The sequence below is a fragment of the Ruegeria sp. YTSC230 genome (assembly GCF_059609665.1).
Genome location: NZ_JBXWMC010000009.1, coordinates 57,672 through 171,150 on the forward strand (window position 1 = coordinate 57,672; position 113,479 = coordinate 171,150).

Annotated in this window: 113 protein-coding genes and 4 pseudogenes (2 of these 117 only partly in view); 67 read left to right on the forward strand and 50 right to left on the reverse strand. The window is 55.7% G+C overall.

Features of this window, described 5'->3' with window-relative positions; genetic code table 11:
* The 6 genes in view from AC2FD9_RS17530 to AC2FD9_RS17555 are tightly spaced (at most 56 nt apart) and all read right to left on the reverse strand, a layout consistent with a single transcriptional unit that may run on beyond the window.
* Positions 1–1,286: the 5' portion of a sulfatase-like hydrolase/transferase gene (locus tag AC2FD9_RS17530; RefSeq protein ID WP_496838111.1), read on the reverse strand. 370 nt of this gene lie to the left of the window's left edge; the window shows 1,286 of its 1,656 coding nt (coding positions 1–1,286); the start codon lies at positions 1,284–1,286; its stop codon lies off the left edge, out of view.
* Positions 1,283–2,518, reverse strand: coding sequence for a Tm-1-like ATP-binding domain-containing protein (locus AC2FD9_RS17535; RefSeq protein ID WP_496838112.1), 1,236 nt, complete (start codon positions 2,516–2,518; stop codon positions 1,283–1,285). Before AC2FD9_RS17535 ends, AC2FD9_RS17530 begins: the two co-directional genes overlap by 4 nt.
* Before the next feature lie 28 nt (positions 2,519–2,546).
* Positions 2,547–4,031, reverse strand: a complete 1,485-nt coding sequence (locus tag AC2FD9_RS17540; protein ID WP_496838113.1) for an aldehyde dehydrogenase family protein — start codon at positions 4,029–4,031, stop codon at positions 2,547–2,549.
* 7 nt (positions 4,032–4,038) lie between these two features.
* Positions 4,039–5,571 (reverse strand): tripartite tricarboxylate transporter permease, encoded by a 1,533-nt coding sequence (locus AC2FD9_RS17545; protein WP_496838115.1) that lies wholly within the window; start codon positions 5,569–5,571, stop codon positions 4,039–4,041.
* Between the two features lie 9 nt (positions 5,572–5,580).
* The gene (locus tag AC2FD9_RS17550; RefSeq protein ID WP_108859824.1) at positions 5,581–6,117 is read right to left on the reverse strand and encodes a tripartite tricarboxylate transporter TctB family protein; all 537 of its coding nucleotides are present in this window, start codon (positions 6,115–6,117) and stop codon (positions 5,581–5,583) included.
* 56 nt (positions 6,118–6,173) lie between these two features.
* The gene (locus AC2FD9_RS17555; protein WP_058274540.1) at positions 6,174–7,103 is read right to left on the reverse strand and encodes a tripartite tricarboxylate transporter substrate binding protein; all 930 of its coding nucleotides are present in this window, start codon (positions 7,101–7,103) and stop codon (positions 6,174–6,176) included.
* A gap of 108 nt (positions 7,104–7,211) precedes the next feature.
* Between AC2FD9_RS17555 and AC2FD9_RS17560 the strand changes: the two genes are divergently transcribed.
* Positions 7,212–7,991, forward strand: coding sequence for an IclR family transcriptional regulator (locus tag AC2FD9_RS17560; RefSeq protein WP_496770474.1), 780 nt, complete (start codon positions 7,212–7,214; stop codon positions 7,989–7,991).
* Between the two features lie 35 nt (positions 7,992–8,026).
* Positions 8,027–9,379 carry an aminotransferase class III-fold pyridoxal phosphate-dependent enzyme gene (locus tag AC2FD9_RS17565; protein ID WP_282120992.1) on the forward strand — a complete coding sequence of 451 codons (1,353 nt, stop codon included), beginning with the start codon at positions 8,027–8,029 and terminating at the stop codon, positions 9,377–9,379.
* A 33-nt stretch (positions 9,380–9,412) separates the two neighbouring features.
* Here the strand turns inward: AC2FD9_RS17565 and hpaR are convergent, their stop codons facing one another.
* Positions 9,413–9,853, reverse strand: a complete 441-nt coding sequence (gene hpaR / locus AC2FD9_RS17570; protein WP_058281156.1) for a homoprotocatechuate degradation operon regulator HpaR — start codon at positions 9,851–9,853, stop codon at positions 9,413–9,415.
* A 106-nt stretch (positions 9,854–9,959) separates the two neighbouring features.
* On the opposite strand from hpaR, the gene AC2FD9_RS17575 reads away from it, so the two are divergent.
* From AC2FD9_RS17575 to AC2FD9_RS17610, 8 genes are all read left to right on the forward strand, one after another.
* On the forward strand, positions 9,960–10,358 hold the full coding sequence (locus tag AC2FD9_RS17575; protein ID WP_058274537.1) for a 5-carboxymethyl-2-hydroxymuconate Delta-isomerase: 399 nt from the start codon (positions 9,960–9,962) through the stop codon (positions 10,356–10,358).
* Positions 10,359–10,361: 3 nt separating this feature from the next.
* A complete protein-coding gene (gene hpaE / locus AC2FD9_RS17580) occupies positions 10,362–11,870 on the forward strand; it encodes a 5-carboxymethyl-2-hydroxymuconate semialdehyde dehydrogenase (protein WP_496838118.1) in 1,509 nt (502 codons plus the stop codon).
* A gap of 164 nt (positions 11,871–12,034) precedes the next feature.
* Entirely contained in the window at positions 12,035–12,877 is an 843-nt protein-coding gene (gene hpaD, locus AC2FD9_RS17585) for a 3,4-dihydroxyphenylacetate 2,3-dioxygenase (RefSeq protein ID WP_496838119.1), read from the forward strand.
* 24 nt (positions 12,878–12,901) lie between these two features.
* Positions 12,902–14,383, forward strand: a complete 1,482-nt coding sequence (locus tag AC2FD9_RS17590; RefSeq protein WP_496838120.1) for an NAD-dependent succinate-semialdehyde dehydrogenase — start codon at positions 12,902–12,904, stop codon at positions 14,381–14,383.
* Positions 14,383–15,237: a fumarylacetoacetate hydrolase family protein gene (locus tag AC2FD9_RS17595; protein WP_282120996.1), complete on the forward strand. Its 855-nt coding sequence runs from the start codon at positions 14,383–14,385 to the stop codon at positions 15,235–15,237. The genes AC2FD9_RS17590 and AC2FD9_RS17595 overlap by 1 nt, the downstream gene beginning before the upstream one ends.
* Positions 15,234–16,034, forward strand: a complete 801-nt coding sequence (hpaH, locus tag AC2FD9_RS17600; protein ID WP_496756678.1) for a 2-oxo-hept-4-ene-1,7-dioate hydratase — start codon at positions 15,234–15,236, stop codon at positions 16,032–16,034. Before AC2FD9_RS17595 ends, hpaH begins: the two co-directional genes overlap by 4 nt.
* 11 nt (positions 16,035–16,045) lie before the next feature.
* Positions 16,046–17,101, forward strand: a complete 1,056-nt coding sequence (locus AC2FD9_RS17605) for an aldolase/citrate lyase family protein (protein WP_496838121.1) — start codon at positions 16,046–16,048, stop codon at positions 17,099–17,101.
* A 43-nt stretch (positions 17,102–17,144) separates the two neighbouring features.
* Positions 17,145–17,873, forward strand: a complete 729-nt coding sequence (locus tag AC2FD9_RS17610) for a metallophosphoesterase family protein (RefSeq protein WP_496838123.1) — start codon at positions 17,145–17,147, stop codon at positions 17,871–17,873.
* A gap of 13 nt (positions 17,874–17,886) precedes the next feature.
* On the opposite strand, the gene AC2FD9_RS17615 is transcribed toward AC2FD9_RS17610, so the two are convergent.
* Positions 17,887–18,069: a hypothetical protein gene (locus tag AC2FD9_RS17615; protein WP_496732849.1), complete on the reverse strand. Its 183-nt coding sequence runs from the start codon at positions 18,067–18,069 to the stop codon at positions 17,887–17,889.
* Positions 18,070–18,235: 166 nt separating this feature from the next.
* Here AC2FD9_RS17615 and AC2FD9_RS17620 point away from each other — a divergent pair, with 166 nt between their 5' ends.
* The 8 genes from AC2FD9_RS17620 to maiA all read left to right on the forward strand — a co-directional run bounded on the left by AC2FD9_RS17620 (position 18,236) and on the right by maiA (position 25,277).
* Positions 18,236–19,186 (forward strand): MBL fold metallo-hydrolase, encoded by a 951-nt coding sequence (locus tag AC2FD9_RS17620; protein ID WP_496838125.1) that lies wholly within the window; start codon positions 18,236–18,238, stop codon positions 19,184–19,186.
* A 25-nt stretch (positions 19,187–19,211) separates the two neighbouring features.
* Entirely contained in the window at positions 19,212–20,846 is a 1,635-nt protein-coding gene (locus AC2FD9_RS17625) for an FAD-dependent oxidoreductase (RefSeq protein ID WP_496838127.1), read from the forward strand.
* Positions 20,843–21,034, forward strand: a complete 192-nt coding sequence (locus AC2FD9_RS17630) for a DUF2783 domain-containing protein (RefSeq protein ID WP_496838129.1) — start codon at positions 20,843–20,845, stop codon at positions 21,032–21,034. The genes AC2FD9_RS17625 and AC2FD9_RS17630 overlap by 4 nt, the downstream gene beginning before the upstream one ends.
* Positions 21,035–21,050: 16 nt before the next feature.
* A complete protein-coding gene (locus tag AC2FD9_RS17635; protein ID WP_496838131.1) occupies positions 21,051–22,085 on the forward strand; it encodes a TRAP transporter substrate-binding protein in 1,035 nt (344 codons plus the stop codon).
* Positions 22,086–22,088: 3 nt separating this feature from the next.
* Positions 22,089–22,637 carry a TRAP transporter small permease gene (locus AC2FD9_RS17640; RefSeq protein ID WP_082637164.1) on the forward strand — a complete coding sequence of 183 codons (549 nt, stop codon included), beginning with the start codon at positions 22,089–22,091 and terminating at the stop codon, positions 22,635–22,637.
* Complete coding sequence (locus AC2FD9_RS17645) at positions 22,634–23,950, forward strand: TRAP transporter large permease (protein WP_058278629.1); 1,317 nt, start codon at positions 22,634–22,636, stop codon at positions 23,948–23,950. Before AC2FD9_RS17640 ends, AC2FD9_RS17645 begins: the two co-directional genes overlap by 4 nt.
* 63 nt (positions 23,951–24,013) lie before the next feature.
* A complete protein-coding gene (locus AC2FD9_RS17650) occupies positions 24,014–24,559 on the forward strand; it encodes a VOC family protein (RefSeq protein ID WP_058274548.1) in 546 nt (181 codons plus the stop codon).
* An 85-nt stretch (positions 24,560–24,644) separates the two neighbouring features.
* Complete coding sequence (gene maiA / locus AC2FD9_RS17655; protein ID WP_496838134.1) at positions 24,645–25,277, forward strand: maleylacetoacetate isomerase; 633 nt, start codon at positions 24,645–24,647, stop codon at positions 25,275–25,277.
* A gap of 155 nt (positions 25,278–25,432) precedes the next feature.
* Here maiA and AC2FD9_RS17660 read toward each other — a convergent pair whose 3' ends face one another.
* A complete protein-coding gene (locus AC2FD9_RS17660; RefSeq protein ID WP_058281140.1) occupies positions 25,433–25,861 on the reverse strand; it encodes a MarR family winged helix-turn-helix transcriptional regulator in 429 nt (142 codons plus the stop codon).
* A gap of 445 nt (positions 25,862–26,306) precedes the next feature.
* Between AC2FD9_RS17660 and AC2FD9_RS17665 the strand changes: the two genes are divergently transcribed.
* Genes AC2FD9_RS17665 through AC2FD9_RS17690 form a run of 6 tightly spaced genes read left to right on the forward strand, consistent with a single transcriptional unit; the run spans position 26,307 to position 33,494 of the window.
* On the forward strand, positions 26,307–27,608 hold the full coding sequence (locus AC2FD9_RS17665; RefSeq protein WP_496837758.1) for an amidohydrolase family protein: 1,302 nt from the start codon (positions 26,307–26,309) through the stop codon (positions 27,606–27,608).
* A 39-nt stretch (positions 27,609–27,647) separates the two neighbouring features.
* Positions 27,648–28,631, forward strand: coding sequence for a BMP family protein (locus tag AC2FD9_RS17670; protein WP_282170363.1), 984 nt, complete (start codon positions 27,648–27,650; stop codon positions 28,629–28,631).
* A complete protein-coding gene (locus AC2FD9_RS17675; RefSeq protein ID WP_496837760.1) occupies positions 28,600–30,006 on the forward strand; it encodes an amidase in 1,407 nt (468 codons plus the stop codon). The genes AC2FD9_RS17670 and AC2FD9_RS17675 overlap by 32 nt, the downstream gene beginning before the upstream one ends.
* Positions 30,003–31,523: an ABC transporter ATP-binding protein gene (locus AC2FD9_RS17680; protein WP_496838137.1), complete on the forward strand. Its 1,521-nt coding sequence runs from the start codon at positions 30,003–30,005 to the stop codon at positions 31,521–31,523. Before AC2FD9_RS17675 ends, AC2FD9_RS17680 begins: the two co-directional genes overlap by 4 nt.
* Complete coding sequence (locus tag AC2FD9_RS17685) at positions 31,513–32,556, forward strand: ABC transporter permease (RefSeq protein WP_496781035.1); 1,044 nt, start codon at positions 31,513–31,515, stop codon at positions 32,554–32,556. The genes AC2FD9_RS17680 and AC2FD9_RS17685 overlap by 11 nt, the downstream gene beginning before the upstream one ends.
* Positions 32,553–33,494: an ABC transporter permease gene (locus AC2FD9_RS17690; protein WP_496838139.1), complete on the forward strand. Its 942-nt coding sequence runs from the start codon at positions 32,553–32,555 to the stop codon at positions 33,492–33,494. Before AC2FD9_RS17685 ends, AC2FD9_RS17690 begins: the two co-directional genes overlap by 4 nt.
* A 112-nt stretch (positions 33,495–33,606) precedes the next feature.
* Here AC2FD9_RS17690 and AC2FD9_RS17695 read toward each other — a convergent pair.
* Positions 33,607–33,786 (reverse strand): annotated as a pseudogene (locus tag AC2FD9_RS17695) (IS6 family transposase); the annotation flags it as partial.
* A 114-nt stretch (positions 33,787–33,900) separates the two neighbouring features.
* Here AC2FD9_RS17695 and AC2FD9_RS17700 point away from each other — a divergent pair.
* Positions 33,901–34,593, forward strand: coding sequence for a nitroreductase family protein (locus tag AC2FD9_RS17700; protein WP_496838140.1), 693 nt, complete (start codon positions 33,901–33,903; stop codon positions 34,591–34,593).
* Between the two features lie 117 nt (positions 34,594–34,710).
* On the opposite strand, the gene AC2FD9_RS17705 is transcribed toward AC2FD9_RS17700, so the two are convergent.
* Genes AC2FD9_RS17705 through AC2FD9_RS17740 form a run of 8 tightly spaced genes read right to left on the reverse strand, consistent with a single transcriptional unit; the run spans position 34,711 to position 44,797 of the window.
* Complete coding sequence (locus tag AC2FD9_RS17705; RefSeq protein ID WP_496838142.1) at positions 34,711–36,069, reverse strand: aminotransferase; 1,359 nt, start codon at positions 36,067–36,069, stop codon at positions 34,711–34,713.
* On the reverse strand, positions 36,062–37,624 hold the full coding sequence (locus tag AC2FD9_RS17710) for a trimethylamine methyltransferase family protein (RefSeq protein WP_496838144.1): 1,563 nt from the start codon (positions 37,622–37,624) through the stop codon (positions 36,062–36,064). The genes AC2FD9_RS17705 and AC2FD9_RS17710 overlap by 8 nt, the downstream gene beginning before the upstream one ends.
* Positions 37,617–38,849 carry an aromatic ring-hydroxylating oxygenase subunit alpha gene (locus AC2FD9_RS17715; protein ID WP_496838146.1) on the reverse strand — a complete coding sequence of 411 codons (1,233 nt, stop codon included), beginning with the start codon at positions 38,847–38,849 and terminating at the stop codon, positions 37,617–37,619. The genes AC2FD9_RS17710 and AC2FD9_RS17715 overlap by 8 nt, the downstream gene beginning before the upstream one ends.
* Entirely contained in the window at positions 38,849–40,909 is a 2,061-nt protein-coding gene (locus AC2FD9_RS17720; RefSeq protein ID WP_496838148.1) for an oxidoreductase, read from the reverse strand. The genes AC2FD9_RS17715 and AC2FD9_RS17720 overlap by 1 nt, the downstream gene beginning before the upstream one ends.
* Positions 40,910–40,969: 60 nt before the next feature.
* Positions 40,970–42,031 (reverse strand): extracellular solute-binding protein, encoded by a 1,062-nt coding sequence (locus AC2FD9_RS17725; RefSeq protein ID WP_109310916.1) that lies wholly within the window; start codon positions 42,029–42,031, stop codon positions 40,970–40,972.
* 17 nt (positions 42,032–42,048) lie between these two features.
* Complete coding sequence (locus AC2FD9_RS17730) at positions 42,049–43,146, reverse strand: ABC transporter ATP-binding protein (protein ID WP_496838149.1); 1,098 nt, start codon at positions 43,144–43,146, stop codon at positions 42,049–42,051.
* Complete coding sequence (locus AC2FD9_RS17735; RefSeq protein ID WP_496838151.1) at positions 43,143–43,931, reverse strand: ABC transporter permease; 789 nt, start codon at positions 43,929–43,931, stop codon at positions 43,143–43,145. The genes AC2FD9_RS17730 and AC2FD9_RS17735 overlap by 4 nt, the downstream gene beginning before the upstream one ends.
* A complete protein-coding gene (locus AC2FD9_RS17740; protein WP_496756714.1) occupies positions 43,928–44,797 on the reverse strand; it encodes an ABC transporter permease in 870 nt (289 codons plus the stop codon). The genes AC2FD9_RS17735 and AC2FD9_RS17740 overlap by 4 nt, the downstream gene beginning before the upstream one ends.
* 127 nt (positions 44,798–44,924) lie before the next feature.
* On the opposite strand from AC2FD9_RS17740, the gene AC2FD9_RS17745 reads away from it, so the two are divergent.
* Entirely contained in the window at positions 44,925–45,560 is a 636-nt protein-coding gene (locus tag AC2FD9_RS17745; protein ID WP_496756716.1) for a TetR family transcriptional regulator C-terminal domain-containing protein, read from the forward strand.
* 94 nt (positions 45,561–45,654) lie between these two features.
* Here AC2FD9_RS17745 and AC2FD9_RS17750 read toward each other — a convergent pair whose 3' ends face one another.
* Together AC2FD9_RS17750 and AC2FD9_RS17755 are read right to left on the reverse strand one after the other, a co-directional pair.
* On the reverse strand, positions 45,655–46,197 hold the full coding sequence (locus tag AC2FD9_RS17750; protein ID WP_496756718.1) for an RES family NAD+ phosphorylase: 543 nt from the start codon (positions 46,195–46,197) through the stop codon (positions 45,655–45,657).
* Positions 46,194–46,544, reverse strand: coding sequence for a hypothetical protein (locus AC2FD9_RS17755; protein WP_496756720.1), 351 nt, complete (start codon positions 46,542–46,544; stop codon positions 46,194–46,196). The genes AC2FD9_RS17750 and AC2FD9_RS17755 overlap by 4 nt, the downstream gene beginning before the upstream one ends.
* Positions 46,545–46,925: 381 nt before the next feature.
* On the opposite strand from AC2FD9_RS17755, the gene AC2FD9_RS17760 reads away from it, so the two are divergent.
* On the forward strand, positions 46,926–47,504 hold the full coding sequence (locus AC2FD9_RS17760) for a helix-turn-helix domain-containing protein (RefSeq protein ID WP_282154130.1): 579 nt from the start codon (positions 46,926–46,928) through the stop codon (positions 47,502–47,504).
* Positions 47,505–47,623: 119 nt separating this feature from the next.
* The gene (locus tag AC2FD9_RS17765) at positions 47,624–48,514 is read left to right on the forward strand and encodes a LysR substrate-binding domain-containing protein (protein ID WP_282170347.1); all 891 of its coding nucleotides are present in this window, start codon (positions 47,624–47,626) and stop codon (positions 48,512–48,514) included.
* Here the strand turns inward: AC2FD9_RS17765 and AC2FD9_RS17770 are convergent.
* From AC2FD9_RS17770 to AC2FD9_RS17780, 3 genes are read right to left on the reverse strand one after another with little or no spacing between them, the layout of a single operon-like run.
* The gene (locus AC2FD9_RS17770; RefSeq protein ID WP_282154132.1) at positions 48,501–49,073 is read right to left on the reverse strand and encodes a thiamine pyrophosphate-dependent enzyme; all 573 of its coding nucleotides are present in this window, start codon (positions 49,071–49,073) and stop codon (positions 48,501–48,503) included. The genes AC2FD9_RS17765 and AC2FD9_RS17770 overlap by 14 nt on opposite strands.
* Complete coding sequence (locus AC2FD9_RS17775; RefSeq protein ID WP_282154133.1) at positions 49,070–49,618, reverse strand: decarboxylase; 549 nt, start codon at positions 49,616–49,618, stop codon at positions 49,070–49,072. The genes AC2FD9_RS17770 and AC2FD9_RS17775 overlap by 4 nt, the downstream gene beginning before the upstream one ends.
* Positions 49,618–50,664, reverse strand: a complete 1,047-nt coding sequence (locus AC2FD9_RS17780; RefSeq protein ID WP_496838155.1) for a pyridoxal phosphate-dependent aminotransferase — start codon at positions 50,662–50,664, stop codon at positions 49,618–49,620. Before AC2FD9_RS17780 ends, AC2FD9_RS17775 begins: the two co-directional genes overlap by 1 nt.
* A 178-nt stretch (positions 50,665–50,842) precedes the next feature.
* Here AC2FD9_RS17780 and AC2FD9_RS17785 point away from each other — a divergent pair, with 178 nt between their 5' ends.
* The 7 genes from AC2FD9_RS17785 to AC2FD9_RS17815 are packed head-to-tail and all read left to right on the forward strand — an operon-like array spanning position 50,843 to position 58,446.
* Positions 50,843–51,865 (forward strand): succinylglutamate desuccinylase/aspartoacylase family protein, encoded by a 1,023-nt coding sequence (locus tag AC2FD9_RS17785; RefSeq protein ID WP_496838156.1) that lies wholly within the window; start codon positions 50,843–50,845, stop codon positions 51,863–51,865.
* Entirely contained in the window at positions 51,866–53,326 is a 1,461-nt protein-coding gene (locus AC2FD9_RS17790) for an aldehyde dehydrogenase (RefSeq protein WP_496838158.1), read from the forward strand.
* A gap of 24 nt (positions 53,327–53,350) precedes the next feature.
* Positions 53,351–54,721 (forward strand): Rieske 2Fe-2S domain-containing protein, encoded by a 1,371-nt coding sequence (locus tag AC2FD9_RS17795; protein ID WP_496756730.1) that lies wholly within the window; start codon positions 53,351–53,353, stop codon positions 54,719–54,721.
* Positions 54,718–55,350, forward strand: coding sequence for a hypothetical protein (locus tag AC2FD9_RS17800; RefSeq protein WP_496706684.1), 633 nt, complete (start codon positions 54,718–54,720; stop codon positions 55,348–55,350). Before AC2FD9_RS17795 ends, AC2FD9_RS17800 begins: the two co-directional genes overlap by 4 nt.
* Positions 55,350–55,976, forward strand: a complete 627-nt coding sequence (locus AC2FD9_RS17805; RefSeq protein WP_496756733.1) for a hypothetical protein — start codon at positions 55,350–55,352, stop codon at positions 55,974–55,976. Before AC2FD9_RS17800 ends, AC2FD9_RS17805 begins: the two co-directional genes overlap by 1 nt.
* Positions 55,976–57,166 (forward strand): YlbE family protein, encoded by a 1,191-nt coding sequence (locus tag AC2FD9_RS17810; RefSeq protein ID WP_496756735.1) that lies wholly within the window; start codon positions 55,976–55,978, stop codon positions 57,164–57,166. Before AC2FD9_RS17805 ends, AC2FD9_RS17810 begins: the two co-directional genes overlap by 1 nt.
* The gene (locus AC2FD9_RS17815) at positions 57,163–58,446 is read left to right on the forward strand and encodes an amidase (protein ID WP_496838161.1); all 1,284 of its coding nucleotides are present in this window, start codon (positions 57,163–57,165) and stop codon (positions 58,444–58,446) included. The genes AC2FD9_RS17810 and AC2FD9_RS17815 overlap by 4 nt, the downstream gene beginning before the upstream one ends.
* Before the next feature lie 4 nt (positions 58,447–58,450).
* Here the strand turns inward: AC2FD9_RS17815 and AC2FD9_RS17820 are convergent, their stop codons facing one another.
* From AC2FD9_RS17820 to AC2FD9_RS17845, 6 genes are all read right to left on the reverse strand, one after another.
* Entirely contained in the window at positions 58,451–59,383 is a 933-nt protein-coding gene (locus tag AC2FD9_RS17820; RefSeq protein WP_282121032.1) for an AEC family transporter, read from the reverse strand.
* A gap of 91 nt (positions 59,384–59,474) precedes the next feature.
* Positions 59,475–59,888 carry a RidA family protein gene (locus AC2FD9_RS17825; protein ID WP_496756741.1) on the reverse strand — a complete coding sequence of 138 codons (414 nt, stop codon included), beginning with the start codon at positions 59,886–59,888 and terminating at the stop codon, positions 59,475–59,477.
* A 13-nt stretch (positions 59,889–59,901) separates the two neighbouring features.
* Entirely contained in the window at positions 59,902–60,399 is a 498-nt protein-coding gene (locus AC2FD9_RS17830; protein ID WP_496756744.1) for a sarcosine oxidase subunit gamma family protein, read from the reverse strand.
* A gap of 1 nt (position 60,400) precedes the next feature.
* The gene (locus AC2FD9_RS17835; protein WP_496838162.1) at positions 60,401–63,271 is read right to left on the reverse strand and encodes a 2Fe-2S iron-sulfur cluster-binding protein; all 2,871 of its coding nucleotides are present in this window, start codon (positions 63,269–63,271) and stop codon (positions 60,401–60,403) included.
* Positions 63,258–63,515: a sarcosine oxidase subunit delta gene (locus tag AC2FD9_RS17840; RefSeq protein ID WP_282121036.1), complete on the reverse strand. Its 258-nt coding sequence runs from the start codon at positions 63,513–63,515 to the stop codon at positions 63,258–63,260. Before AC2FD9_RS17840 ends, AC2FD9_RS17835 begins: the two co-directional genes overlap by 14 nt.
* A gap of 14 nt (positions 63,516–63,529) precedes the next feature.
* The gene (locus AC2FD9_RS17845) at positions 63,530–64,780 is read right to left on the reverse strand and encodes an FAD-dependent oxidoreductase (RefSeq protein WP_496838164.1); all 1,251 of its coding nucleotides are present in this window, start codon (positions 64,778–64,780) and stop codon (positions 63,530–63,532) included.
* Between the two features lie 308 nt (positions 64,781–65,088).
* On the opposite strand from AC2FD9_RS17845, the gene AC2FD9_RS17850 reads away from it, so the two are divergent.
* Positions 65,089–65,877 carry a phytanoyl-CoA dioxygenase family protein gene (locus AC2FD9_RS17850; RefSeq protein ID WP_496838166.1) on the forward strand — a complete coding sequence of 263 codons (789 nt, stop codon included), beginning with the start codon at positions 65,089–65,091 and terminating at the stop codon, positions 65,875–65,877.
* Between the two features lie 113 nt (positions 65,878–65,990).
* On the opposite strand, the gene AC2FD9_RS17855 is transcribed toward AC2FD9_RS17850, so the two are convergent.
* Both AC2FD9_RS17855 and AC2FD9_RS17860 read right to left on the reverse strand, forming a co-directional pair.
* Entirely contained in the window at positions 65,991–67,037 is a 1,047-nt protein-coding gene (locus tag AC2FD9_RS17855) for an aromatic ring-hydroxylating dioxygenase subunit alpha (protein WP_496838167.1), read from the reverse strand.
* Between the two features lie 96 nt (positions 67,038–67,133).
* A complete protein-coding gene (locus AC2FD9_RS17860) occupies positions 67,134–68,063 on the reverse strand; it encodes a LysR substrate-binding domain-containing protein (RefSeq protein ID WP_282154149.1) in 930 nt (309 codons plus the stop codon).
* 96 nt (positions 68,064–68,159) lie between these two features.
* Here AC2FD9_RS17860 and AC2FD9_RS17865 point away from each other — a divergent pair, with 96 nt between their 5' ends.
* The 3 genes from AC2FD9_RS17865 (at position 68,160) to AC2FD9_RS17875 (ending at position 70,659) form a co-directional block, all read left to right on the forward strand.
* Entirely contained in the window at positions 68,160–69,245 is a 1,086-nt protein-coding gene (locus AC2FD9_RS17865; RefSeq protein ID WP_496838169.1) for a hypothetical protein, read from the forward strand.
* 151 nt (positions 69,246–69,396) lie between these two features.
* On the forward strand, positions 69,397–70,338 hold the full coding sequence (locus AC2FD9_RS17870; RefSeq protein WP_496838170.1) for a fatty acid desaturase family protein: 942 nt from the start codon (positions 69,397–69,399) through the stop codon (positions 70,336–70,338).
* A 3-nt stretch (positions 70,339–70,341) separates the two neighbouring features.
* Entirely contained in the window at positions 70,342–70,659 is a 318-nt protein-coding gene (locus tag AC2FD9_RS17875) for a non-heme iron oxygenase ferredoxin subunit (RefSeq protein WP_496838172.1), read from the forward strand.
* Between the two features lie 12 nt (positions 70,660–70,671).
* On the opposite strand, the gene AC2FD9_RS17880 is transcribed toward AC2FD9_RS17875, so the two are convergent.
* From AC2FD9_RS17880 to AC2FD9_RS17900, 5 genes are read right to left on the reverse strand one after another with little or no spacing between them, the layout of a single operon-like run.
* Positions 70,672–71,280, reverse strand: a complete 609-nt coding sequence (locus tag AC2FD9_RS17880; RefSeq protein WP_496838174.1) for a glutathione S-transferase family protein — start codon at positions 71,278–71,280, stop codon at positions 70,672–70,674.
* Positions 71,281–71,293: 13 nt separating this feature from the next.
* Positions 71,294–72,175, reverse strand: a complete 882-nt coding sequence (locus AC2FD9_RS17885; protein WP_496838176.1) for an amino acid ABC transporter permease — start codon at positions 72,173–72,175, stop codon at positions 71,294–71,296.
* Positions 72,176–72,234: 59 nt separating this feature from the next.
* On the reverse strand, positions 72,235–73,068 hold the full coding sequence (locus tag AC2FD9_RS17890; RefSeq protein ID WP_282121046.1) for a transporter substrate-binding domain-containing protein: 834 nt from the start codon (positions 73,066–73,068) through the stop codon (positions 72,235–72,237).
* Between the two features lie 35 nt (positions 73,069–73,103).
* Positions 73,104–73,946 (reverse strand): amino acid ABC transporter permease, encoded by an 843-nt coding sequence (locus AC2FD9_RS17895; RefSeq protein ID WP_282121047.1) that lies wholly within the window; start codon positions 73,944–73,946, stop codon positions 73,104–73,106.
* A gap of 1 nt (position 73,947) precedes the next feature.
* Positions 73,948–74,694 (reverse strand): amino acid ABC transporter ATP-binding protein, encoded by a 747-nt coding sequence (locus AC2FD9_RS17900; RefSeq protein ID WP_496838178.1) that lies wholly within the window; start codon positions 74,692–74,694, stop codon positions 73,948–73,950.
* A 308-nt stretch (positions 74,695–75,002) separates the two neighbouring features.
* Here AC2FD9_RS17900 and AC2FD9_RS17905 point away from each other — a divergent pair, with 308 nt between their 5' ends.
* The 5 genes and pseudogenes from AC2FD9_RS17905 (at position 75,003) to AC2FD9_RS17925 (ending at position 78,509) form a co-directional block, all read left to right on the forward strand.
* On the forward strand, positions 75,003–75,581 hold the full coding sequence (locus AC2FD9_RS17905; RefSeq protein WP_496838179.1) for a carboxymuconolactone decarboxylase family protein: 579 nt from the start codon (positions 75,003–75,005) through the stop codon (positions 75,579–75,581).
* 11 nt (positions 75,582–75,592) lie between these two features.
* Complete coding sequence (locus AC2FD9_RS17910; protein WP_496775226.1) at positions 75,593–76,180, forward strand: helix-turn-helix domain-containing protein; 588 nt, start codon at positions 75,593–75,595, stop codon at positions 76,178–76,180.
* Positions 76,181–76,192: 12 nt separating this feature from the next.
* Positions 76,193–77,572 carry an MATE family efflux transporter gene (locus tag AC2FD9_RS17915; protein ID WP_496838181.1) on the forward strand — a complete coding sequence of 460 codons (1,380 nt, stop codon included), beginning with the start codon at positions 76,193–76,195 and terminating at the stop codon, positions 77,570–77,572.
* 155 nt (positions 77,573–77,727) lie between these two features.
* Positions 77,728–78,215: pseudogene (locus AC2FD9_RS17920) on the forward strand (IS6 family transposase); the annotation flags it as partial.
* 12 nt (positions 78,216–78,227) lie between these two features.
* Positions 78,228–78,509: an adenylate/guanylate cyclase domain-containing protein gene (locus AC2FD9_RS17925; protein WP_496838257.1), complete on the forward strand. Its 282-nt coding sequence runs from the start codon at positions 78,228–78,230 to the stop codon at positions 78,507–78,509.
* A 336-nt stretch (positions 78,510–78,845) separates the two neighbouring features.
* On the opposite strand, the gene AC2FD9_RS17930 is transcribed toward AC2FD9_RS17925, so the two are convergent.
* The 3 genes from AC2FD9_RS17930 to AC2FD9_RS17940 all read right to left on the reverse strand — a co-directional run bounded on the left by AC2FD9_RS17930 (position 78,846) and on the right by AC2FD9_RS17940 (position 80,700).
* Positions 78,846–80,063 (reverse strand): HlyD family secretion protein, encoded by a 1,218-nt coding sequence (locus tag AC2FD9_RS17930; protein WP_282170325.1) that lies wholly within the window; start codon positions 80,061–80,063, stop codon positions 78,846–78,848.
* A complete protein-coding gene (locus AC2FD9_RS17935) occupies positions 80,063–80,440 on the reverse strand; it encodes a hypothetical protein (protein ID WP_496838184.1) in 378 nt (125 codons plus the stop codon). Before AC2FD9_RS17935 ends, AC2FD9_RS17930 begins: the two co-directional genes overlap by 1 nt.
* Before the next feature lie 62 nt (positions 80,441–80,502).
* Positions 80,503–80,700: a hypothetical protein gene (locus AC2FD9_RS17940; RefSeq protein WP_145975875.1), complete on the reverse strand. Its 198-nt coding sequence runs from the start codon at positions 80,698–80,700 to the stop codon at positions 80,503–80,505.
* Positions 80,701–80,837: 137 nt separating this feature from the next.
* Here AC2FD9_RS17940 and AC2FD9_RS17945 point away from each other — a divergent pair, with 137 nt between their 5' ends.
* The 5 genes from AC2FD9_RS17945 to AC2FD9_RS17965 all read left to right on the forward strand — a co-directional run bounded on the left by AC2FD9_RS17945 (position 80,838) and on the right by AC2FD9_RS17965 (position 85,194).
* Positions 80,838–81,845, forward strand: coding sequence for a helix-turn-helix domain-containing protein (locus AC2FD9_RS17945; protein WP_109311915.1), 1,008 nt, complete (start codon positions 80,838–80,840; stop codon positions 81,843–81,845).
* 151 nt (positions 81,846–81,996) lie between these two features.
* Positions 81,997–82,290, forward strand: a complete 294-nt coding sequence (locus AC2FD9_RS17950) for a glycine zipper domain-containing protein (protein WP_282121054.1) — start codon at positions 81,997–81,999, stop codon at positions 82,288–82,290.
* A 422-nt stretch (positions 82,291–82,712) separates the two neighbouring features.
* On the forward strand, positions 82,713–84,095 hold the full coding sequence (locus AC2FD9_RS17955) for a cytochrome ubiquinol oxidase subunit I (RefSeq protein ID WP_496699176.1): 1,383 nt from the start codon (positions 82,713–82,715) through the stop codon (positions 84,093–84,095).
* Positions 84,095–85,096 (forward strand): cytochrome d ubiquinol oxidase subunit II, encoded by a 1,002-nt coding sequence (cydB, locus tag AC2FD9_RS17960; protein ID WP_496756775.1) that lies wholly within the window; start codon positions 84,095–84,097, stop codon positions 85,094–85,096. Before AC2FD9_RS17955 ends, cydB begins: the two co-directional genes overlap by 1 nt.
* Positions 85,093–85,194 carry a DUF2474 family protein gene (locus tag AC2FD9_RS17965; RefSeq protein ID WP_109311912.1) on the forward strand — a complete coding sequence of 34 codons (102 nt, stop codon included), beginning with the start codon at positions 85,093–85,095 and terminating at the stop codon, positions 85,192–85,194. The genes cydB and AC2FD9_RS17965 overlap by 4 nt, the downstream gene beginning before the upstream one ends.
* Before the next feature lie 303 nt (positions 85,195–85,497).
* Here AC2FD9_RS17965 and hutC read toward each other — a convergent pair whose 3' ends face one another.
* Complete coding sequence (hutC, locus tag AC2FD9_RS17970; RefSeq protein WP_496756777.1) at positions 85,498–86,181, reverse strand: histidine utilization transcriptional repressor HutC; 684 nt, start codon at positions 86,179–86,181, stop codon at positions 85,498–85,500.
* A 150-nt stretch (positions 86,182–86,331) separates the two neighbouring features.
* Between hutC and AC2FD9_RS17975 the strand changes: the two genes are divergently transcribed.
* Complete coding sequence (locus AC2FD9_RS17975) at positions 86,332–86,880, forward strand: HutD/Ves family protein (RefSeq protein ID WP_496838188.1); 549 nt, start codon at positions 86,332–86,334, stop codon at positions 86,878–86,880.
* Positions 86,881–86,936: 56 nt separating this feature from the next.
* Here AC2FD9_RS17975 and AC2FD9_RS17980 read toward each other — a convergent pair whose 3' ends face one another.
* Positions 86,937–87,950, reverse strand: a complete 1,014-nt coding sequence (locus tag AC2FD9_RS17980) for an amidohydrolase family protein (RefSeq protein ID WP_496706660.1) — start codon at positions 87,948–87,950, stop codon at positions 86,937–86,939.
* 99 nt (positions 87,951–88,049) lie between these two features.
* On the reverse strand, positions 88,050–88,826 hold the full coding sequence (locus AC2FD9_RS17985) for a transporter substrate-binding domain-containing protein (protein ID WP_496838190.1): 777 nt from the start codon (positions 88,824–88,826) through the stop codon (positions 88,050–88,052).
* Positions 88,827–88,949: 123 nt separating this feature from the next.
* Here AC2FD9_RS17985 and AC2FD9_RS17990 point away from each other — a divergent pair, with 123 nt between their 5' ends.
* Together AC2FD9_RS17990 and AC2FD9_RS17995 are read left to right on the forward strand one after the other, a co-directional pair.
* On the forward strand, positions 88,950–89,693 hold the full coding sequence (locus AC2FD9_RS17990) for an amino acid ABC transporter ATP-binding protein (RefSeq protein WP_496699188.1): 744 nt from the start codon (positions 88,950–88,952) through the stop codon (positions 89,691–89,693).
* A gap of 10 nt (positions 89,694–89,703) precedes the next feature.
* On the forward strand, positions 89,704–90,468 hold the full coding sequence (locus tag AC2FD9_RS17995) for an amino acid ABC transporter permease (RefSeq protein WP_496699189.1): 765 nt from the start codon (positions 89,704–89,706) through the stop codon (positions 90,466–90,468).
* On the opposite strand, the gene AC2FD9_RS18000 is transcribed toward AC2FD9_RS17995, so the two are convergent.
* Positions 90,469–91,194: a creatininase family protein gene (locus AC2FD9_RS18000; protein ID WP_496756786.1), complete on the reverse strand. Its 726-nt coding sequence runs from the start codon at positions 91,192–91,194 to the stop codon at positions 90,469–90,471. It abuts the gene before it with no gap.
* A 41-nt stretch (positions 91,195–91,235) separates the two neighbouring features.
* Here AC2FD9_RS18000 and AC2FD9_RS18005 point away from each other — a divergent pair, with 41 nt between their 5' ends.
* A complete protein-coding gene (locus tag AC2FD9_RS18005; protein ID WP_496756788.1) occupies positions 91,236–91,580 on the forward strand; it encodes a carboxymuconolactone decarboxylase family protein in 345 nt (114 codons plus the stop codon).
* A 120-nt stretch (positions 91,581–91,700) separates the two neighbouring features.
* On the opposite strand, the pseudogene AC2FD9_RS18010 reads toward AC2FD9_RS18005, so the two are convergent.
* Positions 91,701–91,899, reverse strand: a pseudogene (locus AC2FD9_RS18010) (IS5/IS1182 family transposase); the annotation flags it as partial.
* On the opposite strand from AC2FD9_RS18010, the gene AC2FD9_RS18015 reads away from it, so the two are divergent.
* Complete coding sequence (locus AC2FD9_RS18015) at positions 91,892–92,041, forward strand: hypothetical protein (protein WP_282170433.1); 150 nt, start codon at positions 91,892–91,894, stop codon at positions 92,039–92,041. The pseudogene AC2FD9_RS18010 and the gene AC2FD9_RS18015 overlap by 8 nt on opposite strands.
* Positions 92,042–92,428: 387 nt before the next feature.
* Here AC2FD9_RS18015 and AC2FD9_RS18020 read toward each other — a convergent pair whose 3' ends face one another.
* A complete protein-coding gene (locus tag AC2FD9_RS18020; RefSeq protein WP_496838193.1) occupies positions 92,429–93,334 on the reverse strand; it encodes a LysR substrate-binding domain-containing protein in 906 nt (301 codons plus the stop codon).
* Between the two features lie 91 nt (positions 93,335–93,425).
* On the opposite strand from AC2FD9_RS18020, the gene AC2FD9_RS18025 reads away from it, so the two are divergent.
* From AC2FD9_RS18025 to AC2FD9_RS18035, 3 genes are all read left to right on the forward strand, one after another.
* A complete protein-coding gene (locus AC2FD9_RS18025; protein WP_496838194.1) occupies positions 93,426–94,175 on the forward strand; it encodes an SDR family oxidoreductase in 750 nt (249 codons plus the stop codon).
* A 17-nt stretch (positions 94,176–94,192) separates the two neighbouring features.
* The gene (locus AC2FD9_RS18030) at positions 94,193–94,582 is read left to right on the forward strand and encodes an ectoine synthase (protein ID WP_496756794.1); all 390 of its coding nucleotides are present in this window, start codon (positions 94,193–94,195) and stop codon (positions 94,580–94,582) included.
* 177 nt (positions 94,583–94,759) lie between these two features.
* Complete coding sequence (locus AC2FD9_RS18035) at positions 94,760–95,986, forward strand: RidA family protein (RefSeq protein WP_282170310.1); 1,227 nt, start codon at positions 94,760–94,762, stop codon at positions 95,984–95,986.
* Between the two features lie 471 nt (positions 95,987–96,457).
* On the opposite strand, the gene AC2FD9_RS18040 is transcribed toward AC2FD9_RS18035, so the two are convergent.
* Positions 96,458–97,024, reverse strand: coding sequence for a recombinase family protein (locus tag AC2FD9_RS18040; protein ID WP_282170309.1), 567 nt, complete (start codon positions 97,022–97,024; stop codon positions 96,458–96,460).
* A 111-nt stretch (positions 97,025–97,135) separates the two neighbouring features.
* Between AC2FD9_RS18040 and AC2FD9_RS18045 the strand changes: the two genes are divergently transcribed.
* From AC2FD9_RS18045 to AC2FD9_RS18070, 6 genes and pseudogenes are all read left to right on the forward strand, one after another.
* Entirely contained in the window at positions 97,136–98,593 is a 1,458-nt protein-coding gene (locus AC2FD9_RS18045) for an NCS1 family nucleobase:cation symporter-1 (protein ID WP_496756798.1), read from the forward strand.
* A gap of 218 nt (positions 98,594–98,811) precedes the next feature.
* On the forward strand, positions 98,812–100,245 hold the full coding sequence (locus tag AC2FD9_RS18050; RefSeq protein WP_496837828.1) for an NCS1 family nucleobase:cation symporter-1: 1,434 nt from the start codon (positions 98,812–98,814) through the stop codon (positions 100,243–100,245).
* 65 nt (positions 100,246–100,310) lie between these two features.
* A pseudogene (locus AC2FD9_RS18055) lies at positions 100,311–100,621 on the forward strand (DDE-type integrase/transposase/recombinase); the annotation flags it as partial.
* 192 nt (positions 100,622–100,813) lie between these two features.
* The gene (locus tag AC2FD9_RS18060; protein ID WP_496837830.1) at positions 100,814–101,638 is read left to right on the forward strand and encodes an ABC transporter substrate-binding protein; all 825 of its coding nucleotides are present in this window, start codon (positions 100,814–100,816) and stop codon (positions 101,636–101,638) included.
* The gene (locus AC2FD9_RS18065) at positions 101,639–102,499 is read left to right on the forward strand and encodes an amino acid ABC transporter permease (protein ID WP_496838196.1); all 861 of its coding nucleotides are present in this window, start codon (positions 101,639–101,641) and stop codon (positions 102,497–102,499) included. It abuts the gene before it with no gap.
* Positions 102,496–103,227 carry an amino acid ABC transporter ATP-binding protein gene (locus AC2FD9_RS18070; protein WP_496778476.1) on the forward strand — a complete coding sequence of 244 codons (732 nt, stop codon included), beginning with the start codon at positions 102,496–102,498 and terminating at the stop codon, positions 103,225–103,227. The genes AC2FD9_RS18065 and AC2FD9_RS18070 overlap by 4 nt, the downstream gene beginning before the upstream one ends.
* Before the next feature lie 687 nt (positions 103,228–103,914).
* Here the strand turns inward: AC2FD9_RS18070 and AC2FD9_RS18075 are convergent.
* Genes AC2FD9_RS18075 through AC2FD9_RS18085 form a run of 3 tightly spaced genes read right to left on the reverse strand, consistent with a single transcriptional unit; the run spans position 103,915 to position 106,369 of the window.
* Positions 103,915–104,994, reverse strand: coding sequence for a helix-turn-helix domain-containing protein (locus AC2FD9_RS18075; protein WP_496838198.1), 1,080 nt, complete (start codon positions 104,992–104,994; stop codon positions 103,915–103,917).
* A gap of 59 nt (positions 104,995–105,053) precedes the next feature.
* On the reverse strand, positions 105,054–105,800 hold the full coding sequence (locus tag AC2FD9_RS18080) for an anti-sigma factor (RefSeq protein ID WP_496838200.1): 747 nt from the start codon (positions 105,798–105,800) through the stop codon (positions 105,054–105,056).
* Positions 105,797–106,369, reverse strand: coding sequence for an RNA polymerase sigma factor (locus AC2FD9_RS18085; RefSeq protein WP_496838202.1), 573 nt, complete (start codon positions 106,367–106,369; stop codon positions 105,797–105,799). Before AC2FD9_RS18085 ends, AC2FD9_RS18080 begins: the two co-directional genes overlap by 4 nt.
* A gap of 48 nt (positions 106,370–106,417) precedes the next feature.
* On the opposite strand from AC2FD9_RS18085, the gene AC2FD9_RS18090 reads away from it, so the two are divergent.
* From AC2FD9_RS18090 to AC2FD9_RS18100, 3 genes are all read left to right on the forward strand, one after another.
* The gene (locus AC2FD9_RS18090) at positions 106,418–107,362 is read left to right on the forward strand and encodes a c-type cytochrome (protein ID WP_496838204.1); all 945 of its coding nucleotides are present in this window, start codon (positions 106,418–106,420) and stop codon (positions 107,360–107,362) included.
* 87 nt (positions 107,363–107,449) lie between these two features.
* Positions 107,450–108,466, forward strand: a complete 1,017-nt coding sequence (locus AC2FD9_RS18095) for an Ldh family oxidoreductase (RefSeq protein WP_282121593.1) — start codon at positions 107,450–107,452, stop codon at positions 108,464–108,466.
* 81 nt (positions 108,467–108,547) lie between these two features.
* A complete protein-coding gene (locus AC2FD9_RS18100) occupies positions 108,548–110,854 on the forward strand; it encodes a Tex family protein (protein ID WP_496838206.1) in 2,307 nt (768 codons plus the stop codon).
* Positions 110,855–110,881: 27 nt separating this feature from the next.
* On the opposite strand, the gene AC2FD9_RS18105 is transcribed toward AC2FD9_RS18100, so the two are convergent.
* Positions 110,882–112,141, reverse strand: coding sequence for a replication initiation protein (locus AC2FD9_RS18105; protein WP_496838208.1), 1,260 nt, complete (start codon positions 112,139–112,141; stop codon positions 110,882–110,884).
* Between the two features lie 577 nt (positions 112,142–112,718).
* On the opposite strand from AC2FD9_RS18105, the gene AC2FD9_RS18110 reads away from it, so the two are divergent.
* Positions 112,719–113,479, forward strand: partial view of an AAA family ATPase gene (locus tag AC2FD9_RS18110; RefSeq protein ID WP_496761156.1) — the 5' portion only. It continues 625 nt past the right edge of the window; only the first 761 of its 1,386 coding nucleotides appear in the window; it begins with the start codon at positions 112,719–112,721; its stop codon lies beyond the right edge, outside the window.

Here is a 113,479-nt window from a genome sequence, read left to right on the forward strand (position 1 = left end):
TAATCATATTCGCTAACCACATACTCGCGCCATGCCTTGGGGTTTTGGCCATACAGGAACGGCAGTAGCGAGCGGCCTTCGATAACGTGATCCGGGACATCGCTACCTGCCAGATCAACAAATGTTGCCGCCAGATCAATACTTTCGACCAGTGCGCTACAAACAGTGCCGCGTGTTGCGTCTGCTTCTGGTGACGGGTCATAGATGATCAGTGGAACGCGCACCGACGGATCATGGAAGAGATCCTTTTCACCCATCCAATGATCACCGAGGTAGTCCCCATGGTCGGAGGTCACGACGATCATCGTGTCTTCCATGTGGCCACTCTCTTCTAGCCAATTGAACAGGCGACCCATCTGATCATCAGCCTGTTTGATCAGCCCCATATAGGCGGGTATCACCTTTTCACGCACACCCGGCTTGCTAAAGGTTTGACCGATTTCGTTCTGCATGAATTGTTCATAGACAGGGTGAGGATTATGTAACTCGCCATCCGAGCGAACCACCGGCAAAACATCCTCTGCCGTGTACATGTCATGATACGGCGCTGGAACAATGTAAGGCCAGTGCGGCTTGATATAGGACAGGTGGCACATCCATGGCCCAGCCGAATTGGCATCCTGCGTTTGAATAAACTCAATCGCCTGTCCCGTTAGCCACGGCGTTTCGCTATCTTCTTCCTTAATGTTTGCAGGATTATCAGCGTGCCGCATAAACCAACCCGAAGCGACACCACCATCTTCATCAACCCCGGCATTGGCATTGTGCTGCCAGGGGTTTTCAGCCTCATACCCCTGCCCTTTCAGATACTCATTATAAGGCGAACGTCTTTTGTCATAAAAGCCTTGCGGCCCCTCACCCCATAAGCCGTCGTCACGGAGGAAGACATCAAAACCACATTCCGCGACGCGTGCTCCGATAACGCCATCGCGCGAAATGCCCAGACGATCCATCCCTGCCTGATCCACGCTCATATGCGTCTTTCCGATCAACCAACTATCCATCCCACGTTCGCGCAGATGATCGCCCAGAGTAACCTCTCCGACCTTGAGCGGAAAATTATTCCAGGCAGCGCCGTGGCTGTGTACGTAACGCCCTGTGTAAAAGCTCATCCTTGAGGCCCCGCAGATGGGCGATTGAACATAGCAATGGGAAAACCGCACTCCCTTGGCAGCAAGCGCATCCAAATGGGGGGTGTTCAAACTCGGATGTCCGGTGCAGCTCAGGTAGTCGTACCGAAGCTGATCGAACATGATAAACAGGATGTTTTTGGCTTTTCTGGTCATGTCGCCTTAACCACCCCGTCATTCATCCATTTGTCGAACTGTTTGAGTACCGCTTCGCAGAAGGCGTCGTCATTGATATGGGCGTCAATTTCCGTAGTTGATGCAACCGCAGGCATCACGTTGCGGGCCTCATCAACCATTTCGGCAAGCGCTTCCGGGTCATGCGCTTCTTGACCTTCGCGATCCCATTCCTCAACACCGCCGGTGGGCAGGAAAAAATGGGTTGGGCCGGTAGCCTGTTTCAGACGACCAGCCATTTCCCGAATAGCGGCCCGTCGCTCTTTTGCATTAAACACCGCACTTTTGATCAGGCGATTATGTTCATGGAACGGGCGGTCGGCATATTGGTCGGGAATGTCCTGCCAACCAGCAAAATCCAAAAGATCCAGCGCGCCTGGCGCCACCATTTGCGGCACGCCCACGCGCCCGGCATTTGTCAGCCGGTCCTGCCCCGAGGACACCAGCGAACCTGCGAGCATGTTGGCAAATTCCTGCATGCAGAAATCCATTACACAGCAGAACGCGCCCTCACCCGCAAGCTTCTCGAAGGCCATACCGCCCATGCCCGTTGAATGGAACACGGCCACTTCGTATCCCCGTTCTTCCAAAGCAGGTTTCATAGTTTTCATATAACGCAGGCAGGATGAGCCCAACGAGGTCATTCCGATCATCGGGCGATCTCGCCGGGGGCGCTGGACGGCGCGGGCTGCACCTAAAACAGCGCCTGCGGCCTGACTTAGCGATGAGCGGCAAACCGAGTTCATACCATAAAGCCCGCCCGCCCACAGGATCATCTGAATATCCGGCGCCAAACGGTGTGGCGGAATCAGCGGTGAAAAACTAACGGTAGAGACAATGTATTTCGGCACACCCATTGGCAAAGCCTGCGCACAATCCAGCGCCAGATCGGTGCCCATCGTGCCACCAGTTGCGAGCATCCCATCAAATTTTCCCTCGGCGTAGACCTGCGCAACAAGCGTTGCTGCGCCCTGCGACATCACGCGAAAAGCCTTGTTTTCGTCACCGAGCGCGATCACCTCATCAATGGTCATACCACCGGCCGCGGCCACATCATGTTTGGAAATGTCCGTGGGCGTGGTTGGATCCCCAAGAACCGAGACATCCATGGTCAACACGTTACCACCCTGCGCAGAGACGCATTCTTCGATGTATCGCATCTCGGGGTCTTTGGTGTCATAGGTGCCGATCAGCAAGATAGTCTTTTCGCCCATGATAATCTTCTCCTCGCAGGCTGTCGTCTTACAGCTGAATCCAGGCTGTTTTTAGATCGAAGTACTTTTCCATTGCGTGCAAAGACTTGTCGTGGCCGTTGCCCGACTGTTTTACACCACCCAAAGGCACTGTGCCGTCCGCGCCGCCGTAAGTATTGACGTGAACGACGCCAGAGCGGATGCCCGCCACCATGCGATGTGCACGGCTCAGGTTTGCAGTCCACACGCCCGAGGCCAATCCATAAACGCTGTCATTGGCTAGGCGCAGTGCCTCATCTTCGTCCCTGAACGGCGTCACGGCCAGAACCGGACCAAAGACCTCATTGCGGAACAGATTGTCAGTAGGTTTGACCCCGTTCATTACAGTGGGTGCCATATAATAGCCGCCCGTTTCCGTCAGAATGCGGTCACCGCCGGCACGGCGCTCAGCACCTTCCGCTTCGGCTTGGGCGACGAAATCCAGATTGCTTTCCAATTCCGGCAATGAGTGCACTGCCCCGATCTGTGTGTTCAAGTCCAGCGGGTTGCCGACGCGGAAGGCCTGCGCGTGTTTAACGATCTCGGCGACGAAAACTTCGTGAATATCCTCCTGAACCAGCAAGCGCGATCCCGCGACGCAGATCTGACCTGAATTTCGGAAAATACCTGCGGCGGAGACCTTGGCCGCCTGCGCGAGATCGGAGGCATCGTTGAACACGATGTTGGGGGACTTTCCGCCAAGCTCCAAGTAGCAGCGTTTCAAATTCGAGCGCGCGGAATATTCCAAAAGCCGCCGCCCCGTCGCACCCGAGCCGGTAAAAACCATGATGTCTACATCCATCGACAGAGCCAGTGTTTCACCAACCACGCTGCCTTTGCCTGTGACGACATTTAGAACACCGTCCGGCACACCTGCCTCAAGCGCCAATTCGGCCAATCGCAACAGTGATAGCGAGGCCGATTCCGCAGGTTTCAACACCACCGAGTTACCCGCCGCCAGCGCCGGCGCGATCTTCCACGCACCTATCATCATCGGCATGTTCCAAGGCACAATCGCCCCCACAACGCCGACGGGCGCGTGATGCACAAGACCCAGCACGTTTTCAGCTGTGGGCGCAATCTGACCATAGATCTTGTCTATGGCCTCGCCATAATAGCGGAACGTGCCCGCAGCCGACATCGGCTCTGCCTTCATGGCCATGTTGATCTCAGTGCCGTTGTCCCGCACGCCCAGAACGGCCAGTTCCAAAGCGTGTTTTTCAATCAGATCGGCCAGTTTCAACAACACCTTCTTGCGTACAGAAGGTGCAGCCCGCGACCAGCGTCCGTCTTCAAACGCCGTGCGGGCCGCCGCAATAGCCCGCTCCATATCCGCGGGGGTGCCCTCGGCAATTTGAGTTAGAACCTGACCGTCAATTGGAGAAATGACATCCAGTTGCCCTCCTGCCGCTGCGGCCTCGTGACGCCCATCAATTAGAAGGCTCCGTGGCGGTACGGGCTGACCACGTAGCGCATCGATGGCAAGTTGATCCATAGGTCGCTTATCCTTGCTGGTTCGGATTATCGGAATCCACGGGTTGCATCGTAGGTTCCGGCCGCAGTTTGTTTTTGAATTCGAAATACAGCGTTCGGCAGTGCAGGATCAGGATAAGAACGATCAGGCCAAACAGAACGGCCGCGATGGGCCGGTCGATGAAGTCGAGCGGCGTTTTGACCCGTGCCATTGCGCTGCGCAGCTTGGTTTCCATAATCCCGCCAAGAACCATGCCCAAAATGATTGGAACAATCGGCAGGTCCAGCCGTTTTAGGATCAGCCCAAAAACCCCGAACCCGGCAGCAATGGCACAATCTGTGATCGAGTTGCGAAGGCTATAGACCCCCACGAATGCCAAAATCAGGATCATGACACCAAGGAACCGGGTCGGGATCTGGATAATCTTCAGCAGCAGGTTCGTCGAAAATAACAAGAACACAAGAACGATCACGTTAAGCAGGATCAGCGCCATATACAGGGCCAATACGAAATCCATCTGATTTTCGAACAGCTGAGGTCCGGGGATCACGTTGTGGACATAAAACACCGACAGCATCATCGCCGTCAGCGCCTCGCCGGGAATACCCAGAGCCAGCAGAGGAATCATCGCAGCGCCTGGGACAGCATTGTTCGCCGCCTCGGACGCTACAAGTCCCTCGGGTGAGCCATCACCAAACTTTTCTGGGTTCTTTGACGTCTTTTGAGCATAGGTGTAGGACAAAAATTGCGATGTAAACTCGCCCGTGCCCGGCACCATGCCCATGAAAACACCGATACTTGAGGACACAGTAGCAACGCGTTTCACGCCCAGAAGTTCTTTGAGGCCAGCAAAGATATTGCCACTTACATGGGTGTCGCCTGGCGCGTGGTTCTTTTCCAATAGCAGCAGAAATGCCTGGCTAATCGCAAACAGACCCAGCACAACCACAATGAGATCAACGCCCGAAGCCAACCAACTTTGATCAAAGGTGAACCGGCGGGTGTATTTCACGGGCTCCAGCCCCACCGAATTCAGGAAAATTCCGAAGGCCGCCAGCATACCAGCGGCAAAAATCTGCCCCCGGTGGGCCAGCACAACCAGAATGATGCCCAATAGCGCGGCCAGGAAAATCTCGCGGCTACCGAAATGTGGGGCGACAAGGGCCAGAACCGGTGACAACACCATCAGACAGATGATCGCAAACACGCCCCCGAAGAACGAGGCCGAATACGCCAGAGACAGCGCACGGTGGCCCTGCCCCCGTTTGGTCATGGGATATCCGTCATAAGTGGTCAGCGCGTTCACCGCTGTGCCGGGGGTGTTGATCAGAATCGCGGGAATGGCTCCGCCATACATGGACGAGCCGTAGATACCCAATAACAGGGTTAGTCCTACGATGGGCTCGAACGCAAAGGTGGCAGGCAACAGGATTGCGATGGCCACCGCCGCACCCACGCCGGGCAAAGCGCCGATGATGACGCCGCCGATCGAACCGATCAGCAGGGCCACGATTACCTGCCATTGTAGCAGGATTGAAATACCGGAAAGAAGCGTTTCCATAGTGGCCCCTTACAGATAGGTCAGCGCAAAGGCGCGCACGGAATCCGGAAGGTATTCATAGACCGCTCCGGCGGGGATTTTGACCTGAAGAAAGCCACGGAAAACGATGGTGACCACAAAGCCGAACAACGCAGCTATTCCGATAGCATTTGCACCACGAAACCCTACACGAAGGGTCAGGAAGACTGCGAACAACATGGTTGAGGGCAGATATCCTAGCTGCGGAACCACCAGCACATAGATCAGGAAATAGGCAACATATTCGAACGACCGAACCCAGAACCCGACCTCGGTCCATCGGCCGCTGATCCGGTCTGACAAGGCCGAGCTAAGCCAATGCAGAAACCCGAACACCACCATGCACCAGATTGCAATTGTGGGCCAAAGACCCGGCTGCGCGAACCATTTGGTTCGTTTGACGACCTTGGTCTGATCACCCAGCTGGGACAAAAGAAACACCGCGAATGCCAGAAACAGTACGGCGAAAACGACATCGCCGGGTCGGCGATATCTTTTGAACATGTCCTGTAAAGTCTTTGCAATCATCGTTTCCTCCCAACCTGAAAGAGGCGTGAGGCAGTGCCCCACGCCCATTCTGGATCTTACTCGCCCAGAATTTCTTCAATCTTAGCGAAAGAGGATTTGTCTTGCTCAATCTGAGCGTTGGATGCGTCTGGGTCCTGCCAGTAGATCAGAGCACCGGTTTCCTCAGCAAGCTGCTTGGCCTTGTCCGACTGCACCGCCTTTTGTGCTGCTGCAGTGATTTTTTCGCGTGCCTCGGGTGGTGTATCCTTGTGAACGAACAGGCCGTTCCACAATGCCAGCGGCAGATCCGGGTTGAGCTCGACGATCGTCGGCGTATCGGGGATCAGCGAAATCCGCTCGCCGCCAATGCTCGCCAGAATATTCACGTCATCCAGGCAAGGTAGTACAAGTTGAAGCGTGGTGTTGATGACGTCTACGTCACCCGATGCCAGCGTGTTGCAATCCAACGCGTCAAAGGCTGCTTCACTTGCAAAATCAAATCCGCTGCTTACAGCAGCAGCAAAGGTGACCTGCGTGGGCGGCAAGACCGAGCCGAAATGACCAAGCGCCAAATCGTTATCCTTGCCGTGTTCCGCCAGTTCTTCCCAGTTCGAGAACGGCGCATCCTTGCTGGATGCGATTACGAATGGGTAAGTCAGAAAAATACCGATCGGATCGAACGGGTTCGGGTTCAGTTCAGGGATACCGATTTCCGGTCCAATGACGGGAACGCCAATGACGAAAGAACCAATAGTGTATCCGTCCGCCGGGGCGGTGGCGACTTCGACTGCACCTGGGAACGGACCGCCGCCGCCGCCGGGCTTGTTCACGACCGCGGCCGGGACGTCGTACATGGCTTGAAATTCGTCCGCGATCATTCGCGTAAGCACGTCCTCAAGATCGCCCGGAGGCCATGGAACCACGAAGGTTACCGGTTTCTCTGGATACTCTGCCAGTGCAGCGGTTGCGGACGCTACAAAGGCGGCGGTTGCTAGAAATTTCTTCATTGACACCTCCCGTTAGTGGTTCATTAAATGAACCTCGTTAACAATAATAATGTTGCGTTGTTAAGTTAATTCTGTCAAGTATAACCTGACCGGGAGGAGGCAGAACACATGGGCACCGCACTTAATGCCTTGAAAATGCTAGAGTACTTTTCAAGCTCTCAACCGGAAATCGGGCTGAGTCACATTGCGCGCCTGGCTGGTTTGAACAAGGCGACAGCCCTCCGCCACTTACGAGCACTGGAAGAGTTCGGCCTGATCGAGCAGAATCCGCAGACGAAATCATATGCCATCGGACCAGCTGCTCTACGGTTGGCCGCCCTGCGCGAAATTGCCAAGCCCGGCCTTGATGGTGCACGCCAGAAAATGCAGGCCGCGATGCATGAGGTTGGCGAGAGCCTGCACCTTACGCTGCTTGAGAAAGACACTCTACAAACCGCGTTGGTGGTTGAAACCACGCAGCACAGCGTTCGCGTAAGTCTCGACCCTAGCGAAATTATTCCGGTCAACGCGACTGCTTCGGGATTATGCATGCTGAGCTTCGGCCCCGCTTTCCTTCTGGAACGCTTGGAATCCGACACACTCACTCGATTTACCGAGGCAACAATGACGGACCCAAAGATTATTCGTGACCGTGTTGCACAAATCGGTCAGGCGGGCTGGGCCAATAGTAATGGTAGCTTTGAAGATGGTGTCTTCGGATATGCGGCGCCTATCTTCGGTATTGATCAGATCGCGATTGGAACCATTGCGATTGCCGTTCCCGAAATTCGTGCAACCAGCGCGCGGCAGCCGCTGATTTTGACCTCACTCCACACCCTTTCGAAAGAACTGACCGCAAACTTTGGCGGCCAGATGCCCGAAAATTTTCCAACCGAATTCCACCCATGATTGACGGGCGGACTAAATCTCCGGAGACACGCTACATGAAAGACTCCAACTTTCTGAAAGAAAACAACGCCCGACATTTCTGGCAACCAATGGCGCACCCGGCAGACAGCCAGAAAAACCCGCCGACCATTCTGACCGGAGGTGAAGGAGTCAGCATCATTGATGTAGATGGTCACAAGGCGCTGGATGCAGTGGGTGGCTTATGGAACGTCAATCTGGGCTATTCCTGTGATCCGGTGAAGCAGGCCATCACCGATCAACTGAACGCGCTACCCTATTATTCAACCTTTCGCGGCACCAGCAACGACAAGGCGATCGAATTGTCTTATGAGCTGGCGCAGTTCTTTGCGCCTGACGGATTGACCCGTGCATTCTTTACTTCAGGTGGATCGGATTCCGTTGAGATCGCGCTGAAACTTGCACGTCAGTTTCACAAAGTTCGAGGCGAGGCTGGCCGTACCAAGTTCATCAGCCTGAAACAGGGGTATCACGGCACCCACTTCGCGGCTGCCTCGGTCAATGGCAATCAGAAGTTCCGTGCGGCTTATGAGCCGATGATGCCGGGCTGTTTCCACGTGCCCGCGCCCTGGACCTATCGCAACCCGTTCGATGAGACGGACCCCGAGCGTCTAGCGCAGCTTTGCGTAAAAGCGCTGGAGGCCGAAATCGCATTCCAGGGTGCAAACACCGTCGCCGCATTTATTATGGAGCCAATCTTGGGCGCAGGCGGAGTGATCCCGCCGCACAAGAGCTTTATGCCCATGGTGCGTGAGGTCTGCTCGAAGCACGGAATTCTGCTGATTTCGGACGAAATCATTACTGCCTTTGGGCGTACAGGCAGCGAAAGTGGCGCGAGACATTGGGGGGTGCAGCCCGATATCATGACAACGGCCAAAGCCATCACAAACGGCTATTTCCCATTCGGCGCGGCAATGATCTCTGGCGCGGTTGCGGAGGTGTTCGAAAGCGACACTACCGGCAGAGCTTCTGTCGATCAGGGCTACACCTATTCCGGGCACCCGGTTGGCGCGGCCGCAGCCTTGGCCACGCTTGCCGAGATCAACCGCCTGCGAGTTTGGGAAAACGCAGCTGCACGGGGGGATGAGTTGTTTGCCGGGTTGAAAAAACTGGCCGACAAATACGACGTAGTCGGTGACGTGCGAGGGGGTGAAGGTCTGATGTGCGCGCTCGAGCTGGTTTCGGACCGTGCGACCAAGGCGCCAATTGCCAAACATCTTCCGCTGCAGGTTCAAAAAGCAACTTATGAAGATGGCGTTATGGTCCGTGTATCTGGAAACAACATCATATTGTCTCCGCCGCTGGTCATCACGTCTGATGACGTAGCCAAGATCCTGTCAGCCCTGGATACAGGACTAGCGAGACTGTAGTGATCACGCTGGCCCCGGTCTTCAAGGTCGGGGTCAAACCTTTACGGCCTGCAGTTCCTCAAGTAGATCCAGTAGGTTGTCGATTTTTTCCTGCCCCATTTGCGCCTCGATCGTATTGTGAATCGCCAGCGAGGTCGCAAGGTTCTCTTCAAGAATTTGACGCCCCTCATCGGTGATCTTCACCATGGTGCGGCGCTTATCCGTGCTGCCCTGACGGCGGGATATCTGCCCATCAGTCTCCATCGTGCGTAGAATTCGCGTCAGGCTGGGAAGCAAAAGGCAGGCCTCATTTGCAATAGTGCTTTGTTCCACTTCGCCCATTTCGTCCAGAACACGAAGGATACGCCACTTTTGCTCAGTCAGCTGTATCCCCTGCAGCATATCCCGAATTGGGGCCATAACGGTTTCGCGTGCGCGCAGCAGGGCGATCGGAAGAGCGCGAGAGGTTCTCGTGGTATGGCTTTGTCGGTTCATTCCAGCCTTCTAGAACGCCATTTCAGGAATTGCAAAGATTAACAAAGCAAGTTCTTGACGGTCGCGATACAATTTACTAAACATGTTAAGTAGTAAAGGAGAGGTCATGCCACACTTCCACGTCGAATACTCCGGCAATCTGGACGATCGGGTCGACATCGGTGGCTTGTGCGAATGCATACGAGACACCGCTGCGGGGATTGAGGCTTTTCCAATGCCGGGAATTCGCGTCCGCGCCACGCGTGTTGACTATTTTGCCATTGCGGATGGAGATCCCAAGCATGGCTTTGTGGACATCTCAATCCGCCTGCGCGCTGGCCGTCCTGACGACGTTAAGAAGGACGCAACACAGCGTATCTTTGACGCGGTTGAGGCGTATCTGGAACAGGCCTTCTCGAAACACTCTATCGCGCTTTCACTAGAGATGCGTGACATCGACCCAGACCTTTCGCCCAAGACCGGCACAATCCGGAATCATTTGGCTGCGACAAAGCAGGAGACCTGACGCATGAGCGTACTGGATACGAATATCGAGAAACTGGCAGGCTTTCTGGCCCGGTTCAAAGAAACGGGCATCAAGAACCGTATCGCAGGCGAAGACCGGGATGGCGCAGCTGGCGTTTTCCAATCCACCTCTCCGGTGGACAAATCAGTAATCTGCAACGTTGCGCACGGTACGTCCGACGATATCGACGCGGCGGTCGAAGCGGCCCATGCTGCCTTTACTGAATGGCGCGACATGCCCGCCACCGAACGCCGCCGGATCCTGCTAAACGTTGCCGATGCCATCGAAGCCCGGGCCGAAGAAATCGCGCTGTGTGAATGTTGGGATACGGGCCAAACACTGCGGTTCATGTCCAAGGCCGCGCTGCGCGGTGCCGAGAATTTTCGCTACTTTGCGGATCAGGTCGTGCAGGCTCGCGACGGGCAGCACCTGAAATCGCCGACGTTGATGAATATCACCACTCGTGTACCTATCGGCCCGGTTGGTGTGATCACTCCGTGGAACACACCTTTCATGCTGTCGACTTGGAAAATCGCGCCCGCTCTGGCTGCGGGCTGCACCGTGGTCCACAAACCAGCCGAAGACTCGCCTTTGTCCGCCCGCCTGTTGGTGGAAATTGCCGAAGAGGCGGGTTTGCCCAAGGGCGTGCTGAATACCGTGAACGGTTTTGGCCCTGATGCCGGTAAGGCGTTGACAGAGCACCCCTTGATCAAAGCCATCGCTTTTGTCGGAGAAAGCCGGACAGGCAGCATCATCACAAAGCAGGGTGCCGATACGCTCAAGCGAATGCATCTGGAACTGGGCGGTAAGAACCCCGTTATCGTGTTTGATGATGCTGATCTGGACCGGGCTCTGGATGCGGTGATTTTCATGATCTACTCGATTAACGGTGAGCGCTGCACCTCGTCCTCGCGGCTGCTGGTGCAGGACACTATCAAGGAAGAATTCGAGGCCAAACTGGTCGAGCGTGTGAACAACATCAAAGTCGGGCACCCCCTGGACCCTACGACCGAGATCGGCCCGCTGGTCACTGAGGAGCATTACAACAAAGTGACCTCATACTTTGACATCGCCAAAGAGGATGGTGCGACCGTCGCGGCCGGTGGCGTCAAGGTTGGTGAAGACGGATATTTCGTACGCCCGACATTGTTTACCAACGCCAACAACGACATGCGCATCGCGCGAGAGGAAATATTTGGCCCCGTGCTAACTTCCATTCCATTCTCGACCGAAGAAGAAGCGCTGCAGATCGCAAATGACACGCCCTATGGGTTAACCGGCTATGTCTGGACCAACAATCTTACACGTGCCCTGCGCTTTACCGATAAGTTAGAAGCAGGGATGATCTGGGTGAACTCGGAAAATGTTCGTCACCTGCCCACGCCTTTTGGCGGGGTAAAGGCGTCAGGTATCGGTCGCGACGGCGGTGATTGGAGCTTTGACTTCTATATGGAGCAGAAACACGTGGGCTTTGCCACTGGTCAGCACAAGATTATGCAGTTGGGAAAGTAACGCCTCTCGAGCGACGTCTGGACAAGGTGCCGCTCGTAAAAAGATAAGATACGCGCGCACATCTATGGTCCATGAACTCTTTGAGAGTCGGACCAAACGACGTCTGGTCGTCCGCTCTCCCTTCCAAAGCGGTCAGACGCCACTTTAAGTGAGGAGGAACTGTCATGGGAAAGATTGTACAGGCTGCTAAGATCACACATGTGCCCAGCATCTGGATGTCCCACACGATGCCGAAATACAAAGGTATCCGGCAACCTGCGATAGATGGTTACGCACGTCTGCGTCAGGACGCGATTGACCGCGAGGTCGACACCTTCGTCGTGTTCGATACACATTGGATCACCAATCAGGGCTTTCACCTGAACACAAAAGAGCGCCACAAGGGCCGTTTTATTAGCCATGAACTGCCGCACATGCTGGCGGATATGGAGTTCGACTATCGCGGTGATCACGACCTTGGTGAAACCATCCTTGACGTTCTGAGAGAGCGAGGGGAACGGGCTCTGGGTCATTCGCATCCCGACATGGGAATGGAGTACGGTACCCTTTTGCCGATGCATTTTATCAATGACGATGTGAATGCCCGGGTGCTTCCAGTTGCGGTCAACCAGTTCTCGTCCATCGCTGAGAACCGCGTTTGGGGTGAAGCCATCGCCGAAGGCATCCGGCGTTCGAACCGCAATGTTTCTATTCTGGCCTCCGGGTCTCTAAGTCATGACTTCACGCCGAATGAGCGCTCGGTCGAGGGTCTGAATGCAGTGAATGGCGAGTTCAATCGCCAGATGGATATGCGCGTTCTCGAATTGTGGGAACAGGGCCGGTTCGAAGAATTCTTGGACCTTTTGCCTGACTACGCCAAGAAATGTACGGGCGAGTGTGCGATGAACGACACTGCGCTGCTGTTCGGTGCGTTGGGATGGGGCAGTTATAAAGGCGAGATCGACGTCTACACCCCGTATTTCGGTAGTTCCGGAACGGGTCAGGCAAATATCAGCTTTTCGGTCTGAGGCCGAGACACGGGAATCCTGCAAATGACAGACTTACGTCTCAACGACCCCACGTTGCTTATTGAAGCGGCGCGGGTTGGCTCCAAATGGGTCGGTGCCACTGAGGTATCCACCACTCTGGAAGTGACCAACCCGGCAACTGGTGATCTAATCGGACGAGTCCCCAATCTTGGGGCGGCCGAAACGGCCGAAGCAATCGCCGAAGCGCACCGTGCACAGAAGGGCTGGGCCAAGCTCACAGCGAAGGACCGCAGCCAAATTCTGCGCCGCTGGTATGACCTGATGATCGAAAACCAGGATGATCTTGGCGCTATCCTGACCGCCGAGCAGGGCAAGCCGCTGGCTGAGGCCAAGGGTGAAATCGCTTATGGTGCCAGCTTCATCGAATGGTTCGCTGAAGAGGCCCGCCGCGCCTATGGCGACGTTACCCCGGGCCACGCGCCGGATAAGCGGATCATCACAATCAAACAGCCGATTGGGGTTGTTGCCGCGATCACGCCGTGGAATTTCCCCAATGCCATGATCACGCGAAAGGCGGGACCGGCACTGGCGGCAGGCTGTTCCATGGTGCTCAAACCTGCCAGCCAGACGCCGTTCTCGGCTATCGCGCTGGCGGTTTTGGCCGAGCGAGCTGGGTTGCCCGCGGGATTGTTCTCGGTCATCACTGGATCAGCGCGCGCCATCGGAGGTGAGATGACCTCGAGCAAAATTGTGCAAAAATTGACCTTTACCGGGTCCACCGAAATCGGCGCGATGCTTTATGCGCAATGCGCACCGACGATCAAGAAGCTAGGTTTGGAATTGGGCGGCAACGCGCCGTTTATCGTTTTTGACGACGCAGATATAGACGCGGCCGTCGAAGGGGCGGTGATCGCCAAGTTCCGAAACAACGGCCAGACCTGCGTCTGCGCCAACCGCATCTATGTCCAGTCTGGGGTCTACGACACGTTCGCCGAAAAACTGGCCGCTAAGGTCGCAAAACTGCCGACTGGAAACGGCTTTGACGAGGGCACCGTCTTTGGCCCACTAATCGATCAAGCCGCAGTCGCGAAAGTATCTGAGCATATCAAAGACGCAACCGCCAAGGGTGCAACAGTCACACTGGGCGGCAAGCCGCACGCCCTTGGCGGCACATTCTTCGAGCCGACCATCCTGATTGGCGTGACCGCAGACATGGCGGTGGCGACCGAGGAAACCTTCGGCCCAGTCGCGCCCTTGTTCAAATTCGACAGGGATAGCGAAGTTATCGCAGCCGCCAATGATACCGAATTCGGCCTCGCCTCGTACTTCTATTCCCGCGACATGGCCCGTGTCTGGCGCGTGTCAGAAGCATTGGAATATGGCATGGTCGGGATCAACACCGGCCTGATCTCAACTGCCGAAGCGCCCTTTGGAGGCGTTAAGATGTCAGGTCTGGGGCGCGAGGGGTCGCGCCATGGGCTGGATGACTTCATGGAACTCAAATACTTGTGCATGGGTGGCATTGACGCCGCCGAGGAGGCCTGATGCGCTTTGCAACTTTCACCGCAAACGGAGCAACTTTTTTCGGCGCGATCACCAAGGACGGTGCAATTGCGCTAAACGACGCCTTTCCCGATCAGGCCAGCCTTTATGAGGTGATCGCCGCGGGCACGTTTGAACAGTTGACCGAGGCCGCAGCAGGCCGGGAAGTAACCCACAAGGAATTCACTTACGAAATGGTGATGCCGGATGTCCGCCGCATCCTCTGCGTCGGAGTGAACTTTCCCGACCGCAACGCAGAATACAAAGACGGCAGCGAACAACCGAAATACATGTCGTTGTTTCCGCGCTTTGCCAGCGGTTTCACCGGGCACGACCGCCCGCTGATCCGTCCTCCGGAAAACCACACGCTGGATTACGAGGGCGAGGTCGTTATCGTGATTGGCAAATCCGGTCGGCGAATTTCACAGGAAGATGCCTATGACCACATCGCAGCCCTAACCTTGTGTAACGAAGGCACAATTCGCGACTGGGTCCGCCATGCCAAGTTCAACGTCACACAGGGAAAGAACTGGGACAATTCCGGTGCCATCGGCCCGTGGCTAGTGCCATTCACCGACGCGGCCCAGTTGGACGATGCCCGAATTCAGACCCATGTGAATGGTGAGTTGCGCCAGGACGATACGCTGAATCGCATGATGTTCCCGATAAAGCGCGAGATCGAATATATTTCGACCTTCATGACGCTTCTGCCCGGAGACATCATCGTCACCGGCACCCCGACGGGTGCGGGCGCGCGGTTTGAACCACCGAAATACCTGGCTCCGGGTGACGTAGTGGAAATCTCAGTCGAGGGCATTGGTACGCTGCGCAACACAGTCGAGGACGAACAGGTATGACCCCCGAAGATCATGCCCGTGCCGCAGCCGACTTGTTGCAGGCTGAACGTTCGCACGAACAGATTGGCCTTCTGACACTGCGCCATCCCGAAATGGGGATGAGCGACGCCTATGAGGTGCAGAACGCCATCTATCAACAGAAATTGGCCGAAGGGCGCAAGGTGATCGGCTGGAAAATCGGGCTGACCTCAAAAGCGATGCAATATGCGCTGAATATCGACATTCCCGACAGCGGAATTTTGTTCGATGACATGAAGTTCGATCACGGCGGAACCGTTCCTGCGGGCCGGTTCATCCAGCCCCGGATCGAGGCTGAGATTGCTTTTGTCATGAAATCTGCGGTAGGCGGAGAGAACGTCACCCGTGACGACATCATTGCCGCCACGGATTACGTCGCGCCTTCGATTGAAATCCTCGACACGCGTATTCAGCGTGTCGACCCCGCGACCGGACAAACACGTACCGTCTATGACACAATAAGCGACAACGCTGCCAATGCCGGCATCGTGTTGGGCCCCGAACGTCATTCGATAGATGCATTTGATTTGCGTTGGGTCGGGGCACTGACCTTCCGCAATGGTGAGATCGAGGAAACCGGTCTTGGCGCGGGTGTTCTGAACGACCCGGTCGAAAGCGTCGTCTGGCTGGCCCGTCGCATGGCGCAGTACGACCAGAGCTTAGAACCGGGCCAGGTGATCTTGTCTGGCAGCTTTATTCGACCCGTCGAATGCCCGCCGAGCACCGAAATCCATGCTGATTTTGGGCCATTTGGCTCGGTCGATATCAACTTTGCCTAAGGGAGGCCGGGATGCCTGCGCCACTAAACGCTTTCAAGGCCGCGCTGCAGGCTGGTCAGCCGCAGGTCGGCTGCTGGATTGGAATGGCCGACACCTATGCCGTCGAAATCGCGGCCACGTCCCAGTTCGACTGGTTGCTCGTTGACGGGGAACACGCCCCAAACGATCTTCGCTCAATCCTGGAACAGGTGCGGGTCATCGAAGGAAGCGGCAGCCAACCGGTCGCACGCTTGCCGATAGGTGAAACCTGGATGATCAAGCAATACCTCGATGCCGGCGTTCAGAATATTCTGGTGCCGATGGTCGAAAGCGGAGATCAGGCACGGGATTTGGTACGGGCGGTGCGATACCCGCCCCACGGAGTTCGGGGCGTGGGATCAGCGTTGGCCAGGGCTTCGCGCTTTGCGGCGATCCCGGACTATCTGAAAACGGCTGATGAACAGATCTGCCTGCTTGTTCAGGTGGAAAACCGCGCCGGGTTAGAGGCACTAGACGATATTCTTGCCTCTGACGTTGATGGGGTCTTTCTCGGTCCCTCCGATCTGGCCGCTGACATGGGCCATATCGGTGATGTTGGTCATACAGAAGTGGTCGAGGCCGTTTTGGACGCGATAACTCGGGTCGTCGCGGCAGGCAAATTTGCCGGGATACTGACACTTGATCCGGCCATGCAGCGTAAATGTCTGGATCTGGGGGCGACCTTCCTGGCCGCAAACATCGACGTAACTTTGTTCGCGCAGGCGGTGCGCCGGGCCGCCGATGAAGCCTTGGCGTTGCTACCTGACCAAAGCGTTTCGGGTGTTGCCAAAACGGAAGCGGCCAGCAAGTACCTGCAGCAATTGTGCAAGCACTGGTCCCACAAGGCCCAGGTGACTTTTGACGACAACCACGGCAGCGTGGAATTTCCGGGCGGAAACCGGCTGACCTTGGTCGCGGGTGAATCCAGCCTTTCGCTGACGGCTGAAACCGGCCCTCGCGGAGATCTGACCCGCTGGCAGGAAGTCATCGAAGCGCATCTGGTACGGTTTGCTTTTCGCGAAGACATTAGCATTGACTGGGTGGGCTGATCCCAAATCAACTACCGCCTGAAGACGACGACAAGGAACACTCATGTCAGATCCGGTTTATGTAATTGGCGATATCCATGGCCAACTGGGGATGCTTGAAGACGCACTGGACCGGATCGAACGGGATGGAGGGCCAGACGCCAAGATCGTGTTTCTTGGCGATTATACGGACAGGGGTGCGCAAAGTTGCGGGGTTTTGGATCTGCTGGTCCGAGGGAACGCCGACGGTAAGAACTGGGTCTTTCTACGTGGCAATCATGACCAGATGTGCGCAATGTTTCTGGAGGACTATCCGCGCAATGATGCGCGCCTGCTGGTCGGGTATCACTGGCTTCATCCTCGGATCGGCGGGATCGAAACGCTGCAGTCCTATGGGGTTGAAGCCACCAACGTGGACAGAATCTATCAAGTTCACGCCAAAGCCAAACAGGCCGTCCCTCAGGCTCATATCGATTTTCTGAACGGGCTAAAGCCGTTCCATCAGGACGGCGCATTGCTGTTCGTGCATGCAGGAATTCGACCCGGGGTGAAACTGGAGCAGCAAGACCACGACGATCTAATATGGATTCGTGAGGAATTCCTGAACCATAAAGATCCACATCCATGGTTGGTAGTCCATGGCCACAGCCACGTGTCCGCACCTGAACATCATGGAAACCGTATCAATCTGGATACAGGAGCAGGCTATGGCCACGCCCTGACCACCGCCGTGTTCGAAGGCACCAAATGCTGTGTGCTGGATGCTGGTGGGCGTAGACTTGTGACCCACTGAGACAGACTCTGACTCACATGGCGTAAAAATGTGGAGTCGCCGATGTCGTTTCTTTTTTAAAAAGCTTCTCAACCATGATCGCCGTCATCGCTAAGCCTTGAACCACCACATTGGGTCCATCAGACGTTTTATGGAACAGCAGTTCTTTACGGCGGTCGGCAGGATTGGCGGCAATAATAGCTGGAATGGACAACATTTTTCTACGCCGGCAACTTCGGAAAAATCTTCGAATGCACTCAGCAACAATAGTTCAAACACGTGACTCCAAACGAAACGGCATTGACTTTAGTTTCATATGTAACGATATTCGTTGCAAATGAAACAAAACGAGTCACGCGAGCGACATACTTCGGGAGAACACAATGGCTAAGGCATTCGCATCTCAGGGAGATTTGGGTGAAAAGACGGTTAGCTTCACCGAAGTGGGTGAAGGGCTTTGGGCCTTTACTGCTGAAGGTGATCCCAATTCCGGCGTGATCATCGGCGATGATAGTGTCATGATTGTCGAGGCGCAGGCCACGCCACGTCTGGCTGGCAAGGTGATTGAGAAGGTCAGAGAAGTTACCGACAAACCGATCACACATCTGGCGCTAACTCACTATCACGCGGTTCGCGTTCTAGGCGCTTCAGCGTATGGCGCAGATCAGGTTCTCATGTCCGAAACAACCCGAGCGCAGGTTGTCGAACGCGGTCAGGAAGATTGGGACAGTGAGTTTCAGCGTTTTCCACGTCTGTTCGAAGGCCATGAAAGCATTCCCGGACTGACCTGGCCCACCACGACCTTCAAGGATCGCATGAGTGTATACCTCGGCAACCGGCGCGTCGATCTAATGCATCTCGGTCGCGCCCATACTGCCGGTGACATTGTCATTCACGTCCCCGATCAGAACGTCATGTTTACCGGTGACATCGTCGAGTACCACTCGGCCTGCTATTGCGGCGACGGCCATTTCAACGATTGGGGTGGCACTCTGGACAATATCGCCGCATTTGACGTCGATGCTATCGCGCCCGGCCGCGGTGATGCTTTGCTCGGAAAAGACATGGTTGAAGCAGCAATTGAGTCCACCCGGGATTTTGTCGAAAGCACCTATCGCCCGGCCGCTCGTGTCGCCGCTGGCGGCGGCACCCTGAAAGATGCCTGGGACGCTGTACGTGACGCATGCGACCCGAAATTCGCTGACTACGCGATCTACGAACACTGCCTGCCGTTCAATGTTGCGCGCGCCTATGACGAAGCCCGCGGCATCGACACACCACGTATCTGGACGGCGCAGCGGGATCTGGAAATGTGGGAGCAACTGCAAGGCTGAAAGCCTGAAGGGAGGGGATTTTCCAATGTTTGATGACCGTTACACGCTCGCCTACAAGAGCTACCCATACGAGAAATCGCCCGATCAGGATATTGATGCGCCGGTGCGTCACCCGGTTGTGGTCATGGGCGGCGGGCCGATCGGAGTGGCCACCGCGCTGGACCTCGGCCGCCAGGGTATTCCGGTGGTTGTGCTTGATGATCATGAGGGGATCGGCATGGGCAGTCGGGCGATTTGTTTCGCAAAGCGCTGCCTGGAAGTGGCCGACCGCTATGGCTGCGGCGAACCGATGCTCGAAAAAGGCGTTGTCTGGAACCTCGGTAAGGTATTCCATCGCGATGACAAGGTTTTCGAATTTAACCTGTTGCCGGAAGACGGGCATAAATACCCCGCCTTCATCAATCTACAACAGCCATATTTCGAGCAATACATGATCGATCGCCTGCGCGAGCTGCAGGACAAGGGTGCCCCGATCCAGTTGCGTGGCAAGAACCGCGTGGACGCGGTCGAAGTACACGACGATCACGTCACCCTGAAGGTGATGACACCGGATGGGCCTTACACCCTTGAAGCAGACTGGCTTGTCGGTTGCGACGGTGCCAATTCACCGCTGCGCGGGATGCTTGATCTCGATTTCAGCGGTCGCGTCTTTCAAGACAGCTTCCTGATCGCCGATATCAAATTGAAAGGCGATCTGAATTTCCCTACTGAGCGCTGGTTCTGGTTTGAACCGACCCACGACTCCGGTGCCTCAGCTTTGTTGCACAAGCAACCTGATGATGTCTGGCGGATCGACTTCCAGATCGGCTGGGATGTTGATCGCAAAGAAGAACTTAAAGAAGAGAATATCCGTCGCCGATTGGATGCGATGCTGGGGGATGTGGACTATGAAATGGTCTGGTCCTCTATCTACACCTTCCAGTGCAAGCGGATGGAAAGTTTCCGCTCGGGGCGGGTGTTTTTTGCTGGTGATGCGGCGCACCAAGTCTCGCCCTTTGGTGCGCGTGGTGCCAATTCCGGCATGCAGGACGTGGACAATCTTGGCTGGAAACTAGGTCTGGTTATTCAAGGCAAAGCGCCTCAGAGCCTGCTTGATACCTACGATACCGAACGGGTTCATGGCGCGGACGAAAACATCCTGAATTCTACACGGTCCACCGATTTTATCACACCGAAATCAGAAACAAGCCGGATCTTCCGCGATGCCGTGCTCAGCCTGAGCGGAACTTATGAATTCGCACGACCGATGGTCAACTCGGGTCGGCTCTCGGTTCCATGCGTGTACAGTGGATCGGGACTCAATTCCGCTGACGCACTGGCAGGCGGTCCCGAACGGACGCAGCCCGGCGCCCCCTGCCCTGATGCCCCGTTGGGCGATGAATACCTGTTGTCCAAGCTGGGTGATGAGTTCATCCTTTTGACAATCGATGCAGAAGCACCTGAAATTCTGGAAGAGGACGGGATTACGGCACGCCGCCTGGCTCTTTCAACCCGCGACGACCCGACTGGTCAGCTCAGGAAACGCTATCTCGGCGAAGCCAGTTCGGCGGTCTACCTGATCCGCCCAGATCAGCATGTCGCCGCCCGCCGAGCGCAATACAACGAAACCCTGATGCGCACTGCCTTGCGCCGTGCGGCCGGTAAGGAAGTAAGCCAATGAGCGATCTGACCCTGACACCGAATATCGACGGAACCGACGATTTCTACGCCGACCTGCTGGCAACGCATGAGGGCAAGACCAAGGCCGAGAGCGATACAATCAACGCTAGGTTAATACTGATCCTGGCCAACCACATCGGCGACCGGGACGTCCTGACCCAGGCGCTCAATGCCGCCGACATCACATAATCCAAGGGAGGATACCATGAATATCAAACTGAAGGGCAACACCCTGCTGCTCGCCGGTATTGCAACCGCTGCAATATCGATCGCAACGACTACCGTGGCAGAGACCAAGCTTGCGCTTTCGAGCTGGCTGCCGCCGCGCCATCCGATCGTCGTTGAGGCAATCAAACCCTGGGCCAAGCAAGTGGAGGAAGTCACCGATGGCCGCGTGACCGTACGTGTGCTTGCAAAGCCCATGGGCCCGCCCCCGGCACATTACGACATGGCTGCCGAAGGTATCGCCGACATCACCTATGGCTTGCATTCCTTTACAACAGATGACCGTTTCACCCGCTCTCGGATCGGTCAGTTCTCGTTCATTGGTGACGATGCCGTTGCTGGTTCCAAAGCATTCTGGAATGTCTATTCCGGCCCGCTGGAGGCGCAAAAAGAACATGAGGGCACCAAGCTTCTGGGGCTCTTCGTGCATGGCCCCGGCATGTTGCACAACAATGTCCGTAAGATCGAAAAGACAGACGATTTCTCGGGTCTCAAGATCCGCGTTCCTGGCGGCTACATCTCAGACCTGATGTCTGGTCTCGGCTCTACAACGCTCTTCATGTCTTCGGGTGAGGTGTATGAAAAGCTCTCGCGCGGAGTAATCGATGGCGTGACGTTCCCCTACGATGCTCTGGCTGCGTTCAAGCTGACCGAAGACGTCAAGTACACGATGCAAGTCCCCGGCGGCATCTACAACACCACTTGGTTCATGGTCATGAACGAAGACAAATGGAACGAGATCTCTGAAGAGGATCAGGCAGCCATCGAGGCGATTTCCGGTGAAGCCTTTGCCGCACTGGTTGGCGAAGCTTGGGTCGGCGCAGACGAGAAAGGCAGCGCCGCGGCCGAAAAGGCCGGGATCGAAATCTACGAAGCGCCAGCCGAAGTCGTAGATGCGATCAAATCACAGGCAGCAGATGCAGAAACAGCGTGGTCCGAAGCCATCTCGGCGGACGGCTACGACGGCGCGGCGGCACTGAAAGAAATGCGCAAACAAGCTGGCGTGGACTTCTGATCCATGGAGCGGCTTCGCCATCGTTTCCCCGACCAGCCCCCTGATGAGGGGCTGGACATCGGGTTGCTGCTCGACAGATCTCTGGGTGTCGGGGCCGCACTGATCCTGTTCAGCCTCGTCCTCATCACCTGTGTGGATGTAGTTGGGCGCTACCTGTTCAACGCACCGCTATCCGGTGCCTTCGAACTCACTGAAATACTGCTTGCAGCGCTCGTTTTCCTTGCCTTGCCACTGACGACAGAGCGCCGCGAACATGTCGAGGTCGACCTGCTGAATCTGGCGCTTGGACGCAAGACGCAACGTCTTTTGTCTGCGTTTGCAGGCCTGTTCTCTGCAGCCCTGTTAGCCACCTTTTCTTGGCGGCTTTTCACCCATGCGGCCAAGGCCGCACATGACGGCGCGGTGACCAACGCGCTTGAGATTCCACTGGCACCATTCGGCTATCTAGCTGGGGTCTCCTGCATGGTTTCGGCGTTCATCGCATTCCTGCGCGGATTACAACCCCCCATCGAACACGACACCGATCAAGATCACCTAGAGGGCGCCCCATGATTGAATCTCTGATCGGCTTTGCGATCCTACTGGGACTTATACTACTGCGCGTGCCCATCGCCTTCGCAATGGCGGCCGTAGGCGGCTTTGGGTTTGCCTATATGCGTGGTTGGGAGCCTGCCTGGGCTATGACAGGGCAAGTGGCCTTTGACACTTCTTTGTCTTACTCCCTTTCGGTCATCCCTCTGTTCATCTTCATGGGCAACGTGTTGGCCGGCTCAGGCGTGGCACACGGGCTGTTCGCCGGTGCCGATCGACTTTTTGGCAGGCTGCGCGGCGGACTTGCCATGGCTTCGGTCTTTTCTTGCGGCGGTTTCTCCGCGGTGTGCGGCTCGTCCCTGGCTACTGCTGCCACGATGTCAAAAGTTGCCATGCCTTCAATGCGCCGTTTTGGCTATGATGACCGGCTGGCGACAGGCTCTATCGCCGCGGGTGGGACACTGGGCATTTTGATCCCGCCCTCGGTGATCCTGATCATCTACGGCCTGCTGACCGAAACCAATATTGCCAAGCTTTTTATCGCGGGAATTGTGCCAGGTATTATTGGTGTGCTGTTTTATCTTGGCGCGGTCATGGTTGCGGTACGGTTGAACCCTTCTCTGGCTCCGGAGGAGGAAAACACCGAACCGATGAGCCGGGCTGACGTCATAGGCGTGATCTGTGTGCTGGGCCTTTTTCTCTTCATCATGGTTGGCATTTATGGTGGGTTCTTCACACCGACTGAGGCGGCCGGAATGGGTGCAGGTGCTTCGATCCTGATCGCCATTGCCCTCAGGACGATGACCTGGCGCAGCTTTTTCGCAGCTACGCTGGATTCGATCCGGGCTACTGCCATGATCTTTGCTGTGATCATCGGTGCCGAGCTGTTCACCAACTTCATAAACTACGCCGGACTGCCGGATGCGCTATCAGGCTTTGTTGTCGACAATGAATTGCCGGTCTGGGCAGTCATTGTGTTCATCATGCTGACCTACATGGTGCTTGGTTGTGTGCTTGAAAGCCTGTCGATGATCTTGCTAACAGTGCCGGTCTTTTACCCGCTGATGTTTGAGCTTGAGTTTGCCAATGAACTCCTGCTCGATCCCGAAAACGCCCTGATCTGGTTCGCCATTGTGGTTGTTGTGGCCACTGAAATCAGCCTGATCACGCCGCCCGTCGGTATGAATGTCTTCGTGCTGAAGGGCGTGTTGCAAGATGTCTCACTTGGAACAATTTTTCGCGGTGTGCTGCCATTCTGGATCGCGGACATCCTGCGTCTGACCCTGCTCATCCTTGTACCCTCCCTGTCACTCTGGCTGGTGGGGTTGATGTGAACGCCTGAGGCGACCGTACGTTGCCTTGGCCTTGAAAACTGCACCCTCGGAAAGGAGAAATCGATGAAAATCGAGAAGATCCATCACGTCGCTTACCGCTGCAAAGACGCAAAAGAGACGGTCGAATGGTATGGGAAAATGCTGAACATGGACTTTATCCTGGCCATCGCCGAGGATCATGTCCCATCTACGCATGAGCCGGACCCCTACATGCATCTGTTTTTGGATGCCGGGAATGGGAATGTTCTGGCTTTCTTCGAGCTGCCCACGAAACCGGAAATGGGCCGGGATCCCAATACCCCAATCTGGGTGCAGCACATCGCCTTCAAGGTGAAGGATCGCGAAACGCTGCTTCAGTTCAAGGACCATCTGGAAGCTAATGGCGTCGAAGTACTCGGTGTGACCGACCATTCGATTTTCCACTCTATCTACTTCTTTGATCCTTCCGGCCATCGTATCGAACTGGCCTGCCCGGACCCGGAAGAAGAAGCGCTGCTGGAGCGCATGGACGAAGTGAAATGGCTTATGTTGGACGAGTGGTCGAAGACCAAGAAAGCTCCGAAACATGCCGATTGGCTGCATGCCAAAGAACTCAACAAGTCTGCCTGACGGGCGTCCCGTGCCGGATAGGTTTCCGGCGCGGGAACCTATTTTTGGCAAAATCTGAGACGGTTGACCACAAAACAAGGAAGTCATGAAACTATACGGCTATTGGCGCTCGACGACCTCTTTTCGGGTCCGGATCGCACTAAATCTCAAGGGTGTTTCCTATGAAACAGTTCCGGTCAACCTTGTTGCCGGAGAGCAACGCGCGCCGGACTATGTCGCGCTGAACCCCGGCAAGGGCGTCCCTACGCTGATCCTTGAGGACGGTCGTGTACTCACCCAATCGCTTGCGATCATCAATTATCTCGACGCTGCCATACCCGAACCTCCGTTCCTGCCGGAGGACCCGTTCGAGCGTGCGCGGGTACAGGCTGCGGCCCATACCATCGCGATGGACATACATCCGGTTAACAACCTTAGAGTCACCGCGCATCTGAAGTCCCGGTATGGGTTTACGGCCGAAGATGGGATCGAGTGGTTCCGGCATTGGATGACAGAAGGTTTCCATGCCTACCAAGCGCTTTTGCCAGCTAACGCCACCTTCAGTTTTGGTGACAAGCCGGACCTTGCCGATATCTGCCTTGTCGCACAGCTTTACAATGCACATCGCTGGGGCGTCGATATGACTCCATTCGACCGTCTGCTTGAGATCGAAGAACGCGCATTCACCCTACCCGCTTTCGACGCCGCTCGACCTGAAAGCCAGCCCGATGCCTCCTGAGAGAAATACACTGGCAGACCTAATTCTATTCTAAGTCGACGGCGTTAGCCCGACCGGGAAGGCAATGCCCTTCCGCGTCACCGATTACACGGATTTCTACGCCGGTCGGCAGCCAGCTCTCCAGATGGCTTGAGTTGCGCAGATTGGCTTAGTACCTATGTCACTGACGCGGCCTTAAGCAGAGCAGTCACGCCTTGGTCCAGCGCTGCGCGGTCCTCAGCCGACATGGAATTCAGCATCCCTTGCGCGCAAGCATCGACTTGTGGCAGCAACTGTTCGAAACGCCGATGGCCTTCCGGCGTACAATGATAAACCCTAATTCGGCGATCTTCTTCTGAAATTGCTCTGGTTATCAAACCTTTATCGTCAAGCCTCTGCGCGGCCCGGCTGACTTGAACCTTATCCAGAGTGGTGCGTTGCGAGAGTTCTAGAGAGGTCAGGCTTTTGGCATTGGCAAGTAGAAAAAGCAGGCGCCATTCCTCCCGTGATAGCCCGAATTCGCGCTGGTATACTTCCGTGAGTTTTCGTGAGAACGCTTCGGACGCCACGGCGAGGCGATAGGGAAAGAAGGAATCTAGTTGCATAAGAAACTATATGTCCGCTTTGTTTCACATGCAACGAAATTTCCTGCACTGATATTCGCCATCCTTATGCAGGTTGTTTTGCACACTACAAGCCGAAGTTGACGAAATCCCGGTTCCCAGTGTTTTGATTCCGTTGCGAAGATTTTTTCTGCTTGCCAGAAAACTGCGGATCCGCTGGATCAAGGTTCCAGATCGGCAATCTGCTGAAACGGACAGATTCCCAGCGTGAACCGACCTTTGCAAAATTTAGCAGTTCTGCAACGCAAAATCCCAAAAGCGAAAGTTGACCGTTGTGTCAGCTTCAGCTGCCAAGAAAGGTCAACACAAGCCTTGGATATAGGCACACACTGAGACTAGCGGAAACACTGGACCCGGAAGTGCAACAAAAACTATTAGCATTCTTGCAGAATACTTTTTACCATGCGGTCAAATTTGGGGGAATTGGATGCTCGATTTAATCATCAGACAGGCCAGCCTGCCAGATGGCAGCGGGCCGGTAGATATCGCGATCAAGGCAGACCGCGTTGCGGAAATTGCGCCTGATATCAAGGCTGAGGCGCATGAGGAGATACAGGCGGTTGGGCGTTTGGTTTCCCCTCCTTTTACGGACCCGCACTTCCATATGGATGCGACCCTGAGCCTAGGGTTGCCGCGCATGAATGTCTCGGGCACGCTTTTGGAGGGTATCGCGCTTTGGGGGGAATTGAAGCCCCTGCTGACACCAGAAGCGGTGATTGAGCGGGCCATGCGCTATTGCGACCTTGCTGTGTCGCAGGGGCTGCTGGCTATCCGTTCGCATGTGGATGTTTCATCCGCCCCGTTGGTGGGCGTTGAAGCGCTCTTGGAGGTACGTAAACAGGTTGCCCCCTATATCGACCTGCAACTGGTGGCATTCCCGCAAGATGGCCTTTACCGATCAGAAAACGCAGAGAGAAACCTGATCCAGGCGCTCGATATGGGTGTCGACGTGGTGGGCGGGATCCCGCATTTTGAACGCACGATGTCGGAAGGGGCTCGATCTGTCACAAGACTGGCCGAGATAGCGGCGGACCGCGGCCTGATGCTGGACCTGCACTGCGATGAAAGCGACGATCCTATGTCACGCCACGTAGAAACGTTGGCCTTTGAGACTACGCGCCTTGGGCTTGGGGGCCGTGTAACTGCAAGCCACGTCACTGCGATGCATTCTTATGACAATTACTATGCATCGAAGCTAATCCCGCTCATCGCAGAAAGCGCTATGAACGTGGTACCCAACCCTCTGATCAATATCACGCTGCAAGGGCGTTCGGACACCTATCCGCGCCGCCGAGGTCTGACCCGCGTGCCAGAGCTGCGCGCGGCCGGTGTAAACGTTGCCTTCGGGCAGGATTGCACAATGGACCCGTGGTATTCGCTCGGGTCCGCTGACATGCTGGAAGTGGCTCATATGGGTGTGCACGCGGTACCGATGACATCCCGGGAAGCGATGGAATGGGCATTCACATCGGTAACCCAAAATGGCGCCAAAGCCATGGGCCTGCCCGACCCGACAATCCGCGAAGGCGGCCCTGCCAGTATGGTTGTACTGCAGGCGCGTGATCCGATTGAAGCTGTTCGCATGAAACCCACCCGCCTTGCCGTAATCAAAAACGGCAAGGTGTTGGCCCGTACAGAACCCCGAATGGCGGCGCTTTCGTTGCCCGGCCGCCCCACGACCCTGGATCCCGCAGATTACGCGCCCAGGCCCAATACTCAGGAAGCTTAAGAACAAGAACAATTGCCACCAACAGAAGAGGATCTACCAATGAAACTCACCACAACCCGCCGTCAATTGATGGTCGGCGCTGCGGCCGCGTTGGCCGTGCCGGCTTATGTTCGTCGCGTGAACGCACAATCTGCGACCCGAGTCGCTGGCGTGCATATGTCTCCGGTCGAAAACGCGTGGAACAGTCGTATCCATGTAGCGATGCAGGAAGCCGCCGATGCTGGTCTGATCGAGTATGAGTTCTCGGAAGGTGTAGCTCCGACTGACTATCCCCGCGCGATGCGCGAATATGCCGAAGGTGGTGCGCAAATCATTTGGGGCGAATCCTACGCCGTTGAACGCGAAGCACGCGAAGTGGCGGGCGATTACCCGGATACCGCTTTCCTCATGGGCTCTTCCGGTGGGCCGGAAGGGGACAATTTCGGCGTCTTCGGCACCCGCAACCACGAAGCGGCCTATTTGGCCGGGATGCTTGCGGGCCAAATGTCAGAAAGCAATGTCTTTGGTTCGGTCGGCGGTTATCCGATCCCTGAAGTGAACCTGTTGATCAATGCCTTCCGAATGGGGGTGACCGAAGTGAACCCAGATGCCACCTTCGTCAACGGCTTTATCGGAGCATGGTTTGATCCGGCCCGCGCACAAGAAGCTGCGATTGCCCAGATCGACGCGGGCGCAGATGTCCTGTTTGGTGAGCGCATTGGCACTGCGGATGCCGCCCAAGCGCGGGGTGTGAAGGCCATCGGTTCGCTTATCGACTATACGCCTCGCTATCCAGGCACAGTCTTTGCCAACGCGATCTGGAATTACGGTCCTACTATCGAGGCCATCGTAGCCGACGTTCAGGCCGGTAACCCAACGGGGCGCAACTACACAGAATATTCCTTCATGGCCCATGGTGGCAATGAGTTGATCTATGTCGCCGATGAAGTGCCTGCTGACGCCATCCCGGCAATGGAGGCTAAACAGGCCGCGATCCAATCCGGCGAATGGGATGTTCCAATCGACGAAAGCGAGCCCTCCTGATCCCGCGGGCTTTGACGTGACCGATGCCACGGCTCTTGCGGCCGCCATTACGTCAGGGCAGATCACTGCCTTCGACGTGATGGAGGCAAGCCTTTCTGCCAGCCACGCGCAGGCGGATTTGGGGGCCGTGGCATTTCTGGACGAAGACATGGCGCGCGCCGGGGCAAGGGCAGCAGACGCATTGCCATCTGACCAGCGCGGTCCGTTTCATGGGGTTCCGTTTTTGGTGAAAGACCTCGGTGGTTTCGCAAAAAGGCTACCTGCTGCGGCAGGATCCGCAGCAATCCGCGCACAAGCGCGTAAACCTGAAAGTGACAGTCGCCTGTTACAGGATTTGCGCCAAACTGGCTTGATCCCTTTTGGCTTGACTACAACACCCCCATTCGGCCTTTCCCTGACATGCGAACCAGATGGCATGGCTGCGACCCGAAATCCATGGAATCCCGCGTTGACACCCGGTGGTTCATCTGGCGGCGCTGCGGCTGCGGTTGCAGCCGGTATCGTTGCAATTGCTCATGCAACGGATGCAGCCGGATCCATCAGAGTACCTGCTGCGTGTTGTGGTTTGACCGGGCTCAAGCCGTCTCGTGGTGCGGTGCCCGGAGGCCCAGATTTTGCCAATCACCTGATGGGCATAGCGTCTGAGTTGATCCTGGCGCGATCGGTCCGTGACGTGAAGACCGCCCTTGATGCTGTTGTCCAACCTATGGCCCCAGTGCACTTCCCAAAACGTCCCCGTGTCGCGGTGGCATTGCCGGAACGTTGTGGACCTAATCAGCGCAAAGCTGCGGAAGGTGCTGCCGACGCGCTGCGCGACGCAGGCTGTGAAGTGCATGATGTTCGTGCCCCCGACCGGATTGGGGCTGAGGCTCATGAAATCGCCCGAACCATACTGGCTGTTTCGTTGGCTGAGTGGCTGACCGCACTCAAGATATCTGACGACCAGGTTCCACCGCTCGCAGCCGCCATGGCTACTGAGGGTCGTGCGACACCTGCCACCGCGCTTTTTGCGGCCTCGCGACAGCTGGCACGCCTGACAAATCGCTCCCGCAAGCTTTTCAAATCCGCCGATGCCATCCTGATGCCGGTCCTCTCCTCTGCTCCGCCCGTTGTCGGCACTTTGGATCTGTCTGGCACTTCCCCCGATGAACACATGGCGCGGCTGGAAGCTTTTGCCCCAAACGCGGCACTTGCCAATGTTGCGGGCTTGCCAGCCCTGGCGCTGCCTTTTGGCATGGCAAATGACCTTCCTCTCGGTGTGCAACTGATTGGTCCCGCCGGCGCCGATTTCGCACTGCTAAAACTCGGTGCACTTATCGAGACCCGCGCGCCCGCACTTTCCTTTCCGTCCCCAATCGCAGGCCTACCCGCATGACCAAGGTTCTGGAGCTTCACGGCATCACCAAGCGTTTTGGAACGCTTACCGCAAATGATGATGTGACCCTGACACTGGCGGAGGGGGAAATCCTTGCGCTTCTGGGTGAAAACGGCGCAGGCAAGACGACGCTGATGAATATCCTGTTTGGCCACTACGCAGCCGACGCAGGCACTGTCAGGGTGTTCGGGAAAGAGCTGCCTCCAGGCCTTCCACGTGCAGCGATCGAGGTGGGTGTGGGAATGGTTCACCAGCACTTCACGCTTGCGGGCAACCTCACCGTTCTTGAAAACGTCATGCTTGGCTCCGAACCCTTGACGCGCGCGCGATCCGCTCGTGGTGAGGCGCGCGAAAAGCTGTTGCAGATCGCAGAGCGGTTTGGCCTGCCCGTGAACCCCGAGGCCAAGGTTCGGTCGCTTTCCGTAGGAGAACGCCAGCGTGTTGAAATTCTTAAAGCGCTCTACCGTGACGCGCGCATATTAATTCTGGATGAACCTACTGCCGTTCTGGCCCGGCCCGAGGCGATGCGCCTGTTCGAGACCCTGCGCGACATGACGAAAGAGGGTCTCTCGCTTATCTTCATCAGCCACAAACTGCATGAGGTCATGGCTGCCTCTGACCGTGTGGCAGTGCTACGCGGCGGCAAGATGGTTGCAGAACGCAAAACCTCTGAAACCAACCCCGGAGAGCTGGCGGAACTGATGGTTGGCCGCAAAGTGGAACGGCCCGTACGCCATGACCATAAGATTGGCGCGCCAGTGCTGATTGCAAAAAATGTGCGCGTGGAAGAGGACGGTGAGTTGCGTCTGGATGACGTGTCATTCACCGTCCATACTGGTGAAATCCTTGGTATCGTTGGCGTTTCAGGCAATGGTCAGGCTTCGCTCGGCGGGTTGCTTTCTGGGCTGGTTCACCCAAGTGCCGGGCAGCTGACACTTCTGGACGAAGATATCGGTCATCTGGGGCCGCGCGGCATGATCCGTGCGGGGGCTGGTAGAGTACCGGAAGACCGACACGCGGAAGGCGTAGTAGGCGAGTTGAGCCTGTGGGAAAATGCAGTGCTCGAACGGCTGCGCGCACCAGAGTTTTCGCGCCGCGGCTTTGTCCGGCAACGTGCCGCCCGCGATTACACGTCAGGGCTGATTGAACGTTTTGATATCCGTGGTGCCAATCCCGACACGCGAACAAGGTTGCTGTCTGGCGGCAATATGCAAAAGCTTATCCTCGGTCGGGTCCTGACCAACGGACCGCGCTTTGTCGTCGCCAACCAGCCGACGCGCGGCCTTGATGAAGGGGCAATTGCCGCCGTTCATGCCGAGCTTTTGGCAGCACGGGCCGAAGGCGCAGCAATTTTGCTCATCTCTGAAGAACTGGAAGAAGCCGTGGCCCTGTCAGACCGTATACAGGCCATCGTTAAAGGGCGCTTGTCGGAGCCCATATCCGCCAACGAGGCTGACCCGCAACGCCTTGGCCTGATGATGGCGGGTGTCTGGAAGGAAAATGATGATGCGGCTTGAACGACGCACACATGTGCCGCTGCACCTTGTGATCATTGCGCCGCTGGCCGCGATCTTTACTGCGTTACTTCTCGCTGCGGGTCTCATCGCAGCTGCGGGGGTAAACCCGCTCACGGCGTATGGCGAAATGCTGACCGGTGCGCTTGGCTCACGCCTTTCGATCACCGAGATGCTGACCCGCGCCACACCGCTCATTTTCACAGGGCTTGCTGCGGCAGTCGCCTTCCGCGCGCGACTTTGGAACATCGGAGGTGAGGGACAGTTCTTTGTTGGTGCGCTGGTCACCGCTTGGATCGGGCATTCGCTCGGGGTTCCGGGATGGATTGGTATTCCACTTTTGATGCTGGCAGGCATGACTGCGGGCGCGGCTCTTTTGGCGGGACCTGCCTATTTACGCCTGCGTTTCGGGGTAGATGAGGTGGTGACGACCCTTCTGCTCAACTTCATCGTAATCCTTTTTGTGGGCCTCATGATTGAAGGCCCGATGCGCGATCCGTTGGCCTTTGGGTGGCCCTCTTCAGTGCCCGTAGACGGAGATTTTCGTCTGCCGGATCTGATCCCGCGCACACGTCTGCATATCGGGCTGCTTTTTGCCATCGCAGCGGCAGGTGCAGTTTGGCTGATCCTGGCGCGCACCGTTTTTGGCGCTGAAACGCGCGCCGCAGGTTTGAACGCCAGTGCCGCTGCCTTTGCCGGTATATCCCTACCCCGAACGATCATGGGCGTAGCCCTGCTTTCGGGCGCCCTGGCGGGGCTCGCCGGGTCTGTCGAAGTCATGGGTGTTACAGCAGGGGTCACCACTACCATGAGCCCCGGTTTTGGCTATGCAGGCATCGTTGTCGCCATGCTCGCCGCTTTGCATCCGGCCGGCGTCGTTGCTGCCGCTGTTTTCGTTGCTACAGTCTTCGTTGGGGCCGACGCCATGAGCCGCGCGACCGGTGTTCCCAGTTTCATCGCTGATGTGATTGTTGCGCTCTGTTTGCTTACCATGATCGTGGCCCTTCTTTTCACAACCTACCGGGTGCGCCGATGAGTGATGCTATTGATCTGCTGCTGAATACCAGCCTGTGGACTTCCGTGTTGCGTATTGCTACGCCACTCATATTCGGCGTCCTTGGCGCATTGCTCTGCGAACGTTCGGGCGTGCTCAATCTGGGGATCGAGGGGATTATGACCATGGGCGCGATGAGCGGTTGGCTTGCCGTCTACATGGGTGCACCTTTGCTCGCGGGCCTGATGATTGCCGCCCTTTGCGGCGCTGTGATGGGCTTGCTGCACGCCATGCTGACGGTTCCGCTTGGGCTGTCGCAACATGTATCGGGGCTTGGTATTACGCTGTTTGCATCCGCTTTGGCCTACTACCTCTACAGGCTACTTGTCGAAGTGGGTGACTTGCCCCCAACGATAGAGCCTTTCCAACCGCTCAATGTTCCGGGGCTTTCCGATATACCTGTTCTCGGTCCGATCCTGTTTTCCCAGGCCCTGCCGACTTATCTGGCGCTATTTGCTGTGGCTGCAATGGCGTATGTCCTAGCCCGAACACCACTAGGGCTGGCCATTCGTATGACCGGTGAAAACCCGCATGCGGTTGAGGCACAGGGGTTGAATCCCATCCGCATCCGCATCGGCGCAGTCGTTGTCGGATCGGCTTTGATGGCGATGGGCGGGGCTTTCCTGACGACAACGGCGTTTAACAGCTTCTTCCCGGGTATGGTTCAGGGGCGTGGCTGGATTTGCATTGCGCTGGTCGTCTTCGCCAGCTGGCGACCCGGCAAGGCGCTAATTGGCGCGGTATTGTTCGCATTCTTCGATGCATACCAGCTGCGGCTGCAGACTGCGATTGAAGGCGTACCCTACCAGCTCTTCCTGATGGCGCCTTACGTACTTTCTATCGCCGCGCTCGTCCTTGTCGCCCGCAGAGCCGAAATACCCGCGGCGTTGATGGCACCCTACCGGCGCGGTGAACGTTAGCGGCATTCGTTCGCACATATTCACTGGAATTGATCAAGATAAAAGACTTCGCGCTGCAAACCTGAACGCGTGTTGTCGCGTTAATTTGCGGCGCACCAAGGAATACTGATACTCGGATTGTTAAGGCTGAGCAACGACGTGCTGGGACACAAAAGCAATTCCGAACGGCTGAATGGGTTGCCGCGAACCTCTTATAACCACCTGGAGATCGATGGCCTTGCTTCGACCGTTCCCGTTTTCGGAATGGGAAATGGCTGTTTTCAGCGCGGTTATTGAGAACCTTGTGCGGCCAGAGATGCTCACGACAACTTCGTCAAGGTGCCAGACGTCGCCTTGTTGGCCCTGTTTCCAAAACCCCGGGCGAGGTGCATAAACAGACAAACTGCATATCCAGAAGAGATCATCAATGTTTTCACGCGACAATATAAAATACGAACCCATCGATCTTCCTGACCACCTGGATTATTCGGCGGTTCAAAGCCTTGAAGAAGCCCGCGCATTCTATGCCCAAATGAAACGGCGGCATACGGTTAGGGACTATTCAAGCAAGCCGGTTTCTCGCGAGGTGATTGAAGAGTGCATACGCACGGCGGGCACAGCGCCCTCAGGAGCAAACCATCAACCTTGGCATTTTGTGGCTATCTCGGCCCCCACCTTAAAGACGAAGATCCGCGAAGCCGCCGAGGAGGAAGAGCGCCAGTTCTATGAAGGTGGAGCGGGTGACGAATGGCTGAAAGCGTTGGAACCAATTGGCACCAACGACAACAAACCGCATCTCGAGGAAGCCGCATGGTTAATCGTCGTTTTTGCGCAGCGCTGGGGCCATTTCGAGGACGGAACGCGTTTCAAGAACTACTACGTACCCGAAAGCACGGGCATTGCCTGTGGTTTCCTGTTGGCCGCACTACATCATGCAGGCTTGGTCACTCTGACGCATACCCCGAACCCGATGAAGTTCCTCAATAGGATGTTTGATCGACCGGATAGCGAAAAACCAATCATGATCGTGGCAGTTGGTCATGCCGCGAAGGACGCAAAAGTACCTGCTGTGGCGAAGATCAAAAAGCCACTCGAAGAGATTCTGACGGTTGCTGAATAAGTGCTCCCGAACCATCGACGTCCCCGACCCAAAACGGACATTGAACACTGAATTCAAAGGTTGCAGCGGCATCTCGAACAGCGAGTATTCACAACAAGAGCGCACGCTCTTCATTGGTCACCGATCCCCTCCGAGCCACGTGCTTGTCGCTTCAAGCCCTTTTCGCAAGACACCGAACATTTGCTCAATTTCGCTCTCGCTAATGATAAGCGGCGGTGAAAGAACACACATGTTGATCACAGGTCGAACCAACAGCCCACGTTTCTGGCATTCGATATCGATCTGGCCGCCAATTTCGTAGTCGCACCCCAGATCGCTCTGGGGATCACCATCGACTGAGCATTGAACGCATCCCATCAACCCCATGCCACGTACATCGGTAACGATGTCAATCTGACCCAGCTGCTGTAGCTGATCCTGAAAAATCGGAGTGACCCTTCGAACGTGCTCAAGAAGCTTTTCCCGTTCAATAATTTCCATACTTTTCAGACCAGCGGCTGCGCTGACCGGGTGACCAGAATAGGTATAACCATTAGAAAAGGTTGCGTCTTTTCCTGAAACATCGGCGATCAATCTATCCGAGATAATCGCGGCGCCCATCGGTGCATACCCGGATGTCATTCCTTTGGCACAGGTAATTATGTCTGGCTGAATGCCAAAAACTGCCTCCGAAGCAAACCAATGGCCCAATCGCCCGAAAGCCGTCACTACTTCGTCGGAAATGTATAGAACATCATACTTCCTGCAGATGTTTAGGCAGCTTTCGTGATATCCTTTTGGCGGCACGATCACGCCACCAGATGCCAGAACCGGTTCGGCGATAAAAGCGGCAACATTTTCTGGGCCCAGCGTCACAATGGCGTTTTCCAGGTCCGAAACTTTCTCTTTCAGAAAGCTCTCTTCGCTTTGACCAGGTGCACGGTAAAGCGGATTCACGTCCGGCAGGAAATGTGCGAGGTCATCCGCCTTGTCGAGCCAAAGTCTGTCACGCTCTTTTCCACTGACGCTGGCTGCCAGGTAAGTGCTTCCATGATAAGCTTTTTGCCGTGAAATGATTTTCTTTTTCTTGGGGCGTCCCAAGAGGTTGTTGCGGAAATGGACAAACCGGATGGCAGTATCAACCGCAGTGGAACCGCCGGTGGTAAAAAAGACATTGTTCAAGTCGCCCGGCGCACGTTTGGCGATTTCGCGTGCGAACCGCGCGGCAGTCGAGTTGGAGTTGTTAAAGGGCGAGAAATAAGCAAGGTTCCGAGCCTGCTCAGCCATGGCCTCTGCCATCTCCTCTCGCCCATAACCGATCTGGGTGCACCACATGCCTCCCGGTCCGTCGATCAAGCGTTCGCCTTTTTCGTTCACCACATGGATGCCGCTGGCACCTTCAATAAATGTCCGGTCGTTTTCGCCCAAGGTTGCCATCCCTTCCCACGGGTGCAGGAAGTGGTCGTTGTCCCAGTGCTTGGCGTTAGAGTTATCCACGGCGGGCCATACTTTCTGCGCTCATGACAATTGGGAACTCTTCGCGCACCTGAGCGTCTGAAGCGCCGAAGTAGTTGGGGAAATGGCTGTCGAGAATGGAATTGGCCTTGTCACGGGCGCGGTCCAACAGATCAGTTTTGCCTTCGTTTTCCCATGTATCTGTACGCTCACGATCCATGAGCCGCGGGTAGACAAATTCGGTGTTCATATAGTTCAGCGTGTGTGGGTTGCCGAGGAAATGACCTGGGTCGATGGCACACTGGTGGATCACATCCACCGCCATGGTTTCATCTGTGACCTCTATCCCGCGCAACGATCGCAGGATCATACCACCTGCTTCGTCATCGATGACCATGCTTTCAAAACTGCATCCCATCAGGCTGCCGATCATCCCGCCGAACTCGCACAGCCGATTGGCACCAGCATGGGCGGCAAGCGTGAAGGTTAGCGCCTTTTCCAACCCGTATTGCGCGTCGGGTATTTTGGCATCTGTCATGCCTGCGCCAACGGATGTGGGAAGGCCATAGAAGTTGCCCATCTGAATGGCTGCTGCCCCGATGAGAGCCTGTTCGCCGCTGCCGCCGGTGAACGACCCGCTGCGCAGGTCTGTGATGAAGGGCCAGGCAGCAAAGCAGACCGGACAGCCCGGTGTGATGAGGTTTACAATGGCAACACAGGCCAGTGTTTCGGCTACGGTTTGAACCAGTGTTCCCGCAAGCGTCGCGGGGGCTGTGGCCCCGGCCTGAGGAGGCACTGCCAGATCGACAGTTAGCCCAAGTTTGGCGGTATCAATCAGGATTTCCATGTTCTCCTTGCCGATCCGCAAGGGGGAAACCATAGGGCAGCCGCCAAATATGACGCTTGGCTTCTTCATGAAAGCCCCATCGCCACCTTGCGCCATATCGAACATGCGAATGGCATGTGGGATGTGGCTACGGTCGCGAAAGGTCAGACAGGCAGGTTTTTGGCTACCTGCGAGCATCGCATATACGGTGTTCATGTCGTGAGCGAAATCATCGGTCACGTCGGTGGCCAAAACCGTGTCGCCCAGCATATGAATGTTATCCAAACAGTCCACCAGACGGGTGAAATCATAAACGTCGCGCAGGACCGAAGGGCGATAAGTTTTGGTCTCGGAATCGAAGGTGGTGACGGCAGTGCCAGAGTTGGCGAAATAGACACTCTCCGCCGAGCAATGCATGTCGTCTTTGCCTTCACGCTCTCCGCGGGCATAGACGTAAAATTCCTTGGCAGCACCAGCCAGGATGTCGTCCATCAGGGCACGGGGGAAGCATAGCCGGTTGAGGTCATTCATCACCGCGCCCTTGGGCAGCACCAGATCAAGCAGTTCCGGGAAATGGTCGGTGACGCCGGTGTTTTCCAGAACGGTCAGGGCCGCTTGGTGAATGTTCTCCATATCTGATTGGGTCAACGGCTTATAGCGCCCGCCGCTTAAGCCTCCACGCACGGCCTCGTTGCCCGTAGTCGCCTGTTGCACCTTTATGCGCGCGGCGCGCCCACCACCACCGCGACGGCGTGATTTTACCTCAGCCATTACCGGCCATCCTTTGTTCTGGTTCCGGACTGATCATTGCGAAATAGAAATCGTAAAAATCCTGGATCGAGGTTTCCATTTCGCCCAAGGGCCCCGGTTGGAAGTATTGAGAATTCACACCGGACTGGTTGTGGCGAATGATACGTTCGTCATCCAAAGATGTGACATGCCAAAGCCAGGTCAGGTCTTCCTTGTCGTAATCCTGGCCTTCTTCGGCGTCAGCGCGAACCAGCCAGACCACCTGAATGTCGGTTTCCTGCAGACCACGTGGAACAAAGCGGTAACCCACCATGTGATCCGAATAAATCAGGAACCAATTCAATGGACCAATATCAAAGTCAGTTGCACCGCCATCGAAACCCTTCAACGTTCCAAGCAACGGGGCAATCGCCTCGCCTGATCTACTGCCGGTTTTATAACCTGGGTAAAGCGGATAGCGCCTATAGTACCCGCTGGTGAATGGAGTGTGCGCAGCGTCGCCGACAAGCGCCAATTCATCAGGTGACAGCCCGACTTCCACAGCCCTTGCCTTTAGCGGTTCGACCAAGCCAGCCATTTCCTGTGGCGATTTCAGGCTATGAGAACGAGAATACTCTTTGTGCGCCGGCCCGCAGTGATAGCATTCAAGATAGTTCTCAACCGCCAGTTTCCAATTCGCTGGAACCGGGAATGACGCCGTATGCGCCACTTTCAGATCGTCAAAGCCATAGGGTTCGACGAGTGGCGAAAGCTGGCTGAGGACAGGATCTAGCGATGGCGTGTTTGCATCGGCACAGACAAAGATCAAGCCTTTGAAGACACTCACCTGAACGGGAAAGAGCCCGAATTTGGAGGGGTCAAAGTGTTCCCCCATGTTATGGCCTGCACGAAGTTTTCCCGATAGCTCATATGTCCAGGCGTGATACGGGCAAACTAGAACACGGGAGTTGCCGGACTGTTCAGTGCAGACGCGAGATCCACGATGGCGACAGACGTTCAAATGAGCGCGAACTTCGCCTTCACGGTCGCGAACAATAATGATGCTCTCCGGGCCATAGTCGAACAGAAAATAGTCTCCGGAGTTTGGGATTTGGCTGACATGCCCTGCCCAAAGCCAGTTACGGTTCCAGACCTGGGCAATGTCATAGTTATAGATGTCTTGCGAAGTGTAGAATTCACGCGGCAGCGCGTGGCCGTACTGGTGCGAGGCCATCAAAGCATCTAACTCAAACGGTCGGCTGTTCATCACGTCTCCTCCAAATCGATTATCTCGCGGCGAAACCAATCCTTGTCTGCTTCTGCCTTTGGGCGTTCAAAATCGCGTGCCGCGCGGTGGCCTGCGAAGACTGCGTCCACGATCAACCCCGGAGACGCGGCATCGCCAATGAGTTCGAGGGTTTTCAATCCGGTCCCTTGCAGGCTGTCATAAAGAGCCGTCTCGCGGTGGCGCTCGGTGACCAGAACCGTTGAGGCGCACGGTATGTCAGTTTCGCGGCCGGTAAAGGCGCACCCAATGCGCGCGATGTCACCTTCAACCGCCGTCAGCACCTGATTGCAGCGAATGTCGATACCAAGCTCGATCAGGCGGGCCTGAATACGAGGCTGCTCCAAAGTATTGACAGCGTAAGTTGAAACTAAACTCTCTGGCGTGACAAAGACCACCTGGTATCCGGCGGTCGCCAGTTTTTCAGCGATCACCCCTGCCAGATAGATATGGTCATCATCATAGATCATCACCGGTCCATCCGGGGGCAGAATGCCTTTCATGATGTCATCAGGCGTCAACACTTTGGCGGTTTGCTCGATCTGAGGCATATGGCGCTGCGTGCTACGGCCGATGCCGTCGGTACGCCAATGGCTGCCGGTGGCCACAAAGACGTGTTCGACGCCAAGCTCTGCCACCTGATCGCCATCAAGTCTGCTGTCAGTGAACAACTGAACGTTGCCGCGCTGCTTTAGGTCATTCAGGCGATAATCGACGACGCGGGACCAAGCCGCGAGGCCGGGAAGTTTGCTTTCCATTGCAACACGTCCACCAAATTCAGCTGAGGCTTCGGCCAAGGTCACCTGATATCCTCGCCTTGCCAATTGCGTGGCGCATTCAAGACCGGCGGGTCCACCGCCAATAACCAAAGTATCCGCGTTGCTCTTTTTCGGCGCAATGATCTCGGGGTGCCAACCGCGGCGCCATTCCTCGCCCATGGTCGGGTTTTGGGTGCAGCGGATCGGGATGCCCAGATTGTCAGATGAGACGCAGATATTACAGCCGATGCATTCGCGGATTTCGTCAATGCGACCCTCTTCAATCTTTTTGGGAATGAATGGGTCCGCGATGGAAGGTCGCGCCGCTCCGATAAGGTCGACAATTCCCTTTTTGACCATCGACAGCATCATATCGGGAGACGTCAGGCGACCAACACCAACCACGGGTTTCCGTGTTACCTGTTTGACGTGCGACAGAAACGCGTTCTGATAGCCATCTTCTGGTTGAAAGCGAGTTGTGGCACTGTCATTGGACCAGTCGGCTACGTTCACATCCCATAGGTCAGGAAGATCGGCCAAAAGCTCGACCACGGCACGGCCTTCTTCTGAAGCCTGCATGCCGTCAGCGCCCACCATCTCATCAATGGCAAAACGGAGCGCCACAGCGCAGCTGTCACCTACAGCTTCGTGGGTGTCTTCCAGCAGTTCGCGTGTCAGGCGCACACGATTTTCAAGCGACCCGCCATATTCATCACTACGCTGGTTCATATGCGGCAGCATGAAATGTTGCGCCAAAGTCATGTTGTGTCCGGCATAGACGTAAATGATGTCAAATCCGGCATCTTTCGCTCGCAGGGCGGCCTCGCGGTGCCAGCGGCGGAACTCGCGAATATCAGCTTTATCCATGGCCTGCGCCTGCTTGGGATGCGTCGTATCGACAGACATCTCGGAAGGTGCAAGAACCGGAGCCCGGGTCAGCAGGTTCTGCGCATGGTTGCCATTGTGCACCAGCTGGATAGCTGCCAGCGCACCATGCGCATGTACCGCATCCGTCATCAGCCGCAACGCGGGAACATCGCGCCCGTCCCATAGCCGCCCCTCGGCGTAAGGAGACAGGTCTGAGGTTGGGTGAATCTCGGTCTCCTGATTGGAAACCACCGCCCACCCACCTTCGGCTTTCATCCCACGAACGGCGGCATCCGCCCGCGGTCGGACATGCCCCAGCCCGGTGCAATGTGGCACCTGATAAAAGCGATTTCTGGCTGTGACTGGTCCAATCTGAACCGGTTCAAAAAGCAGAGCATATGGGTTCGCGTTCGACATGTTCACGCGTTTTCCTGTATCTGGGATCCGGAGCCGTAAGGCCCCGGAAAAGTGGTTGTGTTAGAAGCCGGCTTTGATCCGTTCAAATTCTGCCAGCATTTTCGCCTCAAGCTCGGGATTCACCGCATCAAAGAACAAACTGCCTTCGAAGAAGCTTTTAGGGTCAGCAAAACCATAGGCTTCGATGTTGGCCTGATCGGCAACTTCGAACGCTTTTGCGTTGGAATGTGGGTAGCCCCAGTTGTCGATGATGTACTGACCGCTGGCAGGATCAGTGAGCGCGTTCAACAGATCATAGACCTGATCGACCGGAGTCGTGGAAGACTTCAGATGCACGTAACCGCACGCCCAAGTCGCGATGCCCTTATCGACATCACGCATCATCGCGGCAGGCACTTCGTTCCAGATCAGGTTCAGTTCTGACTGGTTCCAGGCCCAACCCAATTCGATCTCACCGCTGGTCATGGCCTGATCAAATTGACCCGCATCGGACCAGTAAAAGCGCATGTTCGGGTGGATCGAGCGCAGGAAATCAGATGCTTCCTTGAACTGCTCGTCGCTCAGATTGGTATAATCGTCGGCGTTTCCAGTGGCCAGCGCAGCCAGGGCGTACGCAGATGACGCGGCATCCGGGACGGCGATCTTGCCTGCATAGGCCGGGTCCGCCAGCATTTGCAGCGAAATATCATCGCCTGAGATTTTGTCGGTGCGGTAGATAAGGCCCGTGTTCCCCCACTCGAACGGCAACATGTAAAGCTTGCCGTCTAGGACGATGGCGTCGACTTCCTTGATCTCGGGCAGAACATCGGCCCAGTTGGTCAGTTTGCTTTCATCCAGCGGCTGGATCAGGTCGGCTGCGACCCATTTCCGGACCGCGTCAGAACAAGGATGCGCCAGATCAGCCGTGAAACCCGAACTTAGTTTCGTAAAGGCTTCTTCCTGACTTCCGAAATAGGAATAGCTTGGTGCCTCATTCCCGTATTTTTCCATGTAGCTGGCAAAGAACCCGGGATCTTCATATCCCGACCAGTCAAAAACCGTCAGATCAGCGCCACCTGCTATGGCACTTCCCGTACTTATCGCCGTCGCACATGCGAAGGCCGCAATTCCCTGAAGTCTCATTTTATCCTCCCACTATTTTACTTTGTGTCTGTACCTAGATCGATCACGCTTGCCCCCTGTAGCCCCAGCCAAACTGCGTCGCCGCGTTTGAAATCGACCGTGTGAAAATAATTTGGAACTGAGACCGAGATTGGTTTTTCAGCTCCCGCCACCTGAATGTGGTAGTGAATGTTCTCGCCATAGAAGGCGACGTTGCTGACAGTGCCTTGAACCGTTGATGGATAGTCTTCTGGTTTTTCAGCAGCGATTTCCAATTGTTCCGGGCGAATACCGATGTTCATGTCTTTAGAGCTGGTCGCAACGTTGGGGTTTCTCTCAATCTCAATCCGCCCGAAAGCAGCCGCATCAATCGACAATATATCGCCGGTTTCTCCCAACATCTGGGCAGGCAGTATGTTCATCTCACCGATGAAACTGGCCACTTGCTGATCACAAGGACGGGCATAAAGCGTGGTTGGTGTGTCCACCTGCTTGAGCCGTCCATTGAACATCACGCCAATACGATCGGACATGGTCATCGCCTCATATTGGTCATGGGTGACCATCACAAAGGTGATGCCAAGCGATTGCTGCAGGTTGCGCATTTCAAACTGCATCTGTTCGCGCAGCTTCTTGTCGAGTGCTGACAAGGGCTCGTCCAGCAACAATACTTTGGGTCGCATGATCAGCGCGCGGGCAAGCGCCACCCTTTGCCGCTGCCCACCCGACAATTCACTTGCGCCGCGATCCTGAAGACCGCCCAGCTCGACCATTTCCAGGGCCTCGGCTACGCGCTGGTCGATCTCACCCTTGGGCGCCTTGCCCCGTAATCCATAGGCCACGTTGTTCCCGACGTTCAGGTGCGGGAAGATGGCGTAGCTCTGAAAGACCATGTTCGTTGGACGGTTGTTGGCAGGCACACCTTCCATATCCTGACCGTCGATCAGCACGGTACCCGCGGTCGGTTCCTGGAAGCCCGCGATCATCCGCAATACCGTAGTCTTGCCGCATCCCGAGGGGCCGAGGAGTGAGAAAAACTCGCCCTCTTTGAGATCGAGATCGATCCCGCTGGCCGCCAGGAATGTGCCATAGCGCTTTTCGACGCCCCTGAGTTCTATGATGTTTCTGTCTGTCATCGGACCTCTGATGCGGATGAGCGGCGGCGGAAGTACTCGGCCAGTACCAAAAGCAGAACCGAGGTAAGCAGCAGGATAGAACCCAAGGCCAAAACGTTTGGAAGCTTGGCGGGGAAACGGATCTGGCTCCAGATATAGACCGGCAGTGTTGGTTGGTTGCCGGACAGGAAAAAGGCCAGGACGAACTCATCGAAGCTAACCGTAAAAGTGACCAGCATACTGGCTATGATACCGGGGGAAACGACCGGCAGTGTCACGCGGTGGAAGGTTTCGAACACGCCGACGCCCAGATCGTAAGATGCCTCTTCCAGCGACGCGTCGAAGTCATCGAACGCGGACTTCAAGATCGAAACGGAAAATGGCAAGGCGAGGAACGTATGGCCCAGAACAACGGTGAGCAGAGATGGCTTGAGACCAAGAAACAGAAACAGAACCAGCATTGACGAAGCTACGATAATGCCCGGAATAACCAACGGCAGCATCACCAGTCCTTCAGCTGCACGCTGACCCCGAAAACGATAGCGAACAAAGGCACGAGCAGCAAAAAGCCCCATAGCGGTAGATAGAATTGCGACGACCGTGCCGACACCCAACGAATTCCAAAGGGCCTGGATCAACGTATCCTGTTCGCCCAGCTTCCGATACCAGTCCAGCGTCCAGCCCTTGATCGGAAAGGCAACGATTGTACCGCTGTTGAACGAGAACAAAGGTAGGAAAAGAACCGGCAGGTACAGAAAAACCAAATACAGGAAAGCATAGGCTGTCAGGGTCGAGGGGCGCTTCATCTGATCCTCCTCCCAAGCTGCGTGGCGGTAATGACAAACACGATGGCGACGAAACCGACTGACAGCATTGCGATCAGCGAAAGTGTGGCGCCGAGAGGCCAGTTGTTGGCGGCCCCGAACTGCACCTGAATAAGATTGGCAATCATCTTCCCGTCCGATCCGCCGACCAGTGCTGGGGTCACGTAGTCACCGACTGTTGGGATAAAGATAATCAGGCAAGCCGCAATGATCCCCGGGATCGTCAACGGTAGCGTCACCCGCATGAAGCGTTGCATAGGACTGTTGCCGAGGTCTGTGGCAGCCTCCAACAGGCTTGGATCGATCTTCTGCAACGAGACATAGATCGGCAGGATCGCAAAAGGTGCCCAGGCATGAGCAAGCGTCAGCACGACAGCGAATTCATTATAGAGCAAGAAGTCGAGCGGTTCGTCGATCAGACCAAGCATCAGCAGTGCAGAATTCATCACCCCGTTGAACCCAAGGATGAGCTTCCAGGCAAATACGCGCAGCAGATAGCTGGACCAGAACGGAATGGTGATGAGCAGAAGCCAGATAGTCTTTTTCCGGGCCTTCATCGCGATGAAGTAGGCGATGGGATAGGCCAGTGCGACAGTGACTACCGTAACTGCTCCGGCAATCCAGATCGACCTTAGCATTAAGTGTCGAACCAGCGGATCGGCAAACGCGTCGCCATAGTTTTTCAGCGTCGGTGTCTTGTCGAGCGTTACGTAGGTTTGGGTCCAGAACGAATAGGCGATCAGGATCACCAAAGGCGCCGCCACCAGAAACCCCACGTATGCCGTGGCTGGTGCGCTGAGGGTATACCCCCGGGACGCTTCGCTACGAAAAATCACTCTATCTCCCATCTCGGTACTTACGAGTCTCTAATGGACGATCGTCCATTTAATGTTGCGCCAGAAAGGCCTTTCGTGTCAATCTTCCTGTGAGCCGCCCACATGAGAAGACCCTAAGCTTATGGAATCATTGAATAGAGTGACAGAACCCAAAGGAAGAAAGCGTAGTTCGAAGCGCGATCCGGAAGCCAACAGGCAGCTTCTGATCAAGGCTACACTGGATACTATTGCTGATATCGGAGTTACCGACACCTCGGTCAGTCGAATCTGCGAGCGCTCAGGTCTGTCGCGCGGAATGATCCATTTGCATTTCGGGGGTAAGGACAATTTGCTGACCGCAGCGGCCCAGCATTTCAGTACGGAATATTATGCCGAGATGGACAGATTGACCGATCTGGGCTCGGATGCATCGCCCGAAGACCGAGTGATGGCTGTGATTGAGGCTGATCTGTCTGAAGCTTTATTGAATCCACGAAGTACAAAAATCTGGCATGCATTCCGCGGCATCGCGAGCTCACACCCAGGCATTGCCCGTTACAGCAGCACTCAGGATCCCAAACTTGTCGAGACTTTGCGGCATGCGTTCACGGAGATAGCCCGGAAAAACGGGCATGATCCGAACTTGGTGAATGATGCCACCAGCGGAACGCTGGCCCTATTGGAAGGTATGTGGGTAAACTATCTTACCGATATGCAAGTTTTTTCGCGTCGACGCTCAGCTGAACTTATTCGAAGATTCTTAGCCGGACTTTTTCCCGGCAAATTCATTCTATGAGGCTTAGCGACGCTCGAAATTGATGTAGAGACAAAGCCCCATTTTCGAAAGCCAACATCCGCTTTGCGATGAAGAATTTTTCGAGATCAGGGGGTTATTGCCAGGATACATCACTGTTCGGTAGATCATCCCGGTGTAGGACCATCACCACATTTGGCCTGCTTGACGGCAAATGATCAACCGCGTCCCAATCCCAAAGAACCAGATTGATGTCATCAGGCGTGGCCCCCGATGCGAAACTGTTCACCAGAACACCTGCGTAGCCTTCGCCTTTCAGGCTTTCCGCAACATCATGAGTTGAAGGGATCAATTCCCTGTGCATCTCGGACTCCCAGTTGTCATTGGCGAGATCCTCCCAGGAAATACCCAATGCATGTCTGGTATCCCGGCTGGTCAGATCAACGATATGAAGGCAATCAACCGCCAGAAAATAAAATGTATAGGGTTCTTGATTCAGGCTGAAACGCACCTCGCGCGCGGCTGTTTCATGGGAAAGCGACGTATATAGCGCGGGTTCACCGATCGGGTTGAACCGCCCACCGCGTCGCGCAGTCCCCTCCCCTGATGTCGGCAGGTACGACCAGCGCGGTTTGGCGGCACGGATGACAGTACGCTGCACCCGGATGGCATGCTTCAAGCGTAACCACCTTCTAAACGCCGCAGAATATGGGACTTCAACGCCGTGTTCTCTCCATCCTTGACGATTTCCTCAGGCGTACGCCCGCCAAACCCCACAATGGGCTCGGATCGATACCAGGCATAGGCCATAAGCGAGCTTCCAACGGCCGGTGCAACGGCGTTCAAAATCTCAATTAGATGACGCAATGATGTCTGGACCGATACGGAAGCTACACGCTGCCGCCGAGACAAGGATTCCGGAGCAATGCCTAAGGTCTCACCAATCTCGCGCTTGGTGGTTTTAAGATACCGGGCCAGACGATCCGGTGAGATCAATCGGTCTTCTACAAGATCACGTAATTCCATATCGATCACTCCTGATGCCACAATATATGGACCAATTTATTGACAATCAAGGCTGCCCGGCCTTTTGCCCCGTACTTTGCAGCAAAAAATCAAGCCGCCTAGGCCGGTATGGTCATGGGTCCGCGCGATCCGAGATGAACAATGCGATCAACTTGGCAATGCCGTCTGATCCTTCCCCAACTGAAATTGTCCGCTCTATATAGTTAGGAAACGGAGGATCAACTCTGCGGGACAAGTCGGGTACCTTCGGAATGGTGTATCGCTACTCTGCTGAGTGGCCTTCAATAACCTGACAAAGACCAATTGACTGAATGCTAAAAACTGACACAACTAAGACTAACAAGCTTCTATGCAACTACAGCAGTATCGGCACTGAAAACTGTGATCAAACAAAGAGATATCGAGCGTGAAGTCGGGCAAACCTTACAAAGGCTAAGGCAGGAACGCAATCTGATCCTCTCTGAGCTGGCGACAACATCGCAGGTCTCGACCTCGATGATCAGCCGAATTGAAAACGGTAGCGTCTCTCCGTCTCTTGGCACGCTACAGGCATTGGCGGACGCGATGAATGTTCCTCTGATGGCCTTGTTTGCGGACACGGAAGTTTCGGCCGACGTACATCACGTCAAAGCAGGCGAAGGTCTCATGTCCCGGCGTATTACGCAGGGCCACGTGCATAACTACCTTTTACTTGGTAAACATGGCGGACCGGGAGGTCTGTTTCAATCTGCCCGTATTACCATTTCAAAGGACCAATCTGGGACATTGCCCAGTTACCAGCACGAAGGCTGTGTTTTTCTCTACATGATAATGGGCGACGCAATATACAGGTGTGGCACCGAGGATTTTGTTATGGCAACTGGCGATACCCTAAGCTTTGATGCCAAGCTGCGTCACGGGTTTTGCAAGATCGTGTCGGATGAGATCGAATTCATCACTGTATCAACTCGCCCGCAGTAAATTCAGACCGCGATTTGACACTCTCAGGCCGTATAACCTACCCGGACCGTTTCATATTCTTGTATTATGTGAAACTATGAATAATCCAACCGCATATCCCAATCAGGCACTGAGCCCCCATGAAAATTACGTTCAAACAGGTTGATGCATTTCGAACCGTCGTCTCCACCGGAACTGTAACCGAAGCGGCAGCGATGCTGGGCATCTCACAACCCGCGGTCAGCCGCCTGATCTCGGATTTCGAGGCCGAAGTCGGTTTTCAGCTGTTTCAGCGCTCGGGCCGGGTCCTGGTACCCACGGATGAAGCACGCTTGCTGGTGGAAGAGGTTCGGCAGGCCGTTAGCGGCATGGAGCACATAAAGGATTCCGCCACAGCCATTGGGAAGTTCGGTCACGCGCGGCTTAACCTGGTGATCACGCCGGGGGTGTCCTCTCAGCTTGCTCCGGATCTGCTTCAGGAGTTTTCAGCTACTTGGCCAAAAGCCATGGCCCGAATGGAAATCGCGCCCAGCGATGACGCCGTCGAATGGATGGTTTCGCAGAATTACGATTTCGGGATCACGACAACCCAACCCGCCAACCCGTCCTTTGACAGCCTGGTTATCCGGAACAGCGACGTCTGTTGCGTCGTTCCAACCGGCCATCCTCTGGCAGAGAAAACCATAGTTCAGGCGCAGGACCTGGCGGGTAAGAGCTTTATCTCATATATGCCGTCCTCACGCTTCCGGTTTGAGATTGACCAGTTTTTTGAGGCCAAAGGGATCTCACGTCAGATGCAGTATGAGACCCGCACTACCGACGCAGTGTGCCGTCTGGTCGCGCGCGGTCTAGGAGTTTCGGTTGTCGGAGCAAGCCTGGATTATCTCAAAACCATTCCCGATTGTGTCGCGCTGCCTTTTGCGGCGCCTCTGACGTTTCGAGCAGTCCTGTTCTGGTCCAAGAACAAGCCCTTGTCCGCCGTGGGACAGTCCTTTTTGAAGATCGTGCAATCGCAGATCAGCGACGATTAAGCGCCTCGCGAAAACTGGCTCGCGCCTGCGCGCTGTGGATATAGGCGTAGTCCCGAGGGTAAGGGGCACCTGCCGTCAGTTCCATCGAGACGAATTGCGGGCCGGTGGATGACAGAACCTGAGGCACCGCAGCTGAAAACTGATCCAGCTCGGTAAAGCGCTGCACACTGGCATACCCGGCAGCCCAGGCCATGGCCGCAAAATCAACCCTATCCGCACCAGGCAGGGGATGCGACCCGTTCACCTCATAGACCCGGTTAGCCGACAGAAAATGATAGAGGTTCGTCACCCCTGAATTGGCAATCGTCACCAATGTCCCAAGATTCATCAACAAGCTGCCATCGCCATCCAGAACGATGACCCGCCTGTCAGGATTGGCCAGCGCCAGACCAAGACCATGGGACGACGCCTGTCCCATAGCCCCGACGGCCACGTAATTAAGGTCGCGCGGATTCAGGGCAAGCCAGTCGAAACAGCTCTGATAAACAGCAACAACAATATCGTCCTCGCGGACATGAGGGATCAGGGCCTTAAGCGCTGCGTCGCGGTGCATGGTCATGATGCCTCCGGCGCCCGGCCGATCAAGAAAATGTGGGGTCTCGAAGTTGCATAAGCCGCTTCAATCGCCTGCGGGATATGAGCCTCGTCCCCTGGCCATTCGATCAGGGAATGTGACAATTCCATCGCATTCAACACCGGCCGAACAATCCGCACCCCGTAAGAGGCCGATTGGTCCGGATGAATATGTGGCTCTTTACCCTGCAGGCCAACCATCATGACCACCGGCAGTTCATAATCGACGCCAATGGCCCGGATCGCATTCAATGAATCCATCAGCCCCGTTTGCTGCATCATCAGGATCGCGCGCGTGCCGTTAAAGGACATCGCCCCGCAGATGCTGACGCCCTCATCCTCCTTGCAGATCCGGGTCAGGCGAAATTCGGGATCTCGCGAGATCGGCCAGAGCAGCCCGTCACTGGTAACGATGTCCGGCAATGCCACGATTTCGCCAACACCCGCCGCTTTGATAGCAGCGATGATAGCCGCACCTGAAGGATTCTTGACCTGCGGCGTACATTCGGTCGGTAGAGGGGACGCAACCATCAGACACCTCCGTCCAGAAATGCGGCAAGCCCATCCCGCGCCGCTTGCAGTTCATGCCTGTGACCGATGGTGATGCGAATAAAATCACGGTAGGCGGGTGAGGCGAACCGACGCACAGAAATCCCCTGTCCGCGCAGGAAAAGATCGGCCGCTTCGGCAGATTTCACAGGGTCCGGAAAATGAACCAGCACGAAATTGGCCTGACTTGGGACAACATGCAGACCCATTTCCGTTAGCGCGGCGCTAAGCCAGGCTCGGTTGTTCAAATTGGTCTCTCGCACGAAACGGGTATGTGCCGTGTCTTCCAGCGCCGCGACAGCCGCTGCGACCGAAGAGGACGCCACCGGGAAAGTCAGGCCGATCCGACGCACACTATCCACCACATCGTTGGACCCGTACATCCAACCAACACGCGCACCAGCCAGCCCGAATATCTTGGAAAATGTCCGGCACATGACCACGTTGTTGGCAGCCTCTACCAGCTTATGCGCGGGCTCATAATCTGCCGCATCGACATATTCCTCATAGGCAGCGTCCACGATCAGCAGGACGTTTTCCGGTAGCGCGGCATGCAGGCAGCGCAGCTCTGCGCTGTTCAGATAGGTGCCTGCCGGGTTCTCCGGATTGGCGAGGTAGACGATCCGGGTTCGTTCGGTCAACGCATCGATCATCCGGTCGACTGAAGGTTTGAATGCGTCATCCGCGACCGACACCACCTCGGCATCGTTGGCAAAAGCATAGTTGGGCACCTTGAGATAGCCATTGGCGCTGCGGATCAGCTCGGTACCTTGCCCTAGGTAGGCCCGGGCCAGACGGGCCAGCAGATCGTCCGATCCCTGTCCTGTGGTGATCCGGGCCGCATCCAACCCGTACTGCGCGGCAATCGCCGGGGCCAGAATATCGTCAGGGTTTTCCAAATAGCGCTCGACATTGCTGATTGCCGCACAAGCGGCAGCGCGGGCAGACGGGCTAGGACCAAACACGCTTTCATTCGAGTTCAAAAGAATCGCAGGCGGTGGAACGTCAGCAGACGCCCCTCCAATCATATGAGGTTTAATCCTGCCTATTCCTGTTTTTGCGAGGGTTATGCCCATCCAATTCCTCCGGCACCACCAGATGGCGGCAATGGCAATTTTCACCATATATCACATAGAGCCGCGTTTTAAGCAATTCACTTTCAAAAAAATTATGTTATGAAGGCTGGGACTCAGCAAAAGAACCCGGATGACCGATACGTTTTCGCCCCAACACAGCAGGCTCCACCTGACCATCGATCTGGACGCGCCAGGTCGACAGTCCGGTGATCTGATGCTGAAATGGTCCGACAATGCCGTACCGTTGGGATACCACCCGATCCCGGTCATCAGCTTACGTGGCAAACCCGGACCTTCTGTTCTAATTTTGGGCGGCACTCATGGAGACGAATTCGAAGGACCTGCCGCGATCCTGCGGCTTGCGGCACAGCTGAACCCATCTGACTTGACCGGACAGGTGATCCTGATCCCGGCCTTGAACGCCCCCGCGTTTCTCGCCTCATCGCGGGTGTCGCCATTGGATGGGCAAAACCTGAACCGGGCTTTTCCTGGCACCGCGAATGGCGGCCCGACAGCGATGCTGGCGCATTTTGTTGAAACTATGCTGCTGCCGCGTGTGGATGCCGCTATTGACCTGCACTCGGGTGGCAAGGCATCTGTATTCGAGCCCTGCGCCTTGGCGGCGCGGGGGGATGACGCAGACCTGACCTCTTCCAACATGGAACTGGCCCGCGCTTTCGGGTTGCCTCTGATCTGGGTGCTGGGCGCACATAACGATAACCGAAGTGTGAATGCCGCCGCCGCGAGGGTTGGGGTCCCAATGATCGCAGCTGAACTCAGCGGCGGAGGTGGTGTCGATCCGCATGCCGCGGACCTTGCCGAAGCCGGGCTTAAACGCTGTCTGAAGCATTTAGGTGTCCTGCCCGGCGGTGCTCCGGACCTAGTTCCGACGCAATGTGTCGAAATCGCCGATCCATTGCATTCGATCCACGCACCCGCAGATGGGCTGTTCGACCGACGCTGCACCGCAGGACAACAGGTCAAACGAGGCGATCTGGCAGGCACGTTGCATTTCCCCGCCGAACCGGAACGCTCGGCTGTCGAACTTAAATTTCCCACAGCCGGGCACGTTCTGGCTCATGGCAATCGTGGCATGGTGCGCCGTGGCGATCTGTTGGCATTGGTGGCTCAACCGCTGTCCGAGGAACGTTGAATGAAAACCTATTCCCCGTTCATTTCCGGTGCCTTTGTCGATTGGGACGGTGAAACCCTGCCCAGTATCGACCCCGCCACCGGTCAGGTGTGGAGCATGATCGCCCGTGGCGACACACAAACCGCCGACATAGCCATCCGGGACGCCGACCAGGCCTTCCGCAGCAAGCCATGGGCCAAAGCTGGGCCGACAGGACGGGCAGATATGCTTGACCGTTTAGCTGACATGCTGGAAACCCGGTGGGAAGACCTTGTCACACCCGAAATTCGCGACAACGGCAAACGCATTACTGAGGTGCGCGGGCAGTTTGCCGGGTTGCACAGCTGGTTTCGATTTTTTGCGACAGAGGCACGCAAACTGCAGCCCGAACCTCAGGCCAATTCCATCCCCGGTGTGCATAGCATGGGCCACTTTAGGCCCTATGGCGTCGTGGTCGCCATCACGCCCTGGAATTCTCCGCTGATGATCCTTGCATGGAAGCTGGCCCCGGCACTGGCAGCTGGCAATACGGTTGTAGTGAAGCCCTCAGAAATGGCTTCGGCCTCGACCTTGGAATTCGCACGGCTGGCACATGAGGCGGGACTACCGCCCGGGGTGCTGAACGTCGTCACCGGACTGGGTCATGAGGTCGGCGAAGCACTGGTCCGCCACCCTCTAACACGCAAGGTCACCTTTACCGGTTCGGACTTTGGAGGACGAAAAGTGGCTGAGGCTGCCTCAGCCGGTGTAATCCCGGCGGTGCTGGAACTGGGCGGGAAATCTCCGCAGGTGGTGTTTGCCGATTGTGACATGGACAATGCGGTCAACGGAATTCTGTCCGGCATCTTCCTGTCAAATGGCCAGACTTGCGTCGCCGGATCGCGGCTGATCGTTGAGGCCGTGCTGAAGGACAGGCTGTTATCCCGCCTGATCGACCGCGCCCGCACATTGCAGATGGGGGATCCGATGGACCCGGATACTCAGATCGCACCGCTGGCCAATGAACCGCATCTGCGAAAGGTTACGGCAATGATCGACCGCACCAAAGCCGACGGCGCGGTTTGCTTACTGGACGGCACCGCCACAACGGCAGGCAGAAATGGGTTCTATATCGGACCAACGGTATTCGACGATGTAACCCCCGGCATGCAGCTCTGGCGTGAAGAAGTGTTCGGACCGGTTCTGGCCATCACCTCTTTCACCACCGAAGACGAAGCCATCGCGCTGGCCAATGACAGCGACTACGGGCTGGCCGCCGGTGTCTGGACCACCGATGCCGACAAGGGCGCGCGGGTAGCCGAGGCAATCGAGGCGGGCACTGTTTACATCAACCATTATCGCAGCGTTGACCCTGCCTGCCCCATTGGTGGGGTCAAACTGTCGGGCTACGGGCGTGAATTGGGCCCGGACGCCATAAGGGATTTCTGTCAGGTCAAATCGATCTGGACCGGCACCACGCCGGTGTCCGATCCGTTTCCCTGACCACCGATACGCACGGAGGACGGCATGAACGATCATTTCTCAGCCCCCAAGGGCAATTTCCGCGGTCACGACCAACAAAAAGTCTGGCAACAGCAACCTGACCCGGAACTGACCGAGGTTGGCCCCGGCACTCCGTGCGGCGAATACCTGCGCCGGTTCTGGATGCCGGTGGCTATGACCGATCAGATTGGCGACCTGCCCTATCGCCTGCGTATTCTGGGCGAAGATCTGGTTCTGTTCCGCGAAAAGAAAGAAGGCAAGCTGGGCCTGACCCATCTGCATTGCTGCCACCGCAACATGAGCCTGGAGTTTGGCATCGTTGAGGAAGGCGGAATTAGATGCTCATACCACGGTTGGAAGTACGGTTTGGACGGCACCATTCTGGAAACCCCGTGTGAGCCGCCCGCCTCACAGGTCAAAAAAAAGGCCTGCCTGGGGGCTTATCCGGTGATCGAGTACAAGGGTTTGGCCTTTGCATTTATGGGCCCCCCTGACGAGCAACCCCCGTTCCCAGTAATGGACACATTTGACGAAGATGGCGACGAGTTGGTGCCTTACCTCATCAAATCCCCGTGCAACTGGCTTCAGGTGATGGAAAACGCATGGGACCCGTTCCATGTTGTCTACCTGCATACACTGGCTGTACGCAGCCAGTTCATCGACGCCTTTGCTGAAATGCCGATGATCGAGTTTCACGATAGTCAAACGGGCGATTTTTACACCAATGTCCGACGTGTCGAAGATATCGTCTGGGTGCGCATACATGACCATATGCTGCCGTCGTTCACGCAAAATGGCGGCCACTTCCCGGTGCCAGACGGGTCACGCTATTTTGGGCGCTGCGGGCTGTCGCGTTGGATAACCCCAATTGACGACACCAACACGATGGTCATCGCATGGCGCCACTTCCGGGATGCGGCGGCGAATGACGATCCAAAGGGCCTAACGGACAAAAGCAAAGTGGGCTTTGGGATGACGGACTTCTATGGCCAGGATCCTGATCGACCCTATGAGATGCGCCAGCGGGACCCCGGCGACTATGACGCCTGGGTCAGTCAGGGGCCGCGGAACGTCCATGCCCGTGAAAACCTCAGCTTTACGGATCGGGGCGTGGCCAAGGCACGCCGCCTGTTGCGCAACGCCATTCGAGCGTTGAAAGACGGTCAGTCCCCTCCGCAACCGACCGACAGCTTTGCCGGTCAGGTGATACCGACCTATGCCGGGGACACAATGCTACGCATCCCGCTTCAGGACGGCCGCGACGATAGTGCAGTGCTCAAGGAAATCTCGCATCGGGTAGCTGAGATCTACAAATCTGGCGACCAATTGCAGGGCGAGACCCGCAAGACGTTCATCGTCGATGCGCTGAAAAAGTACGAGGCAAGCTGGTCATGACCAATCGTGTTCCACATAATCCGGGTCGGGTCGACTGGTCCGGCGAAAACCCCGGCATTTATCTGAAACAGAACTCGACGCAGGACCACTATGGCACTCTGGCGCTGTTCTTCCGGGTGGTACTGTCGCCCTATGGTCGGGGCCATGCCGCATTGATCCTGGGCGCGCCGGATCAAGCGCAGGGTTGGCCGCACGCACCCAATCTGATCATGACGGACAACCAACGCATGATGCGCTGGATCGTGGATGGCTGGGTCACCAAGATGCCCACCTTTATCGGAAAGGCAGGCCTCGACGCGATGAGCTGGCTGGACTGTGACAGCGTCGAAAAACGCCCTGGCGATTTGAGATCGCGCTATTCCGAGACCCTGCGCGGCTCGGGCGTCACGGTCGAGATGATCTGGCAGGAAATGGGTCCACCCTTGCCGGTTGAGGTCACTAAGGAAAACTCGGCAACCAAAGAGCATGAGATGTATTCAGTGTTCCTCGAGGCCAAGGCGGCGCAGGTCGTCATCAACGGCACCCCGCTCCCCGGTCAGGTCGCAAGCCGCCAGTTCTTTGGCCGCACCATGTCTACCGCCTTTCTGGCCTTTTCCGAAACCTGGGTGACCCCGCAGGAGGATCTGTAATGCCGTTGAACGAACCGATCACCCCCGGGACAGTCGACTGGACAGGCGAGAACCCCGGCATCCTGCTGAAAGACGACAACAACAATTTCACCGCTATGGCGCTGTTCTTTCGCGTGGCATGGTCTCCGGTCGGTCAGGGTCAGGTGCTGCTGCTGTATGGAACGCCAGATCAAGTGGACGGCCCCCCGGAGGCACCGAACGTAATCCTGAGCGATAATCTCGACCTGACTGCCTTTCTGAAGACCAATTTCATCAGCAAACTGGCCGCTTTCGCAAATGCTCCCGCTTTTGCTTCTCTCCCCGAGATAGGCGCGCAGGTCGTCCGATCCTCGGGCGATCCGATGAGCCACCGCTATACCGAAACCATCGCCGGAGAAAACCTGACAGTTGAACTGGTCTGGGAAGGGCTCGAGCCGCCTCGCGCGCTGGAGCTGTCTCCGCATGAGGTCGCTTCGGGCGAGCAGAACATGTTCTCGCTACTGGTGCCAGCACATTCGGCTCAAATCATCGTTAATGGTCACGCATTGCCGGGCAAGTTGGGCACACGGGTGCAGGCTGGGTATGAAACAACGACTGCCTTCCTCTACTTCTCGGAAACATGGATCATACCGCCGGAGGATACTTGATGCTGCATCCGGCTGATCAGCTGGCGTTCGACAAGGCCATGGTGACACAACCGGTCTGGAACCGGTTCAATACAGCATCCGAGGCGCTGAGGTTGGACGAAAATGTACTGCTACATGCCGGTCCCGCCTTCGCCAGCCCGGATCAGATCACCGCGCCGATCCTGAACTCGGCCTGTGTCGCTGCAGTCTGGCAAGGGCTAGCACAGAATTTCGATCAGGCCGAGGCGATGATTAACGCAGGCGAGATCGTGCTGAAACCCGCGCAAGACCACGATGTCGTGACACCTCTGGCCGCCGTGGTCTCGGCGGATATGCCCCTGCACACAGTCTATGACGCGTGGCGTGGCCAACAACGTGTTTACGCGCCGATCAATGCAGGCAGCCGCCCAGCGATGCGTTTAGGGCTGAGGTCCGAGGCGGTGCTCAACCACATTCGCTGGCTCAACACCCGGTTTCTTGATGTTCTGGAGAAAGGGATTGCCGAAGGGATCGCGCTGGTCCCGCTGGCCGTGATCGGCCTGATGGGCGGGGATGATTGCCATGGCCGTACACCCGTGGCCGCACAGGCGTTGATTGCTGAACTCAAGGATCGCACCACCGGCGGGATCACGGATGACGACGTGTTGGCCTTTATGGACAGCTCGCCCTCACTGTTTCTCAACCCCTGGATGGCGGCGACCAAATGCATGATGAAACTGGCGGAGGGCATTGAAGGATCAAGCTTCGTCACCGCTGCAGGCGGCAATGGGCGCGAAGTTGGCATCCAGATCTCGGGCCTACCGGGCCGTTGGTTCACAATTCCGGCCAGCCCTCCCAAGGGGGCGTTTGACGTGGATTTGCCGCAGGTCCGCGCCCTTGGCGCGATCGGCGACAGTGCCGTGGTCGAGGCATTCGGGCTGGGGGCAATGGCCATAGATCTGAGCCCTGAACAAAAGAAGGGTCTGGGTGCCTATCTGCCCGACGACGCTCAAGCGCGAATGTCAGGTCTGTCAGTCGGAACGCATCCGTATTTCCGCGCCTTGGATGTTCGGCTGGGCAGCACGGCGCGGGGTGCCGTGGAACAGGGTTTGGGGCCTGTGATCGGGCTGGGCATTCTTGACCGATTGGGCGAGGCCGGTCGCTTGGGCGGTGGCATCTACGACATGCCAGTCGCCCCCTTTGCCGACGCGTTGAAAGCGCTGGAGGCATGACCGGGCTGAACCATCATTCTGCCCATGAACTTGCCACATTGATCCGGGCAGGTGAGGTGAAGCCTTCCGAGGTTATGGCGGCCCATTTGGACCGGATCACAAACCGTGAACCCGTCATCGGGGCTTTTCAAACCCTCGATGCGGACCGCGCCATGGAGCGTGCAAAGGCCGCCGATACTCTCCCCGTTGGTAGGAGGCTCCATGGCGTGCCGTTTGTGATCAAGGATATCATCGACACCGAAGACATGCCGACAGGATGGGGTAGCGACCTGTATGCCGGGCGCCGCCCCGACCGCAGTGCAGTCTGCGTTCAGGCTTTTTTGGACGCGGGCGCGATCCCAATCGGAAAAACCATCTCCACCGAATTCGCCTACTTCAAACCCGGTAAAACTGCCAATCCGGCGAATCCCGTGCATACGCCGGGTGGCTCGTCATCCGGCTCTGCCGCAGCTGTGGCCGATTTCATGGCTCCGCTCGCATTTGGTTCGCAAACCGCAGCCTCGCTGATCCGACCAGCAGCGTATTGCGGGGTCTGCGGGTTCAAGCCAACCACCGGACGGTATGTTCTGACGGGTGTCATGGGCTTGTCCCAAAGCCTGGATACACTCGGCCTTCTGGCTCGTGATCCCCGCGACTTTGTGCTGACCGATGCGGTAATGTGCCGAACTGACCCGGCACCGCCAGTTGAGTTCGACGAGGCTTTGCCTCGGATCAGCCTAATGCGCGGCCCGCACTGGCGGGACGGTTCGGTCGAGATGCGGGACACGTGCACGCGTGCGTTAGCCGCCCTTGCCGCAACGAGAGCCGAGACCGGCGAAATTGCTTTTCCACCCGTTTTTGCCGAACTTACGCAGGCTCAGATTACCGTCATGGGCTACGAGGTCGCGCGGCAGCGCGCTGCAGAATACGCTGTAGGCATGCCCGCCATCAGCCCGCAATTTCACGACCTTGTCACAGCGGGGCTGGCCGTTACCGACGCAGAATACCAAGCCGCGCTGGACCTACGCGACCGGGCGGGCGCGATGCTGGATCAGATGTTCCGGGATGTGGACGCTCTGTTGGTCCCGTCGGCCCCCGGACCAGCCCCTGCCGGTTTGGACGCTACTGGAGATCCGCTTTTTTCCCGGATGTGGAACCTGTTGCAGGTGCCTTCGGTCGCTTTGCCATTCGGGACCGACCAGAATGGCCTGCCGCTTGGCATTCAATTGATCGGACGAAAGGGTGATGACGCCCGCCTGCTGGACATCGCGGTCTGGGCCCATGAACACTTGTCGCAATGACCGCTTAAGGAATTAGGGGCAGCAGCAAAGCAAGTGATACGGGAATGCTAACGGCTGCTATCAACGTCTGCAACGTGACAATGGCCGCCATCAGCGGCGCGTCTCCACCCAAGTGCTTGGCCAGCGTGTACGAAGATGCACCGGTCGGCACCACCGAATAGACGACGGCGATCTGCAGAACCTCCCGTGGCAACCCCACCAGTAATCCGATCACCAATACTGCCAGAGGGAAGACAATCATCTTGCCCGTGAAGGCCAGAATTAAGGGCAGCGCACTTGCGGCCATGGCCCGGACTCTCAGATTGGCACCGACAGCCAGCAATGTGATCGGCAAAGCGCCTGCACCCAGAACATCCGTCACATCATGCACGACCGCTATCCTGTCACCGATCAACTGGTTGGCACAGACCGCCAGAAAGATCGAAATCACGTATGGATTGCGTGCGAGTTCCCGCAGGATTGCAACGGCCAGGCTGTTGGTTCGATCGCCTTTGAGCGCACCAACCATCAGAACCACCATAACAATATTGGTGGTGGGCACGAGAATTGCGGTCGCCAGAATCGCGATATCCAACCCCGCTGGCCCAAACAAGTTCGCAGCCAGCGCAAGTCCGATGAATGAGTTATGTCGCGCGCTACCTTGCAGGATCGAGGTGGCCTGCGGCGGCGCAAAACCCATCAAACGGGCACTAAGAAGCGCAAACAGAAGCGCCACAACGAACCCGCCCAGAATAGCAACCGAATAAAGACCCAGCGCCGACTTGTCCAACGGCGACAGGGAAATTTTGCTGAACAGAAGGCATGGCATCAGAACCCAATAGACAAGCTTGTCATTCAGGTTCCAGAAATCCGTACTGGGAATGCCGCCCTTGCGCAGGGCCAAGCCTAGCGCAATGATCAAAAAGATCGGCAGTATCGAGGTGAGTGTCGAAAGCATTACAATTCGCAGACAAAACTGGGCCGGCTCGACCGGACACTGTCATGACCGGCGTTTCTACGCAATACGATGTCAGATAGACCCGAGTTCCTCAGCCCGGGGTATCAGCATCATCGTCGATTACAGCCATCGCGTCGATCTCGACCAAAAGCGACGGATCGGCCAACCCCTGCACAACCACGCCTGTCGAACAGTGATGAACACCTTCGAACCAGCGATTGATCGCCTCGTAAACGGCCGGACGGTACGAAATATCGGTAACGTAGACAGTCAACTTGCAGACATCGGTCAAGCTTCCCCCGGCCTCTTCCATCCAGCGCTGGATGTTGCGGCAGGCCTGATCTGCCTGCGCGCCCGGGTCGCCTTCGCCAACCAGTGTGCCATCCATCAGCGTGCCGACCTGTCCCTGCATGAAAACAAAGTCACCCCGGGCGCGGATCGCTTTGGAATAAGTTGCTTTCGCATGATAGCGCGTCTGGTACTTGTGGATGTGCGTTCGAGCCATGCCGACCTTCCCCTCAAGCCGTGGCGCGGATCAGATAGTCTTCGACCATATCCGCAAAGCTTTGTTCGACCGCGAACTCAATACCATCCTGACACCGCATCACCAAAGCCTTGAGGCCAAATACTTCGGTATAGGAAACCGCGTCCGTCCCAAACACGCTGTCATGCAGGTCCATCGGGCAAGCAATTGACATCACCTGACCTGCATCTGGGCCAGTTATGCGAAAGAAGGTCATCGTGTCCGAGACCCGAACAATACTGATATCTGCCGGGCAGTCCGTGGGCTTCAGCCGGGCTTCCATCGCGTCTTCCTGTGCCAGTGGGGCGCGGGTGATCCAGTGGTTACGACCAATGTAGAACAGTTCGATGCGGTCCTTTTCTGTTCGGCTGTTGGGGCGGAGCGGCAAACTCGGCAAAGCGTCCCCGGCCCATTGCGATACGGCGTCAGGCGCGCCTTTGAGGTCGAACAGAGCCTTCAAGCCGCACCGTTCAATTGTGACGTCATAACTCATCTCAAGACCTCAGCAATTTACCGTCGGGGTCGTGAAAGACCGGTTTCGTGACCGTGACCGGGATCACGTCATCCTTCAGCCGGACGTGGGCGGTTTCGCCCTGCCGCGCGTGGCCATCTTCCAGCAACGCCAGCCCAACCCAGCGGTTGTTTACCACGCTCCATACACAGGCAGTGACCAACCCGCCGGTGGCTTCTTTCCGACCTCCGGGCGTCAGTGGTGCACCTTCGGGGATTTGCTTGTTGGGATCATCCGCCAGAATTCCGACCAGCTCGCGCCGGGTACCGCCTCCTGACCTGCGCAGCTGGACCGAGCGTTTGCCCAGATAGTCAGGTTTCTTCTTGGACATCGCCCATCCCATTCCCAGATCATAGGCATCGACCGTGCCGTCGACCTCATGCCCCAACGACAGGAACCCTTTTTCGACCCGCAGCACATGGCTGGATTCCGAACCCACAGGCAGAATACCAAAGGGCGCACCAACCTCCATCACCCTGTCCCAAAGGGCCGCCATGTGGCGCGGGGCTACGTTGACCTCATAGGATAGTTCACCGGTGAAGCTGACCCGCACCACCCGCGCAGGGAAACCAGCTACGGTGCCTTCGCGGAAGGACATGAAAGGGAACGCCTCGGGCGAGAGGTCGATATCCGAGCCTACCGCCTGCAAAACTTCACGCGCCTTGGGACCGCAAATAGTGGCATTGTTCCACTGGCTGGTGACAGTGGTGATCAGCACCTGCCAGTCGGGGAATTCGGTTTGCAGCAGCTTTTCCATATGCTGGTTCACCGCATCCGCGTGACCGGTCGAGGTTGAAATCATCCAGCGGTGCTCATCCAGTCGGAAGGCAACGCCATCGTCCAGGATCAAACCATCTTCAGACAACATCAACCCATAGCGCCCGTCACCCGGTTTCAGCGTGGACATAATGTTGGAGTAGATGAAATCTAGGAATTTCGGAACGTCCCTTCCCTTCAGTTCAAACGTGCCAAGAGGTGAGCCGTCATAGACGCCGACGCCTTCACGAACAGCGCGGCATTCGCGGTTTACCGCCTCTTGCAGGCCTTCACCCGGCTTCGGAAAATAGCCCGGACGCCGCCAGCGCGCGCCGGCTTCATACATCACAGCGCCGTTGTCCTTATTCCATTGGGTTACAGGGGTATGGCGATAGGGAAATAGCCGCCAGCCTTCCCGTAACCCGCCAATCGCACCGAACGAAACAGGCGTGTAGGGGGATCTAAATGTGGTTGTTCCAACCTCTTGCAGCGGAACGCTCTTTTGCATCGCAACAGTGCCGATGATGTTGATATTGCCGGTTTTACCCTGATCGATCCCCATGCCGCCGGTCGTGTAGCGCTTGACATGTTCCACATTGTCATAGCCTTCGCGCAGGGCCAGATGCACATCGCTGACCGAGACATCGTTCTGCACGTCCAAAAACGCCTTCCCGCGCTGTCCCGGCACGTTGACGCGCCAGAGAGGTTCGATCGCGTAGGCCAGGTCTTCGCCACCACCAACAATCCTATCCAGCGTCAGATCACCAGCCGCTGCGCCCACAGCGCGACAAGTCTGAACCGCCTCGTCAGGAACGAAGGCTGCCAGATCCTCATCAAATCGCAACGTGCTGCGGGATTGCGACCAAAGATGAACGGTCGGGTTCCAACCGCCGGAACAACCCAGCACATCACAGTCGATCCAGCGACCCGCCCCTCCGGTCACGGGAACGGCTTTGACTGCGCGCACACTTTTGCGCCCGCGCACGTCACCAGCAACGGTTGCGGCATGAACCGGAATATCCGGCACCAGCTCCAAAGCTTCAGGTGGAACGGTTTTGCGACAGTCGAGGATGGCCTCAACTTGCATACCGGCTGCTGCCAGATCGGCCGCCACGGCATAAACACTGTTGTTGTTTGTAAACAGCACCACACGCTGCCCGGACTTAACGCCCCAGCGGTTGACATAGGCCTGTACCGAAGAGGCCAACATGACACCGGGTCGATCATTGTCACCAAAGACCATGGCACGTTCGGTGGCCCCGGTTGCGATTACAACTTCCCCCGCTCGCACGCGCCAGCTGCGTTCCAAAACTCCGTCCAGTTCGGGTTCGCGTTCGTTCACGATCATCAGATTATACTCGCGGTAGGCCCAGACGGTTGCATTCTGCAGATGGGTGACTTTCTCCATCCCACGCAGCTCAGCCACCGCATCCGCGACCCAGTCCAAGGCCGAACGTCCACCGATAGACAGGTTGCGGTTCAACAAACTACCGCCCGCCTCGGTGCCCTCATCGGCCAGAAACACGCGTTTTCCGGCGCGACCAGCCTCAAGCGCCGCTTGCAGCCCGGCTGGGCCCGCCCCCGCGATCAGCACATCGGCATGGGCGTTTCGGGCTTCAAAATGGCCTGAAACCGGGGGGCTTTCAGGTGCTGCCGCCAACCCTGCAGCCCGACGGATTGAAGGTTCGAACAGATGCCAGTTCGGCCATTTGAACGTCTTGTAGTAAAACCCTGCGGGGATAAACCGCGAGAGTAACTGATTGATCCCGCCCAGATCGAACTCGGGCGACGGCCAGCAATTGACCGATCGTGCGCTGAGCCCGTCCCGAAGCGGCACCGTGGTCGCGGGACGGTTACCCGAGGCATCCTCGCCGTCCAGTTCCACCAGCGTCGCAGGTTCTTCGACCCCGTGCCCCATAATACCGCGCGGGCGGTGATACTTAAAACTGCGGGCGGTGACACGAATTCCGTTGGCCAACAAGGCCGAGGCCAACGTATCGCCCTCAAACCCTTCATATGGTTTGCCATTGAAGGTGAAATGCAAAGGGCGGTTTCGATCGATGCGCCCGCCCGAGGCGCGGCGGTTACGTTGTGCCATCGGGTGCCTCCACAATGTCATGGGTCCGTGTATCACGCCAGATGGTGAACCATTCACCGCATCCCCGTGCGTGCCACCATTTCTCCTGAACCGGACCCAATGGATTCGGCGTCACTGTCAGATACTCGACCCATTCCTCATCGCTGACGGCATTGGGATCTGGGCGGACCGCCCCTACCGGGCCACCATGGATAAATTCGCTTTCATTGCGCTTGCCACAGAACGGGCAGGTTATAAGCATCATGATCCTGTCCTTTCCTATCGCGCAGTGGTGGTTCCGGCTTCCATTACGAAATCCAGATGCCGGAACCTGCCCAGTGTGAAGGGCGCCATCAGCGGGTGCGGTTCACCTTTGGCCACCAGATGCGCCAGTGTCAGCCCGCCCGCAGGGATAGCCTTATACCCGCCCCACCATCCGGCGGTGACAAACAGGCCCGGCACATCTGTCTGATCCATGATGGGTGAGGCATCATGAGCAATATCTAGATGCCCGCCCCACTGCCGCATCAGTTTGAGCTTCTTGAAACTTGGGAAAAGCGACAGCATCGCAGTCACGGTATCCTCGAATACATGTTGCTTTATGTCTCGACGGAAGCTCTGCCCAATATCGGGCGCGCCGCCGATGACCATCTCACCTTTGTCGGACTGGCTGAAATAGAACCCGCTGTCCGGACAGTTCACGATCACATCAACCAGCGGCTTGACCGGCTCGGACACAAAGGCCGTCAGGTTCATCGTCCGCAGCGGAAGTCTGAGGTCCGCAGTTTCGGTCAGCGTCGTTGTATGGCCTGAGACTGCTACGACCACTTTCTTTGCGCGAACTGTGCCCCGGTTGGTCTCGACCCCTTCGATGGCCCCATCCGCCCCGCGTAGCAGGGATTGCACCGCTGTTTGCTGATGAATCTCAACCCCGCGCGCGTCAGCCGCGCGGGCATAGCCCCAGGCCACCGCATCATGCCGGTTCACACCTGCATCCGTATGAACCATGCCGCAAATCACAGGCAGCCGTGCATCTTGGCCGCCGCCAGTCAACGCAGGAATGCGGCGGCGCAATTCCTCGGTTGTGATCTGTTCGTAGGTCGAGCCGTAGATGTCCATCACCAACTGCCGCCGCCGCAGCTCGCGCAGCTTGGGCCAGGTCTGAACCACATCCACCATGGTTCGTTTGGAATGCATCATGTTGAAATTCAACTCGTCCGTGAGCCCTTCGTACATGGCGACGGATTTGACATAGAATGGGATTGACTCATCCCTCATGTAATTCGATCGAATGGTCACCGTATTTCGCGCGATGTTGCCGCCGCCCAACCAGCCGCGCTCCAACACGGCAACATTGGTGATGCCAAATTCCTTGGCCAGATAATAGGCAGTTGCCAGCCCGTGACCCCCTGCCCCGATCACCACGACATCATAGCGGTCTTTCAATGGCGGGCTGCGCCAAACCTGCGGCCAGTTCCGGTGCCCGGTTAGCGCATTACGGGCGAGCGAGAAAACAGAGTAATTTTGCATGATGGTAATAATATTTATCAGTATGCACATTTAGTCAATAAATTAATCGACATGCAAAACAACTCGCCACGGGTTCTATTCCAATGCCGAAATTGCGGCTAAGGTAATGGAGAAAGGTGACGCAATGAGCTTTCGCGTGGAACAGTTCCATCGACGTCTCGCCGGCAAATGGTCGGCCCGGTCGCTTTGGCCCTGCTTCATCATAAACTGCCGCAGTTCACCCGCCTCGTAACGCCAGAAAAACCGGGCGCAACGCGCCTTCCCTCTGCAACCGCCTCTGTGAATGAGGTGACAGAAATGGACGTTACATGACACAAACACCTGACCTGAAAACCGTTCAGAATACCTATGCGCGCGACGGAGTCGTGCTGCTAAAACAAGTGCTGTCGCAGGATTGGCTGAGTAAGCTGCGCCAGGCTGTCGATGACGAAGTTGCCAAAGGCGACCGTTACTTTGCTTACAAAAACATGCGTGAAAATCCCGGCGTGTTTCAAGACTATTGCCTGAATTCTGATATTGGGCAGCGTGTGGCAGAGGTAGCAAACAGCCCCTGGACCTCGCTGATCTACGACCAGATATTTGCCAAAGAACCGGGCACAAGAACACAAACGGGCTGGCATACGGACCAACCCTATTGGCCGGTCTCAGGCCCGATCATGACCATGTGGATTGCGCTGGACCCCGTGGACCCCGACAACGGTGCGTTGGAGTTCGTAAGAGGCTCGCATGCTTGGGGCGCCAAATACCGGCCCTTCAAAACGGACCAACTTGGGGGCTTTTTGCATTATCTGGAAGTGGACAACCCAGACTATATCGACATGCCCGATTTCGAAATGAATCGCGCTGACTACGACATCTTTCATTACCCGAAAATGAAACCAGGTGATGCGCTGGCATTTGACGGTATGATCGTACATTCAGCGATGGGCAACCGCACCTCAACCCGGCGCAGACGCGGCTATGCGATCCGGTTCGCTGTGGACGGCGCAACCTATGAGCCCCGCGATACTGTCACCGAATGGCTGCACGACGACAGCTTACGCCCCGGTGCGCCCTTCGCTGGGGGCCGGTTTCCAGTGATCTACAGTGCGACATAACAAGCAAGTGGCAAACTCCGCCCTTCTTGCCAAGAATTCGGTCGGCAGGGCGGGGTCAACTTCAAATAGCCCGATCAAGTGAAACTACATAAGTAACTTTCGCAGACGACGCCTCAAGCCGGAACTGTTGTACTCACAGGGGTGGTTTCGGCTTCGATCGCGCGATCAAGCGTTTTGCGAAACAGTTTGGCACCCGCGTCCAACCCGAGATCGATATTGGGCGTCTTGGCGTACTTCATACCCTTGTGGACTTCTTCCAGAACGTCCTTGTCCTCAAGAAACGCCATGCGCGCACCGTCATTCATGAATTTGGACACTTCCGCATTTTCGGGATCGGAATTTCGATGCTGAAACCAGAAGTATCTGGTGCGGTCTTCATCGATTGGGGTCATGAAATTATAGGAGATATTGATGAACGTTTCGGCAATGGGTTGCTTGTCATACCCGCCGGTCCCGACCGGCGTATAGATGGATTTGTTCAGCCCGATCGCGGGCATGCACATCTCATAATGCTGTAGCCGGTCGCAATCGCCGTCAAACACCACCAGTTTGGCGTAATAGGGCGATGGTGGTTTGTTCGCGATCCAGCGCGAGACGACGACGCCACGGTCGGTCCGCTCGACGTTCAGCGGCTCTTCATCCGTTCCGGCGCCTGCAAAAGAAGAAACATGCACCCAGGCGACATGGCTGGGATCAAGCAGGTTGTCGCAGACCCACAGGTAATGGCAGTCGATATCCATTACCCCACCGTCGGTCTTGCCCCAGCTGTCATCGTCAAAATTCTCGATCGGGAATATCTTGTCGGGATCCGCCAGTTCCGGATCGCCCATCCATATCCAAAGGAACCGATACCGATCCACAACCGGATATGATCTCACCACCGCCCGCCGCGGGGTCATGCCGCGCTGCGTCGGGCTGTCCGTGCACTTGCCCGTGCAGTCGAATTTAAGCCCGTGATAGCCGCATTCCACTACATCCCCTATCAGGTTGCCCTTGGACAGAGGCAGCTTGCGGTGCGGGCAAGCATCCTCCAACGCGACTGGCCTGCCATCCTCCTGCCGGTAAAGCACAATATTCTCGCCCAGAAACGTCTCGGCCGTCAGCTCGCGACCGATATCTTTGCTCCAGGCGGCGACATACCAGCAGTTTCTTAGATACATTGAAATGCTCTCCAGATCGTCAGGTGGCTTGTGCAAGTATGGACGGCAAGCCAATCTTGCACCATGCTGGAATGGTAATGCCTCGTATAAGTCAGGCTAATTCCCAGCGCCCGCGGCTGGCGGAATGTCCGGCTGCGCCTCAACCTCGGCACGGATCCAGTTCAGAAACTCACCAACTTTCGGGCTGTCCTTAGTTTCATGGGGTCGAACCAGCCAATAAGATAACGGAGATTGCGTCAGCTCCGGAATTGGTCGCACCAAACGTCCATCGCACAGCGTGTCGATGACCAGAGGTTCCCGCCCTAAAGCGACACCAAGCCCCTCGATTGCCGCCTGAACGACCAGATTGGATTGCCCAAATCGCCGTGTTCGCAAGGGCCACGGTAGCGTCAGCCCGCATTGCCGCGCCCAGAAATCCCACGTTGGACTTGCGGGTCCATGATGCAGGTTCTCATCCACTAGCATCGTATGCTGCGCCAGATCTTCGACCCCACGCAAGCTTGGTATCAAAGAAGGAGCGCAGACCGGAAACAGCTGCTCGGTCATCAGAAGGTCGACCTGATAGCCAGGGTAATCACCCAGGCCATAGCGAATACCGATATCCGCATCCGCCCCTGAAAACGGATATTGCCCGGTATCCGTGGCAATGGAAATCGACAGGTCCGGATGAGCAAGATCAAAGTTTAAAAGGCGTGGAAACAACCAATTGAACGCAAAACCCGGCAGACATGAAATCACGATGGTCCTGTCAGTGCGGGTCTTGTCCCTCAGCTGGGTACAAACGTCCGAAATACGCCCCAACCCTTCAGAAATGGCCAGCGCCAGCAGTTCCCCTTCGCGGGTCGGACGCGATGACCGCGCACCACGTACCAGCAATTCGAGACCAAGCCACTCCTCAAGCGCCCGCACATGCTGACTGACCGCACTTTGGCTTACACCCAGCTCAGCTGCTGCCGGGGAAAAGCCGGAATGTCGGACAACTGCCTCGAAGGCGCGCAGGGCGGAATAGGGCAGGTTTACGATCATATTAGTCACCCTAATGTCAGGCATAATCACTTTCAAATAGATTAGGCGCACAACCCGAGCCTAATCTATACTGACCGGAACCCGTAGGAGACGCGAATGTCGGACATCACTCCCGAGCACGGCGCGCGAAATCTATTGACTAATTGCGCCCACGCAACGGCAGGCGACCGGTTGTTGATCGCTTATGAACCTCCCGAACATGGCTATTTCGATGCGGATAGTGTTCAAATCGTCACTCATGCCGCGCGATCCATGGGACTGTCGGTTGATGCGGTGGATGTGGGTTTTAATCCGGACAATCCACACCTGTCCGCTGATCTCCTGGCGCGGTTCGAAACCGCCGATATTATCCTGTTTCTAGCCCGTCTCGGGGATCAGCTCCGGTTCTCGGAAATGCCACAGGGCAAGAAGATCATCGTCAGTTTCGCCCTGAGCCGCGAGCTTTTTGGCTCTGGTTTTTCCAACGGGCATCACGATGCATTCCTCGACATCAAGGCTGGAATCAATGGCGTTCTGAACAGGGCCACCGACGTGCGGGTCACCTGCCCTCTGGGCACGGACTTTCAGGGGCGGCCTGAGATGAAACCGGATACGACGGGCGATACGTCGATCCTGCGCTTCCCCATGTCGGTCTTCACGCCAGTCCCGGCACACAGCTTTTCGGGCAGGGTGGCGTTGAAATTTCTGACGGGCACCGGATCAAAATACTATGATGATTATACGGTAGAGTTCGAAAGACCGGTGTTTGCGATGCTGGAAAGCGGGCGCCTGACAGGGTTTGACGGCGATCCTGCCGACGCCGCACGGGCCGAGGCTCATTATGACCGGGTCGCGGGTCAGTTTGGCATCGACCGCAACTTCGTGCATTCCTGGCATGCGGGCATCCACCCGGGCTGCGGCTACCCATGGGACATGCGCGAGAATTTCGAGCGTTGGGGCGGGTCCGCTTTCGGCAATCCGCGTATTCTGCACTTCCACACCTGCGGTGCTTATGCCCCAGGCGAAATCAGCTGGAACGTGTTTGATCCGACGATCGTAATCGACGGTGTGACCTACTGGGAAAACGGGGCTTTCCACGCCGACCGTCTGCCTGGCGGAGCCACCATTCTGGACAAGCACCCCTGCGCGGCTGCCCTGTTCGCCGACCCCGATCTGGATATCGGTCTACGCCGCACTGGCTGAGCCTTCCCGCTTGATCGAACGCGTGCCATCGCGCTAAACTGATTGCAATAGGTCCACCTGACAAGGTCCTATGGTGCGGAGCACTCCCGTCTCCGGTGCCGGTACATGCGATGTGGGCACGGCCCCCGCACCGGCAAAATGTGGAATTCACATGTCACAAGCAATCGTAACGCCCCTGTCTCAGGCACTGGCCGAAGGCAAGCTCACGCGTGAAGAACTGAAAGGATTCATGCAACGGTCCGACGGCCCCGGCATGCGCCATCTGGCGCTTTGGGTACTGGTACTGGCCGGCACAACTACCCTTGTCACCCTAGCCTGGAACAGCTGGCTAATCTGGCCCGCAATGTTCCTGCAAGGCATCGTTCTGGTGCACCATTTCTCACTACAGCATGAATGCGTGCACTATACAGTGTTCCGAACCCGGTGGTTGAATGATTTGGTAGGTCAGATCTGCGGCCTGATCATCATTCTGCCACATCGGTTCTTTCGCTACGAACATTGCGATCATCACACCTATACGCAACTGACAGGGGAAGACCCCGAATTGATCCCTTTGCCCGAAACAATGGGACAATATCTGCTTTATCTGTCCGCCCTGCCCTATTGGCGCGGCAAATTCACGGAACTGTTTCGCCACGCCAGCGGCAATCTCAGCGAGACCGAGCTGCGGTTCATTCCGAAAGTCGAACATCAGGCCGTATATCGCGATGCCCGCAGAATGCTGGCTATTTATGCGGCGATCGTTCTGGGCATGGCCATCACGGGTTGGTGGGGGTTGATCTGGTACTGGTTCATCCCCCTGTTTCTGGGCGAGCCGGTGATGCGCTTCATCCGGATGACCGAACATGTCGGACGCCCTACCGTCGCGCAGATGTCAGAAAATACGCGCACCAATCTGGTTTCGGCACCATGGTCCTTTCTGTGCTGGAACATGAATTACCACGCGGAACATCACTATGTCGCTTCGGTCCCTTTTCACGCGCTGCCGCGCCTGCATGAGAAGCTAAAAGACCACATCCATATCGAGCCCGGCGGTTATCTGGCTGCCCACCGCGAAATCCTGCGTCAGATCCGGCACAAGAAGGCGGCGTGATCCATGACAGATGTAAAACCGTGGAAAGACGTGATCGAGGCTGCTCGGTTGGAAAAAAATTGGGTCACACGGGTCGAACTCGGCTCGCGTGTCATCGCGATCTATGACACGCCCGGTGGTATCTATGCCTCACTAGCGTTGTGCAATCATGGTGGCGCGGATCTGTGTGACGGGTATTTCGATGGCTATGTCATCGAGTGCCCCCTGCATCAGGGCGCCTTTGATGTACGAGACGGGCGCCCGGTTTCAGCGCCTGCGACGCGGCCAATGAAAGTGTTTGAATCCCGGGTCGAAAACGGCATGGTTCAGATCAGAGCATAGCCCCGATTGCCCTTAACCCGGTGCCGGCAACCCCGGCATCGGGACATATCCGGGCAAAGCCTCAACACGCGCGATCCAAGCGCGCACCGCCGGGTACGGAGACATCGATATTCCACCCTGATACGCCAGAGCTATGTAGGGATAGCAGGCCAAATCTGCGAGGGTGGGACGGCCGCAGGCCAGCCAGCGATGGTCTGACAAGTGTTGCTCCATGATCTTCAGGGATTTCTGCCCAAGCGCCTGCGGCTCGGCCAGATCGACGTTGCGTTCGAACAGAACAATCGCGCGGGCCATTGCAACGCCGTGGAAGATTTCATTCACAGAAAACGACAGCCATTGCTGTATGTCGCCGTGTTCTTTCGGTGTGGTCGGGGCCCATTCGGCTGCGCCGTACTTCTGCGCCAGATAGACCATGATGGCAGTGCTGTCGCGCAAAACGAACCCGTCATCGTCCAGAACTGGTACCTTGTTCAGTGGATTGACCTGCAAAAACGCGCTCCGGTTTTGGTCACCGCTCAGCAGGTCTACGTCGATGATCTGATGATCCCGCGCCAGCATGGACAGCAGCAGTCGTACTTTGTGACAACTGCCCGAAAGCGGAAAATCATAGAGGCGTATCATACTGGCCTTTACGTCAGCGCTTGTCTGACCGTTTTTCAAGCCGCGCAAACAATCGGCTAAGGCCGAAGCAAACCACAAAGTAGAAAGCGGCCGTGGTGATCCACGCCTCAAAAATCATGCGGGATGAGGCCACAAGCTCGACCGTTTTGTAAGTCAGTTCCTGCACAGAAATCAGCGACAGGATTGAACTGTCCTTGATCAGCGATATGAACTGATTGGCGAGCGGTGGCACCACTTTCTTCATCGCTTGCGGCAGTACCACATAGCGCAGTTCCTGAAGGCGGCTCATACCGATAGAGCGCGCGGCTTCCCGCTGACCTTTTGGGATCGACTGGATGCCGGCACGCACAATTTCACCAACGAATGCGCTCTCAAAAAGGGCCAGGACAATGACGCCCGAAACAAGCGATGGGAAGCGGCGCATTTCACCGAAGAAGAACTCCCAGATCTGATTGTTTTCCTGCCGCGCGATACCGCGCGCCCATCGTTCCAGATTCAACGCATCAATCAGTTGTTGGGACAGGAAGAAGAAGAAAATGAAAACGACAACAACCGGCGGCACATTGCGCAAGAATTCCAAGTAGGTGCGCGCCAGCATGCGGATGGTCAGATTTGATGAACAGCGGGCTACACCCAGAATGGTGCCCAGGATCAATGCCAGAATTCCGGCATAGAGGCTGATGCGAACCGTTGCGACCAACCCTTGCAGCAGCAAATTGGCAAAGTATTCCTCACGACCTGAATGCCAGCCGACAATGTAACTGGGGATGACGTCCCAGCGCCACCTATAATTGAGCGTGCCTTCAATCGACAGCCAGATATACCCGAAAAACACGAACAGAACCGCGGCGATCAGGTAGTCCGGCCATCTGAGTTTTTTGAGAAAATCCTGCACGCAAGACGCTCCGTATCAGATCCGGGGGGCTGCATCGCTGCCCCCCGGGTGGGTCAGGGTTACTGGGCGACCTGGTCAGCCCATTCGTTTCCAGCAAACCAATAGTCATGACGTTCTTTCAGCCAACCGGAACGCCACTGCTGCGCGATCCAGTTGTTGAAATAGTTCATGGCGTCCGGGTCGCCCTTTCGCACACCAAAGGCTTCACCGCGCGGATCATAGAGATTTTCGAACGGCACACTCAGCGTTTCAGGGTGCAACCCAGCCTCGCGGTTCGGAGTTGGCTGCGCTGCCATGGAAGCATGAGCGTTCCCATTCAGAACCTCCTGAGTCGAGGCACCGTCTTCATCGAACAACAGCAAGGTCGCGTCTGGGAAGTTCTGTGCAATCACCGCCGCAGGTGTTGCACCACGCCGGGCGGCAAAGGTCACTTCGGGATTGTTGAAATCCTCAAGCGTCATGCCTTCAGTCATCGACTTATTGGCCAGAATGGCCAGACCCGAATAGGCGTATGGATCGGTAAAGTTAATGGTCAGGTTCCGCTGCGCTGTCACCGACATGCCCGAGATGATCACGTCGAAATTGCCTGAGACCAGCGCCGGGATGATACCATCCCAAGCGGTGGGCACGAATTCGACCTCAACCCCCATATCCTCGGCCAGCTGACGGCCAACATCCAGTTCGAATCCGATCAGATCGCCATTCTTGTCGCGCATCGACCATGGCACGAACAGCGACAGACCGATCCGGATCACGCCATCCTGCTTGATAGTTTCAATCACACTTTCGCTGGATAGTTCCTGCGTAGCGCTCTGCGCCCAGCCTGAGGTCGCCACACCGGTAGCCACGACCGCGCCGAGGGCAGCCCCGAGCATTCTGCGAGAAAGCTTCATCTTGGTTCTCCTTGTTGTCCGACATATTTTCTGGGTTATTGGTCGACGGCATATTTCTTCTCCAGATGGCTTACGCCAATCGACAGGATCAGGGTCACCACCAGATAAACCAGTGCGATGGTGAACCAGATTTCGAAACTCATGTATGTGTCTGAAATGATATTGCGTCCGAAGGTCGTCAGCTCGGCCACCGCAATCACGCTGACAATGGCCGAGGATTTGATGAGGTGAACGACCTCGCCGGTCATCGGCGGCAGCATGAAGCGGACGGATTGTGGCAGGATGATATAGCGATAAGTCTGGGACGGGCTCATCCCGATGGATTTAGCGGCCTCCCATTGGCCTGTGGGAACGGCGTTGATCCCGGCCCGGAAGATTTCCGAAATCAAGGCTGAATGGAAAACGGCCAGGGTAAGGATGCTGGCCGTATATCGGTCAAATCCAAAAATCGGCCCCAGAACATAATAGAAGAGGTAGAGCAGGACCAGCAGCGGGATATTTCGGATCAGCTCCAGAAATCCAACCGCAACTGCGGACCCGATGACAAGATCCGACAGGCGCAGCAACGCCACAAGCAGGCCTATAACCATAGCCAGAATGAAAGCCGTGACCGACAATTTGATCGTCGCGACCAGCCCGATGGGAATTTCACCCCATTCAAACCCGACCTCGGTATTGCGATACAGAAACTGCGGCACCCGGTACCATTGCCAGTTATACCCCATGCCCTGCGCGCCGATATATGCACCATAGGCGATGAGCCCGACGATAACGGCATAGATCCCGACCGAAATCAGGGTCGAGTCAAAAAACCGCTTCAAAAAAGGCGGCTTTGGCAGCGGCTGACCTTTTGGCCGGGAAATGCCCAGATCGCTCATGTCAATGCGCCAATATTTGATCTAGGAACAAACGGCAGCGTTCGCTCGAGGGGTTGGTGAAAAATTGTTCGGGTGGTGAGACTTCGACGATCTGGCCCGCCTCCATAAAGACCATCGTATCAGCGACCTTACGGGCAAAGCCCATCTCGTGCGTGACGACAACCATAGTCATGCCGGTGTCGGCCAGCTCGACCATCACATCCAGCACCTCATTGATCATCTCGGGGTCCAGCGCGGATGTCGGTTCGTCAAACAGCATGATCCGAGTTTCCATGCATAGAGACCGTGCAATTGCCACGCGCTGCTGTTGCCCGCCCGACAGCTGTGCCGGGTACTTGTCGGCCTGTTCCGGGATGTGAACACGTTCAAGATAGTTGCGTGCGGTTTCTTCGGCCTGCGCCTTGGATATCCCGCGCACTTTCATCGGACCGATCGTCAGATTCTCTAGCACTGTCAGGTGTGGAAACAGGTTGAACTGCTGGAAAACCATACCAACTTCCTGCCGCAGCTCGCGAATTTCTTTGGCACCGTCATAAACCTCGATCCCATCGATCACGAGGCGGCCGGAATTGTGCCACTCCAGCCCGTTAAAGCACCGGATCAGCGTCGATTTTCCCGATCCCGAGGGACCGCAGATCACGACTTTTTCACCCTGATGGACCGTCAGATCGATGTTTTTCAACGCGTGAAACGCGCCATAATATTTATCCAGATTGGTCACTTCAATCATCGGTGTGGCTTGGCTCATGTCGTACCTGCTTGGGTTCGGGACACCATGCGAATTTGTCTTTTGATGGACCGGGCGCGCAAAGGAGTTTCCTCCACCGTTCCTGCAAAGGCAGGCCGGCATGTCGTGGTGCCAGGCCTGACGAAACAGCCGAGGCCGGGCTGGCGCTGCGATTGTTTGGGGCAGTCGGGCAAGGCCTGAGCCTCCTCAAATACGTTGCACACTAATTAATATGGTTGCTTAATATGCAATACTCGTCAATAAAAAACTCAGAGGACAATTATTGATCTGCCCTAAGATAATACTGACGACCAAGGGAGGAACCGCAAATGTCTGCCTGGATCAGCATGATATCTGACGAAGATGCTGACTCGCATCTGAAGGCCACTCTGGATCTGGCGCGTACACCGCACGGCACTGTCGACAATGTCATGCGGGTGCATTCCCTGCGGCCTAACACAATGAAGGGGCATGTGATTCTGTATCGCGCCTGTCTGCACGATGAGGCGAACAAGGTTCCTATGTGGTTTCAGGAAGTGATCAGTTCCTATGTATCCACTCTCAACACCTGCCCCTATTCTTATGCCAACCACTGGTCTAACGCCCGGCACTTGATCGACGACGCCGCACGCGCCGACAAGATCGAAGCCGCACTCGAGGCACATCGCCCACAGGATGCGTTCGACGGCGCACATTTGGCTGCACTGACCTATGCTGAAAAGCTTACACTTTCGCCGGGTAGGATGGTCGATTCTGATGTGGCAGCCCTGAAAGACACCGGTTGGGAGGATGGCGAGATTCTCGAAATCAACCAGATCGTAGGGTATTTCAACTACGCCAACCGGTTGCTGAATGGCCTTGGAGTCACCACCGATGGCGATGTGGTGGGGTATTATAGCAGCGACTGAAAGGACGGATCATGCAAGGAGATACTCCAGGCAGACAGATCGACCGTGCCATCGGCGCCTCGCTGAAGGAACTGCGGCAAAGTCGGAAGCAATCCGCTCGTAGCTTGGCAGAACAGTCCGGTATCTCAGCCGCTATGATCAGCCGGATCGAAAATGGGTTGGTTTCTCCCTCAATCGACACTCTGGCGGCACTGGCCGAAGCGCTCGAAGTTCCGATTGTTTCGTTGTTCCGCGAAGCGCGTACAGATCACACTGACTACACTCTCGTGCGCCATGGTGAGGGACTGAAATCAAACCGTATCTCGGCGGGGCACAGCCACGAGTACGTCAATCTTTCACTGCATTCGCGTAAAGACCTGCGATTTCAGGCGCGTCGCGTGACTTTATTGCGCGAAGGCGGGCCACCGCCCACTTATGTCGGCCACGGCGTAGTGTTTGTACAAGCACTCGAAGGCCAAGCCGTTTACCGATATGGCGATGCCCGCTTTACGCTGTCAGCTGGCGACACGATCAGTGTGGATGCTGAACTCAACCACGGGTTCGAAGATGTTCTGACCCCTGAGTTTGTCTTTCTAACAGTCCAGGCCGAGCGCCCATGACACCCAGTTAACATGGCTCAGGCAATCGACCTTAATCTGACCCAAGGGTCCATTGCAGGCCATTTCCGAACATTGGCGATACCCGGCGCGGTCGGAATGCTTTTCAGTACACTGTACAACATCGTCGACATCTTCTTTGCCGGGCTGTTGTCGACTAGCGCCCAAGCCGGGCTGGCCCTTGGTTTTCAAGCTTTTTTCATCTCTATTTCCGTTGGCGTCGGGCTGGGTGCAGCTATGAGTGCACTGGTTGGAAACGCTCTGGGTTCAGGCGACAACCGAGCGGCACGACGCTTAGCGGCCCAAGGGATAACTTACGGAATCGTTGCGTCTTGCCTACTTGCCCTGGCAGGGCTCTGGTTCGGCCCATTGTTAATCAAGCTTGTCTCAGAACCAGGCGTTTATCGTGAAGCCGGGCTTCGCTATTTCTATTGGTTGCTTTTGGCAATGCCTGGGTTCCTTCTGGCTCATGGGTGTAATGGCATCTTGCAAGCCCATGGCGACGCGGTGTCTATGCAACGGGCACTTATTGTCGCGTTTCTGGCGAACATCATCCTGAATCCCCTTCTGATCTACGGAATTCCGGGCGTGATCCCGGGCATCGGCTTCAATGGTTTGGCTTTATCTACGGTGATCAGCCAGACCGGCGTGATGATCTTTTTGATCCAACAGGTTCTTCGGCGAAGGCGAATGAAACGTATGCGCGCGGCCTATTTCAGACCACGCCTGAAACGGTTTGCAGAAATTTCGCTGCAGGTTCTGCCCACTGCATTTTCGTTCACGATCATGTTGCTGTCGGCCTTTGTCCTGCAGTTTGCGCTAAAGCTTTTTGGCGAACATGCCATTGCCGGATATGCAATCGCTATACGACTGGAACAGGTTTTGTTGCTGCCCATTCTGGGCGTCACGGGTGCCCTACTTCCAATCGCCTCACAGAATTTTGGTGCTCGGGACAGCCAACGGGTGCGCGCCGCGTTGTTCTATTGCTGGCGCGTTGGGTTTTACATGTCACTGATTGCGATCCCGATCCTCTGGCTCGGTGGTCCCTTAGTGATGCGCCTCTTTACAGCGGACCCCGAGGTTGTTCGCGTTGGTGTAGGATATCTACGAGTCGACAGTCTGATCCTGCCTTTTTACATGATGCTGTTTTCAATCAACTCACTTTTGCAGGCCTTCAAAAAACCTATTTGGACCGTTTGGATCAGCCTTTATCGCCAGGCCTTTGGGGTCGCATTCTTTGTTTGGGTGTTTATTGGCATATTGGGGTTCAACGAAACCGGGGTGTGGTTCGGAACGGCCGCGGCCGTAGTGACCGGCTGGATAGTCGCTATGGCGTTGACCATACGTATTGCGAAGGCAGAAATCGGCGGTTTGTGGGTGCCTGCTACGGGGTGAAAAAAGGATGTGCAGCAAACTTTTTATCTGAATTGACAAGTGCGCAGGTTCCGACGTTTGTTCTCGGCGTTTAGTTCTTTAACAGTTTTCGGCATATTCTCTTTGAAAAGCGTTGCTAATCTGTTCGCGTTGCCCGTCTCGGATAGCGCGGTCCCATGGCTATACCGTCCTCTTTGCGGCGGCTGAAGGGCTTCCGTTTTCCTCGCGAAATCATCGCCTATACGGTGAGGGCATATCACTGGTTTGCTCTCGCACGGCAGATATCGAGGACCTGCTGGCGGTGCGTGGCGTCATTGCCAGTCATGAAGCGGTTCGTCTCAGGGTGAACCGCTTCGGGGCTCAGTTCGCGGCCTGTATCCGGCACGACCGGCCCCGGCCGCACGACAAATGGCATATGGACGAAGTGGTCGTCCCGATCAACGGCGTGAAACATTGGCTATGGCGTGCGATCGATGGCATTTGAGATGTACCCGACATAGTGATTCAACCTCGCCGCAGTGCCGAGGCTGCAAAGCGTTCCGTCGGCCGACTGGTTGCAACCTATGGCGAACCACGTGTCGTGATCACGGGCAAGCTGCGCAACTATATCAAGCCGACCAAGGCCATTGCGCCGGGCGCCGACCATGCGCGATACACTGCAATCGCTCTGCGCCAAATGAGAAAACTGGATCATCGGGTTTGTTATGGAGTTAGCATCTCGTTTGGCTATGCCACGGTCGGTATCGTCGGTTCAACAGGACGATTTGAGTACACTGCCACAGGAACCTCGATCAACATGGCCGCGCGGCTTTGCGACGTGGCCACCCACAATGAGATACTGATTTCCGCCCAAGCTTGGGCAGCCGTTGAAAGCGTAATAGAGACAGTAAGCGAGGGAGAGGTGGAGATGAATGGCATCAGGGAGCAAGTTGAGGTCTTCTCTGTTGTTTCAGAGTAGCTTCCGACGAGCTGCCAATTGCGAATTCGACTATTTTTGCGTGAACCTTGAGCGGGGCATTTCAGGCCCTACCGCATCGAGCTCTCACCGGCTGGCAGATCGGATGCTCCATGTTCACCCTTTGGTTCATGCTGCCCAAGCGTGGGCAGCCCAAAGCCGACCTTTAGAACGGCCTTCAAATGGTGCGGTCACAGCCCGCATTCCCGACTTTAGCTGAAACCGCAAAATCGCAATGGAACCATAATTTACTTGGTATGTTCTCTGTCAGCAAAAAGTCGAAACGGCTCCCAACTTTTGTCGGAAGCCGTGTTGTTGAAGATGAGGGTATTTAGAATATCAGGCGTGCCCACCACCGATCAAGCCGATACCCGAAGTCAGACCGAACCAAGCTTTGACCCGCAAGCCGACGGCCTTGATGATACCCATGGCCTGGATCCCGTGAGCGACAATTGTGCCTTCCATATCACCTTCAAAACTAGTGGTGTAGGATTGGACGATGCAACCACTGCCTGGTACCAAAAGATCGCGGTGCTCTGGGTGTACCAGGTCAAGATGAACAACGATCTGACCCCGTTTTGCCTTTTCACTCGGCTCGATCAGGCGACCGCTGGGCGCAAGCTGACCGGAAGAAATCGACTCTTGAATGCGTACGATCCTTGCGGGAAGAACGGTATTGCGCATCGAGATGTTGAAGTTGCTTTCGCATGCCACTTCTGCCGCCATTCCCTCGTACAATTCCGTGCGTGAAACCTGCGAGAAACCGGCAACGATACGTCCACGTTCAACATCTTTCCTGTCTGGCACGATGAGCATTGCGGGGCTCATTGCGGCTTGTGCGGCGCGTGATCCGACGTTGAGAGTGACCTGTTCTACCACTCCGTCAACGGAGCTGAGCGTCAGAGTTTTGGACAACTCCACTTGTGCTTGTTCCAGCGAAGCTCGTGCCGATGCAAGCTGTGCAGGCAATACGGCAGTCGCTTGAACTTGGGCCACACCCAATTGAGTTTCCGCGGCCTCAACTTCTGCTGATCGGGTATCCAAGGTGGCTTGTGCGCGTTCCAGCTGGCTCACTTGGAATGCAGCAGAGTTTTTGGCTTGAAGTGCGCGATGATCCATCAGGGACAGTTCGGCTTGCTCCCTTGAAGTAATCGCAGCATCAAGAACGGCTTGGGCGGTTTCGACTTGCAGTTCAGCTGCCAGTTTCGCGCTTTCTATTTCCTCAACTTTTCGCATCGCGAATTTTACGGCAGCCTCTTCGGAGGAGTTCTCAACTGCAAAAAGCGGGTCGCCCGGTTCGACACGATCTCCACCTTTTACATAGATATCGGTCACTGTTCCGCCGTTCTCGGCGACGACAGGAACAGTTCTGAAGGGCACAAGGCCAGTGTAGGACTTGGGGTAGTAGTAAAATACAGCAAAGAACACGATCAGGGCCAGGACGAACCACATGAATAGCGCCCGGTGAACGTTGTAGAGGGTGACTGGAATCCCGCGCCATTTAAGGTAGATCACGCGCAGGACAAACGGAAAAGAAGTGACGAGCAATTCGATCATTATACCAACTCCCCTTTCGAAGGCCGCCACCACAACATGAAGTCGCGGGCGATTGCAGTCAGGATCAACGCGCCTGGCAGCAGAATGCTGAAGTGGCTGAGCGCGGGCATCAATTCGTATGCCAAGGCTATGGTAAGCATCACCGGAATGGTTGTGCGCAGCGGAGTGCCGATTGATTTGCGCTCCGTATAGCGTTCAAAGCGGGCATAGAGGTGTACGACCAGTAGGATCGCAAGGAAAAGAACAATCAGTCCGACCCAAGCATAGGTGTCAGTCTGATTGGGCGCGACCCACCATCTGGGGTCGCCGCCAGCGGCGAAGGCAGGAGTTGAGATGATGCCAAGTACAGGCGCCATCAGGAACGCGGGTGGTTTCATGTTTCAGGTCCTTGATTTACGCAGTCACGCGGTGCGTGAAGATTTTAGGTGTCTTGAGAACGTCAGTTCTCGGTCGGTTGTTGTGATGGTTCTGAGGGTTGTTCCGGCGGGGCGTAGGGGGGATCCCAGCGACGCCCGTTCGGTGTTTTCTCGCCAAGCAACGAAGCGTGCAGGCCGTAAATGTTGCCTCCGGACAATTCCTGTCTGGCAGAGTCGTTGATTGCCTTAAAAACGCGGTAGTACCTTGCGAAGTAGATCATTGCCTTGTCCTTTCTGATGATCGGGACCTAACCGTCATCGCCCCCGCGATCCTTAGGGTTCTGGACATTTGTTGTTGGCTTTTGGACAATTGCGGGAATTACAGGGCCGTTTGTGCCCGTCAGGGGAGGAAGCGAAAGTGCCACGGATCAGTGCATACAGACTGCAAAGTGTCGGGTTGCGTTATTCGCAAGAGCCCGGTGCGCGCATACCGTTTCCTGAAATTCTGGAAATGGCGGGGGCACCTTCGGATATCGTCAACAGCCCAGACGCCACTGTCGAACTGCTTCATGAAGCGGGCGCCGTTGAAACTGTGTGTCGTGTTTTGGAAGACAAGACCTTTGCCGCGCGGGTGGGGCTTTCGGCGCAAGGTCCCGGAACGCTTTTGGCTTACATTGTGCGGGCAGCAGAAACGGTCGAAGACGCGCTGGCATTGACACAGCGCTTTTATGCAATGCAAGACCCTGACCTGCATCTTGATGTTGTAGGGGCGCCTGATGAACCCAAGATCACGCTGGAAAGTAGCGTGATCCCGGCGCATCAATATCCTCGCCATCGCGAAATGCTGGTTTTCGGTCTCTATAAGCGCGTTCAACAGATCACCTCGGGCGGATTTGCCCCGATCTCAATCGAGTTGGAAACGGACGACGTCGAGCATTGTAAGCTGCTGGCCGAGTTGGCCGGGTGCACCGTAGAAGGGTTCAAGTCCGGATACGCGTTGGCTCTGCCCCCAAACGGTATGAGTTTTCGGATCCCGACTGCAGACCCTACTTTGTTGGGGCATTTGCGTCGGCATGGGGAAGAACAGCTAAAGGCTCAACCTGATGCGGTCCGAAGTCTGTCCGATCGAATTGTAGACATGCTCGGGGAGCGTCTTCCTGGTCCAATTCCAAACGGCGATCAAATAGCCGGAGAGCTTGGATTGACGCGACGCACAATGACCCGGCACCTGTCAGCCGAGGGAACAAGCTTTAAAGCACTTTTAGAGGGGGTGTTGTGCGACCTGTCCAAACGGATGCTTCGTAGTGGTGAGGGTGTTGCCCGCGTTGCCTTCATGCTTGGATTTGCGGATCAGGCGGCTTTTTCAGTGGCATTCAAGCGATGGACAGGTGAAACGCCAGCCAGGTTTCGTAAAGCTGGCCGCTAAGTCTGCTGACCGCTGCAGCGCGCGGGGCCGTAAGATGTCCAAGATCCACAAAACCTTGTCCTGTCCCCAAAAGAAAGCAGGCCATGGGGTCACCTAGTTCAATGGCACACAGCAGCCGCGGTGGTTGCTGACCCAGAACAAGGATGAACCTATGAAAACCTCGAAGAAACTCTTTATCGCCCCGATCTCCGGCGCACTTCTGATCACCATGGCAGCCACAGCTCATGCTGATTATGTCACCGATAAGGCCATCAAAGGCGCAGTTGTCGGCGCTACTGTCGCGGGCATTGCCGGCGAAAGCATCGTAGGCGGCGCAGCCGCCGGCGCTGCGGTTGGTGCCGTGGGCGGTGCGATCCAGAAGGACAATTTCGAAGACGCGCAGGACGAGGCACAAGAACGCCGCGACGACTTCAAAGATGACCATAAGGACTGGAACGAAGACTGAAACGCCATCCCAAACGCGCCGAAAAAAGGAGGAAACACAGCCGAACAAAACTGACAGGTCAGCATAAGGTCCATCGGCCCTGCGCTGTTAGCATCCAGACGCAACGTGACTGACCACCCCGAACGAAACTCGCACAGTTTCTGATAGGTTGCCACCCGGCTCACAAACGAGCCGGGTGGCAACTTTGTTTAGGGCGCATGAATACCGGCCGTGCCCTGACTTCGCGTTTCAAATTACGCTTCCTTTCTTGCCATTCTCGACCTGGGTTTTGTCCAAAATCCAAAAACAACCGTCCAGAACCCAAACGAACTAAAACGCCCTCTGCCCCAAATCCTGCTCATCTGAATAACATCGACGAGCTGGCAACCGAAGCAACCCAGATGACTGCCGCTCTTTCCAATCCGACGCCAAAGGAAACGGCAATGAACCTACTAGCAAACTTTGACGCAGAGACCCTGGCACGCATCCAGTTTGCCTTTACTGTGTCGTTCCACATCATCTTCCCGGCCTTTTCCATCGGCCTGGCAAGCTTCCTGGCCGTCCTCAATGGCCTTTGGCTTTGGCGCAAGGACAAGGCTTACCTCAATCTCTTCAACTACTGGAAAAAGATATTTGCTGTCGGCTTCGCGATGGGTGTCGTGTCCGGCATCGTGATGTCTTACCAATTTGGCACGAATTGGAGCACATTCTCGGACACCGCCGGGCCCGTGATCGGGCCCTTGATGGCCTATGAGGTGATGACGGCCTTCTTCCTTGAGGCAGGCTTCTTAGGCATCATGCTTTTCGGTCGCGAACGCGTGGGTCCCGGCTTGCACATGATGGCCACGGCGATGGTTGCCCTTGGCACTCTGATATCGGCCACGTGGATTCTTTCGGTCAATTCCTGGATGCAGACCCCGGCCGGATTTGACGTCAACGAGCTGGGGCAATTCATCCCAGTGGATTGGTGGTCGATCGTCTTTAACCCGTCTTTCCCGTACCGCCTGACACACATGGTGCTGGCGGCATATCTCACCACTGCTTTTGTGGTGGCCGGGGTTGCAGCTTGGCACTTATTACGCCGCAATCGCACAGCCGAGGTCACGCGCATGTTCTCGATGGCAATGTGGATGGCCGTTCTGGTTACTCCTCTGCAGATCGTTGCCGGCGACCTTCATGGTTTGAACACGCTGGAGCATCAACCGCAGAAAGTGATGGCGATGGAGGGTCACTTCGATAGCCATCCCGAAGGCGCGCCACTGATCCTGTTTGGCATTCCAAACGAGGATGAGAAGCGCGTGGACTATGCCATCGAAATTCCGAAACTATCGTCGCTGATCCTGAAGCATGATCTGAACGCGCCGCTTGATGGGCTGGATACCATTCCCGACGACGAAGAACCCCCGGTCGCGATCGTTTTCTACAGCTTCCGCGTCATGCTTGCCATCGGCTTTGCCATGCTGGGCGTCGGGTTGTGGTCGCTTGTTCAGCGGGTTCGGGGCCGCCTCAACGAAGATCGCTGGTTGCACCGCGCATCCGTCCTGTTGGCGCCCAGCGGATTTGTGGCGGTACTGGCCGGTTGGATCACCACCGAAGTGGGGCGCCAACCTTACACGGTGTACGGGCTGATGCGGACATCGGACTCCCTTTCCCAAGTGGATGCGCCTGCAGTTGCGGCGTCTCTGATTGCCTTCATCGTCGTGTATTTCGCGGTGTTCGGAGCAGGCACGTTCTACATGCTGCGTCTCATGGGAAAACCGCCTGTCGAAGACTTCCAGAAAGCTCAAAAACCCATTGAAATCTTTACCTTGGCGGAGGCAGCGTGATGCTTGAACTCTCGACAATCTGGGCAGGCATCATTGCCTTTGCCGTTCTGACCTATGTGATCCTGGACGGTTTCGATCTTGGAATTGGGATCCTCTTTCCATTCGCAAAAACCGAAAAGGACCGTGATGTCATGATGAACTCGGTCACACCGGTTTGGGATGGAAACGAGACGTGGCTGGTCATGGGCGGCGGAGGTTTGTTTGCTGTTTTCCCGTTGGCCTATTCTGTAGTGATGCCCGCGCTTTATGTGCCTGTCATCATCATGCTTCTTGCGCTTGTTTTTCGTGGTGTTGCCTTCGAATACCGATGGCGAACGGTACGCGGGCGCTGGCTTTGGGATGTTGCGTTTCACGGTGGTTCAACCGTGGCCGCATTGTGCCAGGGTATCGCGCTTGGCGCGCTGGTTCAGGGCATCCCGGTCGAAGGTCGGCTTTATGCAGGTGGATGGTGGGATTGGCTGACGCCGTTCTCTGTCCTGACAGGTGTGGCCCTTGTGATCGGGTATGCCTTGCTCGGCGCGACGTGGCTCAACATGAAAACCACTGGAAAGATTCAGCGTCAGATGCGCTCCTATGTCCGTCCGTTGATGCTTATGACACTCGGGCTGATCGGTCTCGTCAGTCTTTTAACCCCATTCCAAGACCCGATCTATATGGTCAGATGGTTTTCGTGGCCCGGCGTCGTTTTCACTGTGCTTGTGCCGGCTCTTGTAACTGCCATTGCATGGAAGCTCGATCGTGGCCTGAAGGAACAGCGCGACTATCAACCCTTTGTCTGCGCCATTGCCCTGTTCGTCGTGTGCTTCATTGGTATCGGGATCAGCTTCTATCCCTATATGCTGCCTCCAAGCCTCACGATTGCTGAAGCCGCCGCGCCAGACAGCAGTTTGGCTTTCGCTCTGGTCGGAGCAGTCATTCTGCTGCCAGTGATCCTGGCTTACACCGCTTACACCTACTGGGTTTTCCGCGGGAAGATCGATCCAGAGGAGAACTACCATTGAAAACGCTTAAACAAGTTTTCTGGTTCGGCGCGATCTGGTTCGGCAGTGTTTTGTGCCTGGCTATTGTCGCGTACGTGATCAGGTTGTTCATCACCTGAAATGCCAATGAAACCGCTACACCCGTGTGAACTTGTCCGGCTCGCGCAACCATTTGTCCATGCGCCAAAAGAAACTCAGTTCGTTCCCACCAAATTCCTGAGAACAAGCGGTCCGCGGGGGCGTCTCATCTTCAACAATTCTAGGGGCTTTCATGCTTTCGCGTCCAAAGAACATTGCTGTGCGGTGAGATCAGATTGATCCGGCCCTGCCCACTCAATCAACGTAACGCCATGAAGGTCAATGGTCTAAAGTTTGCAACAGATCCCTTTCCGAGGTTGCCAACCTACCCAATGCGAATGCCATCACAGCTTGGTCGTCATTTTGTAACCGGAAGGAAAATAGAGTTTGGCATGAGTCACGTTGTTCTCCTCCAGCCAAGTGGTTCTTTCGACGGTAAACAAGGCCGTTCCTTCGTTTTCCCCCAGGAACTCCGCAACCTCCAGATTGGCGTTGGTCGCTGAAAACGTCAGTTCAACCTCGGTAAACGGAACCTCACGGACAAGCCACTCGTTTGGCCCAATTTCTTCGAACGACTGATCGCGTGCCTGAGGAATAGTCGCAAGATTGATCCAGCGCTCTTCGAACTGAAAGGCTTTGTTTGAGGCAAAGTGCATACATCTGAGATGCAGAACCTCACCCCCTTTTGGGATCTTGACCTGAGCACGCAACCAGCCGGGGGCGGCGATAACTTCGCGCTCAACAAGCGAATATCGATAGGTGGCCCCTAGGTTGGTGATTTCTTCCCGAATAAGCGGAATTGTGATCCGGGCCTGGCGCGTCGGGGCTGTTTTAACCCGTGTTCCTGCCTTGCGCTTACGCTCTAGAACGCCATCATCAACCAGTTCGCGCATTGCACGGTTTACCGTGGCCCGCGCACAGCCAAATTCCTTGGCAAGCTGAATCTCACCAGGCACTACCGCGCCGGGAGGCCAGGTGTTGTCGCGAATGCGGCCTAGGATGTTTGATTTTATATCCTGATAGCTCACCCGCACGACAAATGGCCTATAATATGTCTAAATTAATTGCATAATGTTTGTACTCGTATGCGGCTAGGGATTGCAACCGTCGGCACGCCTAATTCGAACAACAGCAAGCATACGCTGCCTTCCTATGACTAACCCGAAATGCGACCAGAAATGAAACATGTCCGAACCAGAACCCTGGAGCCCGTCTTGTGGAAAAACGGCTTGGGGACCACGCGAGAAATTGCACGGGGAAGTGGCGAGCAGGGCGTCGTCTGGCGTGTGAGCCTTGCTGACGTGGAGGCTGACGGGCCATTTTCCACATTTCCGGGCATGTCTCGTATCCTGACCGTTGTAGAGGGAGATGGCTTTGATCTGGTTGGCCCTGCGACACCGTTGAACGCGCGGTTTTGCGATCCACTCAGGTTTTCAGGCGATCTGGAATTGTGGTGCCGGCTGGAAGCGGGGCCAGTGCGTAATTTTAATGTAATCTTTGATCCTGTTCAGTGTGCTGCATCCGTAGATTGCCTGACCGGTGAGGACCCCCATAAGCTCCAAGCGGGTCCGAACGAAGTTCTGTGTCTGTTTTCAGTGTACAAGGGCTGCTCTATCGACGGAAATAGGGTTGAGCCCACTGAGGCTGCGATCCTCAAGGATGGCAATTTCACAGCCATCGGTTTTGAAGACAGCATTTCATTAATGGCGCGCCTCAAGAACCGATAGCGGGCAAGAGAACCTCAATCGACTATAGGAGGTAACTTAGCCATCACGCATTGAAATTAGCCCGGGGTGCATTTTTGCGCGCGAAGTTCCGACAGGTGGCTCAGCAATGCGTTCGCTGTTTTCCACGTCACCTGCTCCTTTTCTTCGGCGGTCAGTGCTGCCGGAACAACCGCATGAGTATAAGGATCGTCCGTGAAGATCGGATAATCCGATCCCAGCATAATTCTGTCTGCGCCCAAAAGCTTAACAGCTGCCTCCAACGCACGTGGCCCAAGCGAAGCGCAATCGTACCAGAGCCGACGCAGACGCTGAGTCGGGAACGGATCATCCGGGTTGCGATGCCGCGCAATGCTTTCTAACCGCTCAAAAATAAAGGGGAGCGTGCCGCCCAAATTGACTATCTGAAAGGAAACAGCCGGGTAAGAATCCAACAGGTCTGACATGATCATGGTCAAGGCGACCTGAGAAGCGCTGGATTGCAGTTCCACTGCGGACAGTCGGTATTGCATCAGGTCCGCGGGGCGCGGCGGCGGGTTTTGCCCGACTTTCAGACCAGGGTGCAGCATGATGTGACAGCCGTATTCATTTGCCGCTGCCAAAAGCGGTCGCAATGTGTCAGCTTCGGCCAAAGAGTTGAAATAGTTCGACGGCAAAATAATTCCCGGCAAACCCAGATCGCGACGAACACGGCGAAGCTCTGCACAGGCAATATCAAGATCATCCAGCGGCACTCCGGCCAACCCGATCAGTGCACCATCGCTATCAATTCCCAACTGGGCAAGGTGATCGTTAAAGGCAGAGATAACCGGTGCAATTTCCGTGGCGGGCAACAGATCAGCGCCAAGTGCTCCGGGGAAGGTCAGCAAGCGGTGCGTCAGTCCCTGCTTTCGCATTTCGGCCAGACACACTTGCGGGTCATGATAGGCATCGGTGAACGGAAATTCTCCATTCATCGCTGACATCACAGTGACACCATCTGTGCGTGTTCTGAGGCGAGGATGCGACTTTCGGGCGCGCAAAGTCTCGACCAGCCCACCACCGTAGTAATGGGAATGCATATCAATGCGCATATTGGTCTCTCCTGACATCTCGATTACTGACGTAGCGCACAGAAAAGGCCCACCGAATGATTATCGCAGCGGGCCTTTTACTGTGTCAAAGTCAGAACGTTACAGGCCCCATTTTTCGGCGGTCGCCGCGAAGAATCCCTGCGACTGACGCAGTTCGATCCAGCTGTTCACGTAGTTGATCCATACCTGATCGCTTTGGGGCATCAGCATCGCGATCGGTGTCGGTGCACGCGCCTCGGCTACTTCAATCTGACGCAGATTCGGGAATTTTTCGAGCAAGGTCGAACCTTCGATATTCGATGTGATGAAAACATCAGCGCGCCCTGCCAGAACCTCCTGGAACCCGCGCGCCGGGGCCTCAACGACCTTGATGTCAGCGTCAGGGAACCACTCGCGGACGCTTTTCTCAAAAGTCGTCCCCAAGGTGGTCGCAACCTTGACTTCCCCGTTGTTGATCGAGTCCCAATCCGAGAATTTTTCGGCTTGTTCTTCAGTGGTAAAGGGATAGATTTCAACTGAGATATAGCTATTCGAATACCCGGCAGCTTTCAGGCGGGGCGGGCTAATCGAGGCAGAACCTGTAATGTGATAGTTCCCGGCAACGACACCGTTTACCAGGGTCTTCCAATCCGTTGCCACGAATTCAAGCTCCACGCCCAGATCTTCGGCGAGCTGGGTCATGACATCGATATCATATCCCTTGTAGGAATTGGTCGCCGGATCCCGAACGGACATCGGGTTCCAGTCGCCGGTTGTCCCGACTTTCAGCACCCCATTGTTCAGTATGTCATTCAGAGCCGATTGGGCATTGGCCGCCCCTGTGAGCATTCCAAGTACAAGACCCGCGGCCAGGCCCATTGATTTCAGCAGCTTCATCGCTTCCTCCCCTTTTGTTCGCGCGTTCGCAACCAGATTTATGTCTGTATTTATCATATTTTGTATAGTTTTAATTTGAAGGCAAAGCTAGTCTTACGCTAACAATCTCAAAGGGGCAGGTCTATGTCAGATGCATCGCCGGTCATCACAATCCGCGACTTGAATAAGTGGTACGGAGACTATCACGCGCTCAGAGACATCAATCTGGATGTCGCGCTTGGGGAAAGAATTGTTGTATGCGGACCTTCGGGATCCGGCAAATCAACCCTCATCCGATGTGTGAATTCTCTGGAGGAGCATGATTCCGGTTCGATCACGGTCGACGGGATCAAAATGACGGACAAAAAGGCCGCCGAAGAAATCCGATCCGAGGTTGGCATGGTGTTTCAGCAGTTCAACTTGTTCCCACACCTGACAATTCTTCAAAATCTGACGCTAGGACCAATCAAGGCGCGTGGCCTGTCGAAATCGGACGCGGAAGAACGCGCAATGACATATCTCGAACGGGTCCGGATTCCTGATCAGGCGCACAAACGGCCAACCGAACTTTCCGGTGGTCAACAACAACGGGTCGCCATCGCACGCTCACTTTGCATGGAGCCCAAGATCATGCTTTTTGACGAGCCCACCTCGGCGCTAGACCCCGAAATGATTTCGGAAGTGCTCGACGTGATCGTGGATCTTGCCCAAGAGGGAATGACGATGATCTGCGTTACCCACGAGATGGGATTCGCGCGAAAGGCAGCGGACCGGATGATCTTTATGGATCAGGGCGAAGTGATTGAAACAGGTACACCCGAAGATTTCTTTGAGGCACCTAAATCAGAACGTTGCAAACTTTTCCTCAGCCAGATCCTTCAGCACTAAGGGGTATCACATGAAACGTACAACGCTTGTCGCTCTTTGTGCGCTTGTTATTCTCGCCGGTTGTAGTTCTTCGGGCAACTGGGGATGGTACGTCGTCAACCCCTCGACAGAAACGGGTCAGAACAACATCCGATTTCTTTTGTCGGGTTTCTGGTCGACGATCAGCCTGTCGTTGATTGCCGCCGTTCTATCAATGGCCATCGGGCTTCTGGTTGCCCTGCCGGGCATGTCTTCAAACCGATGGCTGCGGTTACCAAGCAGGGTCTACATTGAATTCATCCGCGCCATACCGCTCCTGCCGATGTTGTTCTGGGTATTTTATGGATTCCCGGTTGTTCTGAAATCAATCGGTATCAATATCAGCATAGACGCGTTCTGGGGCGCGATCATCACTCTGGCCATTTCGGATAGTGCCTTCACCGCCGAGATCTACCGCTCGGGCATCCAGTCGATTGACAAGGGCCAAACCGAAGCAGCAAAGACTGTTGGCCTGAACTACCGCCAGACGATGCTGTATGTAATCCTGCCGCAGGCGATCAAGCGGATTCTACCCCCGTTGGCGAACCAGTTCATCTATATCGTAAAGATGTCCGCCTTTGCCTCGGTGATCGGGATGCAGGAGTTGACGCGCCGCGCCAACGAGTTGGTCGTGACGGAATACCGACCGCTTGAGATCTATACGCTTTTGATCTTTGAATATCTTGTTCTTGTCCTGATCATCAGCTTCTTCGTGCGCTGGCTGGAACGAAAAATGAGATCGGACGAAAGCCGCTGATCAATGAACAAAGCTGGCGAAATCCGCGGCGACAGCCTGCGCCGCGGCATTGACGAGTTCACGCCCGTGTTCGGGTCGGGCCAGTTCAGAATAGGACCCAACGCGTCCATCGGGAAAGTCGCGCCGATGTTCATCGGGCGGCCCATGGCGATCACCCGCGTGGGCCGCGATGAACTCGGCAGAAAGCTTGCGCGGAGGACTCGTGTCTCCGGCCTGAACAACGCGATGGGTGGCCTGCGTGATCGCGACCTCGGATGGGGTGGCGTGCATACCCTCCCAGTCGCCGTAGTAGCCACGTCGGAGTTTGTTTACCCGGTCAAAGTCCCACCAGCTCCGAATTCGGATTGTCGCACTTACGTCGTGTGCCGCCTTCCGCAAGGGCTCAAGGTTGGCACCGTGGCCGTTCAAAACATAGATCATCGAGAATCCATGATGGGCCAGCCCTTGCATAACCTCTCTCGCCAGATCGCAGTAGAGACCGGCGCTCAGCGAGACGGTGCCCGGAAAGCTCATGTTGAACGGCGCAGGGGCGTAAGCCAGTTCGGGTGCCACGACCGCGCCGGCGATATCGGCCGCAGCCCAAGTGATCTCGCGCGCGCAAATGGCATCCGTACCGATCAGACCGATGGGCCCGTGCTGTTCGACAGACCCGGTCGGCAGAATAACTCCCTTTTGGGTCTTGAGGTATGTCTCGACCTCGATCCAGGTCATCTCTTCCAATCGCATATTGCCAGCTAACAGAACCAGTCAAGAAAAGGAAAGACACGATGTCCTGGAGCGGATTTCTCACTGAAACAATGGGACGTATAGGCGTTTTGCAAAAACAGGCGCCGGGTATGTTCGAGGGGTTCAACTCGATGTCCAAAGCCGCCAAACGCAATGGCGTGCTGGATGAAAAGTCCAAGGAACTGATCGCCCTGGGTATCGCAATCTCGACGCGGTGCGACAGTTGTATCGGGTTTCACACCAAATCGCTTGTCCGGCTCGGCACCACCCGCGAGGAGTTTTGCGAAGCCTTGGAGATGATCGGCTATATGGGCGGCGGCCCTTCGATCGCCTTTGGCGCAAAAGCGCTGGAAGCGTTTGACGAGTTCACTGGCACCGGTGCTTAGGGGCCACACTGAGACAGCGTGTATCTTTTTCTGTCACCCGTCTGAGCTGTTGATCCACAGAACAGCACCTGCGACGGGATTTGTTGCAAACTTTGGATCATTGATCTTCATGGCGTTAGGTCATGTTGACAAATGGCGAGGCCAGAGGCGGATCGTCGGATATCGATGAATCTTGGGAAACTTTCCGCAGTCTTGTCGCAGCGAGTTGCGACACGCCAGCGTTCTTAAGCTTGTTGAAGCATCGTTCGACCAGGTTGCGCAGACGATACAGTGAGCGGTCCACGCCGACGCGCATTTTCCGGATTTTCCGCATGGGTATCTATGGACATGTTAACGGCACGATCTGGATTGCTGAGGATGAGTTGGGACCATTTCTCGTTTATGAGGATGCAGTTGCCACCGAAGGTCCGTTCGAATTGATTCTAACCGAATATGCTAGGACCGAAGCCAACGGCAACTAAGCTGAGCCTGCCGCCTCGCTCCGTCATTTACGTGCCGGAGCGACACGATAAAATCTCCATCATTTTTGAGGGAGTTTGGCCAAAGAAATCACCCGGTCGAATTCAGCACCCAAGCAAGGTTGTTCCCCCTTTGAATCTCCGCAGACACCCAAGTTCAGCTAAGCGCACCACCGCACCGACTAGCGCACCACGCAGCATTAGGTAAGTTTCGGCCCTAAGTAGACTTCCAAGGACATACGTCCATACTGCAGTTGCAGCCCGCTTTCCAGGTATTCGCTACAATCGCAATAACTCGATCTTTTAGAATACATGGATCGCGGACGATCCGGACCTATGCAGAGCGCGAGCCAATGACCGCTTTCCCGGGCTTCAATTGAAACCCAGAGCTCAAATCGACATGAGCCACTTCTTGAAAATTCTCACCGTGACCCGCTCCTGATCGCCGGGGCGGCAGACGAAGTAGAGCCCACGATCCAGCGGAACGCTGCTTTCATCGAGACGAACCAACCGTCCAAATTTCAAATCCCTCTCCGCCAAGAGATGCCTTGCTAGTGCCACGCCCTGCCCGTCAATCGCGGCCTCCAAAAGAACGGCGCTGTCCACGTACTTGATGCTCTGCGCGTTGATCCGATTGGCATTCAAACCAACTTGCGCAGCCCAGCTTTCCCATCCCACGTTGAAGGCGTCGTGCAATAGTGGGAGGTCAGCCACATCCTCGGCGCGCATTGGCAATCGGGCATTCTCAACAAGAGACGGCGCGGCCACGACAATCAATTCCTCTTGTCTTATCTGTTCATGATATAGCCTGTCCCAGCCTGGTTGCCCAAAACGCAAAGCGACATCGACCTCGGAGGATTCGAAATCCGCAAAGGTATCGTTTGTGTCCAACAACAATGCGATACCCGGATGTTCTTGCTGAAACGAACTTAGCAACGGAACAAGCCATTTGAGCGCCAGCGATGTGGACAGCGACACCGTAATCGACTGGCGGTGACGTAATCGCTTTACCTCCATCACGCCCAGCTGCAATGCCGAAAATGCCCCACGTGTTGATTGATGCAGGCGTTCTCCGGCTTTCGTCAGTTCAACGCCATTGGGGCGGCGGTGAAACAGCGTCACACCAAGATGCAGTTCCAGCAGCTTGATTTGCCGACTGATCGCGCCATGAGTGACGTTGAGCACATCCGCCGCCTTGGTCAGGCTGGAGTGGGTTGCGGTTTCGTCAAAGGCCTGAAGGGCACGAAGGTGTCTGAGGTTTTCCACGATGTGAGAAAATCTAACAGCAATGTTCATGAAACTCGATAGGTTTACCTAATTCCAAGAAGATATACTGCTTTCAGCACAAAAATTCTCACATACTCTGCATCTAGAGAAAGGAGACACCATGCCTGAAATCAAAGTCGCGCTGATGACAGGAACGGGACAAGGCATTGGCCGGGGCTGCGCCATTGAGATGGCGAAGGCAGGTTACAAGGTTTCGCTGATGTCTCCGTCCAATCGCTCGGTCGAACTGGCGGAAGAGCTTGGAGGCATTGGCCGCCGAGGCTCTGTTTTGGATATTAATGATCTGCAAGCGATGATCGACGACACCATGAGCAAATATGGACGGATTGATGCAATCGTCAGCAATATGGGCCACGGTGGCACGGTGCCAGAAGCCATAAAGACGGTAGGGTTTGATCCCGACTTTGACGGGCCGCTTTTGGAACTCAGCGACGAGTTGTGGCACGAAAGCTTGGACATGTATGTGCTGAACGTCGTCAAGATTGCCCGTATCGTCACACCCTTACTGATCGCACAGGGCGGCGGTGCTTTCGTGAACATCTCGTCCATGAACACAATCGAGCCGCGAGCCCCTTATCCGATGAGCATGTTGCGCGGTGCCCTGCATAGTTTCTCAAAGCTCTATGGGGATCGTTATGCACGGCATAACATTCGCATGAACAACCTGCTCCCCGGATTCTGCGAAAACGTAAACCTGTCTGAGCGGGCACGCCGGGAAATCCCTGCTCAGCGGCCGGCAAAATTTGAGGAAATTGGGCAAACTTGCGTGTTTCTTGCCAGCGATGGCGCCCGGTATATTAATGGCCAAAGCATACTGTCTGACGGCGGGATGAACCGGGCGGTACGATAGCAAAGAGGCGGGGAAGTATGATTGTTACAGCACTCAGTGAAATCCTTGGAACAGATCGCGATGTTTCTGGTCCGGGCTGGAACAGCAGAAGGTTATTGCTGGCGTCTGATGGAATGGGTTTTTCGCTCACGGATACGGTCATCAAAAACGGTGCCGAGCTTGAGCTTGAGTACACACATCATTTAGAGGCGTGCTACTGTATCGAAGGAAAGGGGCAGATCAGAGCGTCAGGTGAAGAAACATGGCATTCCCTTGAACCATTTACCCTCTATGCCTTGGACCAACATGACCGACATTTGGTGCGTGCAACAGAGGCTGATCTGCGACTTGTCTGCGTCTTCAATCCGCCGCTCAGCGGGCGTGAAGTACATCGCGAAGATGGAAGCTATGCCTCAATAGCATCCTGATGAAGGTGGTGATGTTTACGTAATCCGATCGTTCACGCAGTGCGCAGCATCGGTCGACATGGGCTCAAACTGCACAATTGTGCTATCGTCACATGCGTGTTTCACAAACCACTGGCCAGACCCTCGGCCTCATGATTACTTGCGCTCTTACAGGCATCAAACAGCCAGGAGCGCCCAATGACCAGGCAATACAGCTTTCCCGAGGGACATTGGAATTGGCCAATAAAGCTGACTCACCACCACGCAGTGCGTGCGGGTGACATGATCTTTACTGGCGGGCAAGTGGATTTGGATACCCTGGGAACCGTACGCAACATCGGCGATCTGGATGCGCAGGTGCGTAATTCGATGGCCTATATGCAGGATCTTCTGACTGACCTTGGCGTGGGTTTCACCGATCTGGTGCGGTTGGTTGTCTATTACGTCGGTGACGCGAGTGATGAGGCCCGGATGCTGAACCTTCTGGTAGACATCATCGGAAATGAAGTCAAACCCGTGGTTAATCTGATCAACCTGCCTGAACTCTGCTACCCTGACATGCTGTGCGAAATTGAAGGCGTCGCCATGCGCGCGCCTGATGGCAGCACTCTGCCCCGTCAGAATTACCATCTCGATGCCCAATCACCCCTGCCTAAAGCCTTCTCGCATGTGGTGAAATGCAACGACATGATCTTTACCGGTGACATGACCGCCCGCTCCGCCGACGGATCAGTCACCCATCCCGGCGATATCGTGGCGCAAACCCGATTGATGATGGAGCGTCTCTCCCAAGCACTTCAGGCCGCAGGCGCAGGGATGCAGGATGTGGTCAAGGTCAACGCGTTCTATCTTGGCGACGGCACAGCAGAAGATTGGGAAGTTTCGGCCTGCATCCGCGCCGATTATTTCCCTAATCCCGGCCCGGCGCCCACCGGCATTCCTGTGCCGTCCTTTCCCCATGACGGGCTGACGACACGCATCGCTGCTACCGCCTGCGCCCCGGAAGCGCACCACATCCGTCATGCCTGGCCTGACGGGCACTGGAATTGGACCACTGCAATGCCTTACAAACACGGAGTCGGCTCCGGCCAATTAATCCATGTGGGCGGCCAGGTGGCACTGGATAAGCAGGCAAAGGTTCTGGAACCTGGCGACATGGTCGCCCAAACCCGTATCGCAATGGAGAATGTGGCTCGAGTATTGGATGAATTCGGCGCTACTCTGGACGATGTGGTCAAAGTCACCACCTTCTATCAAGGCAGCGCTTCGGCCGAAGCGCTACACGAAAACCTTCTGATCCGATCCAATTCCTACATCGCACCTGGCCCAGCCACGACAGGCATTCCGGTACCCAATCTGGTCTACGAAGACATGGTGATTGAGATAGAGGTGATCGCGATGCTTGAGAACGATAAGGAAGCGTGAATACACGTCAATCTTTCCTAGAAGTGGCCGGCCCCTACCGGACATTGAACACCCAGGCAAGTTATTGCGGTCGCAGCCCGCTTTAATGTCATTCGCTGCAAGCGCATAATTTACCTACTAACAAATTTAGACATCGCGGGATTTTGCCGCCGATTCATTTCGGGTGCTTGCTGACGCAGTATCCGCGCGTAGTTGCGGTATTTTTGTTTTTGCGGCGCAGCGCGTGTCGTCGATCTGGTCATTCGCAGATGTCGAATTGAACGGAAACGAAACGGAAAATTCAACGCAGCCTGGTCAGAAAAGTAAGACACGTAACCAAACGAGAATTCGCCGCGCTTGTGCTAATGGCTGTCTGTGGAAAAAATGATCGTTATCATTCCTGGCTAATTTGGCTGTTCCCTTGGAGACGGATTGTGGTCAACTGTCTCTCGACTTCGTCATCAAATTATCAGTGAAAAATTGAAATAAAAGTTAACCCGTTTCAGGCAGCATGTTCTTAAGTCGCGAAATTGTTGATCTGCTTACGCCCAGCATCCTTCCGATTTCTGCGGCAGTTTTGCCCATAGACAGCAGGGAAAGTGCCTCTTCGCGCTCCGTTGCAGTCAGTTTCTTGGGACGCCCTTTGCTCAGGCCGAAGGATCTGGGTCGGTCTTCGACAGTACGGCTTTCCAGATCGGCCAGCCCGAGTTCATAGTCGATGACGCCGGACAACACATCCAGAACTGTTTCCGCCCGTCCGCCTTCAGTGTTGATCCAAGGCTCGGACATAGATCGGAAAGCAGCTCCCTTTTCATGAACTTGCCGCAACAGGTTGACCAGTTCAGCGATGGAGTCCGCAATCGCAGATAGGCGCGAAACCACGATTACATCACCAGCGGACACATCCGCCAGAAAAGTTTCCAGTGTTTCTCCCCGGTCATTGCCGTCTTGTGTGGTATCACTCCAGATACGATCACATCCCTGGCGCTTCAGCTCGCTTAGTTGAACTTCACTTCGATACCATTTCGATGATACCCGCGCATATCCGATTTTTACCATTCTAAATCAATCTCGTAGAATTGGTTCCACAGTAAGTTCTTGACTTATGCACGCAATTATGAACGTTTATTTGCACGCAGTTCTGCACGAATATAGCGCTGAACCTGTGCAATGACAATCGCCTTAGCGAGTGACCGGGACTCAATGCAGCATTCTTTTACAGAAGCGCCCAGAGATGCCAGCCTTTACAATGAGGATCTGGCACCGGTGCCTGTTGGAAAGCGCGATTGGGGTTGGTTTGAGTTGTTCAATGTCTGGGCCAATGATGTGCAATCACTGTTCGGATACACATTGGCCGCCTCACTGTTTCTGACTTATGGGCTGAACGGATGGACTGTGTTTGCGGGCATTGTTTTGGCCGGGTTCATCGTCATGGGACTGGTCAACCTGATCGGCAAGCCGAGTGTCAGATACGGCATTCCTTTCCCGGTCATGGCCCGCGCAAGTATGGGTGTGCGAGGGGCAAACTTCCCAGCTTTAATCCGCGCCGTGGTGGCAATCTTCTGGTATGGTGTTCAGACCTATTTCGCTTCAACCGCACTTGCACTTGCCATGGTCGCGTTGATCGGCACTCAGGGACCACCCGTCTTTCTTGGCCTCAGTGCTATTGAATGGATTGCCTTTCTGGCGGTTTGGTCCTTTCAGATTGCCCTGTTCTGGAACGGGATAGATCCGATTGTGGGTTTCCTCAATTTTGCAGGGCCATTCGTTTATGCAGTGATGGTGGCGCTGGCCGTCATGATCTGGATTGAGGCTGGTAACGACCTGTGGCGCGAGCTTGGAACCATCTTTCGTGGAACCGGCAGTTATCAAGGCAGTCAGTTAGGTGCATTTGCGGCGGTGGTCGGAACGATGATCGCCTATTTTTCGGCTGTGGTGATCAATTTCGGTGATTTTTCGCGGTTCGTGCGCTCGGAACATGAAATGCGCAAAGGCAACCTGCTAGGCTTGCCGATCAATATCGCCTTCTTTTCTCTGATTGCTCTGATCGTCACAGCAGGAACCGTCGCGATCTGGGGCGAAGCGCTGACCAATCCCACGGCAATCATCGCGCGGATCGATTCTTTACCGTTGACGCTCTTGGCTGCGGCAACCTTCTTCGCCGCCACAGTTGGGATCAACCTTGTGGCAAACTTTATCCCACCTGCTTATGACCTTGCCAACCTGATGCCCAGCCGGATTAACTTCCGGGTCGCCGGCATCATCACTTCGGCCTATGCGCTGGTGATAGGCGGTTTATGGGTTTCGACCATCAGCCAGATCGGCATTCTGGGTTTTGTGAATACGCTTGGGGCCGTTCTGGCCCCAGTCTACGGCATCATCATCGCCGATTTTTATCTGGTGAAATCTGGCAATCTGGATGTTGATCAGCTGTTCTCGGCTGCGCGGGATGGTCCTTACTTTTACAGCAATGGCTGGAACATGGCGGCAATCGTGTCATTCATCCTTCCGGCCATATTTTCCGTTCTCACAGTCTGGGTCCCAATGCTGAGCACACTTTCGGGCTTTGCATGGGTGATCGGCGCAGGATTCGGAGGTGTGTTCTACTGGGCAATTGCAAAGCGTTGACTGGCTGAGACTTTAGCCAATTCGATGCCCGAGGGCAGAGAAGCCGATCACCGCTACGCGTGGTCGGACAGGGAAGGTTTGTCCCGGACAAAAGCTGAAATGGGATTGAACGTCGCAACCCTGCGACGGCAACGGTTCGGGTGGGATGCCTGAAGCTAAGGGCGACTTTTGTCGCAAACTCCGGGGGGCTTACCCCCGTATCAAAACGGGAGGAAATAATGGTAACTACAGCAACCTCTGTCGAAGGCGCAGGTACAACAGATCCGGAAGGCGATACGCTTAATCCGGTATCGCCCAATGAAAAAACATGGGGCGCATTTGCGATCTTCAACATCTGGGCCAACGATGTTCAATCATTGTTTGGGTATTCACTTGTCGCGTCGCTGTTCATTTCATACGGCGTTGGCGGTTGGACCGCCTTTCTGGCGCTTATTGTGGCCGGGCTGTTCGTCATGTGGATGGTGAATCTGTCTGGTGCACCAGGCGAGAAATACGGCATTCCCTATCCGGTTCTTGCGCGCGCCAGTATGGGTACGGCTGGGTCCAAGCTCCCGGCGGTGTTAAGGGCCACAGTCGCGGTGTTCTGGTACGGCGTTCAGGTCTATTTCGCCTCAACCGCCCTGTCACTTCTGATCCGTTCGATCACCGGCGCAGATGGCGGGGCCGAGATGCTAGGCCTGACTGGTATCGACTGGTTCGCCTTCTTCATCGTCTGGGTGTTTCACATCGTCATTTTCTGGCGCGGTATGGGCTGGGTCGAAACGTTCCTCAACTTCGCTGGGCCTTTCGTTTATGCGGTGATGATCGGCCTTGTGATTGTTCTCTGGCAGCGCTCAGACGGGCAGCTTCTGAGCGCAACGGCAACGATCTTCTCCAATCCCGAAGGCACGTTCGGATCTGAGGTCAAAGGCTTTATCGCCATCTTCGGCACCATGGTTGCCTACTTCTCGGCTGTGATGATCAACTTCTCGGACTTCTCGCGCTATTCACGAGACAAGGCATCTATGAAGGCGGGTAATCTAGCTGGTTTGCCGTTGAACATGATCCTGTTCTCGGCCTTGGCGCTGCTGACAACCGGTGGTGCAGCCGTAGTCTTCGGTGAGGAGATCATCAACCCGACCGAGATCGTTGAAAAAACCGATAGCGTTCTGCTGGGCATTATCGCCGCCATCACTTTCTTCGCCGCTACGGTAGGTATCAATCTTGTCGCGAACTTCATCCCTGCGGTGAACGGCATCGCCAACCTTGCACCTGGGAAAATCAGCTTCCGTCAGGCAGGCCTGGCCACATCAGTCTTTGCACTGGTCATCGGAGGCCTGTGGACGGCCATAATCTCGAATATCGGCATCGCTGGGTTCGTGAATACACTGGGTGCAACACTGGCTCCGATCTTCGGAATCATGATTGTCGACTATTACATGATCCGCAAAGAAGAGCTGAACAGGGATGACCTCTACAACATGCAAGGGGGCGAGTACCACTATGGCAATGGCTGGAACGACTCGGCTCTGATTGCCTTCGGCGTCGCCTCGGTGTTTTCGGTCGCCACGGTCTGGGTCCCGGCCCTTGGCATACTGTCAGGCTACGCCTGGATCATCGGTGCAATCCTTGGCGGCGTTATCTATAAAGCCATGGCAAAGAAGAATGCTTAAGCATTTGGTAAGAGGTGGTGGGCAGTGCGCTGCCCGCCACAACATCCCGTGAAAGCAATTTTTATCGCTTACTCGTTACAGACAAGCTTCGGTCTTACGCCGCCGCAATAGCTGAGATTGCACCGGGGATCGAGCATCGCCAGTACAAGGGCTTGAACAACCGAGCTGAGGCCTCGCATCAACACACCCGCCAGCAGGAGAAGATCATGGACCGTTCAAGTCACCCGGACAGGCGCAGAGATTTCTGGCGCCTCATGACCAAATCGCCGCATTGTTCCGCCCAAATTGCCGCCGCCTTTCTGCCAGTTCTTATCGTCACGCCCGAGCTGATGCTTTTGATATTTGGCAAAATTACACGCGCGAACTGAACCTCTGAACTCCACTCTGATAGCCCTGTGCTGCAAACACCGAACAACCTGACAAAGCCGCTGCGACGTATTTGTGTTGGTTCTATTGCAAAGGTCTTGACGAACGAAGAGAACCCGACATCACACTGCGGGATCAAACACCTAGACAAATCCCCCTGCGCATAAGAACCTGTGACCAAACAAAAACAGGGAGAAGATTGATGAAACTGATTGCTGGCCCAGTTCTGGCCTTACTTTTCTCGACGACCTCAGTGCTTGCTGCGGGCGATGGGACCTGCGCCAAAGGCAAGACCCTAACAGAGGGCACCCTGACAATCGCAACAGGTAATCCGGCCTACTATCCTTGGGTTATGAATGACGCGCCCGAAAGCGGCGAAGGATTCGAAGCCGCCGTTGCTTATGCAATCGCCGAAAAAATGGGCTTCGACCAGAACAATGTCACCTGGGTTCGTACAAGTTTTGACGAGGCGATTCAGCCCGGCGCTAAGAACTTTGACTTCAACATGCAGCAGTACTCGATCACTCCCGAACGGGAAGAAATGGTTGATTTCAGCCTGCCCTATTACACCTCGGCCATGGCGGTTCTGACCACCCAGAACGTTGTCGATTCCGGCGCAGAAGCGACGTTGGACGGCCTCAAGGAATTGAAGTGGGGCGCTGTGGCCACGACGACAGCGATCCCGATGCTGAACGACGTGATCCAGCCGTCTAGTGAACCGCTGCTTTACAACGACAATGCTGATGTGAATGCGGCCATCATGGCTGGCCAGATCGATGCCGCAATTTATGACCTGCCTACGGCACTCTATCTGTCGGCTGTCGTGGTCGAAAACGGTGCATTGCTTGGCCAGTTCCCTGCGGGACAATCCGAAAGTCCTGATCAGTTCGGCGTTTTGATGGAAGAGGGCAACGGGTTGAAGGAATGCGTCAACGCGGCCATCACAGAATTGACCGAAAGCGGCGAGCTTGCCGCGATTGAAACCCAATGGCTGTCCGAGGCTACAGGTGTGCCGGTCATCGAGTAAATGGAAGAAACATCATTGCAAAAAGACTCGGTTGAGCGCCCTGTCGCGACGCCCACGCGTCGCGAGGTTTATGAAGCTGAGGTACGGCGTCGCTCAAATCGCATCGCGCTGATTTCGGTGGTCAGCGTGGCTCTTGCCATCGTCGTCCTCGTCCCGCTCGCCCCCGGTTGGGAGGCCGTACAACGCTCGTTTTTCAACGGCCGGGTCTTCGCCGAGACATTTCCCGGATTGCTCGAAGCCTTTCTGATGAACGTGATGATTTTTGCCTGGTCTGCACCGCTGATCGCGATCACGGGACTGGTTATCGCGCTGTGTCGGGACACGCGCGCACCTGCGCTTTTTCCGCTGCGGCTGTTCGGCATTGCATATACGGACATCTTCCGTGGCCTGCCAGTGGTTCTTGTAATCTACATTATTGGCTTTGGCGTGCCCGGTTTGGGCCTGCCGAGGCCCTGGAACAGCCCCTACATTTGGGGCACGCTGGCGCTGGTTTTGGTCTATTCGGCCTATGTGGCCGAAGTGATCCGCTCGGGCATTGACTCGATCCATCAGTCGCAGCGATCCGCCGCGGCCTCGCTGGGGCTAAGTGATCAGGACACCATGCGCTATGTGGTCCTGCCGCAGGCCATACGAAACGTCGTTCCTGCCAATATGAACCTGTTCATCGCTTTGCAGAAGGACGTAGCGCTATTGTCCTTTATCGGCCCGGTTGAGATTTTCCGACAGGCTGGTGTTTACAAATCGCTCTATGCCAATTTTACGCCTTATGTGGGCGCAGCGCTTATCTTTCTTGCGCTGACCATACCAGCCACGCGGTATGCGGACTACCTTATGAATAAACAGAACAGGGCCCGTACATGACAGCGAAGTTATCCTTGCGCGGGGTGCGGAAACGGTTCGATGATCACGAGGTATGCAAGGGCATTGACCTGGACGTAGCTGAGGGCGAGATGGTGTGCCTGATTGGCGCCTCAGGCTCTGGCAAATCCACACTCTTGCGCTGCATGAACCTGCTCGAACCCATCGATGACGGGGAGATCTGGCTGGATGGAAAGGACATCTCTGAACCGGGGCTGGACCCACAGCCGGTGCGCCAACAGATCGGCATAGTCTTCCAAAGCTATAACCTCTTTCCTCACATGACAGCGGCAGAGAACGTAATGCTCGCGCCACGCCGTGTACGAGGACTGAGCAGAGACGACCTGCGCCCGCGGGTGACCCAGCTTTTCACGCGCTTTGGGCTGGGTGAACGGATGGAGCACTATCCAGACCAACTATCGGGCGGTCAGCAGCAGCGGGTGGCTATCATCCGTGCGCTGGCGATGGAGCCGCAGATCATGCTGTTTGACGAGATTACAAGCGCACTGGATCCCGAGCTGGTAGGCGAGGTTCTGGACGTGCTGAGGGACCTGCGAAAGCAGGGTATGACCATGGTACTTGCCACCCACGAAATGGGCTTTGCACGCGAGCTGGCGGACAAAGTGTGTTTCCTGGACGCCGGACGCATCTTGGAGCAAGGCCCGCCCGAGGTGCTCTTTTCCCAACCAAGCGAACCGCGCACCAAGGCATTCCTGTCGCGCGTGTTGTGATACCGCGGATATCGTGCAGTGTCACGCCTGGGGCCTATGTTAAACAATGTACCGGTATTCCAAACCGATGCTCATCTGCGTTTCCCACCCACGTCCAATTCGTAGGTTCTGCCAAGGCATGTGGCTTCAATTTTATGAATGAAAAGCCTATTTTGCTTGACACAATATCGACCCGCTATCGATCAGCGGCAGCGGGTTGTTAGCCAGTGCTTGCACTAGGATTTCACGTTCACCACACAAGGCATAGTTTCGAGGCTGAGGCATGCACAATGGAGACCGGCCGACGCACGCCAATCCTTCATTCTTGATTGTGGAACCAAGTTCTCAGATTGGCAGCTCTAAGTGAAGGGATTGGCGCGGATGACTGGTTCTGCGACCCACAAGCGGCCTATCAAAATGCGCCGTCGAAACCACTCACTATAGGCTACGAAAACAGCTTCGAAGATCAAATGAACCGGCGGCGCCGACAAATCGATACTTTATCATCACATCATTTCCCAGTCGTGCAAATGTATCGGTTACTGAACATCTGCAGAAGTCTTCGAAAGCAACCCGATGGAAACACTGAACCGGATGACCTGACAAGATACGTCAGAGATCGCGCTTCAACGTGGGTTCACGTGAATTTATCGGAATGAATTGGGGTTTTCACCCTGCCACCCGGGCAATTCGCAGTTTGTTCAGAGGCTACAGTGCAGCTGTCCAGACCCGGTAACGCCCCTGCCCCGTTACCTCTCGGATCAAACCCCGGTTCATAAAACGGTCGATATTGCGTTGCACCGCAGCGCGCGAAGCCTGTGTCAGGTCCTCGGCCAGCGGTGCCGACACCATGGGCCATGCGGTCAGCGCGTCGATCAGGCGCGGTGGCGTGCGGCCGCTCAGGTCACTTGTCGCCTCGCGGGCGCGCTGATCCCAGGCGCTGACCCGATCCAGGTGCAACAAAGCCGCTAATATCGACTGCCCTGCCCCCCTGATCCAGGCCGCGAGTTTTTCCTGCGGCTCACCAACCCCACGCAACGCCCCCGGACCCGACAACGCCAACGGCATGAAGATCGCCCCACCCCGCCCCATCGACGCAGCATGTCGGGCTGCAATGATCGCTGCCTCAGTGTCCTGACCAGGGCTTTCCGAAAGGGCGCGCCAAGCATGAAACCCGATGGCTGCCTGCGTGACGGGATGCAAGCCTTCCACATTCTGCATAATCTCAGCCAAATCGGCGACGGCCTCTGGCATGTCTTCGATGCCCTGTGCCATGCGATCAAGAAACGCGGTCAGGCCAGTCGCCCAGCCGCCCTCTGATGGCCCAGCCCCTGCAGTTAGTCGGCGCACAGCCCAGCCTGCCCGGAACATCGCCTGGACATCATCGCCGGTTGCGCCAATCCGTAATCCCACCCACAACGCAAGCCGGTCGACACCGATCCTATCCCCTGTCCACCAACCCAGATCAGACACATCCATCAGCGCCAGCCGGTGTCCCCACCCGGTCGGGCCTGCGCGCAAACGTTCGTCCAACGCCCCGAACGTGGCCGCCAGTTCGGCCAGTTCATAAGACAGCTCGGCCTGGGCCGCACGCCAATCCCTTGGGTCAAACAGAAGACGGCGATCGACTGCCGGACCGGGGGGCAGAAATACGTCCTGTGCCATACCTTCATCGGGAGGGAGGAACCAAAGATCATCTTCCTCAGCCGGGTCGATGTCATAGATGCTGGGAGGACCGATCGCGTCGTCGTCCTCATCCGGGTCCGGCATCACAGGTTTCATCGTCATGCCCGCTATATTTCGGACATTTCGTGCGGTTCACAAGACGTATTCCGCCCTGCCCCCGGTCAACCGGCGAATGTTGTGGTCAGAATGTGCAGTTGCTGGTCAAGATCGGTCTGCTCGCTGCTGCCGATTAGCATATAGCCATATCCATCCTGCGCCCATGTCGCAGTGGCAACACCACTTATCGCCGCAAGTTTGACATCCTTTGCCGGCGCACCTTCACCCTGACGGATCACACAAAACGCCAGCGGCTGACCCTGATCATCCGCGAAGACCACCTGAATCAGAGGTTTCCCCTTAAAAGACAGAACCTGAGCGCGTTTCAATTCCAATCCAGGCAGCGTTTCAAGCGCATCCCGGTTAAGCGACCGGCCCAGCTGTGCCTCAGCCCGCGCAAACTGCGCATCAAGCGCAACCGGAGAACTGTCCAACGATTCAATCGTGTCCGGCGAATAAAGCGACTGATAGATTGCTGCCTGTTCGGCCCAACCCATTGGCTCTGGGCGTGTCGCCCAGAAAGTTGCGGACACGGCCACGACGGCAACCGACGCGGCAACTGCCATCAAGCGCCAGAGACCGCCTGAGGTGTCGGCCGTACTGACCGGCATTGGCTGCGGCAATTCAATCTTCGGCGCATCCGCAGGGATATTTTCGAACACTGATTGCACCACAGGTGCCAGCGGGTCCAGTGTCATCAGGCGTTGTTCCAGTGCAAGATCGGTTTCGATCGCCGCTTCGATTGCGGCGGCCTCGGCCGCATCCGCATTGCCTTCCAGATACGCCCTCAGCGTCTCGTCGGAAAACTTCATTTGCCACTCCGTCGAACGGTGTCTGCCGCATCATGCTGCATCACGTTTTTCAGTTTCTGCCGGGCGTTGGACAACCGGCTCATGATAGTGCCTATTGGCACCTCCAGCAACGCGGCGGCTTCGCGGTAGCTGTATCCTTCAACAAACACAAGCATGACTGTCTCCCGCTGCGCTTCTGGCAACTCCATCACTTGTGTAAACACCTCAGCGGCGAAAATATTCGTTTCTGCATCCGGTCCGGTCGAAATTAATTCGGCTTCGGGTGTAACGGACAGCGCCTGGGCCTTACGCACAGAGCGTGCCCGCACCTCATTCAGCCAGATCGAGCGGCAGATCGTCATCAGCCAACTGTCCAGCCGATCATGCGACGTAACCTGATGATGACGCTCCAACGCACGCAGACACGTCGATTGCAATAAATCATCGGCAACATCCGACGCCCCCGAAAGTGCAAGACCAAACCGCCAGACCCGTTTGGAATGCGTCTGGATTGCGCCGCGCACGGCCTGTTCGGAGGAAATATCGGGACTCATCGAATAAATCGCGACCTGTGTGTGTTTGCTTTTCACGGACCGGGCCCGCGGGGTCAGGACTGACATAACCCGAGGAGGAAAGAAATGAAACTTCTGTTGAAGGCAGTCACGATTGCGTCGGCAATTGTTGCAACCCCGGTTCTTGCGCAAACTTGGACGCTGGACCCTGAAGGCTCGCATCTGGCCTATGGTTCGATCAAAAAAGACACCGTGGGTGAGGTAAACTCTTTCACAGGTCTCTCCGGTCAGGTTGGACCCGACGGGAAAGCCGATATTGAAATTGACCTTTCGTCGGTGGAAACCAATATCGACATTCGCAATGAACGTATGGTCGAATACGTGTTCCAAAAAGCGGGTACAGCATCACTGACGGCGCAGTTCGACATGGCAGATGTAACGGCCCTGAGCGTTGGCCAAACCACGATTGTCGATGTCGATGCGATGCTTTCGCTGGCAGGCACAGATGTAGCGTTTGATGCCGAGATGTTTGTTGCGCGCCTGTCTGAAACATCAGTCATGGTTTCAACAAATGACATGGTGTTCATCAGTACAGAAGATGCAGGCGTCGATGCTGGTGTGGAAAAGTTGATGGAATTGGCCGAACTGCCCGGCATCACCCGGACCGTACCCATTACAGCGCGTCTGATATTCAACCTGGACGAAAAGAAAGCCCAAGCCGAACCTGCCGCCACCGCCGTAACTGCTGCGGTTGCTATCGAAGGTGACGTCAAAGCAGGTAAGAAGGTGTTCCGTAAATGCAGCGCTTGCCACAAGTTGGACGAAAACCGCCATACGGTGGGCCCATCGCTTCACCGCATTATCGGCGCTACGGCGGGTCAAGCTGACGGATTTAAGTTCTCGGAACCTCTAAAGGGGTCGGGTATCGTCTGGACAACCGACACCCTGACCGCCTTTCTGGCGGATCCCAAAGGCACAGTTCCCGGCAACAAGATGCAGTTTCGCGGCCTGAAAAAGGAATCCGATATCGTGAATGTGATCGCCTATTTGCAAGCCGAAGCACAGGGTTAAACCTGAACCAATCCAATAAAGCGGGTTCCCTTTACACGCACCGCCACGCTATCCCTTGTCTGACCTCAGACAAGGGAGACGCGCGGCATGAGCGACACGGTCAAACTGACACTGGACGAGATCCGAAACCTCAGCCTGTCCATCCTGACCAAGTCGGGGTTTGGCCCGGAACACGCGGCCGCCATTGCCGATGTATTGACGACCTGCCAGGTCGACGATTGCCAATCTCATGGGTTGTTCCGCCTGTTCATGTGCAATGACACCATGAAGACCGGCAAGATTGACGGGCATGTGGCCCCGGCTCTTGCGCCTTCGGATAATGCCATTGTTCGTGTCGATGCGCGCGGAGGCATGTCTTTGCTGGCTTTTCGCGAAGCATTGCCTGTGCTGATCGAAAAGACCCGCACCCACGGCATCGCTGCAATGGCAATCAACCGCTGTTTTCACTTCTCGGCCCTTTGGCCCGAAGTGGAAAGTCTGTCTTCAGAAGGTCTGGCCGCGATGGCGATGGTGCCCAGCCACAGCTGGGTCGCACCGGCTGGGGGCACTCGGGGTAGTTTGGGTACGAACCCGCTGGCTTTCAGCTGGCCGCGTCAGGGCAAAGACCCATTCACGTTTGATTTTGCCACCAGCGCCTTTGCCCGTGGTGAGATTGAGCTTTATCACAGGGCGGGTAAGCCCCTGCCCGAAGGCGTCGCCATAGACAAATATGGAAATCCGACCACTGATCCGCAGACCGCGATGGAGGGGGCGATGCTCACCTTCGGCAGTTACAAAGGCTCGGCCTTGTCGATCATGATCGAGCTGTTGGCCGGTCCGTTGATCGACGACCTGACCAGCCTGGAAAGCATGGAGTTTTCCGAGGGCCAAGGCGGCGCGCCCTATCACGGCGAGATCATTCTGGCTTTTGACCCCGCCCAGTTCAGCGGTGGTCGTGCCGCAGCAAATGATGAGCGCGCCGAACGCTTGTTTGCCGACATCGTCGATCAGGGTGCGCGCCTGCCGTCGCAAAGACGTTTCGCTGCTCGCGCACGCAACACCGCCCGTGGACACGTTGAGATCGCGAAAACCCTGTACGAAGATTTGCTGGTTTTGGCCGAATAGGTGTAAGGCCCGCGATCTTCTCTTTCCCTTAGCGGTGCGGCTGGCTAAGAAGTTCCTCCCAATTGAATTCAGGAGGCCCCCTTGGACCGCATCGCCCGCACCATCGCCACCGAAATCAACGCCCGCGCCGAACAGGTCGGTGCAGCGGTAAAATTGCTGGACGAAGGGGCCACGGTTCCATTCGTGGCGCGTTACCGCAAAGAGGTGACTGGCGGGTTGGATGACACGCAACTTCGAACTTTGTCGGACCGTTTGACCTATCTGCGCGAACTAGAGGCGCGGCGCGCAACCATCCTGAGTTCAATCAAGGATCAGGACAAGTTGACCGACGAGTTGGCGAAATCCATCGCGCAGGCAGACACCAAAGCCCAACTGGAAGACATCTACCTGCCCTACAAGCCCAAGCGCCGCACCAAGGCGATGATTGCGCGCGAAAACGGGCTGGAACCGCTTGCCGATGCAATCCTAGCGAACCGTTCCACCGATCCCGAAGGGCTGGCACAGGGTTACATTGGCGAGCCGGTTCCCACGACAAAAGACGCATTGAATGGCGCGCGGGACATAATCACTGAACGGTTGACTGAAAACGCCGCCCTTCTGGGTGAATTGCGGAATTTCATGCAACGAGAGGCCTTGCTGACCTCGAAAGTGATCGACGGCAAACGGCAAGAAGGCGCCAAGTTCAGCGACTACTTCGATCATTCGGAGCTTTGGGCCAAGACCCCATCGCACCGCGCCCTGGCAATGTTACGAGCGTCGAAAGAGGGGATCGTGACGCTGGACATCGCCCCCGAGCCCGAAGCTGGCGCCGCTCGAGCCGAAGCTATGGTGGCTGCTCATCTGCAGACACGCAGCGATGCACCCGGTGATAAATGGCTGCGGAAAGTTGCCGGCTGGACGTGGCGGGTAAAACTGTCCCTTTCGATGATGGTCGAGCTGATGGCCGATTTACGTAGTCGTGCGCAAGACGAAGCAATTCACGTTTTTTCCCGCAACCTCAAAGACTTACTATTCTCCGCACCTGCCGGCGCGCGGGCTACCTTGGGGTTGGACCCTGGAATCCGAACCGGCGTCAAAGCCGCAGTCGTTGATGCAACAGGCAAGGTGGTTGCGACGGAAACCTTGTACCCATTCCAACCCAAGAATGATTTGCGCGGATCGCAGGCGGCGATCCTGCGCTTGATCTCAGCCCATAAGATTGACCTCATCGCTATCGGCAACGGCACGGCGAGCCGCGAGACCGAAAAGATGGTTGCCGACACGTTAAAACTGCTGCCAAAGGGCGTCAAAGCCCCAACCAAGGTTGTCGTTTCAGAAGCCGGAGCTTCGGTCTATTCGGCATCAGAATTGGCCGCGCGTGAATTTCCAGACCTGGATGTATCGCTGCGTGGCGCTGTTTCGATTGCCCGCCGCTTGCAGGATCCGCTGGCAGAACTGGTAAAAATCGAACCAAAATCCATTGGCGTCGGCCAATACCAGCACGACGTTGATCAACATCGCCTGTCACAGTCGCTGGCTTCCGTAATCGAAGACGTTGTGAATGCTGTGGGTGTGGATCTGAATACGGCCTCTGCCCCCCTACTCTCACACGTTTCTGGTCTTGGGCCCGGCCTTGCAGAGGCTATTGTTATGCATCGTGATCTCAACGGCGCGTTCCAATCCCGCAAGGAGTTGCTGCGCGTCGCGCGTCTTGGGCCGCGCGCCTATGAACAGTGCGCAGGTTTTTTGCGGATACGGGATGGCGTGGAACCCTTGGACGCGTCCTCGGTGCATCCAGAAGCATACAAAATTGCGAAACGGATCGTATCTGCCTGTGGTCGTGATATTCGCCAAATCATGGGGCATGACGGTGCCTTGAAAGGGCTGCGCATAGAACAGTTCGTGAATGAAGATTTTGGCCTTCCGACTGTGCAAGACATTTTCTCAGAGCTGGAAAAGCCAGGTCGTGATCCCCGCCCTAGTTTCGTGACCGCTTCGTTTACTGATGGGGTCGAAGAGATTACCGATCTGAAACCTGGAATGGTGCTGGAAGGGACAGTCACCAATGTAGCCGCGTTTGGCGCTTTCGTCGACGTGGGCGTGCATCAGGACGGTTTGGTCCATGTCAGTCAGCTTGCGGACAGGTTTGTCAAAGACCCGCATGAGGTGGTGAAAACGGGCCAAGTGGTCAACGTCACCGTGGTCGAGGTTGACGTGCAACGCAAACGTATTGCTCTGACCATGCGAAAGGATGGCGGAGCCTCGGCACGTCAAGAACAGGACGGCAAGGGTTCAGAAAAACGCCCATACCGACCAAAAGGGAAACAGGCACAATACGCAAAATCAAAAGAAAACGCGCACCACAGCGCACTTGGTGACGCCTTAAAGTCTGCGCTCAAAAAGCAATAGCCTGGATGCACGTTACTGAAACAACGCTCAGGTGAAAGCTTCAGGTTCAAGCTCCTCCCAGAATTCAAATATCTTTGTGGCGTTCAACCCTGATCGCCACCCATGAGCTCTGAAATGTTCTCGGTCGAGATCATTATCAAGGCCCGATAGAAAGAGCCGCTTGTCGGCATCGCGTTGCGTTGGGTTTCGCCGCGAAACCAGGTCCTCAACAATTGCCAATCGCCGCGCACGTTCGGTCCGCTCTACAGTTCTTGCTTCGTATTCCATGTCCTGCTGCTCTTGTTCGGCAGTCCTGCGTTTTACAGCTTCACCCACTGATGGGCCTGGCACCGCCGACGTCTTCTTTTCTGGCGCTTGATAGTTGTCCCGCAAGGCAGCGGACAGGAAACCAAGAGTCGACTTAACTCCATCCCTTCCCTTGGCATATTCGAGCTTTTCCCGAACATAGTCTTCGCCATGTTCAGAAATCCATTGTCGCGCCAACCTGTCGGACACACCTTGCTGGCGCAGCGTCTTGTAGATTGTCAGATTGCGAACGCCATCTTCATCATCAATCTCAAACATCGCTTTCTGCGGGTTACCCTTTATCAGGAACCGGATATCTGTAACTGTGCGGCCTTTCTTCTGAAATTCAGGCTCAATGAGAATATCAGAGCTTTTGTTAACTTCGGCGACAGCTGGTTTAATGATCTTGGCATTTAGGTGCTTGAAGCTGCCATAGTAATCGCTCCCGTCGACCCCCATGAGCTTTCTGAAGACGTCCAACGCCCACCAACCCGTTGATCCTGTCCGGACAAATCGATAGCAATTTTCATAGAGCGCTAAACCGTGTCCTGAACTAAAATTTCTCTGAATCTGGACATTTATTAACGCGTATATCTTCGGATCATAAAGTTTCTGCGCCAATGCTGGTGAATATGCGTATTCACAGATTCCATTCTTCAACTTTGCAAAACTCAACAAAGATGAAACACCCCATTCCTGGCGTCCCTGCTCATCCAACATGTCCCATTCAGCGACCGTTTCAGCCAGAGCGCGCAAGCTTGCTCGCAACGTGTCAAAGTCGTTTGAGTTATATCCAACCATCATCGCCAACGTCCGGGCGTCAATTGTATGGGTCGGGGCGGACGTCAGTGCGTCATATGCATTCAACAACAAAACGTTCGACAACTTGCGTTGCAACAGCGTCAACTTCCCGCTGATGTGAATCGCGGCGACGTTTTTCTTAACTGTCTCCCGACGCAACGCGCCTGAGAGGTTGTCCATGTTTACTTGTGTATCCGGCATGATTCTGCCTGGCTGCTCGTTTGCTCATTATTTGCATGATAGGTACCTGAGTTGCAATCTATTTTGGGTGCCTATATACAGGATGACGCCGATCCCGTGGACGGGTACCTTTCGAAGTAAGCCCAAAAGTTATCCACAGAAACGCATGGGAAAGACTCGCACGAAGCAAAGAACACGCAAACTCTCGTGCCCTGAACCCCAATTTAGAGCCTTTTTCAAGGTAAATACTGGCGTCCTGAGAATCGGGACCCGTCAAGCCGTAACTTGGCGCCATACGTCCTGTACTTGGGTACCTTTAATCCCGTATGCGGGTCCCCTTGACCCTGTAAATGGTTACTCAACAACATGTAATCTATTGTATTAAATAGTTTTTTCCATCCCAAAGATTCTAAATTATACAAAATAACTAAACGATTTGTTGCGTTCTAATTATTGATATTTCAAGTTTCGTGGCGAAACCTGGTGGCAACTACAACTTCAGTGGAAAAAACGAAGAGGAAGGATAGCCTCTCCTCCAAATGTTCGCTACATTGCGCTATATACGCCGCCAAGGCGAACATTACCTGAGGTACCGACAGTGAATAAGAACAACCAACCTCCCCTGCCCCCTTATCTCAATCTCGATCCGGAAAAAGCAGCGGCAAAGTTACCTGATCCTATTGGAACTTCACGATTCGCTAAAGCTGCCACTTTTTGCGCAAAAGGACGCGAGGATTTAGCCCGGAGAGGCTACGCACCCGACGGTGAAAAACGGTTACGTCGTTTCTCTATCTGGGAGATCACCAAGTACTTAATTCCCGTAGCCCCTGCTCATCTAAGACGCGTCCTCAAAGCAAATACCGAACTCCCACAAGGAGAGGGGGAAGCAGGTTCAAAGTGGTTTACTCTTGAAGAGGTTCTAACGCTTAGAAAACACTTTGCCGCGGAAGGTGTCAGTACTAAGGAATACTTGCCATATCGTCCGGAAGGCCTGCCTGCCAAAGTCGTATCAGTAGCGAACTTCAAAGGGGGTGTTGGCAAGACATCAACCGCGGCTCACCTTGCTATGTCTGCGGCCTTAGATGGCTACAAAGTTCTGGTAATCGATTTAGATAGCCAGGGATCGATGACGTCAATTCTTGGCGGAACAGTTGCGGACGAGTGGCAAACAGTATTTCCGCTGATAGCCAAAGACTACGCGAGGGCTGTTCAAGAAGAGAACCGCGTCCGGCAGGTTGGCGGGCAGGCCGAAATCCCTTTGGATGAAACACTGCAAGAGGCGCTAGCAACAAGTCCAACTGATGTTATTCAGAAAACCCATTGGCCCAATATCGACCTTATAGGGGCCCAACTGAATTT

Coding starts and splice junctions, on each gene's coding strand:
- AC2FD9_RS17765 (WP_282170347.1), top strand. CDS start 47,624: ATGAAAATTACGTTCAAACAGGTTGATGCATTTCGAACCGTCGTCTCC.
- AC2FD9_RS17780 (WP_496838155.1), bottom strand. CDS start 50,664: ATGATTGGAGGGGCGTCTGCTGACGTTCCACCGCCTGCGATTCTTTTG.
- AC2FD9_RS17550 (WP_108859824.1), bottom strand. CDS start 6,117: ATGATTGCAAAGACTTTACAGGACATGTTCAAAAGATATCGCCGACCC.
- AC2FD9_RS17835 (WP_496838162.1), bottom strand. CDS start 63,271: ATGGCACAACGTAACCGCCGCGCCTCGGGCGGGCGCATCGATCGAAAC.
- AC2FD9_RS17610 (WP_496838123.1), top strand. CDS start 17,145: ATGTCAGATCCGGTTTATGTAATTGGCGATATCCATGGCCAACTGGGG.
- AC2FD9_RS18000 (WP_496756786.1), bottom strand. CDS start 91,194: ATGCGATTGGAAGAGATGACCTGGATCGAGGTCGAGACATACCTCAAG.
- AC2FD9_RS17955 (WP_496699176.1), top strand. CDS start 82,713: ATGAACCTACTAGCAAACTTTGACGCAGAGACCCTGGCACGCATCCAG.
- AC2FD9_RS18005 (WP_496756788.1), top strand. CDS start 91,236: ATGTCCTGGAGCGGATTTCTCACTGAAACAATGGGACGTATAGGCGTT.
- hpaE (WP_496838118.1), top strand. CDS start 10,362: ATGAGCGTACTGGATACGAATATCGAGAAACTGGCAGGCTTTCTGGCC.
- hpaD (WP_496838119.1), top strand. CDS start 12,035: ATGGGAAAGATTGTACAGGCTGCTAAGATCACACATGTGCCCAGCATC.
- AC2FD9_RS17925 (WP_496838257.1), top strand. CDS start 78,228: ATGAGAAAACTGGATCATCGGGTTTGTTATGGAGTTAGCATCTCGTTT.
- AC2FD9_RS18095 (WP_282121593.1), top strand. CDS start 107,450: ATGAGCGACACGGTCAAACTGACACTGGACGAGATCCGAAACCTCAGC.
- AC2FD9_RS17850 (WP_496838166.1), top strand. CDS start 65,089: ATGACACAAACACCTGACCTGAAAACCGTTCAGAATACCTATGCGCGC.
- AC2FD9_RS17620 (WP_496838125.1), top strand. CDS start 18,236: ATGGCTAAGGCATTCGCATCTCAGGGAGATTTGGGTGAAAAGACGGTT.
- AC2FD9_RS17730 (WP_496838149.1), bottom strand. CDS start 43,146: ATGACAGACAGAAACATCATAGAACTCAGGGGCGTCGAAAAGCGCTAT.
- AC2FD9_RS17735 (WP_496838151.1), bottom strand. CDS start 43,931: ATGAAGCGCCCCTCGACCCTGACAGCCTATGCTTTCCTGTATTTGGTT.
- AC2FD9_RS17985 (WP_496838190.1), bottom strand. CDS start 88,826: ATGAAGCTGCTGAAATCAATGGGCCTGGCCGCGGGTCTTGTACTTGGA.
- AC2FD9_RS18070 (WP_496778476.1), top strand. CDS start 102,496: ATGACAGCGAAGTTATCCTTGCGCGGGGTGCGGAAACGGTTCGATGAT.
- AC2FD9_RS17615 (WP_496732849.1), bottom strand. CDS start 18,069: ATGTTGTCCATTCCAGCTATTATTGCCGCCAATCCTGCCGACCGCCGT.
- AC2FD9_RS18045 (WP_496756798.1), top strand. CDS start 97,136: ATGACAATCGCCTTAGCGAGTGACCGGGACTCAATGCAGCATTCTTTT.
- maiA (WP_496838134.1), top strand. CDS start 24,645: ATGAAACTATACGGCTATTGGCGCTCGACGACCTCTTTTCGGGTCCGG.
- AC2FD9_RS17805 (WP_496756733.1), top strand. CDS start 55,350: ATGCCGTTGAACGAACCGATCACCCCCGGGACAGTCGACTGGACAGGC.
- AC2FD9_RS17900 (WP_496838178.1), bottom strand. CDS start 74,694: ATGAGCCAAGCCACACCGATGATTGAAGTGACCAATCTGGATAAATAT.
- AC2FD9_RS17855 (WP_496838167.1), bottom strand. CDS start 67,037: ATGTATCTAAGAAACTGCTGGTATGTCGCCGCCTGGAGCAAAGATATC.
- AC2FD9_RS17710 (WP_496838144.1), bottom strand. CDS start 37,624: ATGGCTGAGGTAAAATCACGCCGTCGCGGTGGTGGTGGGCGCGCCGCG.
- AC2FD9_RS18075 (WP_496838198.1), bottom strand. CDS start 104,994: ATGACGATGAAACCTGTGATGCCGGACCCGGATGAGGACGACGACGCG.
- AC2FD9_RS17790 (WP_496838158.1), top strand. CDS start 51,866: ATGAAAACCTATTCCCCGTTCATTTCCGGTGCCTTTGTCGATTGGGAC.
- AC2FD9_RS18030 (WP_496756794.1), top strand. CDS start 94,193: ATGATTGTTACAGCACTCAGTGAAATCCTTGGAACAGATCGCGATGTT.
- AC2FD9_RS17845 (WP_496838164.1), bottom strand. CDS start 64,780: ATGCAAAATTACTCTGTTTTCTCGCTCGCCCGTAATGCGCTAACCGGG.
- AC2FD9_RS17995 (WP_496699189.1), top strand. CDS start 89,704: ATGAAACGTACAACGCTTGTCGCTCTTTGTGCGCTTGTTATTCTCGCC.
- AC2FD9_RS17755 (WP_496756720.1), bottom strand. CDS start 46,544: ATGGAATTACGTGATCTTGTAGAAGACCGATTGATCTCACCGGATCGT.
- AC2FD9_RS17905 (WP_496838179.1), top strand. CDS start 75,003: ATGTCTGCCTGGATCAGCATGATATCTGACGAAGATGCTGACTCGCAT.
- AC2FD9_RS17950 (WP_282121054.1), top strand. CDS start 81,997: ATGAAAACCTCGAAGAAACTCTTTATCGCCCCGATCTCCGGCGCACTT.
- AC2FD9_RS17720 (WP_496838148.1), bottom strand. CDS start 40,909: ATGTCGAACGCGAACCCATATGCTCTGCTTTTTGAACCGGTTCAGATT.
- AC2FD9_RS17630 (WP_496838129.1), top strand. CDS start 20,843: ATGAGCGATCTGACCCTGACACCGAATATCGACGGAACCGACGATTTC.
- AC2FD9_RS17685 (WP_496781035.1), top strand. CDS start 31,513: ATGCGGCTTGAACGACGCACACATGTGCCGCTGCACCTTGTGATCATT.
- AC2FD9_RS17880 (WP_496838174.1), bottom strand. CDS start 71,280: ATGATACGCCTCTATGATTTTCCGCTTTCGGGCAGTTGTCACAAAGTA.
- AC2FD9_RS17565 (WP_282120992.1), top strand. CDS start 8,027: ATGAAAGACTCCAACTTTCTGAAAGAAAACAACGCCCGACATTTCTGG.
- AC2FD9_RS18080 (WP_496838200.1), bottom strand. CDS start 105,800: ATGAAGTTTTCCGACGAGACGCTGAGGGCGTATCTGGAAGGCAATGCG.
- AC2FD9_RS18090 (WP_496838204.1), top strand. CDS start 106,418: ATGAAACTTCTGTTGAAGGCAGTCACGATTGCGTCGGCAATTGTTGCA.
- AC2FD9_RS17935 (WP_496838184.1), bottom strand. CDS start 80,440: ATGAAACCACCCGCGTTCCTGATGGCGCCTGTACTTGGCATCATCTCA.
- hpaR (WP_058281156.1), bottom strand. CDS start 9,853: ATGAACCGACAAAGCCATACCACGAGAACCTCTCGCGCTCTTCCGATC.
- AC2FD9_RS17690 (WP_496838139.1), top strand. CDS start 32,553: ATGAGTGATGCTATTGATCTGCTGCTGAATACCAGCCTGTGGACTTCC.
- AC2FD9_RS17990 (WP_496699188.1), top strand. CDS start 88,950: ATGTCAGATGCATCGCCGGTCATCACAATCCGCGACTTGAATAAGTGG.
- AC2FD9_RS17820 (WP_282121032.1), bottom strand. CDS start 59,383: ATGCTTTCGACACTCACCTCGATACTGCCGATCTTTTTGATCATTGCG.
- AC2FD9_RS17575 (WP_058274537.1), top strand. CDS start 9,960: ATGCCACACTTCCACGTCGAATACTCCGGCAATCTGGACGATCGGGTC.
- AC2FD9_RS18020 (WP_496838193.1), bottom strand. CDS start 93,334: ATGAACATTGCTGTTAGATTTTCTCACATCGTGGAAAACCTCAGACAC.
- AC2FD9_RS17825 (WP_496756741.1), bottom strand. CDS start 59,888: ATGGCTCGAACGCACATCCACAAGTACCAGACGCGCTATCATGCGAAA.
- AC2FD9_RS17865 (WP_496838169.1), top strand. CDS start 68,160: ATGTCGGACATCACTCCCGAGCACGGCGCGCGAAATCTATTGACTAAT.
- AC2FD9_RS17645 (WP_058278629.1), top strand. CDS start 22,634: ATGATTGAATCTCTGATCGGCTTTGCGATCCTACTGGGACTTATACTA.
- AC2FD9_RS17795 (WP_496756730.1), top strand. CDS start 53,351: ATGAACGATCATTTCTCAGCCCCCAAGGGCAATTTCCGCGGTCACGAC.
- AC2FD9_RS18035 (WP_282170310.1), top strand. CDS start 94,760: ATGACCAGGCAATACAGCTTTCCCGAGGGACATTGGAATTGGCCAATA.
- AC2FD9_RS17775 (WP_282154133.1), bottom strand. CDS start 49,618: ATGGTTGCGTCCCCTCTACCGACCGAATGTACGCCGCAGGTCAAGAAT.
- AC2FD9_RS17910 (WP_496775226.1), top strand. CDS start 75,593: ATGCAAGGAGATACTCCAGGCAGACAGATCGACCGTGCCATCGGCGCC.
- AC2FD9_RS17535 (WP_496838112.1), bottom strand. CDS start 2,518: ATGGGCGAAAAGACTATCTTGCTGATCGGCACCTATGACACCAAAGAC.
- AC2FD9_RS17895 (WP_282121047.1), bottom strand. CDS start 73,946: ATGAGCGATCTGGGCATTTCCCGGCCAAAAGGTCAGCCGCTGCCAAAG.
- AC2FD9_RS17540 (WP_496838113.1), bottom strand. CDS start 4,031: ATGGATCAACTTGCCATCGATGCGCTACGTGGTCAGCCCGTACCGCCA.
- AC2FD9_RS17605 (WP_496838121.1), top strand. CDS start 16,046: ATGCCTGCGCCACTAAACGCTTTCAAGGCCGCGCTGCAGGCTGGTCAG.
- AC2FD9_RS17975 (WP_496838188.1), top strand. CDS start 86,332: ATGAAACATGTCCGAACCAGAACCCTGGAGCCCGTCTTGTGGAAAAAC.
- AC2FD9_RS18060 (WP_496837830.1), top strand. CDS start 100,814: ATGAAACTGATTGCTGGCCCAGTTCTGGCCTTACTTTTCTCGACGACC.
- cydB (WP_496756775.1), top strand. CDS start 84,095: ATGCTTGAACTCTCGACAATCTGGGCAGGCATCATTGCCTTTGCCGTT.
- AC2FD9_RS17555 (WP_058274540.1), bottom strand. CDS start 7,103: ATGAAGAAATTTCTAGCAACCGCCGCCTTTGTAGCGTCCGCAACCGCT.
- AC2FD9_RS18025 (WP_496838194.1), top strand. CDS start 93,426: ATGCCTGAAATCAAAGTCGCGCTGATGACAGGAACGGGACAAGGCATT.
- AC2FD9_RS17740 (WP_496756714.1), bottom strand. CDS start 44,797: ATGGGAGATAGAGTGATTTTTCGTAGCGAAGCGTCCCGGGGGTATACC.
- AC2FD9_RS18050 (WP_496837828.1), top strand. CDS start 98,812: ATGGTAACTACAGCAACCTCTGTCGAAGGCGCAGGTACAACAGATCCG.
- AC2FD9_RS17640 (WP_082637164.1), top strand. CDS start 22,089: ATGGAGCGGCTTCGCCATCGTTTCCCCGACCAGCCCCCTGATGAGGGG.
- AC2FD9_RS17700 (WP_496838140.1), top strand. CDS start 33,901: ATGTTTTCACGCGACAATATAAAATACGAACCCATCGATCTTCCTGAC.
- AC2FD9_RS18040 (WP_282170309.1), bottom strand. CDS start 97,024: ATGGTAAAAATCGGATATGCGCGGGTATCATCGAAATGGTATCGAAGT.
- AC2FD9_RS17980 (WP_496706660.1), bottom strand. CDS start 87,950: ATGCGCATTGATATGCATTCCCATTACTACGGTGGTGGGCTGGTCGAG.
- hpaH (WP_496756678.1), top strand. CDS start 15,234: ATGACCCCCGAAGATCATGCCCGTGCCGCAGCCGACTTGTTGCAGGCT.
- AC2FD9_RS17545 (WP_496838115.1), bottom strand. CDS start 5,571: ATGGAAACGCTTCTTTCCGGTATTTCAATCCTGCTACAATGGCAGGTA.
- AC2FD9_RS17840 (WP_282121036.1), bottom strand. CDS start 63,515: ATGATGCTTATAACCTGCCCGTTCTGTGGCAAGCGCAATGAAAGCGAA.
- AC2FD9_RS17915 (WP_496838181.1), top strand. CDS start 76,193: ATGGCTCAGGCAATCGACCTTAATCTGACCCAAGGGTCCATTGCAGGC.
- AC2FD9_RS17650 (WP_058274548.1), top strand. CDS start 24,014: ATGAAAATCGAGAAGATCCATCACGTCGCTTACCGCTGCAAAGACGCA.
- AC2FD9_RS17785 (WP_496838156.1), top strand. CDS start 50,843: ATGACCGATACGTTTTCGCCCCAACACAGCAGGCTCCACCTGACCATC.
- AC2FD9_RS17595 (WP_282120996.1), top strand. CDS start 14,383: ATGCGCTTTGCAACTTTCACCGCAAACGGAGCAACTTTTTTCGGCGCG.
- AC2FD9_RS17625 (WP_496838127.1), top strand. CDS start 19,212: ATGTTTGATGACCGTTACACGCTCGCCTACAAGAGCTACCCATACGAG.
- AC2FD9_RS17770 (WP_282154132.1), bottom strand. CDS start 49,073: ATGACCATGCACCGCGACGCAGCGCTTAAGGCCCTGATCCCTCATGTC.
- AC2FD9_RS17860 (WP_282154149.1), bottom strand. CDS start 68,063: ATGATCGTAAACCTGCCCTATTCCGCCCTGCGCGCCTTCGAGGCAGTT.
- AC2FD9_RS17890 (WP_282121046.1), bottom strand. CDS start 73,068: ATGAAGCTTTCTCGCAGAATGCTCGGGGCTGCCCTCGGCGCGGTCGTG.
- AC2FD9_RS17870 (WP_496838170.1), top strand. CDS start 69,397: ATGTCACAAGCAATCGTAACGCCCCTGTCTCAGGCACTGGCCGAAGGC.
- AC2FD9_RS17940 (WP_145975875.1), bottom strand. CDS start 80,700: ATGATCTACTTCGCAAGGTACTACCGCGTTTTTAAGGCAATCAACGAC.
- AC2FD9_RS17725 (WP_109310916.1), bottom strand. CDS start 42,031: ATGAGACTTCAGGGAATTGCGGCCTTCGCATGTGCGACGGCGATAAGT.
- AC2FD9_RS17800 (WP_496706684.1), top strand. CDS start 54,718: ATGACCAATCGTGTTCCACATAATCCGGGTCGGGTCGACTGGTCCGGC.
- AC2FD9_RS17665 (WP_496837758.1), top strand. CDS start 26,307: ATGCTCGATTTAATCATCAGACAGGCCAGCCTGCCAGATGGCAGCGGG.
- AC2FD9_RS17675 (WP_496837760.1), top strand. CDS start 28,600: ATGTTCCAATCGACGAAAGCGAGCCCTCCTGATCCCGCGGGCTTTGAC.
- AC2FD9_RS17670 (WP_282170363.1), top strand. CDS start 27,648: ATGAAACTCACCACAACCCGCCGTCAATTGATGGTCGGCGCTGCGGCC.
- AC2FD9_RS18065 (WP_496838196.1), top strand. CDS start 101,639: ATGGAAGAAACATCATTGCAAAAAGACTCGGTTGAGCGCCCTGTCGCG.
- AC2FD9_RS17715 (WP_496838146.1), bottom strand. CDS start 38,849: ATGAACAGCCGACCGTTTGAGTTAGATGCTTTGATGGCCTCGCACCAG.
- AC2FD9_RS17810 (WP_496756735.1), top strand. CDS start 55,976: ATGCTGCATCCGGCTGATCAGCTGGCGTTCGACAAGGCCATGGTGACA.
- AC2FD9_RS17560 (WP_496770474.1), top strand. CDS start 7,212: ATGGGCACCGCACTTAATGCCTTGAAAATGCTAGAGTACTTTTCAAGC.
- AC2FD9_RS18015 (WP_282170433.1), top strand. CDS start 91,892: ATGGGTATCTATGGACATGTTAACGGCACGATCTGGATTGCTGAGGAT.
- AC2FD9_RS17660 (WP_058281140.1), bottom strand. CDS start 25,861: ATGCAACTAGATTCCTTCTTTCCCTATCGCCTCGCCGTGGCGTCCGAA.
- AC2FD9_RS17930 (WP_282170325.1), bottom strand. CDS start 80,063: ATGATCGAATTGCTCGTCACTTCTTTTCCGTTTGTCCTGCGCGTGATC.
- AC2FD9_RS17815 (WP_496838161.1), top strand. CDS start 57,163: ATGACCGGGCTGAACCATCATTCTGCCCATGAACTTGCCACATTGATC.
- AC2FD9_RS17875 (WP_496838172.1), top strand. CDS start 70,342: ATGACAGATGTAAAACCGTGGAAAGACGTGATCGAGGCTGCTCGGTTG.
- AC2FD9_RS17635 (WP_496838131.1), top strand. CDS start 21,051: ATGAATATCAAACTGAAGGGCAACACCCTGCTGCTCGCCGGTATTGCA.
- AC2FD9_RS17830 (WP_496756744.1), bottom strand. CDS start 60,399: ATGAGTTATGACGTCACAATTGAACGGTGCGGCTTGAAGGCTCTGTTC.
- AC2FD9_RS17590 (WP_496838120.1), top strand. CDS start 12,902: ATGACAGACTTACGTCTCAACGACCCCACGTTGCTTATTGAAGCGGCG.
- AC2FD9_RS17680 (WP_496838137.1), top strand. CDS start 30,003: ATGACCAAGGTTCTGGAGCTTCACGGCATCACCAAGCGTTTTGGAACG.
- AC2FD9_RS18105 (WP_496838208.1), bottom strand. CDS start 112,141: ATGCCGGATACACAAGTAAACATGGACAACCTCTCAGGCGCGTTGCGT.